The following is a 115,343-nucleotide window of genomic DNA, read 5'->3' as shown; positions in this document are numbered from 1 at the left end:
TCCAATTAATAAGACAAAGATCATTAAGGAACGATTATAAGTTTGACCATTAATATCAACAGGTTGTGGCTCTTGATTCACTAATAGAATCCTCCTTTACATTTTTTACAATGTGAAAAATAATAATACTATTTGATATCTTTGTCAAATAATTTGACAAAGATATCAAATTTTTGGTAATTTATGATTAAAACATACACTTTGGAGGAAAATGATGGATCCGCTTTCTGGAAGAATTAGAAAAATAATCGCTAGTAAACAATTAAAAATTAGTATGAGTGAAGTGGCACGTGTAACTGGTGTCTCTACTAGTCAATTAAGATACTGGGAGAAAAAAGGTTACATTAAATCTGAACAAGATGAGCAGAATAAAAATCACTATTTTAGTTTTCCAACAATTTTTCAAGTATTAACGATTAAAGTATTTTTGGAGCAAGGCTTTACTTTAGCAATGGCTGTAAAAAAGGAACGTAAACGGCGCGAACTTCATAAGATTTTTACCCGTTTTATTACGGACGGCATCAAAGAGGTAGAACAAACTGGGGAAGATAGTGGAGAAGTTAGGTTGGGCCCATTAGCTGAGGATCTCACAAAAGAAGTATATGCAGTGATTGATGGTGATAAGACTCGTCTTCGTATTCGGGATCGGAAAGAAAATTAACGGATAATAAACTTTGTGTTAAGGTTAAAATGTAGAGGATAATCAAAGTAAATTAATTTGAGAAAGGAAGAATACTAATTGGCTACAACAGGTTTAAGTTATAGTGAGTTAAGCGACGATGCTAAAGAAGTTGCCCTTAATTCCTTTATTAATTTTTATGTTGATCAATATCGTAGGGGTAGTTTAGAGATCCTTAGCTCACAAGTATCTAATGAACTAATGGCTACAATTAATCAAATCTTGCGCGATAATGCTTTTATGGGTCATCAAGAATTAGTTAATGTAAGCACGCGGCTAAGTAAGCCAGCTTATCAAAAAATTTTAACCGCATTGACTAATGTTAAATTTCATGAAGATGGGGAACCGGTTGTTGATTGGATGAAGGCTTGGGAACAAAAAGAGGAACAGTTACCAGAAGAAGATTAGGCAAATAACTAGTGGAAAAGCCCTTATTAATAAGGAAGGTGGAGTAAAGATATATACTTTCTCCCACCTTCTTTTTTAATCAAAGAATTAGGCAATTACTACCTTCAATTTTGTAGATGTGGTAAAATAATAGTTAGTTTTACGTACGGATTAAATAATTAAGATTAAGTGCCAATAATAAAATGAATATTAATAACCGACCTTGCCAAAACAAAGCGGTTCTTTTGGCTTACTTAAATTCCGTTAATTAACATGATAAAAATCTATAGAAGGAAAGGTATTATGACAAAATTAAAGATTAAAAACAATGAAGTTGCCTTTTACGCCATGGGTGGTCTTGGTGAAATTGGTAAAAATATGTATTGTGTACAATTCCAAGATGAAATTATTGTTATTGATTGTGGGGTTTTATTCCCCGAAGATGAATTACTAGGAGTAGATTACGTAATTCAAAATTATGATTACCTAATTGAAAATAAAGATAAGATTAAGGGAATCTTTATCACACACGGTCACGAAGACCACATTGGAGGCTTACCATTCTTCTTGCAAAAGGTCAACGCACCTATTTATGCAGGACCCTTTGCCATGTCATTGATTAAGGGTAAGTTAGAAGAAAAACACTTGCTAAGAAATGCCGAATTGCATGAAATTAATGAATTCGATGAAGTTCACTTTAAAAAGCTATGGGTTAGTTTCTTCAGAACAACCCACTCAATCCCTGATACACTGGGTGTGGCTGTTCATACTCCTCAAGGAACAATTGTCCAGACTGGTGACTTTAAGTTTGATTTAACACCAGTTGGTAATTTACCAGGTCCTAATCTTCAACAGATGGCTAAGTTAGGGGATGATGGAGTTCTCCTCCTAACATCAGATAGTACAAACGCTGAACGACCAGAATTTACAAAGTCTGAACGCTGGGTTGATATCCATATTCGCCGGATCTTTGAACGAATTAAGGGGCGCATTATCTTTGCTTCATTTGCATCTAACGTTTATCGATTACGTGAAGCATCTGATGCCGCGATTGCGCAAGGCCGAAAGATTGCGGTTTTTGGTCGCAGTATGGAAAATGCAATCACTGCTGGTCAAGAATTAGGTTACCTTAACATTCCTAAAGATTCACTTATTGACCAAAATGAAATTAACAATTACCCACCAGAGAAAGTATTGATCATGTGTACTGGATCGCAGGGGGAACCAATGGCAGCCCTTAGTCGAATTGCTAATGGTACTCACCGCCAAATTACTATTCAGCCAGAAGATACAGTTGTTTTCTCTAGTAACCCAATTCCAGGAAATACTACTAGTGTTAACGCCCTCATCAATAAGCTTGAAGAAAGCGAGGCTAATGTAATTCACGGGTATGTTAATAATATCCACACATCAGGACACGGTGGGCAAGTCGATGAAGAATTTATGCTACGGTTAATGAAACCTAAGTTCTTTGCTCCGGTTCACGGTGAATACCGAATGCAAAAAATTCACACTAAATTGGCTGAAATGACTGGTGTACCAAAGGAAAATAGCTTTGTCCTTGCAAATGGGGATGTTTTAGCTCTTACAAAGGATTCTTGCCGAGTAGCGGACCATATTGATAGCGTTAGCGATGTTTATATTGATGGTCGTGATGCGGGAGATACAGTTGGGAACCCAGAAATTCGCGAACGGCGCTTACTTTCGGAAGAAGGAGTCGTAACAGCGATTGCGGTTGTTGACTTAAAGGATTACCAAATTGTTGCGGGACCTGATATTGTTTCTCGTGGCTTTGTTTATATGCATGAGTCACAAGAACTAATTAAGGCCGCCAATCATGAAGTATTCTGGGCAATACTCAATACATTTAAGAATCACAAACACGTTGATCAACGAGTATTAAACCGGACAATTATCAGCCGTTTACAAAAATTACTCTATGATCGCACTGGTCGTCGTCCAGTGATTATTCCGATGGTGACAATTTTGAATGGTAATAATCGTTCCGAAAACCAACACTATCGTCGACCAAACAATAAAAATAATCAAACACATAAAAACGAACGACAAAATAATCATTCCCACCGAAACTCTCAACAACATTCTAAAAAGAAGAATGGTAAAGAGAAGCAACCAGTTGCAACAGGAAACACAGAATAAACCATAAAAGAACTTGCAGTTTTTTTGCCTGCAGGTTCTTTTATGGTTTAAACTAAAAAAAGAAGATTTGTTCTTAAAACTAAGGAGATTGTTTGGTATGATCATATTTAGCAATTATTTTAGATTTCCCAGAGAGGATGAGGAAAAATGACCGGAAACGATTATCTTAGGATCTGGTACCGGGTTCAAATTGGGGCGACCCTGGTCATTTTAGCAATGATGATGATTCGTAATTACGAATTTAATCGTCAGACCGTTGCATTAGCATTATTGATCATGGTTATTATTTTAGGAATTGGTTTAGTCTTTGAACTCTTACCTAATGTATCCTTGTTAGTTAAAAAGCTGAATGCATGGCTACAAGTGATTACTCAGCCGATAATTTTAGTATTTGCTTGGGATGTAATGGTTCGAGAAATTATTGTTTTATTACATTTACCATCCCGGGGCGTTGTGACAATGATGATTTTTTATTACTTTATTATGTTTGCACCATTTGCAAGCGTAATTGGTGAACTCATGCATTGGAGCATTGAACGATTAATCTTTATTGCTTGGTTAGCTCTGGTGGTTTTTACGCCATTGATTGCCTTGCCAACAGACTTGATTGATAATCACTTCTTATTATTAGCATTATCCACTGGTGCAGTTGGCGCAGTTGCCTTTTTTATTCTTACGACAACTGTCATGCGGACGTGGCACTTATCATGGCCAGGCTTAAAGCCACATTGGAGCGGTGATTTTAATTGGGGGATATTTGCTGGATTAGTTGTTGTTGATATTATCTTTATGGCTTTAAATACAGGAGAAATGCCAAATCTCCATCGTGCTAATTGGGATTTTACCTTTTCGGCATTTGAAGCTGCGGTAATGGAAGAGACTTTGTTCCGCTTTGCTATTCTGGGCATCTTATTCTATGCTTGGCGTAATGTAAAACAACGACTTCCATTAGCATTAGCAACTAGCTCAATTTTATTTGGAATTGTTCACCTTACCAACTATGGTCCTCAAGAATGGTCAATGACTGTTTTACAAGCAGTTAGCGCAGCGGGAATTGGATTATTTTTTGCAACTGTTTATGTTTACACTGGTCAATTATGGCTAGCAATGGTAATGCACTTCCTATTAGATTGGACAGCATTTGTTGCTTCTGATTCAACATTGATGACTGGAAAAGTAACAGTTCAAGATTGGATTGGGACGGGAATTGAATTAGTGGTATTTATTGGAATTGCCGTTTGGATGATGTTTGGACAACGACGTCAAGTGATGGAACGGCATGTTAATCGCTTAACCGGAGAGCACCAACGGTTTGACTTTATGATTCAGTATTAAAAATGGCGAGATTAGAAAAATTTTCTAGTCTCGCCATTTTTAATGCTTAGGCAATGTGTTTATGCAAATAACGTGCAAACAATGATAATGAGTAGCAGACAATAAAGTATAGGACTGCTAAAGCAACGAACATTGGAATAATATAATTTGTATTTTGTCCATAGATGATCTGGGCGTGGTACATTAACTCTGGCAAGACAATAATTGTTGCTAGTGAAGTATCCTTAACCAATGAAATAAACTGGCTAACGAGGGCCGGCATCATATTCTTAATTGCTTGTGGTAAGACAATAATTCGTAAAGCTTGCCACTTGGTTAATCCATTAGCTAATGCTCCTTCTGTTTGACCATAATCAATCGAATTTATTCCTGAGCGAACAATTTCGGCAACCATTGCCGATTCGAAAATTGAAAGCGCCATAATTGCAGCCGGAATAATTTCTGGTTTAATTCCGATATTCGGGAGACCAAAGTAGGTGAAGAAAATTATTAGCAGGAGGGGAAGGTTACGGATAATATCGATAATGAACCCAACAATTGCTGATAAGTATTTGATATTAGCGTAACGAATAATTCCGAGAAAAGTTCCCAAAATAAAGCTGATTATAATTGAAATTACGGAAACTTCAATTGTAATCCAAAGTCCTTCTAGGAGGAAACGGATATTAATCCATGAATAAGCGTCAATAAAATTTTGCATTGATCATCCCTCCTAGGCTAATTTCTTTTCAAGGTGTCGCATATAATAACTTAACGGAAGCGTAATGATGAGGTACATGATACCGATAATGAAATAAGTGGGCATAGTTGCTAAGGTATCATTTGCAATTAGATTTCCCTGGTACATAAGATCAAAGCCAGCGACAAAGGCAAGAACTGATGAGTTTTTAACCAAGTTGATAAATTGATTGCCAAGTGGCGGAATAACAACGCGAAATGCTTGTGGTAAAACAATGTAGCGCATCGTTTGCCCATAAGTAAGTCCATTGGCAAGGGCTCCTTCCATTTGACCAGGATCAATTGAATTAATTCCAGCACGCACAGTCTCAGCAATAAATGCGGACGTATAAAGAGTTAAGCCGATTGTTCCCGCAGTAAATCCATTAATTTTCACTACATACATTGGGATGATCAGGAAAAAAGCCATTGTAATTACCAATAATGGGATATTACGAAAGACCTCCACATAGACATGACCGATGATTTTTAAAACCCGATGCTGCGAAATCTCGAGAAGGGCAAAAAAGGTTCCAATAATAAGGCTCCCGATTAGTGCAATAAGGCTACATAGAATAGTATTCCAGAGGCCGGTTAAAAGGGGATGCCACTCATTTATAATTAAATTTAACATTAGCGCTTCATCTCCTGATAATTAAATCCTTTAACATTGCCAAACCATTTAAGAAGAAGACGGTTGTAGGTTCCATCCTTTTCAACTTCTCTTAACGCCCAGTTTAATTTGTTGCGAAAACGCGTTTGATTTTTGTTAACGGCGATTCCATAAGGTTCTTTGGTAAAGTTACCGCCAACAACTTCATAGCCTGGGTTTTCAGCTGCCATCCCATAGAGAATCCCATTATCAGTGGTAAGGGCATCCCCCTGTTTAGATTTAAGGGCCGTCATCGCTTGAGCATAGTCAGATAATTGAAGGACGCGGGCTTTAGGAGCAAACTTCGCAACGTTTTTAACTGAATTTGATCCAGAAACCCCAAGAATTACAGCGCCTCGTCGATTTAAATCGCTGATGTTTTTGATTGGACTTCCCTTCTTAACTAGGAGAGATTGACCAGCATCAAAGTAAGAATGGGTAAAATCAACTTGCTTTTCTCGCTCAGGAGTGATCGTCATGGTTGCCATAATCGCATCAATATTACCATTTTTTAATAGGGGCACCCGGGTTCCGCTAGTTACAGGAACAAAAATTGGTTTTCCTTGTGGACCTAGAATTTTTTTGGTAAGAGCTGTTGCGAGGTCAATTTCAAATCCTTCTAGTTTTCCTGTCCGGATATTTTCCAGCCCAAATAGGCGGGTATCTGCTTTAACTCCCCAAGTAATTCGTTGACTACGCATATCTTCAGTCAGGACATCTTTTTTTGCAATTGAGGTACCACAAGCAGAAAGGGTAAGGAGAGTAACAAAGAGGAGGGCGCTAAGAGTAACTAATCGCCAATACTTTTTCATTGTAATTCCTCCTTAGTGGCCACTGATCTTACTCATAAATTCGCGAGCACGCTCTGTAGAAGGCTGATCACCAAAGAATTTTTCGGTTGAATCGTCTTCTAAGATCCGACCATCTGCCATAAAAATAACCCGGTCAGCAACTGCCCGCGCAAAGCCCATTTCGTGGGTTACTACTAACATTGTCATGTTGGAGTTTTTAGCGATATCTTTCATAACGTCTAAAACATCATCAATCATTTCCGGATCGAGAGCACTTGTTGGTTCATCAAATAGGAGGCATTTAGGCTTCATAGCCAGACTGCGGGCAATCGCAATTCGTTGTTTTTGGCCTCCAGATAGCTGAGCAGGCATACTTTCAGCTTTATTTGCAAGCCCAACTTTATCAAGCAGTTTCATTGCTAACTCACGGTTCTCGTCTTCTGGGCGCTTTAATACGATTCGTGGTGCGAGCATGATGTTCTCGATAATACTTTTATTGTTATATAGGTTAAAGTGTTGAAAGACCATCCCGACATCTTTTCGAATTAAATTAACATTGGTTTTCTTATCTGCAAGGTCAAACCCGTTGACGATTAATTGACCATCTCTAATAGGATCTAATCCATTGATTGTTCGAATCAGACTACTTTTCCCCGAACCAGATGGCCCGATTAAAACAACCGTTTCGCCAGCATCAATTGTTAAATTAATATCTTTTAATGCATGGAAATTACCATAGTATTTTTGCACATTATGAAATTCAATCATTGACATGTGTAGCTAACCCCCATTTCATTTGTATTTATAATAAGCAGTAAACATCCTTAATTATATATTTTGTTCTATACCCCGTCAAAAGCTGCATTGTGTAATTATTAATTTGCTAAAATAATTATAAAATTCTTTAATAAACCACTTTTATTTTAGGAAGACCGAAATAATTATTTACAAAATTGAGATAAGTAGTAACATAAGGAGTGAAGAATATGACTTAACGAAGAGGAGCGAGTAATGCTTCATCGTTAAAGTGTAGAACATAGGGAGGAGAATACTAATGTTCGAAATAAAGCCAAAGAAGTTCAAGAAGATCCTCGTTGGTGTTGACGATGCACCAGATGCCCGTGCCGCTTTCTCATACGCGGTTGATAAGGCGAAACGTGATGGTTCAGAATTAGGAATTGTATCGATTCTTGAAACTGACCGGGTAAATGTATATCAAATCTTAGATAAGGATTACGTTCATAGCAGTGAAGATGAATTACGTCAACGAGTAAATGAATATGTCCAAGCAGCAATTGATTATGGTGTTGATCCAGAAAAGATTACGGCGATTGTTGATCGTGGTGAGCGGCCAGCTGAGCGGATTTGTAATCATGTCATCCCTGCTTTTCAGCCAGATTTATTAGTCGTTGGTTCAATTGGTAAGAAGGGTAATCGTAAGGCGGTTGGTTCTCAGGCATCATACATGGCTCGCCATGCTGGAACGTCAGTATTTGTTATTCGGACAAATACTGTTCAGGCTTATGAATAAATAATTTAATTTTTTTAGATTATTGCGATAGTTCTGATTAGGACTATCGCTTTTTATATGAATAGATATATTTTAATGATTCTAATCTAGGATATCATTTGAAATTTATTTGGTTGTTTTTAGCCATCCCTATGTTATAATGATTCTAAATTAAAAGAGGAGAGGGATAAATGTGTCCAAGAAAAAGATGTCATTAGCACAAAAGGTAAATGTTCTGCGTGCGAGTGTAATGGGGGCTAATGATGGGATTATTTCAATTGCCGGAATTGTTATCGGGGTGGCAGCAGCGACGAGTAATGCTCGTTCCATCTTAATTGCAGGTTTGTCCGGAACGCTTGCCGGGATGATTTCGATGTGTATGGGGGAGTATGTCTCGGTTTCAACCCAAAAAGACTCACAAAAAATGGCTTTGATTAGTGAAAAGCAGCGACTTCAAAATCAATACCAGCATGAATTTGACTATGTTCAAAAGAAATATGAAGCTCAAGATATTGATCCGCAACTAGCTAAACAAGCGACGAAAGAATTAATGGAAAAAGATGCTTTAGGAACAGCTGTTCAAGAGCGCTATGGCTTTAATCCCAATGAGTTTACAAGTCCATATGCGGCGGCGATCGCTTCTTTTATATCTTTTCCAACCGGTTCAATTTTACCGATGGTGGCGGTTACCGTTTCCCCTGCAAATGTTCGAATTTTAGCAACCGCAATTGCAGTTCTGATTGCTTTATTAATTACTGGTTATTTTGCGGCGGTTTTAGGAAAATCTAACCGGATTAAATCGATGATCAGGAATGCAGCTGCTGGATTATTAACAATGGGAGTTACGTACCTGATTGGACAATTATTTGCGCGGTAGGGAGATGAGATTAAATGAGTATTAAGGTGAAAAAGCAACAGAAGCAAACAATGGAAGAAAAACTGAATACGTTACGAGCTGGGGTACTAGGTTCAAATGATGGAATTCTGACTGTTGTCGGTGTCCTGGTATCAGTAGCAGCAGCGACAAGTGACCGCTTTACTATCTTCATTGCTGGCTTATCTGATTTGCTTGCCTGTGCATTTTCAATGGCTTCTGGCGAATATGCCTCTGTATCTACTCAAAAGGATACGGAAAAAGCGGCCGTTGCTAAAGAAGAGCAGCTCTTAAAAAACGATTATGAAAGGGAGCTTGCGGCAGTAAGAGACTATTATGTAAATAAAGGAGTTACCCCTGAAACATCAATCAAAATTGCTAAGGACCTCCTTAATAAAAAGCCCCTTGAGACGGTTGTTCGGATTAAGTATGATATTGAGCTTGGTCACTATCTTAATCCTTGGGATGCTGCCTTTTCTTCTCTTTTTTCAGCAGCTGCTGGAGGATTGATTCCGTTGATGGCAATGACTTTTGCTCCCGAAGCATATAAGTGGTATGCCGTGATTTTGGCGGTTGCCTTTACTAGTGCCCTAACTGGTTATATCAGTTCTAAGCTTGGTAACGGGCTTGTAAAAGTGGCAGTTATTCGAAATATTATTATTGGTTTGATTACAATTACGATTCACTACGGAGTCGGAAAATTATTTTAATTTATATAAAAATTAGGAAGCAAGAAGGTGAGTTTTCGCTCAACTTTTTGCTTCCTTTAATTTTAGTCCTGTTTGAAGTCGTTATTAATAACATTTTTTTCATCAACGGGAGTATTGAATAGTTCTTCATCTTTCCCTCGGTGATATTCTGCTTGAATAGTAACATGACAGATCCCATATTTTTCATGCAAGATTTTTTCTACTTGACTATAGATTCGCTCAACTTGGCTTAGTGGCAAGTCATCACAATTAAGATGGACAGAGAAAATGATTCGGTGTTCATCCATCATCCATGCATGAACGTGATGAACTGCTGTAACCCCGTCGACTTGCTTTAAATCATTTTCGATGGAATTATAATCAAGATCTGGGGAGGACTGCATGAGAATTTTGATGGTTTGATTAATAATTGGCCAAGCTTCATAAGCAATATAAAGAGCAACCCCGATTGTCAAGGCGGGATCAAGCCATGGAACATTAACAAAGGTAAGAATGATTCCTCCAATGATAATAGCGACAGAAGAGAGCGCGTCACTTAGAATATGGAGATAAGTTGCTTTGACATTTAAGCTGTCTTCGCTGCCAGCATGTAAAAGGGCTGCGGAAATAAAGTTTGCAAGCAGACCAATCACGGCCACGGTTAACATAATGCCCCCGTTAATATGCTGGGGATGCTCTAACCGTTTAATAGCTTCAATAATTAAAAAGACAGAGATAACAATTAAAAAGATACTATTAGTTAATGCTGAGAGGATTTCAGCTCGCCGGTAGCCATAGGTTCGCTGCCGATTCTCTGGCTGTCCGCCAATATGCTGGGCAAAATAGCCTAGTACAATGGAAAGCGAATCCCCTAAATTATGAAAAGCATCTGATAGTAAGGCTAAACTTCCAGAGAGGATACCTCCGAGGATTTCAACAATTGTAATTATTATATTTAGGAGGGTAACTGCTAAAAAGCGTTTCCCTGTTACTTTTTCGTCCATGATTTACCTACTCCTCCGTAAAGATCGATTGCGGGTTTATAAAAAGCTTATAACAAAAAAGTTAGGCTTTCCAAACTACACTTTTAATAATATGCTATAATCAATTTGGGTTCAATGTTAATATATAAAAACACATAATGACCGATCGTAGGCCAAATTTTAATACCCAGAGGTGAAAAAATTTGACTCCAATGAAGGAAGACTATCTAAAAATTATTTTTGAATTAGGTGGTAGTCATAAAAAAGTTTCTAATAAAGAGATTTCCCTTGGACTAGGAATTGCCGCTGGATCAGTAACCGAGATGATTTCTAAGTTGGCTGACGAAGGGCTAGTTGTTCATGAACCATATGCCGGTATTTCTTTAACTGAAAAAGGACAAAAGTATGCTGCAGAATTAGTTCGAAAGCATCGTTTATGGGAAACGTTTTTAGTGGATAAGCTTCACTACAATTTTGCCGACGTCCATTCAGAAGCGGAAATTCTTGAACATCAGACAAGTGATCGACTAGCAACGGCCTTAGATGCTTTTCTTCAACACCCTGATCATTGTCCGCATGGTGGAGTAATTCCATCAGCTAATGGCAAGTTCCCAGATGTAACACATCGTTTATTAGCAGATGCTGATGATGGGGAAAAAGTTGAACTAGAGCGATTCTTAGATAATCATGAACTTCTCACTTACTTAGAAGAGTTAGGATTACGACCTCAGGAACAAGTTACTGTAATTCGCCATGAGCCTTTTGAAGGACCAATTGTGATTCAAAAAGAGGATAGCGACCAAGAAATTAATGTTTCATATAAGGCCTCACATAATATTTTTATTGAACCGGATACAGCTCAAGAAAATAAAGATTAATTATGTAAATGATTGCTTATGTGATACAATGGTTTTTGTAGTTTTTTTAAGTGCGGTTGGTTCGATTGTTTCATTGCAAATGGATCTCTTCACCTGAGACGAATTACAAATTATATTAGTGCTTAATGCACAGGAGGATTTCCAACATGGAACAAGGAACTGTTAAATGGTTTAATGACGATAAGGGATATGGCTTCATTACTCGTGAAAGCGGCGATGACGTGTTTGTTCATTTTTCTGCTATTCAAGGGGATGGCTTTAAGTCATTGAGCGAAGGACAACATGTTACGTTTGAAGTTGAAGAAGGCGAACGTGGCCTTCAAGCTGCAAATGTAGTTAAAGACTAAATACAAAAAACGACTGGATTTTTCCGGCCGTTTTTTTGTATTGAGCTCCTTATCTAAACAGAGGATAATAATAATATCTTTGAACAGAGAAGGCGAAAAGATGTTAACGAAACGACGACAAGCACTAGCACTAAAGACTTGTTTGCTAGCTGGGAGACTTTTAATTGAAAATGGATCAAATATGGAACGAGTTAACGACACCTTATCCCGAATGGCAAAAAGTGCAGGACTTCATGGCTTTCAGGCTTTTACAACCGTAACTGGAATTGTAGTTGGGACGATTAATGAACCCGATGCCCAAGTAATTACTATTCGTCATCGCAAAAACAATTTAAGTAAAATTGCGGATGTCAATGAAGTTTCTCGTGAACTAGCACGGCGCAAAATTGATGTTCCACAAGCATTTGCTAAATTAAAAAAGATTGATCGCCAAAAGATGTCAAGATGGCAAAACTGGTATGAATCATTTGCTGCTGCGATTTTAAGTGGTGCATTAATGATTGTCTTTACAGGTAATGTTTCTGATTCTTGGGCTGGCTTTCTTGCAGGTGGCGTAGGTTACGGAGCATTTTCATACCTTTTACGAAAGTTTAAGATTCAGTATTTAGGAGAGTTTTGTTCTTCCTTAATTATAGGTGTTTTGGCGGTGATCTTTGTTAAAATGCATCTTGCTAATAATATTAATGATATTATTATTGGTGCGGTTATGCCTCTGGTTCCTGGAGTGCCCTTAACTAATGCGGCACGGGATTTAGTTTCCGGAAACTTAATTAGTGGACCTACAAGAGGAATTGAGGCGATTTTAACTGCTGTTTCGATTGGTAGTGCAATTGTAATTGTTCTGCACTTTAATTAGGAGGGTAGGAGATGAATTGGGGTAACCTATTATTACAATTTTTCTTATGCTATGTTTCGACAGTTTGTTTTGGTATCCTCTTAAATATTCCTAAACGTGCCTATCATACTGCGGGGATGATTGGTGGAGGCGTATGGGTAGTGTACTGGATAATGTATTATTGCAGTGGCATTGGCCTTGCGTTTAGTAATTTAGTTGCTGCAATCTTAATTTCGGTATTAAGCCAGGCAGCAGCTCGGCGAAAACGAATGCCAATTATTGTTTTTAATGTGCCCGCGCTAGTTCCATTCGTGCCTGGAGGACAGGCTTATAAAATGGTTCGTAATTTTGCTATTGGTAATTACCATCTTGTTAATGTTTATTTCTACCAGGTAGTTGTCATTGTTGGTGCAATTACGCTTGGCTTTGGTTTGGGAGAGCTTTTAAATCGTGTTTTGAACTATCTTCATAAATATTTAATTAAAAAGTCACGATGGAATTTTTGACACTGTGGTATACTCATTTTTGATTAATTAATTTAAGTTAGGAGAATCCTTGATTATGTTTATTGAACGTGATGATCATCGGTGGTGGCGCTTTGCCTTAAGCGGTGGTTTCTTTATCGCATTGATGCTATTAATTATGTTTAATTCATCAGTGCTAACAATGATTGATGCTGTTCTGCAGTCGTTATTTACTAGTCAGCGCCTGGAAGGAATTGGCTGGTTCCATGCTTTGATGAGCTTACTTTCATTTTTAGCTAAACCGGTCTTAGATTTAGTATGGGTATTTATTATTGCAGGTGTTTTATGGTTGAAGGGCTATCGCATCCCGGCTTTATGGTCATTAGGAACGATTTTTGGTGGTGATGTGATTGGGACAATTATTAAACACATCGTTAAGCGGGTCCGTCCTGCACAACACTTGGCAGCAGATGATGGCTATAGTTTCCCTAGTGGTCACACTTTAGGATTCTTCTTGGTAGTAGCAATTTTATTCTTAATTGTAATTCCACTTATTCAAAAAGCATCTGTCCGCACAATTTTGCAAATCTTATTAATATTTGCAGTCTTCTTTCTGGCGGTATCGCGGGTATATCTTTATGCTCACTGGCCATTTGATACTATTGGTGCAATGTTATTAGCTTATGCATGGTTACAAGTAGCTGAATGGCTCTATGTCGCTTGGGCACCACGATTGCAACGAATTCCGTTCTTCCGTAGTATTGAAATTTAATAATCGAAATTGATGGAGGGCAATCTTTTTGGGTTGCTTCTCTTTTTTATTTCCCGGGAAATAGGAGAAAAAATGAGTGAAATTATAATTGAACCAGCAAAAACTAATAACAATTTAGGAGCAATAGTTAAATTATTGGATAATGAAAACTTAACACAAGCAGTGGGACTGCTTTTACCACTTCAAAGAGAAAAACGTGTGCAAGCTATTAAGATGTTTGTTCGCCAGAATCATGTAATGGTAGTGAAACTAAATGAAGATGTAGTGGGGATGATTGTATTAAGTGCTTGGTATGGGGATGAAGGAAAAAGAATTGCTCATCATTATGAATTAGGTTATCTTTTGCAGCAAAACCAATGGAATAAAGGCATAATGACAACTGCACTTCAAAAATTTATTTCTATTTTGCCATCTAAAATTACGATTCATGCGGAGTGCAAACAAAGTAATTATCGTTCTCAGCGAGTACTTGTTAAATGCGGTTTTACTTATGACAAGGATGACTTATGGCAACGTATTATTAAATAATCGGACTTGCATTTTTATTTGAGTGGGGTATAATTTCATTCGATGAAGAGGTTGCATATTTTATCAGTAACTAGTATTAGGTGAATAAGCACCGGAGTATTAGTGAAAGGGAAATATGCCGAAACACTACTTAGCTTATTTCTGGTAGATGTTGGGCTATAGTCACAATAGGCTATAGACTGTCGCAATAATTGCGGGGCGCTTCCTAAATTGATTCAACGATTAATTATAGGTATTAAGTTGGGTCTTCTGGTGGGGTTACCGATCAGAAGACCCTTTTAATTTATCCTCTTCGAAAATGTTGACGTTAAGGCACACAAATTTGGAGGAAATATATTTATGGCAGATGAATCTAAGTCGACGGGTCATATGGAACGGACATTACAGACACGTCACTTGTCCATGATTGCTCTTGGTGGGACAATCGGTACTGGACTTTTTATTGCCAGTGGATCCGCTATTTCAACTGCAGGACCTGGTGGAGCATTAGTTGCATATGGAATTATGGGAATTATGGTTTATTTCCTAATGACGAGTCTAGGTGAAATGGCAACATATATGCCATTGACGGGGTCGTTTTCAGCTTATTCGACGAAATTTGTTGATCCAGCACTAGGTTTTGCTCTTGGTTGGAACTATTGGTTTAACTGGGCAATTACAATCCCCGTTGATGTTACAACTGCGGGTATTGTAATGAATTATTGGCTTCCCAATGTTCCAGGCTGGATTTTTAGTGTAACAGTGATGGCGTTAATTTTCTTAATCAATTATTTATCGGTACGATCCTATGGTGAAACTGAATTTTGGCTTGCTTTAATCAAAGTGGTCACAGTTATCGTATTTTTAATTGTTGGTGTTGCAATTATTTTTGGAATTATGGGCGGCAAGCCTGTTGGATTAAGCAACTTCCACTACAAGCAAGCACCGTTTGTTGGGGGAGTGCCAGCAATTATTAGTGTTTTCTTAGTTGCTGGTTTCTCATTCCAAGGAACAGAATTAGTTGGAATTACTGCTGGTGAAGCTGCTACACCAGAAAAGTCTGTCTCCAAGGCAATCCATTCAACTTTCTGGCGAATTTTACTTTTTTATATTTTTGCTATTTTTGTTATTGCTTGTATCCTGCCTTACACAGATAAGAACTTATTGAATCAAGATGTTTCAAACATTACAATGAGTCCATTTACAATTGTGTTTAAGCGAGCGGGATTAGCCTTTGCAGCTAGTGCAATGAATGCGGTTATCTTAACTGCCGTCATTTCTGCTGCTAACTCTGGTTTATATGCCTCAACCCGGATGCTTTATTCACAAGCACGTGAAGGATATGCATGGCGGATTTTTGGTTATGTAAACCGGCGTGGTATTCCAATTTATGCTTTACTAGGAACAATGGTTGTCTCATTAGCAGCCTATGCAACCCAATTTATTGGTCCAAAAGCTTATAACTATTTAATTGGTGCATCAGGATTGTGTGGATTTATTGCATGGTTAGGAATTGCAGTTTCCCATTATCGTTTTAGAAAAGCTTTCCTTAAGCAGGGACATACGCTTTCCGAATTGAAGTATCACGCAACAGGATTCCCATTCGGTCCAGTATTCGCACTTGCTTTATGTATTATCGTTATTTGTGGTCAAAACATCGATGCTTTTGTAAAAATGGATTGGCAAAACATCTTGATTACTTACATGGGAATTCCATTATTCTTAATTCTTTTCTTCTACTACAAGATTCGTTATAAGACGCACTTGATTCCGCTTGATAAGGTTGATTTATCACGGCGAACAAAGGGTGAATCGTACGAACCAGAAGATGATTAATAAAATAAAAAGGAACGAGAAAATACTCGCTCCTTTTTATTTTAAATGTTAGAATTGTTTTCGTTACTTTTTGAATTTGAAACAGGGGGAAATAACTAATGATTGCTTTAGCCGGGACAATCGGTGCAGGAAAGACTAGTTTGACAAAGCTGTTGGCAGACCATCTTAATAGTCAGGCTTTCTATGAATCTGTTGACGATAATAAAATTTTGCCGCTTTTTTATAAAGATCCTAAAAAATATGGTTTCTTATTACAGATTTACTTTTTAAACAAGCGGCTTGATGAGATTAAAGATTCATACTCGAATGATTTAAATGTTTTGGACCGGTCAATTTTTGAAGATGCCTTATTATTCAAGTTAAACGCGGATATGGGCCGAGCTACGGAAACAGAGTCAAATATTTATTCTTCATTATTAGGTAATATGATGGAAGAATTACCAGAGCAACCACACCAAAAAGCCCCCAACCTTTTAATTACAATTAGGGTTTCATTTGAGACAATGCTTGAACGGATTAAGAAGCGGGGACGTTCATTTGAACAAATCGCTAATGATCCTTCCTTATATTCATATTATAAGAATTTAAACGAACGTTATGTTCAATGGTATGAGGATTATAATGAAAGCCCTAAGATGGTTATTGATGGCGATAAATATGATTTTGTTGAAGATCCGGCTGCAGCTAAGAAGGTCTTAGCCATGATTGATGAAAAATTAATTGAATTAAATCTTAAATAGGATTTGACAAAAAAGTATATAGATGATATATTAAATAGGCTGATTTATATAGCAAGCCTATTTATGGAGGATTAGCTCAGTTGGGAGAGCATCTGCCTTACAAGCAGGGGGTCACAGGTTCGAGCCCTGTATCCTCCATTAATTTGCGGATGTGGCGGAATTGGCAGACGCGCAAGATTTAGGATCTTGTATCATTTTGATGTAAGGGTTCAAGTCCCTTCATCCGCATTTAATATTTTTTGAAATTCTTGTTGACATTGATGAGATTTTCGTGTAATATTAATAATCGTTGATAGGAAATAACTTATCAGAGACATGCGGAAGTAGTTCAGTGGTAGAACATCACCTTGCCATGGTGGGGGTCGCGGGTTCGAATCCCGTCTTCCGCTTATATGCACCCATAGCGCAATTGGATAGAGTGTCTGACTACGAATCAGAAGGTTGAAGGTTCGACTCCTTCTGGGTGCACTAATTATAGTAAGCGTGACAGTTTAACTGTTACGCTTATTTTTTCGGAATTTAGCTCAGCTTGGTAGAGCGCTGCGTTCGGGACGCAGAGGTCGCAAGTTCAAATCTTGTAATTCCGATAAGTTAAAAAGACTGTTATCACTCCTATACATAGAAGTGATAGCAGTCTTTTACTATTAACTTCCGAAAATATTAAAAATAAAATGCCAATCAGCATTCTATAATTGAGATGCTGATTGGCATTCTGTCATTTGATTATGCATTGAAACTATCTTTTATAAACTTCGAAATTTGATCTACTGGAATTTTCTCCATCTTATCATAAAGATCAATATGCTCACAGTCTTCTACGATCAATCGTTGCTTTGGTTGGTTAGCAAGGTAATAAGCTCGTTCGGAATAAGATCGGGAGTGAGCTTTGTCTCCATAAATAAATAGGATTGGTCGTGGTGAAATTTCTTTAATATAGTCTAAGGCAGAAAATTCAAGCATGGCTAAATTAGAAGTAGTTGTTGCGGTTCCACGTGCATTTGGATGGAAACCGCGCTTAAGAGCATAAAAACGAAGCCACTCGTTTGTTAATTCATCATGATTTGGCAAATCGTCAATACTATCATATGGTTCTTCTGGGAAGGATGGATGATAGTCAGGTTGTCCATCTTCAAAATCATCCCACCGTTGTTTTGATAATTGATCTTTAAGTTGGAATAATTGTTCAGGAGCAAGATTAGCCATTTCACGAATATCTGTCATATCATACATTGAAATTGTCACAACAGATTTAATTCGTGTATCAACAGCTGCAGCACTAAGAGCAAACCCAGCTCCCCCACTGATACCGATAACACTAATTTGATCACGATTGACATGTTTTGCTTTTGTGCCTAAATAGTCAACTGCGGCACTGAAGGATTCTGCATACAAATCTGGAGAAGCAACATGACGAGGTTCGCCGGCTGACTCGCCCATGTACACTTGATCAAATGCGAGGGTAACAAAACCTAATTGAGCAAACGTATTTGCATAAATTGCGGCTGCCTGTTCTTTTGTGCTTCCATACGGTGCCCCGATTATGATGGCAGGTAACAATTTGTCTTCTTCTAGATCCTTAGGGGTATAGACATCAGCAGCAATTGCCATTCCATAACGATTATTGTAACGAACATGTTGCCGTTCTACATTTTCGCTTAGTTTGGTGATATATCCATAAGACATTATTATACTCACTCCTTTATCTAATTGATTAAATTATAACATTCATTATTAATAGGGAACGTCTAAAGTTATAACGATAAAGTTTTAGAGATAATTAGTAAGTGATTTACTATACAATATGAATTAAATTGATTTACTGAGTTTTGTCATTGTTATATCAATATTTTAAATAGAAAAGAAAATTATTCATTTTGACAAATGTGCAAAATTTCACTTTAAATTTGTCTAGGAGTTATGGTACTATAAGCATTGTAAAAAGTAATTTGTTTATTAATAAAGGAGATCTTACCTTATGAAAGCTGCTGTTATTAATGATCCAGTAGACGGTTTTGTTACTGTTAAAGATGTTCAACTGCGGGATTTGAAGCCCGGTGAAGCTTTAGTTGACATGGAATATTGTGGCCTTTGTCACACTGATTTACACGTTGCTGCTGGAGACTTTGGTAAGAAGCCAGGTCGTATTATCGGTCATGAAGGGGTTGGCCGTGTATCTAAAGTTGCCCCTGGAGTTACTTCCTTAAAAGTTGGCGATCGTGTATCAATTGCATGGTTCTTCAAGGGGTGTGGACACTGTGAATATTGTTTAACAGGTCGTGAAACTCTTTGTCGTAACGTTCTTAATGCAGGTTACACTGCTGACGGTGCAATGGCTGAGCAATGTATCGTGCCAGCTGATTACGCTGTTAAGGTTCCAGAAGGTCTTGATCCTGTTGAAGCTACTTCATTAACTTGTGCTGGTGTTACGATGTACAAAGCATTAAAGGTTGCTGACATCAAACCAGGTCAATGGGTATCAATCGTTGGTGCCGGTGGTTTAGGTAACTTGGGAATTCAATTTGCTCACAACGTATTTGGTGCTCATGTTATCGCCGTTGATGGTAATCCTGATAAGCTTGAAGCTGCTAAGAAGAATGGTGCTGAAATTTTAATTAACCGTCATGACGGTGATGTTGATAAGCAAATTCAAGAAAAGGTTGGCGGTGTTAATGCTGCTGTAGTAACAGCTGTTTCTGCATCAGCATTTGACCAAGCGGTTGATTCACTTCGCCCAGATGGTAAACTTGTTGCTGTTGCTCTTCCACAAGGTGACATGAAGCTTAACATTGCTAAGACGGTTCTTGATGGTATCATTGTTGCTGGTTCACTAGTTGGTACCCGTCAAGACTTAGCTGAATGTTTCCAATTTGGTGCCGAAGGTAAGGTTCACCCAATTGTTAAGACTCGTAAGTTAAGCGAAATTAATGATATGATCCAAGAACTTAAGGATAACAAGGTTGTTGGTCGGAATGTTGTTGATTTTGTTCACAACGATAACGATTAATTAAAAAAGTAGTTCATATTTAATTCTCTAAAAGACTAGTGTTGCACTTGAATGCTTCACTAGTCTTTATTATTTTCTTAAATGTGTAACTGAATGGTCATACAGGTAGGCGCCGACTCTAAAAGTGTGTTAAAATAATGGTCAAGATTAGTCAAAAGAGCCGAGGTGATATAATGGAAAATAAAAGTATTTCAGATATTATCGAAGCATACTTAAAAGAAATACTTGGTGACTCAGCTCAGGTCGAAATTCGTCGTTCTGAGATTGCCAACCAGTTTGATGTGGTACCGTCACAAATTAATTATGTTATTAAGACTAGGTTTACCATTCAAAATGGTTATTTAGTAAAGAGTAAGCGTGGAGGCGGCGGATACATTCGAATCGAGCGAGTTAATTTACTTGATGATGTAAACGTGCTAAACTCACTTATTCAAGCAATTGGCGACTCGGTTCGTGAACGTGATGCTTTTGATATTGTTCGAACGTTATATGAAGAAGACGTGATTACGAGGCGTGAAGGAGACCTTATGCTTGTTGCATTATCTAAACAAGCGCTAGCAGTTAATGATAGTAAGATTGAAGATCAACTTCGCGCTCGTATATTAGTATCATTCTTGAATCGACTTCGCTATGAAAGTTAAAAGGGGGATTGTACATGGATAATATGTTCACGCCAAGTGCAAAGCATGTTCTAGCAATTGCACAAGAACAAGCGAAATACTTTAAACACCAAGCAGTAGGGACTGAACACCTTTTGCTTGCCCTCTCAATGGATAAAGATGGGATTGCTAACAAAATATTTGAACAATTTTCTATTACAAGCGATGATATTCGTGAAGAAATTGAACGCTTGATTGGCTATGGAACGCTGGAAAATCTGGGAGCTTCAGATTATCTTCCATATTCACCAAAAGCAAAGCAGGTATTATCATTAGCTGGGCGAGAAGCTCAACAAATGCATGCATTAAAAATTGGCACTGAACACTTGTTATTAGCATTAATTGCGGATGAAAGTGTCCTATCTTCACGAATCTTGTATAGTTTAGATGTTGTTCCGCGGCAGATGAGAAAAGTAATCTTACGTCGGTTGGGGATTGCTGATAGTCAGCAACGCAATTCTAATCGTCAATCATCTCGTCGACGGCCCCAGCAAACTGGTACACCAACATTAGATAAACTAGCTCGTGATATGACAGCACTTGCTCGGAACGGCCAGCTTGATCCTGTAATTGGTCGAAATAAGGAAGTTAAACGTGTGGAACAAATTCTCAGTCGCCGTACCAAGAATAACCCTGTTTTGATTGGAGAACCGGGGGTAGGGAAAACGGCGATTGCTGAAGGACTTGCTCAGCGGATGGTTGATGGTAAGGTTCCAGCTGAATTGGCTAATAAACGTTTGATGATGCTTGATATGGGATCATTAGTTGCAGGTACCAAGTATCGAGGAGAATTTGAAGATCGTCTTAAAAAAGTAATTGATGAAATTCAAAATGACGGGCATGTGATTCTTTTTATTGATGAACTCCATACCTTAATTGGTGCTGGTGGCGCTGAAGGTGCAATTGATGCATCCAATATTTTGAAACCTGCCTTGGCACGAGGCGAGTTGCAAACAATTGGTGCTACTACGCTTGATGAATATCAGAAATATATAGAATCGGATGCGGCACTTGAACGACGCTTTGCCACTGTTCAAGTTGATGAGCCGACTACTGACCAAACTCTACAAATCCTGCGAGGACTGCGACCAAAGTATGAGGAGCACCATCATGCTAAGATTACCGATGAAGCGCTAGAAGAAGCAGTTAAATTGTCAGATCGTTATATTTCGGATCGGTTCTTGCCGGATAAAGCAATTGACCTTATTGATGAATCGGCAGCTATGGTTCGAATTGATGCTGAAGATAAGAAAAATCATCAGCCTTCATTAGAAAGTCAGTTAGAAGATTTGAGAACCCAAAAAGAAGAAGCAATTGATAATCAAGACTTTGATCGTGCAGCTACTCTTCGTCAACAAGAATTAGCACTAAAAGATAAGATTGACCGCAAAAAGCAACGCACTCAACAAAAGGAATCTCATAACTATAAATTGAAAGTAACTGGTGAAAACATTGCGCAAGTTGTTGCTGAATGGACAGGGGTTCCTTTAACTCAATTGAAGAAGAGTGAGAGTGAACGACTGGTTAACTTGGAAAAGGTTCTTCATCAACGAGTAATTGGTCAGGATGAAGCAGTTACCGTAGTCGCTAAAGCAATTCGTCGTGCACGAAGCGGTCTTAAGGATCCTAGTCGGCCAATTGGTTCTTTTATGTTTTTAGGACCAACTGGGGTAGGAAAAACAGAGCTTGCCAAGGCATTAGCTGCTGCAATGTTTGGCTCGGAAGATAATATGATTCGGATCGATATGTCAGAATACATGGAAAAATATAGTACTAGTCGCTTGATTGGTGCTGCTCCAGGATATGTCGGTTATGACGAGGGTGGCCAATTAACTGAAAAAGTACGGCAACATCCATATTCAGTTGTCTTATTAGATGAAGCTGAAAAGGCACATCCCGATGTATTTAATTTATTACTTCAAGTTTTAGATGATGGTTACTTAACTGATGCAAAAGGTCGACGCGTTGATTTTAGAAATACCATTATTATTATGACTTCTAACCTTGGAGCAACTCAGCTTCAGGATGAAAAAGAAGTTGGTTTTGGGGCCAAAGATATGTCACAAGACTATAATGCGATGGCAGCGGCGATTAAGCAACAAATGAGGTTATACTTCCGCCCAGAATTTCTTAATCGGATTGATGAAACGATTATCTTCCATGCATTACAAAAGAACGAACTTCATCAAATCGTTAAACTCATGGTTAATGATTTAAATAAACGGGTAAGTGAGCAAGGCATTAACTTGAAAGTTACGCCTGCTGCAATTGATGTAATCGCAAAACTTGGTTACAATCCTGCTTATGGAGCTCGTCCGCTTCGTCGTGCTTTACAAGATCATATTGAAGATGATTTGAGTACTGGACTACTTAGTGGTGAAATCAATGTTGGGGATGACGTAACAGTAGGTGCGCGTCAAGGTAAAATTACTTTTAAAGTGAAAAAGCCGGATGAAGATAAAGCTGTTGAATTAAAATTGAATAGGTAAAAAGAACGGTAAATTATTCTGAAAGTGCAGAGTAATTTACCGTTTTGTATTCTAGCTTCATTAAATCTAAAATACACAAAATGAACATTTAAGTTTTATGTAGTTTAAAAAACGTTATAATTGTAACTTTTGTTCTCTAATGATAATAGAAGAGAAGGCTACCGAATTGCATTCATTTATCGCATTTGATGATTATTTTTCTAAAACGGTTGTCAAAAGATAAGTTATAGTCTTATAATGTGTTTATCAGATAATTAATGATTAAAAATAGGGGATGAACAATAAATGAAGCGAGCGGAACAATTAGAAAAGACAAGACAAGCAATCTTAAAAACCGCTACAAAGTTATTTTTACAAAAGGGATTTGGTGAAACTTCAACACGGGATATTGCCAAACAGATTGGAATTACACAACCGGCTTTATACCACCACTTCAGCGATAAAGAGGTTTTATATCTGGATGTAATGACTAATTTATGTGGAAAAGTTCGCCAAGATATTAATAAAGTAATGCGTAAACATGATTTGTCACCGAATGAACAATTATGGCAAATCACCAAGGCATTAAAAAAACATCATCCATTAAGTATTTACGACCAATACAATCAGGCAATGCGCTTATTATCGAAAAGTGCACAGCAAAAACTTAATATGATTTTTACAATGGATTATCTAGAACCGATTGCAGCATTTTTCCGTCAACCAGATGTAGGGTTACGGCCTGATATTCTTCCTAAAGAAGCTGCTGAATTATTTATTGCAGGATTAACTCCAATTTTTGGTACTTCTCAATTAATTGGTGGTCATTCAATTACCCCAGAACAACGTGACCAATTAATCCTAGATTGCATTATTAACGGTTTATCAAATTGGGGCGGAAAAAATTAAAAAATATAAAAATAATTGTTGACAAAATCTAATAGAACTTGTATACTTTAATAGTATATAATTGTGAGTTCATTTGAACCTGGTGATCTATTGTCCATCAGATTCTGCATAAAAGCCAAAGACAGTCGTTAAACTGTTTTTGGATTTTTTTTGCCCAAAAGTTGTATTTTGGGCAAATTGTAATCAAATTGTAATATTTAAATGAGCTCGCGGAATAAATTAGAGAGGTGAACAGTTTGGCTGGACATTTAGTTAAATACGGTAAACACCGTACCCGTCGTAGCTACTCGCGAATTAAAGAAGTTCTCGAATTGCCAAACCTTATTGAAATCCAAACCGATTCTTACAATTGGTTCATGGAAAAAGGTTTGCGGGAAATGTTTGATGATATTATGCCAATTGATGATTTTCAAGGAAAGCTTTCTTTGGAATTCGTTGACTATCAACTTTTAGAACCTAAGTATACTGTTGACGAAGCTCGTGAACACGATGCTAATTACTCAGCACCACTTCATGTTACGTTACGGTTAACTAACCATGAAACTGGTGAGATTAAGTCTCAAGATGTATTCTTTGGTGACTTCCCATTAATGACTGACCAAGGTACATTCATTATTAATGGTGCCGAACGGGTTATTGTTTCACAATTAGTTCGTTCACCAGGGGTCTACTATAGTGAAGAAAATGATAAAAATGGTCGGCCAAACTACGGTGCTACCTTTATTCCAAACCGTGGTGCATGGTTAGAATACGAAACTGATGCTAAGAATGTTTCATATGTTCGAATCGACCGGACTCGTAAGTTGCCGATGACTGAATTAATTCGTGCATTGGGCTTTGGTTCTGACGATGAAATTATTGACATGTTCGGTGGCGATAGTGAGACATTATCATTAACCTTGGATAAAGATGTTCACAAAAATGCTGAAGATTCTCGAGTTGAAGAGGCTTTAAAGGATATTTATGAACGGCTTCGTCCTGGTGAACCAAAGACTGCTGATTCAGCACGGAGCTTATTAACAGCTCGTTTCTTTGATCCAAAGCGTTATGATATGGCACCAGTTGGTCGTTACAAGACGAATAAGAAGTTAATGCTTAAGTACCGTTTACTTGGACAAACTTTAGCTGAAACTTTAGCCGATCCTGATACTGGTGAAGTATTAGCACAAAAGGGTGATACGGTAACTAAGGAATTGCTTAATAAGCTTGAACCTTACTTAGACCGTGATGACTTTAAGACTATTACTTACACCCCATCAGATGAAGCAGTTGTAACTGAACCAGTTAAGTTACAAAAGATTTTAGTATATTCTAAGACTGATCCTGATCGAGTTGTACCTATTATTGGTAACGGTCATATCCCATTAGAATACAAGCACATTGAACCAGCTGATATTCTTGCTTCCTTAAACTACTTCTTTAACTTACAAGAAGGTATTGGTAGTACAGACGATATCGACCACTTAGGTAACCGTCGTATTCGATCAGTTGGCGAATTACTTCAAAACCAATTCCGGATTGGTCTTGCACGGATGGAACGGGTTGTTCGTGAACGGATGTCAATTCAAGATCCTGACACTGTTACTCCACAGCAATTAATTAATATTCGGCCAGTGGTTGCTTCTATTAAAGAGTTCTTTGGTTCATCCCAACTTTCCCAGTTCATGGACCAAACTAACCCATTAGGTGAATTAACTCATAAGCGTCGTCTTTCAGCTCTTGGTCCTGGTGGTTTAACTCGTGACCGGGCTGGATATGAAGTGCGGGACGTTCACTATACTCACTATGGCCGGATGTGCCCTATTGAAACACCAGAAGGTCCTAACATTGGTCTTATTAACAGTCTTTCATCTTACGCACGAGTAAACAAATATGGATTCATCGAAACTCCATACCGTCGTGTTTCCTGGAAGGATCACAAGGTAACTGATAAGATTGATTACTTAACCGCTGATGAAGAAGATAATTTCATCATTGCGCAGGCTAACACACCATTAAATGATGATGGTTCATTTGTTGACGATCAAGTAATGGCTCGTGATAAGGATGACTACATCGAAACCAGTGTTGAAAACATTGATTACATGGATGTTTCTCCTAAGCAAGTTGTTTCTGTTGCCTCTGCATGTATCCCATTCCTTGAAAACGATGACTCTAATCGTGCCTTGATGGGTGCTAACATGCAACGGCAAGCTGTTCCTTTGATCAATCCTCATGCCCCATTGGTAAGTACTGGGATTGACTACAAGGCTGCCCATGACTCTGGGGTTGCAATGATTGCTAAGAAGCCAGGAACGGTTGAATATGTTGATGCTCGTGAAGTACGGGTTCGTGAAGAAGATGGAACACTTGATACCTACAAGTTAATGAAGTTCCGTCGTTCAAACGGTGGTAAGAACTACAACCAACGTCCGATTGTTAAAGTTGGTGAACACGTTGACGCTGATGATGTATTAGCCGATGGTCCATCAATGGAACAAGGTGAATTAGCTCTTGGACAAAATCCGTTAATCGCCTTCATGACTTGGCAAGGATACAACTTCGAAGATGCCATCGCTATTAATGAACGATTAGTTAAAGACGATGTTTATACTTCTATCCACATTGAATCATACGAATCTGAAGCACGTGAAACCAAGCTTGGACCTGAGGAAATGACGCGGGAAATTCCAAACGTCGGTGATGATGCGTTGAAAGATCTTGATGAAAACGGGATCGTTCGTGTCGGTGCTGAAGTTCATGATGGAGATATTTTAGTAGGTAAGGTTACTCCAAAAGGAATGACTGAATTATCTGCCGAAGAACGCCTTCTGCACGCTATCTTTGGTGAAAAGTCACGTGAAGTTCGTGATACTTCATTACGTGTTCCTCATGGTGGTGGCGGAATCATTCAAGATGTTAAAGTCTTCACTCGTGAAAATGGGGATGAATTATCACCAGGTGTAAATACAATGGTTCGTGTTTACATTGCACAAAAGCGGAAGATCCAAGTTGGGGATAAGATGTCTGGACGTCATGGTAACAAGGGTACGGTTTCTATCGTTGTGCCAGAAGAAGATATGCCATACATGCCAGATGGAACCCCTATTGATATTATGCTTAGTCCAATGGGTGTGCCAAGTCGTATGAACATTGGTCAGCTTCTTGAATTGCACCTAGGAATGGCTGCTCGTCGTCTTGGAATTCATATGGCTACTCCAGTATTCGATGGCGCATCTGATAAAGATGTTTGGGATGCTGTTCGTGAATCTGGATTCCCAGAAGACGGTAAGACAATTCTTTATGACGGTCGTACCGGTGAACCATTTGAAAATCGGATTGCTGTTGGTTCAATGCACTATCTTAAGTTAGCTCACATGGTTGATGATAAGATTCACGCTCGGTCAACTGGTCCTTACTCACTTGTTACTCAACAGCCATTAGGTGGTAAGGCACAATTTGGTGGACAGCGTTTCGGTGAAATGGAAGTTTGGGCTCTTGAAGCTTATGGTGCTGCCTACACTCTTCAAGAAATCCTTACTTACAAGTCAGACGATACTGTTGGTCGTGTTCGGACTTATGATGCAATCATCAATGGTCAACCAATTCCTAAGCCAGGTGTTCCAGAATCATTCCGTGTTCTTGTTAAGGAATTACAAGCATTAGGTCTTGATATGAAGGTTCTTGATGGTAACAACAAGGAAATTCAGTTAAAGAACATGGACGAAGATGACGATGAAGTTGTAAATGTTGATGCATTAGCTAAATATGCAGAAGAACATAAAACAGACGATAAGAAGAACGAAGAAGAAAATAAGTCTGAAGCAACTTCAACAACTACCGATGACAAAACTAATCAAAATTAATATTTAGGTTGCTACGGTTTACTGAAAGAAGGAGGAACATCCTTTGATTGATGTCAATAAATTTGAAAGTATGCAGATCGGTCTGGCATCTCCAGATAAGATCCGTAGTTGGTCATATGGGGAAGTTAAAAAGCCCGAGACTATTAACTACCGGACATTAAAGCCAGAAAAGCAGGGTCTGTTTGACGAACGAATCTTTGGCCCAACCAAGGATTACGAATGTGCGTGTGGAAAGTACAAGCGTATCCGTTACAAAGGTCGTGTTTGTGACCGTTGTGGTGTTGAGGTTACTAGTGCAAAAGTTCGTCGTGAACGGATGGGGCACATTGAATTAGCTGCTCCTGTATCTCACATTTGGTACTTTAAAGGAATTCCAAGTCGAATGGGACTTGTATTAGATATGAGTCCCCGTTCGCTTGAAGAAGTTATTTACTTTGCTTCATATGTTGTTCTTGATCCAGGTGATACTCCACTTGAAAAGAAACAACTTTTAACTGAAGCTGAATATCGTGATAAAAAAGCAGAATATGGTGACCGTTTCAAAGCTGAAATGGGAGCTGCTGCTATTCAAAAACTTTTAGCTGATGTTGACTTAGAAAAGGAAGCTGCTGAATTAAAAGAAGAATTGAAAGAAGCTACTGGTCAAAAACGGACTCGTGCTATTCGTCGTCTTGATATTCTTGAAGCTTTCATTAAGTCAGGAAACAAGCCTGAATGGATGGTTATGGATGTAATTCCAGTTATGCCACCTGACTTGCGGCCAATGGTACAACTTGAAGGGGGACGTTTTGCTACCTCCGATTTGAACGATTTATATCGGCGGGTTATTAACCGTAATAACCGGTTAAAGCGACTTCTTAAATTACAAGCACCTGGAATTATTGTTCAAAATGAAAAACGGATGCTTCAAGAAGCTGTTGATGCCTTAATCGATAATGGTCGCCGCGGACGTCCAGTAGCTGGACCAGGTAACCGTCCATTGAAGTCACTTTCTCACTTACTTAAGGGTAAGCAAGGACGTTTCCGTCAAAACTTACTTGGTAAACGTGTTGACTACTCTGGTCGTTCCGTTATTGATGTTGGTCCATCATTGAAGTTGAACCAAATGGGATTACCAGTTCCAATGGCACTTGAATTATTTAAGCCATTTATTATGCATGAACTGGTAAAGCGTGGTCTTTCCGCTAACGTTAAAGCTGCTAAGCGTAAGATTGATCGCAGTGATGATGATGTCTTTGATGTATTGGAAGACGTTATTAAGGAACACCCAGTTCTATTGAACCGGGCACCTACTCTTCACCGGTTAGGTATCCAAGCGTTTGAACCAATCTTGGTTTCCGGTAAGTCAATGCGTCTTCACCCATTAGTATGTTCAGCATATAACGCTGACTTTGATGGGGACCAGATGGCTATTCACGTTCCATTATCTGATGAAGCTCAAGCGGAAGCACGTTTGTTAATGCTTGCTGCTCACCATATTCTTAGTCCTCGTGACGGAGAACCTATTGTTTCACCATCACAGGATATGGTTATTGGTAACTACTACATGACTACTGAAGATAAGGGTCGTGAAGGTGAAGGAATGATCTTCAAGGATACTGATGAAGCTGAACTTGCTTACCGCAATGACTATGTTTCATTACAAACTCGTGTTGGAGTTCAAGTATCTGCGTTTCCTGAAAAGCCATTTACTGATGAACAACGAGGCAAGATCATGGTGACAACTGTTGGTAAGCTTCTTTTCAACCGAATTATGCCAAAAGATTTTGCTTACATTAACGAACCAACAGATGCAAATATTCAAAATGGTGTTGATGATCGTTTCTTCCTTGAACCTGGTCAAGATATCCATGAATATCTTGAAAATGCACCATTAGTTCCACCATTTAAGAAGGGCTTCTTATCTGACTTGATCGCTGAAGTATATAAGCGTTATAAAGTTACGAAGACTTCTCAATTCTTAGACCGTATTAAGGACTTAGGTTACTACGAATCAACTATTTCTGGTTTAACTACTGCTATGTCTGATATTCATGATTTACCAGAAAAACCAGAAATTCTTGATAAGGCACAAAAGCAAGTTGCTTTAATTACTAAGCAATTCCGTCGTGGGTTAATTACAGACGATGAACGTTATGAACGAGTAATCGGTGCATGGAACGATGCGAAGGATGAAGTTCAAAACAAGTTGATTGAACATATGGATATCCATAATCCAATTAACATGATGTCCGACTCTGGTGCGCGGGGGAACATTTCAAACTTTACTCAGTTAGCCGGAATGCGTGGATTGATGGCATCACCAAACGGTAAGATTATGGAATTACCTGTTAAGTCAAACTTCTATGAAGGACTTTCAGTGTTGGAAATGTTTATTTCATCACACGGTGCTCGTAAAGGTATGACTGATACAGCCTTGAAGACTGCCAACTCAGGTTACTTAACTCGTCGTCTGGTTGATGTTGCGCAAGATGTAGTTGTTCGTGAAAAAGACTGTGGCACTGATCGTGGACTTGAAGTTACTGCTATTACAAACGGTAACGAAATGATTGAACCACTTTATGATCGAATCATGGGCCGTTACACTATGAAGTCTGTCTTTGATCCTAAGACTGGGGAAAAGATTGTTGGTAAGAATGTCCTTATCAACGAAGAAATGGCTCAAAAGATTGTTGATGCAGGCGTAAAGAAAGTAACTATTCGTTCAGCATTTACTTGCAACACTGAACATGGTGTATGTGAACGTTGTTATGGACGAAATGCAGCTACTGGTGACCGTGTAGAAGCTGGTGAAGCTGTCGGAACGGTTGCCGCTCAATCAATTGGTGAACCAGGTACTCAGTTAACCCTTCGTAACTTCCACACTGGTGGGGTTGCTGGTAACGATGATATTACGCAAGGTCTTCCACGTATCCAAGAAATTGTTGAAGCACGTAATCCTAAAGGTCGGGCCACAATTACAGAGGTTACTGGTGAAGTTGTGTCTATCGAAGAAAATCCAGCTGAACGGACGAAGGATATTACGATTAAGGGTGAAACTGATACCCGAACTTACACCCTTCCAATTACAGCACGGATGAAAGTTGCTGAAGGTGATTTCATTCACCGTGGAGCACCACTAAATGAAGGTTCGATTGATCCTAAGGAATTAATCCAGGTTCGTGATGTTCTTTCTACTGAAACTTACCTCTTATCGCAAGTTCAAGGTGTTTATCGGATGCAGGGTATTGACTTGTTAGATAAACACGTTGAAATTATGATTCGTCAAATGATGCGGAAAGTTCGTGTCATGGATCCAGGTGATACTGACCTTCTACCGGGTCAATTAATGGATATCAGTCAATTCCGTGATGCTAACAAGGATACTTTAGTTGCTGGTAATATTCCTGCAACCGCTCGTCCTGTTATTCTTGGTATTACTAAGGCTGCCTTAGAGACAAACAGTTTCTTGTCAGCTGCTTCTTTCCAAGAAACTACACGTGTATTAACGGATGCTGCTATTCGTGGTAAGAACGATCCGTTGGTTGGATTGAAAGAAAATGTTATTATTGGTAAGATTATTCCTGCAGGTACTGGTATGAGTGCTTACCGGAATATCAAGCCAAAAGAAGTTAGTGTAGCTGCTTACTCAATTAAAGATATTGAGGCTAAGTTAAAAGAAGAAGATAAGCAAAACTAATTTATAAAAAAGGCAATGGTTAACCTGTGAAGGGGCCATTGCCTTTTTAGTTTAAAATGAGGTGATTATTTGGCAAAAAAATATCAGATAGAAATTCCTGACTCAGCATTTAAAAAGACAGATTTCTCTACCAATGAAGAACTCTCTCTTAGTGTTAACCATAAGCAAATTAACATCCGTCCAATAAATGTGAGTGATCAACTACCTAAAATTAACATTTTCTGGTATGTGATTCCTTCAATTATTTTAGCTGCAATATTTTTAGCTTTTTTTAGCGCTAAAAAAATTAACACAGTCCCGATAACAGGTGATGATTATTCCATTGCCAATGGTGCTTTAATCTTAGGAGTATGTAGTGGAATTCTATCGTTTTTGATAACTTTTATTATTACTAAAATTCTCGGAAAAGGGCCTAGCAAAGATTTTCATTGGCGGAGTTTGCCAACAATTACGATTGCATGCGGCCTAATCATTGCATTTTCGCTATCGGCAATTTTTTGGCTGTTCGGTCAGATGTTTAAGGATGCGCGGTTTGATATTTATACAGCAACTGCTTTTATATTTGTGATTATTGCGGCAATAAACTATATTATGATTAATTTAGCGTTAACATTATCATCGGGAGTTATCACCAATTTATTAACAATAATGATTATTGGTGGAATGCTTTTTTCAATGTTGACGAATTCTAAACGAGACTGGTGGCGTTATAATTTCAGTTTTTTAGGAACAGCGAAAAATTCCACAAGTCTGCAATTTAATATAACTTTGATTTTTACCGGATTGTTAATGATTGCTTTAGTTGATTACTTATTTGTAAATATTCAACGTCGGTATCACGGTTATAAAATTCAAGTATTGCGGTGGCTGTTAATTATGTTAGCTATCTGTATTGCTTCTATTGGCCTTTTTCCCAATAATCCAGAATTTCATGTTTTACATGACCGAATTTCAATGTGGCTTGTGTATATTATGCTAATTCTGATTGTAGTTATTAGGTGGGTTCTACCTGAAGTTACTAAACAATTTTTGGTGATTTCTTATACGATTGGAGCCGTAATGAGTATTGAATATATTGTTTTTAAGTTAACAAACTATCTTTCCTTAACAGCATTCGAATTGTTTGAATTTGGCTTAGCCTTTTCTTGGTTGCTTTTATTACTACAAAATATTGAAAATCTCGCTCAATTTGGGCAAAACTTATTTGTAGTAAAACTCAAACCGGTAAAAGATGATACTAATTAAACATTGTAAAAGACTAGGGTATCCTGGTCTTTTATTTTTTAACAGCCTTGTATAAAAAGACACAGAATAGTAACAAGGGATAGGGCGGGGATAAATGGTAGTTTCTTTTTTCTTGTAAATACAAAGATAAATAGCATGATTAGAGAACTCCATTGGATAATTAAGAGTGTTTGATACCATCCCCATATCAGACATGTTACAAACAAAAACTCAATATCACCAATTCCTAGTGTCTTAGTAAAAGTAGCAAACAATAGTAAACTGACTACTAGAATGCAGGCAAAAACCAAATTGTAAAAATAATTTTGTGGAATAGATAGTAAGGCAATCGGAACCAATCCCAATAGTGAATAAGAATAGATTACATGACTAAAAAAATCAGTAGAAGTTAAAAAGATTAAGCTAGTGAGAAAGAGAAGAATAATTAAGTCATGAATAGGTTCATAAATGAGGAAAGTAGTGAAAGCAATACCAGATAAAAACTCAATTACTGGCAAATATAAACTGATTTTTTGTTTACAATAAAAACATTGACCGCGAAGGATGATAAAACTAAAAATAGGGATAAGATGCCACCATCGCAAAATAGAATGGCAATTATCACAATATGATCGCTGAGGAATGGTTAAAGAGTGGTTATTACCAAGACGATAGCAACAAGAAGTAATAAATGAAGCGACAGAAGCCCCAAATAAAAATGATAAAAATAACATAAAAAACCTCCCAATAAATAAATACGTGATTTTTAATGAAATTCACTTTTAAATTAACGATTTAAAAGAAATCGATGAGGATACGTTGACATTCATTTGTGAGCATGATAATCTATTTAAGGTGCTTTTTTAGCAACGGAGTGTCTGTCGTTGGGCAGATGCGTCAACGAAGGCACAAAAATTGTATAAATACATACAGGTCTTTTTTTATTCATAAAAAAGAACCGCCTGGATGTGTGGACTTAAATTAAGGAAGGGGAAAAAATAATGCCAACCATTAACCAATTGGTACGTAAAGGCCGTAAGAGCCACAAGGGCAAGTCAAAGTCACCAGCTCTTGGTTATGTTTACAACACTTTCAAGAAAGAAGAAATTAAGACTCCATCACCACAAAAGCGTGGAGTTGCTACTCGTGTGGGTACTATGACTCCTAAGAAGCCTAACTCAGCTTTACGGAAGTACGCCCGTGTACGTCTTTCAAACTTAATCGAAGTTACTGCTTACATTCCTGGTATTGGACACAACCTCCAAGAACACTCAGTTGTTTTAATTCGTGGTGGTCGTGTTAAGGATTTACCTGGGGTTCGTTACCACATCATCCGTGGTACTCTAGATACTGCTGGTGTTGAAGGCCGTATGCAATCACGTTCTAAGTACGGTGCTAAGAAGCCTAAAGATAAGAAGTAATTTTAAGGAGGAGTTAAGTAATGCCACGTAAAGGACATGTACAAAAGCGTGAAATTTTACCAGATCCAATGTACAACTCAAAGTTGGTTACTAGCTTAATTGATCACTTAATGATTGATGGTAAGCGTGGAACTGCTACTAAGATTTTATACGCTGCTTTTGATGAAATTAAGAACGAAACTGGTAATGATCCAGTTGAAGTATTCCAACAAGCAATGGAAAATGTTATGCCTGTCTTGGAAGTTAAGGCTCGTCGTGTTGGTGGTTCTAACTACCAAGTTCCGATTGAAGTTCGTCCAGACCGTCGTACTACATTAGGTCTTCGTTGGATTGTTCAATACGCACGTTTGCGCGGTGAACATACAATGGTTGAACGTCTTGCACGTGAAATCATCGATGCTTCAAACAATACTGGTGCTTCAGTTAAAAAGCGTGAAGATACGCACCGTATGGCAGAAGCCAACCGTGCATTCGCACACTACCGCTGGTAATAATCACTGTCATTTGATTCTGGTTATTTAACTAGTTTCAGTGAAGGGGTGACGTTAAAACATCGATTACGTCACCCCTTTTTGAAAATAATGGTAAAATAAGTATAACCATATTTCGGAAGGAGATACTCTTTTAAGATGGCTAATAAACGTGAATACCCACTTGCTAAAACTCGTAACATCGGTATCATGGCACACATCGATGCTGGTAAGACGACTGCAACTGAGCGGATTCTTTACTATACTGGTAAAATCCACAAGATTGGTGAAACCCATGATGGTGCTTCACAAATGGACTGGATGGATGAAGAAAAGGAACGTGGTATCACTATTACTTCTGCAGCTACAACTGCTGTTTGGAATGACCACCGTATCAACATTATTGATACTCCAGGACACGTGGACTTCACTGTCGAAGTTGAACGTTCACTCCGGGTTCTTGATGGTGCCGTAACTGTTCTTGATGCGCAAGCTGGTGTTGAACCACAAACTGAAACCGTTTGGCGTCAAGCTGATGACTTTGATGTTCCTCGGATTGTTTTTGCTAACAAGATGGACAAGGTTGGGGCTAACTTTGATTATTCTGTTCAAACTATTAAAGACCGTTTGAACGTTACTCCTCTCCCTATTCAAATGCCAATTGGTGCTGAAGATGACTTTATCGGTTTAGTTGACCTTGTTAAGATGGTTGCCTATGTTTATGACGAAGATAAGCTCGGTACTAACTGGGATACTGTTGAAATTCCTGATGATATGAAGGAAGAAGCTCAAAAGCGTCATGACGAAATGGTTGAAACATTAGCTGATATTGATGATAACTTAATGGAAAAGTACCTTGAAGGTGAAGAAATTTCTGTTGACGAAATCAAAGCAGCTATTCGTAAGGGTACTTTGGAAGAAAAGATCTTCCCTGTATTAGCTGGTTCAGCTTACAAAGATAAAGGTATCCAAATGATGCTTGATGCTGTTATCGATTACTTACCATCACCACTTGATGTTAAGCCTTTTGTTGCACATGATGCTGAGGGTAATGAAGTTGAATTAACTGCTGGAGACAACAAACCTTTCGCTGCTTTAGCATTTAAGATTGCTACTGACCCATTTGTTGGTCGTTTAACATTCTTACGTGTCTACACTGGTTCACTTCAATCAGGTTCATATGTTCTTAATGCCACTAAGGATAAGCGTGAACGTGTTGGTCGTTTACTTCAAATGCACTCTAACCAACAACAAGAAATTCCAGAAGTGTTCTCTGGTGATATCGCTGCCGCTATCGGTTTGAAGAATACTACTACTGGTGATTCTTTAACTGATCCTGACAATCCACTTCAACTTGAATCCATGGACTTCCCAGAACCAGTTATTCAAGTTTCTGTTGAACCTAAGTCTAAGGCTGACCAAGACAAGATGGACAAAGGACTTCAAAAGCTTGCTGAAGAAGATCCAACTTTCAAAGCTGAAACTAACCCAGAAACTGGTGAAACATTAATCGCTGGTATGGGTGAATTACACTTAGACATCATTGTTGAACGTCTTCGTCGGGAATTCCATGCTGAAGTTACTGTTGGTAAGCCACAAGTTTCCTACCGTGAAGCATTTACTAAGCAAGCAAGTGCTCAAGGTAAGTTCGTTCGTCAATCTGGTGGTAAAGGTCAATATGGTGATGTATGGATCGAATTTACACCACTTAAAGAAGGGGAAGGATTCGAATTTGAAGATGCCATCGTTGGTGGTGTTGTTCCTCGTGAATTTATTCCTGCTGTTGAACAAGGATTAAAGGAAGCTATGCAAAATGGTGTTCTTGCAGGTTACCCACTTGTTGACATGCATGCTAAGCTTTATGATGGTAGTTACCACGAAGTCGACTCTAGTGAAGCTGCCTTTAAGGTTGCAGCATCATTAGCACTTAAGAATGCTGCTAAGAAAGCTGATCCTGTTATCCTTGAACCAATTATGAAGGTTGACATTGTTGTACCACAAGACAACATGGGTGATGTTATGGGTCAAGTAACAGCTCGTCGTGGTACCATTGATGGTATGGAAGAACGTGGTAATGCTCAATTAATCCACTCATTTGTTCCACTTTCTGAAATGTTTGGATACGCTACTGCATTGCGTTCAGCTACTCAAGGTCGTGGTACCTTCACTATGACTTTCGATCACTACTCAGCTGTTCCTAAGTCTGTTCAAGAAGATATTATTAAGAAAAACGGTGGCAATAACTAATTATTGACATTGTGATCTCAAGTCCATTAAAAGGCTACAGTTTGATTACTGTAGCTTTTTTTAGTAATAAAAAATTCGGTTCTACAATATCTGGTGTTGATATAGAAATATCACTTTCTATACCAATATCAGATTTTTGCTTTTTAAACTAAAAAAGAGGCATGCCCTCTGATACAATGAAATCGCCAAATCACATAGTAAAGAAGGTAACCTCCATGGATAATGATACAAGAATTCTCCTCAATTTAACAGACCCTCATTTAAATTTTCCTCATCATTGGCTTAAATATAAATCAATTAAAAAAGTTCGGGTGGCACAAATATCCTGTACCCTTTCTTATACACCACGGGCTTGTCCAAATTGTGGAGTCATTAATCGTGGTCAAATCTTAAAATATGGTTTTTATCAAGCTAAACACAAATATGGACAATTTAGGGCTCAACCATTGATATTGCTTGTTAATACCCAACGTTTTCAATGTCCTGACTGCCATACAACATTTAATGCGACTAGTTATCTTTTTGAAAAGCAACGGACAATTAGTCGTGATTTAAGGTGTGAAGTTATTCTTCGATTAACGCGAATTCAAACAATTAAAGATATTGCCCATGACTTGTTTATCAGTGAAGCTTCGGTCCAGCGGGTCCTTTTGGACCTCGCCGATCAATATAAACCGAATTTAAATTATCTACCAGAAACATTATGTATTGATGAATTTAAATCAATGCGGAGCGCTAAAGGCAAGATGAGTTTTATTGCTGTTGATGGTGATCGAAGTTGTTTATTTGAACTCCTTGAAGATCGGCGATTACGTAGTTTATTTAAACACTATCAACAGTTTACGCGTCGCGCTCGTTGCCGAGTGAAATATCTAGTGATGGATATGAACGCTGCTTATGATCAACTAGTTAAAACAGTTTTTCCTTGTGCTCAAATTATTTATGATCGCTTTCATATTGCCAAACACCTTAATGACACGATGAATCATGTGCGAATTCATGTCTTTAACCGTTTGCGAAAAGGCGATTCAGTGGAGCAGAAACAAGCTCGGCGGCTTAAACGTTATTGGCGGCTATTTCATCAAGATCGGGAAAATTTAAGTACAAAATTTTATTACGAAGGACGATATTTTAATCGCGTTGTTAATTCAATTATGATCTTAGACTTAATGTTAGCGTATGACCGAGAGTTAAGAGCCACCTATAATTTTATTCAATCCTTGAAGCGTGCTTACAATCAACGTGATTTTACAACTTTCTTTCAATTGCTTAAACTTCGGCCAGACAGTGTCAGCCATTATACAATCCACCGTTGTCAGGTTTTAGCGCGCTATAAAGAGGGAATTAAGCGAGGCTTTGAGACGAAGTTCTCAAATGGTCGAACCAAAAGGATTAATAATCGAATTAAAACTATCAAACGAGTTGCCTGTGGTTATCGTTACTTTACGGCATTTAAAACTCGAATTTATTTAATTATTGGCCACCAAATTCAAACTAACTAAAAAGAACCGCCACGAATGACGATTCTAACTAGACCAATTTAATTGGCGAAGATTCATATTTGCGTATCAACACTACTTGACGTAGAGCCAAAAATTCAAAAGGCATTTTAATGAGTTTTATCAAAAGGAATAAATTACTTTTTAGTACATTAGAAAAATTAATGGTATTTTCGTATCGATAATTTCTAACTAACTTAGAAAAAATTTTACAAAAATATTTCAATTGAAAATATTCTAAAATTTCCCTTGATCTAATTACGTTTCTTTAGTATTATGGATAGGTGCTTGAGCTTTGGAGGTAGATTTGCCTTACCCCCTATTAAGTGAAAGCTGCGAAGCGTTGATGCGGAAGGTTGCGACACACCCGGCCGCTTTGCCACAGGATGTGGCGGTAATTTCCGCGGAGCTAGTCAAATTTCAAATCTGACGAAGGAGGGAACATAATGGCAAAACAAAAGATTCGTATTCGGTTAAAGGCTTATGAACACCGTATTTTAGATCAATCTGCTGATAAGATTGTTGAAACCGCTAAGCGGACAGGTGCTCAAATTTCAGGTCCTATTCCGTTACCAACTGAACGGACTATCTACACTGTTATCCGTTCACCACACAAATTTAAGAAGTCACGGGAGCAATTCGAAATGCGCACTCACAAGCGTTTAATCGATATTGTTGACCCAACACCTAAGACCGTTGATTCATTAATGAAGCTCGATCTTCCTAGTGGTGTTGATATTGAAATCAAGCTTTAATTGTTAGAATAAGAATAATACATAAAACATAAAATTGGAGGTGTACTCATGACCAAAGGAATCTTAGGTAAAAAGGTTGGAATGACTCAAGTATTCACTGACAATGGTGAATTAGTTCCAGTTACTGTTATCGATGTTACACCAAACGTTGTAATGCAAATTAAGACCGTTGAAAACGATGGTTACAGTGCTGTACAACTTGGTTTTGATGACAAGCGGGAAGTTTTGAGTAACAAACCTGAACAAGGTCATGCAGCAAAAGCAAACACGACCCCTAAGCGCTTCATCGGTGAAATCCGCGACGCTGAATTAGGGGACATTAAAGTCGGAGACGAAGTTAAGGCTGACGTTTTCGCAGAAGGTGAAACTGTCGACGTTACGGGTACTACCAAGGGTCATGGTTACCAAGGTAACATCCATAAGGATAACCAATCTCGTGGACCTATGGCACACGGTTCTCGTTACCACCGTCGTCCTGGTTCATTGGGTGCCATTATCAACCGGGTTTTCAAAGGTATGAAGCTTCCTGGTCGTATGGGTGGCAAGACTGTTACCATGCAACACTTACAAGTTGTTAAGGTTGACCTTGACAACAACGTATTACTCATCAAGGGTAATGTTCCTGGTGCAAACAAGTCTTACGTAACTATTAAGAACTCAGTTAAGGCTAATACTAAGAAGAGCCTTAGCAAACAACACAATAAATAAGAAGAAAGGAGGAAGTAAATAATGACTAGCGTTAATTTGTATAAACAAGATGGTAGCCAAAACGGTACGGTTGAATTAAACGATGCAGTATTTGGTGTTGAACCAAATGAAAATGTTGTATTTGATGCAATTTTGCGTCAACGTGCTTCATTACGTCAAGGTACACATGCTGTAAAGAATCGTTCTGCAGTTAGCGGTGGTGGTAAGAAGCCATGGCGTCAAAAAGGTACTGGTCGTGCCCGTCAAGGTTCTATCCGGTCTCCACAATTCCGTGGTGGTGGTATTGTTTTTGGACCTACTCCACGTTCATATAAGTACAGCCTTCCTCGTAAGGTTCGTCAACTTGCAATCAAGTCTGCCCTTTCCCAAAAGGTTCTTGATAACAGCTTTGTAGTAGTTGATGCATTAAACTTTGATGCACCAAAGACAAAAGAATTCGCTGATGTTATGGGTAACTTAAACGTTGCTGAAAAGACATTAGTTGTTGTTACTGATGACGACAAGAATGCTGCTTTATCAGCACGTAACTTAGCTAATGCTACAGTTGTTACTCCAGCAGGTGTTAACATCTTGAACGTTGTTGATAACCAAAAGATTGTTATCACTAAGTCAGCTCTTTCTCAAGTAGAGGAGGTGCTCGCATAATGGAAGCACGCGACATTATTTTACGTCCAGTAGTTACTGAAGCTTCAATGGCTGGTATGGACAACAAGCGTTACACTTTTGATGTTGATTTACGAGCAACTAAGACACAAGTTAAAAATGCTGTTGAAGAAATTTTTGGCGTTAAAGTTGTAAAAGTTAACATTATGAATGTAAAAGGTAAGTTAAAGCGCCAAGGTCGTTACGAAGGATACACTAAGCGTCGTCGTAAGGCTATTGTTACTTTATCTGCCGATTCAAATGAAATTAAGTTGTTTAACGACAACAACGAAAACTAATCATTAAAAAAGGAGGAAAAAACAGTGGGAATTCGTAAATACAAAGCAACCACCAACGGTCGCCGTAACATGAACGGTTACGACTTCGCTGAAATCACGAAGACAACACCTGAAAAGTCATTATTGGCTCCGTTAAAGCACACTGCTGGTCGTAACAGCTATGGTCACATTACTGTTCGTCACCGTGGTGGTGGTACAAAGCGTCAATACCGTATTATTGACTTTAAGCGAATTAAAGATGATGTTCCAGCAACTGTTAAGGCAATTGAATACGATCCAAATCGTACTGCAAATATTGCTTTACTTGTTTACGCTGATGGTACTAAATCATACATCATCGCACCTAAGGGCTTGAAGGTTGGTATGACCGTTCAATCTGGTCCTGATGCTGATATCAAGGTTGGTAATGCTCTTCCTTTAAAGAACATTCCAGTTGGTACTGTTATTCACAATATTGAATTAAAACCAGGTAAGGGTGGTCAACTTGCTCGTTCAGCTGGTGCCTCAGCTCAATTACTTGGTAAGGAAGAAAAATACGTATTAGTACGTCTTTCTTCTGGTGAAGTTCGTATGGTCCTGGCTACTTGCCGTGCTACTATCGGTACTGTTGGTAATGATGAACACGCCTTGATTATTAAAGGTAAGGCTGGTCGTACTCGTTATGCTGGTCAACGTCCACACGTTCGTGGTTCTGTTATGAACCCTAACGATCACCCACATGGTGGTGGTGAAGGTAAGCAACCAGTTGGTTTACCATCTCCTCTTTCTCCATGGGGTAAGAAGACCGTTGGTAAGAAGACCCGTTCACACAAAGCTCGTTCAAACAAGTTCATTGTTCGTGGTCGGAAGCGCGGTCCACATACTCGTTAATATTTATATACGTTCTAATACCCGAGAGGAGGTACACTAAATGGGTCGTAGTTTGAAAAAAGGACCTTTCGCTGATGCTTCATTACTGAAGAAGGTTAAGGAGCAAGAAGGTTCTGAAAAGAAGACTGTCATCAAGACATGGTCACGTCGTTCTACCATTTTCCCAAGTTTTATTGGTTACACATTTGCAGTATATGATGGTCGGAAGCACGTGCCAGTTTACGTACAAGAAGACATGGTTGGTCACAAGTTAGGTGAATTTGTTCCTACTCGGACTTTCCATGGTCATGCTTCTGATGACAAGAAGACAGGTAAGTAAGGAGGGTGAAATAACATATGGCTGAAAACATTACGTCAGCTAAGGCTACTGCCAAGATGGTACGGGTTTCTGCTCGTAAGGTTCGTCTTGTATTAGATGCCATTCGTGGCAAGAGTGTTGCCGAAGCATTTGCTATTTTGAAGTTCACCCCTCGTGGTGCCGCTTCAGATGTTGAAAAAGTATTAAAATCTGCTGTTGCAAACGCTGAAAACAATTTCGACTTAGATCGTGCTTCATTGGTTGTAAGTGAAGCCTTTGCTAACGAAGGACCAACTCTTAAACGGTTCCGTCCTCGTGCTAAGGGTTCTGCTTCTCCAATTAACAAGCGGACTAGTCATATTACAGTGGTTGTTACAGAACGATAGGAGGAATGAATAGTGGGTCAAAAGATCAATCCTAATGGTTTTCGTGTTGGGGTCATTCGTGATTGGACTGCAAAGTGGTACGCTGACAAGGACTTTGCTGATTACCTTAACGAAGACCTTCGAATCCGTAAGTATATTGAAAAGCGACTTGCTGATGCCTCTGTATCAACCGTTGAAATTGAACGTGCAGCTAACCGCGTAAACGTATCAATTCATACTGCCAAGCCAGGAATGGTTATTGGTAAAGGTGGTTCAGAAGTTGAAGCACTTCGTAAAGAACTTAACAAGTTAACTGGTAAACGTGTTCACATTAACATTGTGGAAATTAAGAAGCCAGATTTAGATGCTCACCTTGTTGGTGAGAGTATTGCACGGCAATTAGAAGCTCGTATTGCTTTCCGTCGTGCTATGCGTGGAGCTATGCAACGTGCTATGCGTGCCGGGGCTAAAGGTATTAAAACTCAAGTTGCTGGTCGTTTGAATGGTGCAGATATGTCACGGATCGAATCATACTCAGATGGTACGGTTCCATTGCATACACTCCGTGCTGATATCGATTATTCTTGGGACGAAGCTAACACTACATACGGTGTTCTTGGTGTAAAGACTTGGATTTACCGTGGTGAAGTACTTCCTACTAAGAAGAACTCAAACAATGATGAACAAGGAGGGAAGTAACACATGTTAGTACCAAAACGTGTAAAGCACCGTAAGGTTCAACGTGGTCATATGCGCGGTGAAGCTAAGGGTGGTAAAACTGTTACTTTTGGTGAATTTGGTTTACAAGCTCTTGATTCACATTGGATTAGCAATCGTCAAATTGAAGCTGCTCGTATCGCTATGACGCGTTACATGAAGCGTGGTGGGAAAGTTTGGATTAAAATCTTCCCACAACTCTCATACACTAGTAAAGGTGTTGGGGTCCGGATGGGTAACGGTAAAGGTGCTCCTGAAGGATGGGTTGCTCCAGTAAAACGTGGCAAGGTAATGTTTGAAGTAGGGGGCGTTTCTGAAGAAGTCGCTCGTGAAGCTTTACGTCTTGCCGGTCACAAGTTGCCAGTTCGCACTAAGATCGTACAACGTGAGGAAGTAGGTGGACAATCTAATGAAAAGTAAAGATTATGTACAAGAACTGAATGGATTAACCACTGATAAGCTACTTGACCGTGAAAAGGAACTGAAGGAACAATTGTTTAACTTACGTTTCCAATTAGCAACCGGCCAGTTGGAAAATACTGCAAGTCTTAAGCAAGTACGCAAAGATATTGCACGGGTTAAGACAGTTCTTCGTCAACAAGAATTAAACAAATAAGAATACGAAAAGGAGGATTAGCGCATGAGTGAAGAACGTAATGCACGTAAGGTTTACCAAGGCCACGTTGTTTCTGATAAAATGGATAAGACTATCACTGTTGTAATTGATACTTACAAGAGTGCACCTATCTATGGTAAGCGTGTTAAGTACTCAAAGAAGTACTATGCTCACGATGAAAACAACGAAGCTAAGACCGGCGACACTGTACAAATTATGGAAACTCGGCCATTATCAGCCAAGAAGCGTTTCCGTCTTGTAAAGATTGTCGAAAAAGCTGCTACCCTTTAATTTAGCAGATAACTCTAAAAATTATTCGTATTCTAATTCTTATTTGTAAATGGAAGGAGGACATTAACCGTGATTCAACAAGAAAGTCGGTTGAAGGTCGCTGATAACTCCGGTGCTCGTGAAATCTTAGTTATTAAGATTTTAGGTGGTTCCCGAGTTAAAACAGGTAATATTGGTGACATCATTGTTGCTACTGTAAAGCAGGCAACACCAGGTGGCGTTGTCAAAAAGGGTGACGTTGTTAAGGCCGTTGTTGTACGGACTAAACATGGTATTCACCGTAAGGATGGTTCATACATTAAGTTTGATGAAAATGCCGCTGTTTTAATTAACAACGACAAGAGCCCTAAGGGTACCCGTATTTTTGGCCCAATCGCTCGTGAGCTTCGTGGAGACGACTTCATGAAGATCGTTTCATTAGCTCCAGAAGTTCTCTAAAGATTTTACCGAAAATAAGGAGGTGCACAATCAACATGTTCATTAAAACAGGTGATAAGGTTCGCGTAATCGCTGGTAAGGATAAGGGCAAAGAAGGTACTATTAAAAAGGTACTTGCTTCTCAAAACCGCGTTATCGTTGAAGGTGTAAATATTGTTAAGAAACACCAAAAACCAAGCAACTCAAATCCTAATGGTGGCGTTATTGATACAGAAGCTGCAATTAATGCTTCAAACGTAATGCTGATTGATCCTTCAACAAATGAACCAACTCGTGTAGGTTACAAGTTCGTTGATGGTAAGAAGGTTCGTGTTGCGAAGAAGTCAGGTAAGACACTTGACTAATTTTTAAGGAAGGGAGGAATAACTTCTAATGGAAAACCGTTTGAAAGCTAAATACGAAAATGAAATTCGTCCAGCACTAATTGAAAAGTTTAACTACTCTTCAGTTATGCAAGCACCAAAGATTGACAAAATCGTTTTAAACATGGGTGTTGGTGATGCAACTACTAACTCCAAGAATCTTGACGAAGCTGTTGAAGAACTCGGATTGATTTCTGGACAAAAACCTTTAATTACTAAGGCAAAGAAATCAATTGCTGGTTTCCGTCTTCGTGAAGGTATGTCAATTGGTGCTAAGGTAACCTTACGTGGTGAACGTATGTATGATTTCTTAGACAAATTAGTTAATGTGGCATTGCCACGGGTTCGTGATTTCCATGGTGTAAGTAACAAGGCATTTGATGGTCGTGGTAACTACACTCTTGGTATCCATGAACAATTAATTTTCCCAGAAATTGATTATGATAAAGTTAACCGAGTTCGTGGTTTAGACGTTGTTATTGTAACAACTGCACAAACTGACGAAGAATCCCGCGAATTACTTGCTCAACTCGGTATGCCGTTTGCTAAATAAAGGAGGTTCCACAAATTGGCTAAAAAATCAATGATTGCTAAGTGCAACCGTCCAGCTAAGTTCTCAAGTCGTGAATACACGCGTTGTGCACGTTGTGGACGTCCGCACTCTGTTTACCGTAAATTCCACCTATGCCGGATTTGCTTACGAGAACTTGCCCACAAAGGACAAATTCCTGGTTTGAAGAAGGCTAGCTGGTAAACAAAAAAACCGACAAAAGGAGGAAAACATCGATGTCTATGAGTGATCCAATTGCAGATTTCTTAACTCGTATTCGTAATGCTAACATGGCTCAACACGAATCAGTAGAAGCACCTGCATCAAAGATGAAGAAGGACATCGCTGAAATCTTAAAAAACGAAGGTTTCATTCGCGATGTTGAATACGTTGATGATAACAAGCAAGGCATCATCCGTGTGTTCTTAAAGTACGGTAATGACGGTCAACGTGTTATTTCTGGCTTAAAGCGTATTTCTAAGCCTGGTTTACGTACATACGTTAAGTCAGATGCTGTGCCTAAGGTTCTTAACGGATTAGGTATTGCTATCATTTCAACATCTGAAGGTGTTGTTACTGATAAAGTTGCTCGTGCCAAGAAAATTGGTGGCGAAGTTATCGCTTACGTTTGGTAAAAAACGAATATTAGATAGGAGGTGCAAAGATGAGTCGTATTGGTTACAAAGAAATTGATTTGCCAAGTGGTGTTGAAATTTCTCAAGATGGTAATGTAGTTACTGTTAAAGGCCCTAAGGGTACTTTATCTCGTGAAATTTCACCATTAATCAAAATGACTATTGATGGTAACGTTGTAAAGTTTGATCGTGATGCTGATACTAATAAGTTGAAGATGTTGCACGGAACTACTCGTGCTAATGTTAACAACATGGTTGAAGGTGTTGTTAATGGTTACAAGAAGGTTCTTAAGCTTGTTGGTGTTGGTTACCGTGCTCAACTCAAAGGTAACAAGTTGATTTTAACTGTTGGTTACTCAAACCCAGTTGAAATGGATAAGCCAGAAGATGTTGAAATTAATGTACCTGACAATACTACTATCGAATTAAGCTCAATTAACAAGGAACACCTTGGAAATTTTGCTGCTGAAGTTCGTGCTGTACGTTCACCTGAACCATACAAAGGTAAGGGTATTCGTTACGAAAACGAACATATTATCCGTAAGGAAGGTAAGACTGGTAAGTAATCTGAAAAGATTATTTAACATTCTTTTATTTAATAGAATTAATATAATAAGAGGTGACTGTTGTGATTTCTAAACCAGACAAGAACAAGATCCGTCAACGTCGTCATTTGCGCGTTCGCGGTAAAATTTCTGGTACTGCGGAGCGCCCACGCTTAAGTGTTTACCGTTCAAACAAAAACATTTACGCTCAATTAATTGATGACGTAAAGGGTGTGACGCTCGCAAGTGCCTCCACAAATGATAGTGAAGTAAGTGGAAAGACTAAGACTGAACAAGCTAGTGGTGTAGGAGCATTAATTGCTAAACGCGCTAATGAAAAGAACATTACTGAAGTTGTGTTTGATCGTGGTGGATACCTTTACCATGGACGTGTTCAAGCTTTGGCTGAAGCTGCTCGTGAAAACGGACTTAAATTCTAAAAAAAGGAGGAATAACCTGCAATGGCATCATCAGAATTCATTGATCCAGCAAAGTTGGATTTAGACGATCAAGTTGTAGCCATCAACCGAATTACTAAGGTTGTAAAGGGTGGACGTCGTATGCGTTTCGCTGCTTTAGTAATTGTTGGTGACCGTAAAGGTCATGTTGGTTTTGGTACTGGTAAGGCTCAAGAAGTTCCAGAAGCTATTCGTAAAGCTCAAGCAGCTGCTGAAAAGAACTTGATTACTGTTCCTATCGTTGGAACTACTATTCCACACGAAGTTATTGGTGTATACGGCGGTGGAAAGATCATGTTAAAGCCAGCTGTTGAAGGTTCTGGAGTTGCTGCCGGGGGTGCGGTTCGTAATGTTATGGACCTTGCCGGTGTTGCGGACGTTACTTCTAAACGTCTTGGCTCTAACACACCTGTTAACGTTGTTCGTGCAACGTTTGAAGGCTTGAAGCAATTAAAGAACGCTGAAGAAGTTGCAAAGTTACGTGGTGTTTCAGTAGACCACTTAGCAGAATAAGGAGGGCACTAAATTATGGCTCAAGTAAAAGTTACCTTAATTCACAGTGTTGCCCACCGACAACCTACTCAACGTCGTACTGTTAAGGCATTGGGATTAGGTAAGATTAATAGCTCAGTTATCTTACCAGATAATGCGGCAACACGCGGTCAAATTTTTAAGATCGCTCACTTGGTTTCTGTTGAAGAAGTTAAGTAATTAAAATTAAATAATAAGGAGGTGCCTACTAATGAAGTTAAACGAATTGAAGCCAGCTGCTGGTTCTCGTTCTAAGCGTCTTCGTAAAGGTCGTGGACTTTCATCAGGACACGGTTTTACATCTGGACGTGGTACTAAAGGGCAAAAGGCTCATGGAAAGACCCGTTTAGGATTTGAAGGGGGTCAAATGCCACTTTACCGGCAAATTCCAAAGCGTGGATTTACCAACATTAACCGGAAAGAATACGCAATTGTTAACTTGGCATCATTAAATAAGTTTGATGATGGTACTGAAGTTACTCCACAATTATTGATGGAAAGTGGCTTAGTTAAGAACTTGAAGAGCGGCATCAAGATTCTTGGTAGCGGTAAGCTTGAAAAGAAATTAACTGTTAAGGCTAATAAGTTTTCTGCTTCTGCAGTTTCTGCAATTGAAGCTGCCGGTGGTAAAACTGAGGTGATGTAGTTTGTTCACAGCCGTCAAAAATGCATTCAAGGTAAAAGATATCCGTAAAAAGATTTTCTTTACATTGTTTGTATTGATTGTCTATCGGATTGGGGCAGCGATTACCGTTCCTGGAGTTAACGCTGCTGCTTTGCAGGAAATCTCCTCAACCGGTTTAGCATCAATCCTCAATACCTTTAGTGGTGGTGGATTGGAGAATTACTCTTTATTTGCAATGGGAGTGTCTCCATATATTACTGCGCAAATTGTTGTTCAACTATTACAAATGGATATTGTTCCGCGTTTTGTTGAATGGAGTAAACAAGGAGAAGTAGGACGGCGAAAACTTAATCAAGCAACCCGATGGTTAACGATTGTACTTGGATTTATTCAATCAATCGGTATTACCGCCGGGTTTAATGCATTGAGTACTATTCGTTTGGTTAATCACCCTGGTGTTCAAACGTATTTAACAATCGGTTTAATTTTAACTGCAGGTACAATGTTTGCTACTTGGATGGGAGACATGATTACTGAACGTGGTTTAGGTAATGGTGTTTCCATGTTAATTTTTGCTGGTATTGTTGCGCAAATGCCAGGTGGAATTCGTCAGTTATGGGATGACCAAATTGCTGGTGAATCTGGTTCTGCTTTGTGGATGGGAATTGGATTTGTTACTCTTGTTATTGTTGCAATTTTAATTATTGTAGCGTTTGTTACATGGGTCCAACAGGCGGAAAGACGTCTACCAATTCAATACACAAGACGGACCACTACTTCACCATCCAGTAGTTATCTTCCCTTGAAGATTAACGTATCAGGTGTTATTCCTGTTATTTTTGCTGGTTCTTTTATCTCAACCCCACAAACTATTCTTATGGCTTTCCAGCAAAACCATGGTGGGGATAGTTGGTATCAAATCATGACGACCATTTTTAACATGCAATCTGGTCCTGGGATCGCACTGTATGTATTTTTGATTGTTGTATTTACCTTTTTCTATGCCTTTGTTCAGGTTAACCCAGAAAAACTTGCTGAAAATTTACAAAAGCAAGGAAGTTATATTTCTGGAGTACGTCCTGGAAAGGGCACCCAAGACTATATTTCTTCATTGTTAATGCGATTGAGTACAGTAGGTTCATTATTCTTAGGATTAATCTCCTTAATTCCGTTAATTGCAAGTAACGTATGGAACCTAAGTCAGTCAATTGGTTTAGGTGGTACAAGCTTACTGATTATCGTACAAATTGCTTTAGATGTTGTTCGACAGTTAAACGGACTAACAATGAAGCGCGAATATATTGGATTTATTCGAGAACCTAAAGGAGGAAATGAATAATGAGTATGAATCTTGTATTAATGGGTCTTCCAGGTGCCGGTAAAGGTACTCAAGCTCAAAAGATCGTTGAAGATTTTCCGATTCCTCATATCTCAACTGGAGATATTTTTCGGGCAGCCATGAAGAATGAAACTCCCATGGGAATTGAAGCTAAGAAATATATTGATAAAGGTGAACTTGTTCCGGACGAAGTTACTAACGGTATCGTTAAGGAACGGTTAGCTCAAGATGATACTAAAGATGGCTTTATGCTGGATGGATTTCCTCGTAATCTTAACCAAGCAGCAGCTTTGGATGAGATGTTAGCAGAGAGTAATCGGCATCTTGATGCTGTGATCAATATTCACGTTGAACCGGATGTATTGGTAGAACGTTTAAGTGGACGTTTTATTTGTCGTAACTGTGGAGCAACGTATCATAAACTTTATAATGCTCCTAAAGTTGAAGGCACATGTGACGTTTGTGGTCATCATGAATTTTATCAGCGTGATGATGATAAGCCTGAAACGGTTAAGAATCGTCTAGATGTTAATATTAAGTTGAACACACCACTGGTAGACTATTACCAAAAGAAAGGTGTTTTGCACGAAATTAATGGTGAACAAGATATCGATAAAGTTTACGAAGATATCAAGAAAGTATTAACAAACCTAAACTAGATAATAGTTATCTCTTGCGAAGTTTATAAACATATGCTAAACTATGCAAGGTTTATCTATCTGAGTAGTGGGAAGTTTTATACTTTCCACCATTTTTACGTAATATCTAGAATAGGTAAGGAGGTACTATTTCGTGGCAAAAGCCGATGTAATTGAAGTAGAAGGTAAAGTAACTGAAACTTTGCCTAATGCAATGTTTAAAGTTGAATTGGAAAATGGAGCAGAAATTTTAGCACATGTTTCTGGCAAAATTCGGATGCACTACATTAAAATTTTACCAGGAGACCGTGTTAAAGTAGAAATGTCTCCATATGATCTTACAAAGGGTCGGATTACTTTCCGGTTCAAGTAGTTATTGATCATTTACTCTCAACTAGGAGGATTTTAGAATGAAAGTAAGACCATCTGTTAAAAAGATGTGTGAGCACTGCAAGATCGTTAAGCGTAATGGTCGTGTTATGGTTATTTGCTCTGCTAACCCAAAGCATAAGCAACGTCAAGGTAAGTAATTTATTTTATAGAGAAATGGAGGTGTAGCTCATGGCTCGTATTGCAGGTGTCGATTTACCTCGTGACAAGCGAATCGTAATCGGCTTAACATATATTTTTGGTATTGGTGATTCTACTGCTAAGAAGATTCTTGAAAATGCTGGTGTATCAGAAGATATCCGTGTTCGTGATTTGACTCCAGATCAAGAAGAAAAGATTCGTGCACAAGTAGATCAAATTCAAGTTGAAGGTGATTTACGGCGTGAAGTTTCAATGAACATCAAGCGTCTTCAAGAAATTGGATCATACCGTGGTATGCGTCACCGTCGTGGCCTACCGGTTCGTGGTCAACATACTAAGAACAATGCTCGTACTCGTAAGGGTAAGGCTGTAGCTATCGCTAATAAGAAGAAGTAATTTAACTTTATAAAAAAGGAGGTTAGTACTAGATATGGCAACCAAAAAAGGTACGCGTAAGCGTCGTGCAAAAAAGAATGTTGAAACTGGTGTTGCGCACATTCACTCAACATTTAACAACACTTTGATCATGATTACTGACGTTCAAGGTAACGCTGTAGCATGGTCCTCAGCTGGTGTTTTAGGCTTTAAGGGAAGTCGGAAGTCCACTCCATTTGCTGCTCAAATGGCTTCAGAAGCTGCTGCTAAGCAAGCTATGGAACATGGTATGAAGACTGTTGAAGTTGAAGTTAAGGGTCCAGGTTCAGGTCGTGAAGCTGCTATCCGTGCACTTCAAGCAACTGGATTGGAAGTTACTGCTATTCGTGATGTAACGCCTGTTCCTCACAATGGTTCTCGTCCTCCAAAGCGTCGTCGTGTTTAATTGACATTGCTGGAGACAATTATTTCCATCAATTGCCTTTTTGTCTCAAATACGAACCACGTTTTGAAAGGGGTACAAGGATAGAATGATCGAATTTGAAAAGCCAAATATTCACAAAGTTGAAGAAACAGATAACTACGGTAAGTTTGTCGTAGAACCACTTGAGCGCGGTTATGGAACCACTCTCGGTAACTCGTTAAGGCGTGTATTAATTGCATCTTTGCCAGGTGCAGCGATTACGAGTATGCAAATTGATGGTGTTTTACATGAATTTAGCACTGTTGAAGGTGTAACTGAGGATGTTACGCAGATTATCCTAAATCTTAAGAAAGTTTCTTTAAAGCTTGATTCTGAGGATCAAAAGAATCTTGAATTAGATGTTAAAGGACCTGCTGAAGTAACTGCAAGTGATATCCAGGGTGATAATGAAGTTACAATCTTAAATCCTGATCTGCATATTGCAACTGTTGCTGATGGCGCAGAATTACACATCAAGTTAACTGCTGATAAGGGTCGCGGTTACCTTTCTGCTAACGATAATAAGGCCCGGATGGATGATTTAGCAATTGGTGTTTTACCGATTGATTCCATCTATACCCCAATTGAACGTGTAAATTACACTGTTGAAAATGCACGGGTTGGTCAGCGTAACGATTATGATAAGTTGACGCTGGATGTTTGGACTGATGGTTCATTAACACCAACTGAAGCAGTTAGTCTAGGTGCGAAGATTTTGACTGAACACTTAGCTATGTTCGTTGATTTAACAGAAACGGCTCAAAATGCTCAAGTGATGGTTGAAAAAGAAGAAACACACAAAGAGAAGATGCTTGAAATGACTATTGAAGAGCTTGATCTCTCTGTACGTTCTTACAATTGTTTGAAGCGAGCTGGTATTAATACTGTTAAGGAATTAACTGATAGAACAGTGTCTGATATGATGAAGGTTCGAAACTTAGGACAAAAGTCGTTAGAAGAAATTAAACTTAAATTAAATGATCTTGGTGTTTCATTTCGCCAAGACGACTAATTAGTATACCAATTGCAAAGGAGGGAACCACTTTATGAGTTACCGTAAATTAGGACGTACAAGTTCACAACGTAAGGCTTTATTACGTGATTTAACTACAGATTTAATCGTTAATGGTCGTATTACTACTACTGAAGCACGTGCTAAGGAAGTTCGTAAGACCGCTGATAAGATGATTACACTTGCTAAGCATGGTGATTTAGCTTCTCGTCGTAAGGCTGCCGCTTTTATACGTAATGTTGTTGCTGATGTTAAGGAAGATGGCGATGATATTCGTGTACAATCTGCTCTTCAAAACCTTTTTGAAGAACTTGCTCCAAAGTATGCAGATCGTAACGGTGGTTACACACGCATCTTGAAGACTATGCCTCGTCGTGGTGACGGTGCACCAATGGTTATTCTTGAATTAGTGGACTAATTGATCTGTTCACATAAACTAAATACGTAATAAAGAATCACTATCATTGATAGTATAGAGCGTTACGATGGTGGGGAAACCCTAGTCTAGCTTGAATGCGGGAAACCCTCGTGCACTTCAATGGTAAGTGATTTTTTATTTTAAATTTAATTTTGATAGATAATTCTGTGGACTTTGCTAAAATATACTTATTAACTAATATTGAAAAGAGGAAATACTGTGACTGGAATAAAGATTCGAAAACTTGTATTTACATATCCAGACAGTAAATACCCCGTTTTAAAAAATATCAATCTGGATTTTGAACCAGTTTCTTGGACAGCGATTATTGGTCATAATGGTAGTGGAAAAAGTACATTAGCCCGATTAATTGATGGATTACTCAGTCCTACTGCGGGATCGATTGAAGTTGACGGAATGCAAGTTAACGAAAGCTCTATAGGTAAGATTCACCAGCAAATAGGATTCGTTTTTCAAAACCCTGAAAATCAATTTGTAGGAGCAACCGTTGCTGATGATGTTGCATTCGGACTTGAAAACCGACAAGTAGATCGAAATAAAATGGAGGAAAAGATTGATAAAGCTTTAAAGATGGTAGGAATGAGTGATTATAAAAATACAGCCCCTATTAATCTTTCTGGAGGACAAAAGCAACGGGTAGCACTTGCAGGAATCCTTGCATTAATGCCTAAGATAATAATCCTTGATGAGGCTACTAGTATGCTTGATCCTTTAGCACGACAAGAAATTTTGACTTTATTACAAAAATTAAAAAAAGAATATAATCTTTCAATTATTTCAATTACACATGATCCTCAAGAAATTGAATTAGCAGATAAAATAGTTGTATTAAATGATGCGCAAGTTGTAAAACAAGGTGCTCCATCGGAAATTCTTAAAGATAAAGAATTATTACTTGAAATTGGAGTAGGAATTCCCGCAAGCCAGCAACTGCAGAAATTATTGGTTGAACGAGGAATTGATGTTCCAAATAGATATTTAAATTTAGAGGAGCTAAAAAATTGGCTAAAGCAGCAATTACAGTAAAAAAACTTCACTATACATATCCTAATTCTACTAATGAAGCCTTACATAATGTTTCATTAACAATTAAGAAGCAAGAATTTGTTGCTATTATTGGACAAACCGGAAGTGGAAAGTCGACATTGGTTTCATTAATTGATGGATTAATAAAGCCCAGTAGTGGGGAACTTAATGTAGCAGGTCTAGAAATTAATGCCACGACCAGAGCTGAAAATTTAAATAGGATTCATCATCAAGTCGGCTTTGTATTCCAATTTCCTGAACAGCAATTATTTGCAGAAACGGTTGCCGAAGATATTGCTTTTGGGCCTCATAATTTAGGATGGTCTACAAAGAGAATTGAAAAAGCAGTTGACGAAGCATTAAAAATGGTGAATTTACCTTTAGAATTAAGGTCACACTCCCCTTTTGCACTTTCTGGAGGACAAATGAGGCGAGTAGCGATTGCTGGCGTTTTAGCAATGGATCCCCAAATTTTAATTCTTGATGAACCAACAGCGGGACTGGATACTCAAGCAACTAATGATTTACTTAAACTTATTAAAGATCTTAACGAGAAGGGAACAACGATTATAATGGTTACTCACCAAATGGAGCAGGTAGCCTATTATGCTAACCATGTAATTGCAATGAGCAATGGGCAGGTTGTTATGGATACTACTCCTCAGCAATTATTTAGGGATCCTCAACGATTAAAAAAACTATCATTGACTCTGCCTGTTTCCGTCGAGGTTGCGCAATGCCTTAGTAAAGATGGGATAACTTTAAAAAATACTGAACCGCTTACGCTTGATGTGTTAGCAGACGAAATAGCAGAAGCGATGGGGAGAAAAAGAAAATGAATAGTAAAATCGTATTTGGTAGTTATGTACCAGTAAAATCGATCCTCCATCGTCTTGATCCACGAATAAAATTAATCATGTGTATTATTTATGTTATTTTAATTTTCTTCGTGAATAATTTTTTAGCTGCTATGTGGCTTTTATTAGCGCTCCTTATGGCAATTAAGTTAAGTAATGTTGGTTTAAGGCAATATTGGCAGGGAATTAAGCCGTTGTTTTTAATTATTTTGATAACAGTAGCGTTTCAAATTTTATTTAGTAGTGGCGGAAAGATGTATTGGCATTGGGGAATTATGGCAATAACTCGTGACGGTCTTATTAATTCATTAATTATTTTTTATCGTTTTATTGTGATTATCACCGCTTCAACTGTCTTAACTGCCACTACCCAAACCTTTCAAATAGCAGATGCCTTGGCATGGTTGATGAAACCATTACAAGTAATTAAAGTTCCTGTCAATCAGATTACGTTAATGATTTCCATTGCATTGCGCTTTGTTCCAACTATTATGGATGAAACTAATAAAATTATGAAAGCTCAGCGGGCTCGCGGGATTAATTTTAACACTGGAACTCTTTTGACACGGATTAAACATTTAGTTCCGATTCTTATCCCATTATTTGTCAACTCGTTTAAGCGAGCAGAAGAATTAGCAACAGCCATGGAAGCAAGAGGGTATGATCCTAATGCACCACGGACTCATTATCGGCAGTTAGTTTGGCACAAAAATGATGCTTGGGCTGGCTTGGGACTATTAATTGTAACAGGTGGTCTAGTTTGTATTCGAATATTTTTCTAAATCAATAAGGGAGTAAACAATGTATCGTTATAAAATAACCTTTGCTTATGATGGAACTAATTTTTCTGGGTTCCAGATTCAACCAAATAAGCGAACTGTAGAACAAACATTAAAGAATGCAGTAAATAAAATTGCTAAGCATCCAACTCCAGCTATTCCTGTTATTGGTTCAGGAAGGACAGACGCTGGAGTTCATGCGCTTAATCAAGTTGCGCACTTTGATATTCCCTATCATTTAAGTAATGAATCTATGCGAAAGGCTCTCAACAGTATTTTGCCACTGGATATTTTAATTAAGAAGGCCGAATTAGTGGATAATGATTTCCATGCGCGATACAGTGCTCATCGTAAAACTTATCGTTATCGAGTTGATCAGGGAGAATTTGTGAACCCATTCAAACGCAACTATACTTCTCATTTTAAATATCCCCTTAACTTAGAAAAGATGAGAAAAGCAGCTAATGATTTGGTTGGAACTCATGACTTTACAAGTTTTGTTGCATCGGGGAGTCAAGCAAAAAGCAATGTTCGGACGATTGAGAATATCACAATTAGACGAGACAAACTAAGAAATGAGGTTGTCTTTGATTTTACTGGTAATGGTTTTCTCTATAATCAAGTCCGCATAATGGTCGCTTTTCTCTTAGAAATCGGGAGCAATCAGCGGCCAGTAGATGACGTGTCGCGAGTCCTTGAAGCAAAGGATCGGACATTAGCACGGATGACGGCTCCAGCGAGTGGTTTATATTTAGTTAATGTAGATTATGGAACAAATGATGAAAAGGATTGACGAAAGTACTAGAAGAAGGTATACTAGCCATTGGTATTTCTTTTCCATCTAATAACTCGGTACACTATTATATGTAAAAGAAAAACAAAATTGGAGGACTTAATCGTGAGAACGACATACATCGCAAAACCTGGTGAAGTTGAACGCAAATGGTACGTTGTCGATGCTAAGAATGTCCCAATGGGTCGTTTAGCATCTGCAGTAGCATCAATTTTGCGCGGTAAGAACAAACCAACATTTACTCCACACGTTGATACTGGTGATTACGTTATCGTTATCAACGCTGCGCAAGTTAAGTTAACTGGTAAGAAAGCATCTCAAAAGATGTACTACCGTCACTCAAACTACCCTGGTGGTTTGAAGCAACGGACTGCTGGTGACTTCCTTGCAAAGGAACCAGAGAAGTTATTGGAAACTGCTATCAAGGGTATGCTTCCACACAACTCTCTTGGTCACAAGCAAGGTTTGAAGTTACATGTTTATGCTGGTGAAGACCACAAACATGCTGCACAAAACCCAGAAGTTTTAGACATTACTAACTTAATCTAAGGAGGGAATGGAATTGGCTCAACAAGTACAATACAGTGGTACTGGTCGGCGTAAGGATGCAACCGCACGTGTTCGCTTAGTACCAGGTTCAGGTAAGATTACGATGAACGGCAAGGCAATTGAAGACTACATTCCATTTGCCAACTTACGTGCTATCGTTAACCAACCATTTGCTGTTACTAAAACAGAAGGTCAATACGACGTTTTAGCTAACGTTAATGGTGGTGGATTCTCTGGTCAAGCAGGTGCAGTACGTCACGGTATCGCCCGTGCACTTCTCGCTGTTGATCCAGACTTCCGTGACGCTTTAAAGAAGGCTGGTCTCTTAACTCGTGACCCTCGTATGAAGGAACGTCGTAAGCCAGGTCTTAAGAAAGCTCGTAAGGCTGCTCAATTCAGTAAGCGTTAATATTTCGATTATCGCTTCCAAAGACATCAGTATTTTGCTGATGTCTTTTTATATTTAAAGAGAATTTAATATACGATATAATAAATGATAATTAATATAAAGGAGGGATTACTAATGACTAAGAAGGTAGCATTAGTAACTGGAGCAAGCCAAGGAATTGGTAAAGCAATTGTAGAAAGATTGGTTAAGGATGGTTTTGCGGTTGCTCTTGTAGCATTAAATGAGGCAAAGCTCCAACAAGTTGCTGATGAAATTAATAATAATGGTGGAGAAGCATTACCACTTGTAGCCGATGTAGCAAATAGAGAAGAAGTGTTTGCAGCTGTTAAGAAAACTGTTGAACATTTTGGAGATCTTAATGTAATCGTTAATAATGCTGGATTAGGTCCTACGACTCCAATCGATTCAATTACACCAGAACAATTTGAAAAAGTATATGGCGTAAATGTTGCCGGAGTTTTATGGGGAATTCAAGCTGCCCACAAGGCATTTAAGGAGCTTGGTCATGGTGGTAAGATTATCAATGCTACATCTCAAGCTGGTGTTGTTGGTAATCCTAACCTTGCCCTTTATTCCGGAACAAAATTTGCTATTCGAGGCATTACGCAGGTAGTAGCTCAAGATTTGGCAACTGAAGATATTACGGTAAATGCTTTTGCACCAGGAATTGTTAAGACGCCGATGATGTATGATATTGCACATCAAGTTGGTCAAAATGCTGGTAAGAGTGATGAATGGGGAATGGAAACTTTTGCCAAGAACATTGCAATGAAGCGTCTTTCTGAACCAGAGGACGTTGCTAATGTAGTAAGTTTCTTAGCTGGTCCTGATTCAAATTACGTTACTGGACAAACAATTATTGTTGATGGTGGAATGCAATTCCATTAATATTTAAGGCTAGTAGCATCAAGCGCAACTGGAAAAGAATTTTTCAGTTGTGCTTTTTTAACTTCTTCTAAAAATATTACGATAAATTAACCCAAACGAGATGGATTTTGCTACAATTAATAACTAGTAGAAAAGAGGAGGCTAAGCTTGTGGCAAAACGGAAGCGGAGAAACAAAAACCGCCATACGGGTAGAAATTGGATTATTAGCATTCTTGCTGTTATTGTTATTTTTTTGGGTGTTTACGTTGGGCACCATTTTTACCGAATCTGGAATCAGCAACGAATTGAACAAGAGGCACGTGAAAAGGATCGCCGAGCGAAGCAATTATTTATTCAGCAAGTTGCTCCTGAAGCCCAGGCAATGCAAAATACCTATCATGTTTATGCATCAATTACGATTGCCCAAGCGATTCTTGAATCTCAATGGGGAACAAGTCAGTTAGCGTCACAATACCATAATTTATTTGGAATTAAGGGAACGGGAACAAATTCACGAGTAATGACAACTAAAGAATATATTAATGGTAAGTGGATCGTTACTAAGGGACGATTCCGCGTTTATGATAGTTGGAGTGATTCGATTAAAGACCATACGCGATTGATGTTAAATGGGACAGACACCAATCAACAAAATTATGACCGAGTTGTCCATGCGACTAATTATCAAGAAGCAGCTCGGGGATTACAAGAAGCAGGTTATGCGACTGATCCTGATTATGCACAAAAATTAATTTCGGTGATTAAGGCGTATAAGTTATATACTTATGATAAGTAATATAGAGGGGGACAAAAATGAAAGAATTAGAAGAAAAGATTAAGGAATACGGGACTGTTTTACCAGGTAATGTTTTAAAAGTAGATGCCTTTTTAAACCATCAAGTTGATCCTCAATTAATGTTGCATATCGGGCAAGAATTTGCCAAGCTTTTCGCTAATGAAGGTATTACTAAAATTTGGACAGTCGAATCATCCGGAATTGCTCCAGCTGTAATGACCGGGTTGGAAATGAATCTCCCAGTTATTTTTGCTCGTAAGCATAAGAGTCTTACGCTTAACCAAAATATGTATACTGCTGACGTATATTCATATACTAAGAAAACAACCAATCGGATTTCAATTTCTAAAAAGTATGTAGATGCTAATGATAAGATTTTAATGATTGATGATTTCTTGGCTAATGGTCAAGCAGTAGAGGGATTATTAGAAATTGCTGATCAAGCAGGGGTTCAAGTAGCTGGTGCAGGAATCGTGATTGAAAAAAGTTTTCAACCTGGAGCTGGTGAACTAAAAGAACGTGGAATTCGTGTCGAATCATTGGCACGAATTCAATCATTGAGTGATAATAAAGTTGAATTCGTAAAAGACTAATAAGGGAAGTGATAAAATGGGCAGAGATGCTATTTACCCAGGTAGTACTTTAGGAATTATTGGAATTAATCGCAATGGAGCAGCACTTATTGCGACAGCGAAGAAGGCAGGCTTTAATGTTGGTGTGTATGTGGATCGTTCTCAGCCGTCAGTAACTAAAATGGCTGACTTTACAATTGTAGGAGCAATGAACGATCGCACAAAACTAACTCAGTTTGGAGAAGCATGTGATGCAATTCTTTATCAAACCCCTAATGTTGATTCTCGTGTCCTGCACTTTTTGAGTCAATATGCGGTAATTCCCCAGGGGATTAATGCTCTTGAAATTGTTCAAGATCGGTTAATGGAACGTGCTTTCTTAGATCAAGTAAATATTAATATTGCTCCATATGTGACGGTGGTTAGTTTAGATGATGTTTACCAATCAATTGATTCCATTGGCTATCCTGCGCTGTTAAAACCCATTCAACGAGGAATTGGGGAAAATTCAATGCTGATTGAGCGTCAATCTGATATTACTCGAGCCGCTGATTTTATTGATACTGGTACATATTTACTAGAATCGTGGATTGAACATACAAATGAATATACTATGACGGCGGCAACTGATGGAAAAGATACAGAGATTTTTCCTCTTGCTCAGCTTCATTACAATGACAAGCGCCAGTTGATTTCTGTTGCGACACCAGCAAATATTCACGATGATATGTTAAAAGAGATGCAGCGGATTGTAAAAAGTGTTGCGGCATCTCTTGAATATCGGGGTGTATTTTCGGTTAACTTTTATGTTACTTCTACTGGTACCCTTTATGTAAAGAATATTGAACCAGGGTTAACGTCAATTGCTAATATTTATGATGTCACAGCAAATGTTGATCAGTATGAAGAACAATTAAGAAGTGCTGTTGGAATGCCCCTACACGTTATTACACCATTACAAATTGGTTTGCTGATGGTCGTTCGCAATTATCAATCACGGGCAATTCAACGGCAATGGTTGCTGAAGAATAACTGGCAATTTAGATTCTTTAATGATGTTGGGGATGACGATCAAGCAATTCTCGGCTTTGTCTGGGTAACTGGCGGCGATAACTTAGCAGCTTTAAAGAATCAAGTTGACGATACCGAAGTTTGGAACGACCAAGCTTGATCACGAAATTATAAATTAAGCGTACAAGATTACGAGGGACTGGGGATGAAATCGCAGTCTCTTTATTTTTCCTAACATATGTTCGATTTTAGCACCAAATGAGATCCTAATTTGGTATAATATTAGCCGATGAAAATTTAGAGAGGATGGAACAGCGTGAATAACGGGCAAGCATTATTAGAAGGAATGAATGATAAGCAATCCGAAGCAGTATTAACTACAGAGGGACCATTATTAGTAATGGCCGGTGCTGGATCAGGAAAGACACGGGTTCTTACACACCGGGTTGCTTACTTAATTGAAGAAAATGGTGTATTACCATGGAATATTTTAGCGATTACTTTTACTAACAAGGCTGCGCGCGAAATGAAAGAGCGGGTCGGTAAATTGCTTGGTGAAAATGCTAATGAGATTTGGGTATCGACTTTTCACGCCTTATGTGTTCGAATCCTCCGTCGTGATATTGAAAAAATTGGCTATAATCGCGCCTTTACGATTGCTGATACAAGCGAGCAACGGACGTTAATGAAGCGGATTTGCGCAGAATTAAATATTGATACTAAAAAATTTGATCCCCGCAGTATCTTAAGCGCGATTTCTAATGCTAAAAATGCTTTGTTGACACCAGATGACTATAGCAAAGAAGCTAATAGTATGTTTGAAAACATGGTTGCGCGTGCCTATAAGCTTTACCAACAGGAGTTAGAAGCTAATCAAGCATTAGATTTTGATGACTTGATCATGAAGACCATTGAGTTATTAGAAAGTGACCAAGAGACGCTTGAATTTTATCAAGATAAGTTCCACTACATCCATGTTGACGAGTACCAGGATACAAATGATGCTCAATACCGGTTAGTTAATTTATTAGCACAAAAGTACCAAAATCTGTGTGTGGTAGGGGATGCAGATCAGAGTATTTATGGTTGGCGTGGAGCTAATATGAACAATATTTTGAATTTTGAACATGATTATCCCCAAGCTAAGACGGTAATGCTTGAGCAAAACTATCGGTCAACGCAAACAATTTTAAATGCAGCGAATGAAGTTATTGCTAATAACCTTTATCGAAAAAAGAAGAATCTGTGGACAGAAAATGGTCAAGGAGACAAAATTTCATATTACCGCGCGCAAAACGAACACGATGAAGCGCAGTTTATTGTTTCGAAGATTAAAGAAGAACAAGAAAAGCATGGGTATCACTTTAATGACTTTGCGATCCTTTATCGGACTAATGCGCAATCACGGATGGTTGAAGAAACTTTCTTGAAGAGTAGTATTCCCTATACGATGGTTGGTGGCCATAAATTCTATGACCGGCGTGAAATTCGTGATATTTTAGCATATTTGACTTTAATCGTTAATCCTGCCGATTCAATGAGCTTTGAACGAGTTGTCAATACGCCCAAACGAGGAATTGGTTTAACTAGTGTGGGACATCTTCGTAATTTTGCTAATGAAAATGGCTGGACACTACTAAAAGCAGCTCAAAATGTTGATACTGCTAGTGAGATTACTGCACGAACACGAAATAAAATTGATGAATTTGGTCAATTAATGGCTAACTTGACTAACCAGGCAGAATATCTCACGTTAACTGATTTAACTGAACAGATTTTAGAGTTAAGTGGTTACAATAAGATGCTAAGTGATGATCGAAGTCTTGAAGCACAAGCTCGTCGTGAAAACCTTGATGAATTTAAGTCGGTTACACAAGAATATGATGAGCAGCATAAAGACGATGATGACCCTAACTTGCAAAAAATTATTAACTTTTTAGCTGATTTGGCCCTTGTCTCAGATCAAGATGATGTTGATGAACAAGCACCGGCTGTAACTTTAATGACATTACATGCAGCTAAGGGACTTGAATTTCCAGTTGTTTTCCTTGTGGGAATGGAAGAAGGGATTTTCCCATTATCGCGGGCTTTAATGGAAGATGATGAATTGGAAGAAGAACGTCGCTTAGCCTATGTTGGAATTACACGGGCAAAGAAGAAGCTTTATCTTACTAATGCCTTTTCACGTTTACTTTATGGTCGTATTCAGCGTAACCAACCATCACGATTTGTAGAAGAAATTGATTCTGAGTTATTACAGTTTGAAAATAGCCTATCAGGTAATAGCATTAAAGATAGTAAACTACCATTTGATCGTGCTGCCGCGACCGCTACTACCTACCGTGATCAGCAAAAACGGACATATCGCAGTGCTGGCAAGCGGGTTAAACCAATTACTAACACCGGAACTGGAGCCGATAAAGTTGGCTGGAAAACTGGCGATAAAGTTGAGCACAAAAAGTGGGGTCGAGGAACAGTGGTCAAAGTTAACGGTAGTGGCAATGATATGGAATTAGATATTGCCTTTCCAAGTCAGGGGGTAAAGCGGTTATTAGCAAGTTTTGCCCCAATTACGAAAGTACAAAAATAATGAAATGAGGCGGATGAGATGAGTGAAAAACAGACGCCAGTAAAAGAATTAACCCTTCAAGAAGCTCAAGATGAGATTAAGCCATTACGAGCAAAATTGACCAAGTGGGGAAAAGAATATTATGAACAAGATAATCCAACCGTAGAGGATCATGTATATGACCGTGCTTATCAGCGATTAGTACAGCTGGAAGAACAATTTCCCCAATTAGTCTCTGCTGATTCGCCAACCCAACGAGTAGGAGGAGCAACAGAAAGCCAATTAACAAAAGTTCGGCATGAAATTCCGATGTTATCGATGGGGGATGTCTTTTCGATTGAAGAATTGATGGACTTTAACCAACGACAACAGGAAAATCGGGATGTCGAAGTTGAGCCCGAATATAATCTCGAACTAAAAATCGATGGCCTTTCTCTTTCACTTGTTTACGAGAATGGAAAGTTAGTTCAAGGTTCTACGCGTGGCAATGGAACGATTGGTGAAGATGTTACTGCTAATGTCCGAACTATCAAGTCAGTTCCCGCAGAATTGCCAGAACCATTATCGATCGAGGTTCGGGGCGAATGTTATATGCCAAAAGCGGCTTTTGCAAAGTTAAATGCTAAACGCGAAGCAGAAGGATTGCCGGTTTTTGCCAATCCCCGGAATGCAGCAGCTGGGAGTTTGCGGCAACTAGATCCGAAAGTAACGGCGCAACGTGAACTAGATACATTTATATATTATGTTCCTGAATATCAAAAGTTGGGTGTTAAGACCCAAGCAGAAGCACTTGATCGTATGCGAGAATTAGGCTTTAATGTTAATCCTAATAATCGGGTTGTTCATAACAGTGAAGAAATTGAGAAATATATTCAAGAATATACAGCTCAACGAGACAAGCTCACTTACGGGATCGATGGAATTGTTGAAAAAGTAAATGATCTTGATACGGAAGTTGCTCTTGGAAATACAGTTAAGGTGCCACGCTGGGAAATTGCCTATAAATTCCCTCCCGAAGAGCAAGCCACGATTGTCCGTGATATTGTCTGGACTGTCGGACGGACCGGCAATGTAACGCCAACAGCAGTTATGGATCCAGTTCAATTGGCGGGCACAACGGTTAGCCGAGCTTCTTTGCATAATCCTGATTACTTGAGTGAAAAAGATATTCGGATTGGTGATACTGTTTATCTGCATAAAGCAGGTGATATTATTCCTGAAATTTCAAAGGTAGATCTAACTAAGCGTCCAGATGCTTCTGTCGAATATGAGATTCCAACGAAGTGTCCAGTCTGTGGCTCAGAATTAGTTCATCTTGATGGGGAAGTAGCATTACGCTGTATTAATCCAATGTGTCCAGCGCAAATTAAAGAAGGTTTAGCACATTTCGCTTCCCGGAATGCAATGAATATTGATGGGCTTGGGCCTAGAATTATTGAACAGTTATGGGATAAAGAATTAATTCATGATGTTGCCGGTCTATATCGACTTAATCGTGACCAATTATTAACTTTAGATAAATTTGGCGAGAAATCGACCTCTAACCTATTGACATCGATCGATAATAGTCGTAATAATTCTGTCGAGCGCTTATTATTTGGTCTTGGAATTCGTCATGTAGGTGCGAAGGCTGCTCGAATTATTATGGAACATTTTGGTGACCTTGATAGCTTAATGGAGGCTAATGCCGATGAAATTTCTGCGATTAATGGAATTGGTCCAACAATTGGCGAAAGTATCGTAACTTATTTTGCTAATCAACAGGTTGTTAAATTAATTGACGAACTGCGAGAAGTTGGGGTAAACTTTGCTTATCTTGGCTCACGGTCAAATGCTAATCCTGATAGCGAATGGAATGGTCGGCGAGTAGTACTGACTGGTAAGCTAACTGAAATGACTCGTGGGGAAGCAAAATCATGGCTTGAAAACCACGGAGCTAAGGTAACCGGAAGCGTCTCAAAGAAAACAGATATTGTCATTGCTGGGGCTGACGCTGGTAGTAAGCTAACAAAAGCTCAAGACTTGGGTATTGATGTATGGAATGAACAGCAATTCAGCCAAGCAATGAAGGAGGAACAGTAAATCGTGAAGCGAAAGGCAAAAAAAATAGCCGTTAGTGCTGCCGTTTTGATGTGTACTGTCTTGCTTGCATCATGTGGTTTTGGCGGAAAGTCGTCATCGAAAAACTATTCAACGACTGGTTCAAGTAATGGTACTTATCAAGGTGTGATTAAAAATGGTCGTTACCGAACAAGTAAAGCTCGGGGGATAAATGTCTCACAAAATGATAATCAATATAACCTTAAAAGCTTTGAAAGTGGTTTGACTCAGGTTTCAAAACGGGTCTTTTCAACAAAAAGCTATATTTTCCAAGAAGGTCAATACCTTAGTAGTGGGACGATTGAAAACTGGCTCGGTCGAAAAACAAAAAGTAATCCTGAAGGGCTAAACCCGGCTCAAGGAAAGAAGAGCAATCCTAACCCAGTCTATATTCAACAAATTGAAGAGCAAGATTATATGCAAGAAAGTGGTAATTCCATGAAATTGCGGGGGATTACGATTGGGATTGGAATAAATTCCGAATATAACTACCAAACTAAGACAGGAGGCCCAACTTTAACTAAGAAAATTAGTGATAGTGAGGTTCGTCGTCAAGGTGAAATTGCGGCACAAAAGGTACTTCAACGAGTGCGGAAAAAGCCTGGCGTTGGAAATGTTCCAATCGTGATTGCACTATACAAACAAGCACCAGATGATAGTTTAGTTGGTGGTACATTCTTTGCTTATAGCAAGAATAGTGGTAATACGATTAGTAGTTGGCGGAAGTTAAATTACAAGAATGTAGTCCTTCCAAAGGCTAGTGCATCAACAACTAATAGTTCTGATCAAACTGATGATGATAGTTTCTCAAACTTTAAGAGTCAGATTCAAAGTTTCTTCCCTAACTTGAGCGGAGTTACAGCACAAGCACAATATGAAAATGGAACTTTGTCAGGGATGCACATTACCGTTACTACTCAGTTCTATAGTCAAAGTGAAATTACTAGTTTTACCCAATATATTACCCGGGCAGCGAAAAAGTACCTGCCTAATGGGATTCCGATTGATATTAAAATTCAATCTGATTCAGAAATTCAAGCGGTTGTTTATCGGAATGCTGGTTCTGATAACTTCCAGTCGCATATTTTTGATTCTTATTAAAGGTGAAAAAGGAGGATATCGATTCGTTACTAGAAAATGCGAACCGATAACTCCTTTTTTATTTCTACATGGATGAAATAGGAGCCTATTCTGTGCTAAAATTGTTAAATGTATATGTAGATTTTAAATTACTGGAAAAGAGGTAGAGAGAATGGCCAGTAAAATCACTGAGCAACAAGTAGAACACGTTGCTGAACTTGCTAAGCTTGAGTTCCCTAAGGATGAACTTGGTAAGTTTACCACTCAACTAGGAAACATTATTGATATGTTTGAAGACCTCGAAGCGGTTGATACTGATGGCGTTGAACCAATGACATCAGCAACCGATCGGGTAAATGTAATGCGTGAAGATAAGGCAATTAAGAGTTCTAAAGAAGAACAAGAAGCCTTGCTTAACAATGCTCCTGAAACTGATGGTGGCTACATCAAGGTTCCAGCAATTCTTGACGAAAGTGAGGACGGCGAATAATGGATTTTTACCAAACAAGCTTGAGTCAATTGCACGATGACTTGGTAAATAAGAAAATCAGTGCAACTGAATTAACAAAGGAAACTTTTGACCACATTAAGGGTAACGAAGATCAAGTTAAAGCCTTCATCAGCTTAAATGAAGACCAAGCACTGAAGCGGGCAGCTGAGATTGATGCAAAGGGCATTAGTGCTGATCAATTAACTGCAGGGGTTCCGCTTGCAGTTAAGGATAATATCTTAACTAAAGGCCTCACAACGACGGCTGCTTCTAAGATGCTTGAAAACTTTAACCCTGTATATGACGCGACAGTAGTTGAAAAGTTAAATGCCGCTGATTACATCAACGTTGGTAAGACTAACCTTGATGAATTTGCCATGGGATCATCTACTGAAAATTCAGCATTCTTTACAACTCATAACCCATGGGATCTTACACGGGTTCCTGGTGGTTCTTCCGGTGGTTCTGCTGCTGCTGTTGCGGCCGGGGATGTTCTAGGTGCGCTTGGTACTGATACTGGTGGTTCTATTCGGATGCCTGCTTCCTTTAACGGTGTCGTTGGGATGAAGCCTACATACGGTCGTGTATCACGGTGGGGAATCATTGCTTTTGGTTCAAGTTTTGATCAAGTTGGTTGGTTGACCCAAAATGTTAAGGATAATGCCTTGTTGACCGCCCTCATCAGTGGAAATGATGAACGGGATATGACATCCTCCCTTAAAGAAGTTCCAGACTGGGCAGCCCAATTAAACGAAAATACGAATGTTAAGGGCTTGCGGATTGCTGTGCCAAAGGAATACTTTGATGGCTTAGACGAAGATGTTCAAGAAGTAATCAAGGCTGCTTTGGACCACTTAGAATCCCTCGGTGCAATTGTTGATGAAGTAAGTTTGCCACACACCAAGTATGGGGTTCCTGCTTACTACATTTTAGCCTCATCTGAAGCATCTTCTAATCTCCAACGTTACGACGGTATTCGTTATGGATTCCGAGCTGCTGATGTTAAGAACTTGGAAGACGTTTATGTTCGTTCTCGTTCGGAAGGTTTCGGTGAAGAAGTTAAGCGGCGGATTATGTTAGGGACATTCTCTCTCTCTGCTGGTTTCTACGATGCTTACTTTAATAAGGCCGCTAAAGTTCGCCGTCTTATTGCCCAAGATTTTGAAGACGTATTTAAGGATCATGATGTAATCGTTGGTGCTACTGGTGCTTCAACGGCATTTAAGATTGGTGCGGAGATTGACGATCCACAAACTATGTACATGAACGACGTATTGACTGTTCCCGTTAATATGGCCGGCCTTCCTGCAATGTCCATTCCTGCTGGTTTCTCTGCTAAAAATGGCATGCCAGTTGGTCTGCAAATCATTGGAAAAGCATTTGACGAACAAACAGTTTATAACACTGGATATGTCTTTGAACAGACAACTGATTTCCACAAGAAGACACCAAAGTTAGGAGGTCAAAACTAAGATGAACTTTCAAACAACAATCGGTCTAGAAGTCCACGTTGAATTAAAGACTAATTCAAAGATTTACAGTCCATCCCCCGTTGAATACGGTGACCAGCCTAACGCAAACACCAATGTCATTGACTGGGGTTACCCTGGTGTATTGCCAAGCTTAAACAAGGGTGTCGTTCGTGACGGAATCATGGCTGGACTTGCTCTTCATGCTCAAATTGCCCATCACATGCACTTTGATCGGAAGAACTACTTCTATCCTGATAACCCGAAAGCCTACCAGATTACTCAATCAGATACTCCAATTGCTCATGACGGTTGGATTGAAATTGAAGTAAACGGTAAGAAGAAAAAGATCGGTATCAAAGAAATGCACATTGAAGAAGATGCTGGTAAGAACACTCACACCAGTAAGTATTCATATGTTGACTTGAACCGTCAAGGAACTCCTTTGATCGAAATTGTTTCTAAGCCAGATATTGCCTCACCTGAAGAAGCAGTGGCTTACTTGGAAGCATTGCGTCAACGGATCCAATTTACGGGGATCTCTGACGTGAAGATGGAAGAAGGGTCCATGCGGGTTGATACCAACATCTCAATTCGTCCAATCGGTTCTGACAAGTTTGGAACCAAGACAGAAATGAAGAACATCAACTCCTTTAACTATGTTCGGAAGGCCCTCGCATTTGAAGAAAAACGGCATCAAAAAGTATTGATGGCTGGTGGACACATTGGTCAGGAAACCCGTCGTTATGATGAAGCGACTGGTGAGACTATTCTGATGCGGACAAAGGAAGGTTCTGATGATTACCGTTACTTCCCAGAACCAGACTTGCCACCAGTAAATGTTAGTGATGAATGGATTAATGAAATTGAAAGCGAAATGCCAGAAATGCCTGGTGAGCGTCGTGAGCACTATGTTAAGGACCTTGGCTTAACTGATTACGATGCCATGGTTCTTACCCAGACTAAGGAAATGTCTGATTTCTTTGAAGAAGCCGTTAAGGACGGTGGCGATCCTAAGCGGGTAGCCAACTACTTAATGAACGATGTGAACTCATACTTAAACGATCAGCAAGTTGATTTACAAGATACTAAGCTTACTCCAGCTAACCTTGCCGGCATGGTGAAGTTACTTGAAGATGGTACTATTTCTTCTAAGATGGCTAAGAAAGTCTTCAAGGGAATCTTAGATGGTGAAGAACCCAATGCTTATGCAAAGGAACACGGTCTTGTTCAGTTATCGGATCCTGCGCAACTGCAGCCAATCGTTGATGAAGTTCTTGACAATAACGAACAATCAATTGAAGACTTTAAGAATGGTAAAGACCGGGCTGTCGGTTACTTAATGGGTCAAATCATGAAGCAAACGCGTGGTAAAGCTAATCCACAAGTTGTTACTCAATTATTGATGAAGTCTTTGAAGGCTAAATAGAGTAGGGAGGGATGACCGTGCGAAAACGTGCTCGGATAATTTATAATCCTACCTCAGGTCGTGAAACATTGCGAAATGATTTAGTTGATATTCTCGCAATTTATGAGAAAGCTGGATATGAAACTAGTGCTTTTGCGACTACTCCTGCGCCTAACTCGGCTAAGAACGAAGCCACTCGTGCTGCTGAAGACGGTTTTGATTTGATTGTCGCCGCTGGTGGAGACGGCACCCTGAATGAAGTGGTTAATGGAATTGCTGGGTTAGAACATCGGCCAACATTAGCGATTATTCCAGCAGGGACGACTAATGACTATGCACGGGCATTACGGATTCCTCGTGATGATCCGATCGCTGCGGCTAAGTTAATCCTAAAGAAGAATAAGAAATTTAAAATTGATATTGGTCGGGCTGGTGAAAATTACTTCATGAACATTGCTGCCGGTGGAACGATGACTGAATTAACCTATGAGGTCCCTTCGCAAATGAAGTCCCTCTTTGGTTACGCAGCATACTTCGCCAAGGGAGCAGAATTGATGCCGCGGATTAAGCCAGTCGACATGCTAATCAAGTATGATAATCAGGAATACCGGGGCAGTGCTTCTATGTTTATGATTGCCTTGACTAATTCGGTCGGCGGTTTTGAACAGATTGTGCCGGATGCTTCACTTGATGATGGAAAGTTTACGATGATTATCGTCAAGAAAAGCAGCGTGATCGATATGCTCAGCTTAATGGCAAAGGCGCTTCAAGGAAAGCACCTTGATGATCCGCGTATTATTTATGCTAAGGCAACCGATATTGAAGTTATTCCATTAAACAAGGAAGATCGCTTGATGGTTAACCTGGACGGGGAATACGGTGGCGACGCGCCAATGAAATTTCATAACCTTAAGCAGCACCTAGAAGTAATTGCTAACTTGGATGAGATTCCAGAAGATGCGATTACAACTTCAGCTGATTTTAAGCGGGTCGAAGAAGACTTTATGAATGGCATTGACGATTATAAAGATCGCGAAAAGAAATAGAATAAATAAACGGTCAGCTTCACAAAGAGGAAGTTGGCCGTTTGTTTTGTTATAATAGGAGAAGTTTGTAACGTTGAAATTAATGGAGGAATAACTTTGAAACTAAACATTCCAGTACATAAAAATGAAGAATATCCAGCGAAGGTAGTGGATTTATCTTATGAAGGCAATGGGGTCGTTAAGATTGATGATTTTCCCGTCTTTGTTCCTAATGCCCTTCCTGGTGAAGAGATTACGGTAAAGATCACCAAGGTAACCAGCCACTTTGCTTGGGGACGGGTAATGGACTGGCAGACGAAGAGTCCAGACCGCGTTGATGTTAAGGATAAAAAGTACATTCAAACCGGTATCGCCCCCCTTGGTCATTTGAAATATGAGGCCCAGTTGAAATTCAAGCAACACCAAATCCAAGAATTATTGGCCAAAGCACACTTAGATGAGATTGAAGTTTTACCAACGATGGGGATGGAAAAGCCTTATCATTACCGTAATAAGGCCCAAGTACCAGTAAAAATGGTCCGCGGTCAATTAGAAACCGGTTTTTATAAGCGGGGGAGCCACAATTTAGTACCGATTGAAGATTTCTATATCCAGGATCCAGAAATCGATAAGGCAATTGTAGTTGTCCGTGACTTATTACGGCAATACCACATTACACCATATGATGAACAAACTGGTAAGGGCGTGATTCGCACAGTAATGGTTCGACGGGGATATTACAGCCATGAAATGATGGTAGTCTTAGTCACGAATACGAAGCGGTTACCAATGGAAAAGCAAATCGTCGACGGGATCGTTGCCGGAGTTCCAGAAGTAAAAAGTATTGTGCAAAACATCAATGATAAGCGAACGAACCGCTTGCTTGGTGATAAGAATAAAACATTATGGGGTACCAATGAAATTCATGATCAGCTCCTCGGAATTGATTTTGCAATCTCACCACTGTCCTTCTACCAGGTTAATCCGCAACAGACTGAACGCCTTTACCAAACGGCCATTGATAATGCTGGCTTGGACGGCAATCAAACGGTCATCGATGCCTATTGTGGAATTGGCACGATTTCCCTTGCAGTAGCTAAACATGCTAAGCAAGTTTATGGAGTGGAAATTGTCCCAGCCGCGATTGAAGACGCCAAACATAATGCTAAACGGAATGGTATTAAGAACGCCAAATTTGTTGTTGGTAAGGCCGAAGAACAATTTGCTAAGTGGCAAGCAGCAGGCCTCAAACCAGATGTTGTTATTGTTGATCCACCACGGAAGGGCTTGGCTGAATCATTGATTGAAGCTACTGGTAAGATGGGACCAAAGAAAGTGATTTATGTTTCCTGTAATCCAGCCACTTTAGTCCGTGATATTCAACGTTTCGCTGAACAGGGTTACCATGTGACGAAGCCAATTCAGCCAGTAGACCAGTTCCCACAGACGACGCATGTTGAGAGTGTGACGGTGCTGGAACGAGCATAGCAAAGTTCGATTACTTATGAATGACCCATACGATAACGCTCGAAGAATGAGGAAGATAGTGACGAATGATTGGCTAGTGGCGAACCGTCGAGAGTATCACAATGTTGTCGAGGAGCTAGGCAACGAAGAGAATACTAGTGATACTCTATGCGATAGCGTTTCAATTAGATTTTTATTTTTTCTGATATAAGTGTTTAATAAAAAACAATGAACCGCTTGTTGACTATGACTTCATTGCTGCCTAGTTCAAAATGCTATATCGAGAGAAAACCAAAATTGGAACGGTTCTGCATTATGAGATTTGAATTGTGTGTTACAGGAATTATCAAGTGTCCAGTGAAAATATGAAATATTTTTTGAGAACCATGAATGAATTAATTACACTCTTGAGCGTCGGGTTTATACCTTCTTACTACTACAAATTACTAATAACTATATCTTTGGTGTTTTTGAATAACTGAAGGTTTCTCTAATTGGAAATACTTTAAGTAATTGATACCGTAAGATACGCAGAAGGAAATATAATGTGATGTGAATTTGGAGATGAGAAGATAAATGAATATGTTTATTAAATTTCAAAATTTTGTATAAAGTATAATTTTAAAAATTTGGATCATAAATACAAGTGATCTTTGGGATGATGATCTAATGAAATATATTACTTTCAAAGTTGGATGTTGTATAAGGATGGTATTTTGTGAAAATTAATGAATTATCTATTTCTAATTTTCGAGGAATTTCTAAAACAAGAAAATTAATCTTTACTAAAAATTCTAAACCTAGATCAATTTTGATATATGGAGATAATGGTACCGGGAAGTCAAGCTTTTTAGATGCAATAGAATTTATTGCTCAAGGAACTATACAAAATAGAAGAACAACGAGTTCCGGAGACTGGATATACAGTTCAAATTCAAAAGTTAATTATCAATCTGCAACTAAAGTATGGTGTAAATTTGATAATGGATTATGTGTTGAAAAGGACTATGTATTTGATGATAATAAATTAAACATAGTCACTTTCAAAAATGAAGAAGAATTCAATAAAAATATTTCTATCCCAAGCTTTTGTCATGCCCCATTAGTATTAAGAAGAAGAGATATTATAAAGTTTTGGGATTTAGATTCCATTGAAAGAATGAAAATTTTTATACCATTTGCAAGTCCTAAAAACGATGTTGGCTTTATCCCAATTACGGAGCAAGAAAAAATAGATAGAATTAATAAGAAGCGTTTGAAATTTAAAGAAAAGCGAAATGATCTTTTGCAAAAAATATGCAAAGAATATAATTGGGATTATGAAGAAGAACAATTAAAAGACAAAAATAGATTATTTTTGAAAATTAAGAAGAGGGAACATGTAAGAAAACTTAATAATTTAAGAAAGACTAAGTCTAGAAAATATCGAGAATTAAGAAGATTATATCGATATTATGATGTTATATCGGGCTGTAACAAATCTATTAAACATATAAGAAAAAAATATAAGGCTCTTCAAGAAAAGAAAAACGGGAAATTCCATGACTTAAAGAAAATTATGGAAAAAATTTCTCCAGAAATTACAAAATGGTTTAAAAATATTTCACCATCAAGTGATTGTGTTGATAGAATTATCGTTTCTGTTGCAAAACAAACAGATATTTCTATAAATTTTGATGTTATTCTTACGAATGGTTTAGAAGCGAATCCAGAGAAATATTTTTCAGAAGCTAATCGTGATTTATTAGCGTTATTATTATATTTTGAATTTATATATGCAAAGAGTTTTGAAGGACAGAATAAAGTGTTAATATTGGATGATGTATTTCAAAGTATAGATTCCACCATTAGGCTTAATCTTGTTCGGTATCTTTTAAAACGATTTAATGAATGGCAATTTATATTAACAACCCATGATAAATTATGGAAAGAGCAGTTGATAAATCTGTTTAGAAATCACAATAGCACATTGGTTCAATATGAAATTAATCGCTGGAGCCTTTTAGATGGACCACAGTTGGCTATAGGTATTAATAATTATGATGAAAAATTAAAAGAAGTGATTTGTAATGGAGATGCTGTTGATATTAGTGCACGCGCAGGCTATCTATTAGAATATTTATGTGAAAATCTGAGTGTAATTATACATTCGGGTGTTCAAAGAAAAAAAGACGATAGATATACTATCGGGGATTTATGGCCTGGAATATTAAAAATAATGAAAAGAACCCCAGCTAAAGAAACATTTGAAACATTAAATGATTTTATTATGAATCGTAATTTAATAGGCGCACATTATAATGAATGGGCTGTAAGTGCGTCAAAAACTGAATCAATAGAATTTGGAGAGCTAGTACTTAGATCTTATTATAGTGTATTTTACAAAGATAAAGGCAACTGGATTAATGATAAAGATGAGATAACCGGAGAAGAGCTATAGCAAGCTATGCTTTCAATAAGTGTAGTTAGTTCTTAAACATAAATTTATGTAGCATCATCTAGCGATATGTTTAAAGGTGATGCTTTTCTTTACATTTTTTGATAACGGTGTTATTTTAATTTTACAAATAACACCGTTATCAGGAGTGACGTAAATGAATGATAAAATTGAAGAAAAAATAATAAAAGTAACAATTAACTTTATTCGTACAAATGGTTATCAAACCGTTTCACTGCGTAAAATTTCTCAAGCAGCCGGAGTTACAACAGGGGCGTTTTATAAGCGCTTCAAGAATAAGGATGTTTTATTTTATCGAACAGCGATGATTTTATCGCAGCAATTTGTTACCAACTTATCAATTAACAGTGAATTATCAGCTTTTGACCAGATCCTCCAAATTGCGCAACAGTTTTGTGAGGAGTTTCAAAAACAACCACAAGTAATGGATTTTCTTTTCTTCAATCCAACAATTATTCAGGTTTACCAAGCGGACAAGAATGACTTTAGTTTTTTACAGGTGATTCAACGGTTGGCTCAACAAGTGAATCCAGGAATTCTGAATGATCGGCAATTTTTTGAACAGCTATGGTCTTTCATTCAGGGATATTCGCTGTTAATCAAAAATGGTGTCACCACTTATGATCCTCAAGTCGTTAAAGTAACCCTCAGTCAAATGGTAGGAGGAAAATAATGGATACATTAATCATTTATTGTCATCCTTATCCGCAAAGTTTTAACCACGCAGTATTAGAAAGAGTGCAAAGTAATTTGAATAGCCAAGGCATTAATTATCAATTAATTGACCTTTATGCGGAACATTTTGATCCTACTTATTCTGCGGAAGAACTTTCATTGTATCATCAAGGAGGGACAGTTGATCCCTTGGTGCGCAAATATTTAGAACTCTTAAAATCATGTCGGACAGTGATTTTTATAACTCCTTGCTGGTGGAATAGTATTCCCGGAAAGTTAAAGGGGTTTATTGATAAGGTGATGAAAGAGGGCCCCGATCTCTCCCATACGGTAACCAGGACCGGAATTAAAGGGCTATTGACGAACGTCCAGCATTGCTATGTATTAACTACTTCAACTTCGCCAACTTGGTACTTGCGGTTTTTCTGTGGGAATGCTATTCAGCGAGTATTTGTTAATACAACCTTGAAACAACTTGGCTTTGAGCATCGGAAGTGGCTTAACTTTGGCGGGATTTCCTGGTCATCCCCGCAACGCCGCCAACGTTATTTGCAAAAAATCGCCCAATATCGGTTTAAGTAAAATGATTAATACTATCAAAAATTGCTAAAACTGTGGATTAATGTTCAGGGATCATAACTTGCTTGGACATTCTTACAACTGTAAACTATAGGTGATATTCCCTTCGCTTTCTTTTATAGAGCGCGAATAAAATTCATTTCTCACACATTCAAAAATAAAGGAGCAATCATCATGGCACAGTTATTTTATAGTCCTGACCTGGCTGATCGACTACCTCATAATAATACTGGTAAGATTAGCCAAAAACCTTTACGACGGTGGCAGCTTAGTCCGGTAAAGATTGATAATAAAACATACTACTTATATGTAGAAGAGGAAACTGGTTTGCCAGTCTTTACTGACAAATTAGGCGAGGGTAAGTTTAGTCAAGTTGCCATTAACTTTCTAAATGAAATGCCTTTTTTGGTTGATCCGCAACGTACTTGGTTAATGCAGAATATTTTTTCATTTAATTTATACCGGCCAATCCCATCTGCTGAAAACGAAAAACTTAAAAATTATTTGCAGATAATTGCTAGCCACCAAGCGGAATTTAAAGAAAGCCTTAACGATAATGATTTTTCATCAACTGAGGATTTCAATGATCTTGTCTACTTGTTATTAGCTTTATCTGGAAACGATCAGGAAGTTCTAATGCAATTTTGCCAATTGGTTAATGAAGAACATCCGGTAAAGGTGAAATCTCCACGACCGGGATCCAAATATTGTACGATCAAGCCACAATTTAAAGATCCCCGTATTTGGGCGGATGACGAAGGGAAAGCCTCAGCAGATAATCCAGCAACAGTTCAAGCGATTAGCCAAAACAACCAGCAAATGATTGACCAGTTTATCGCCAGTGCTGATGGTCAGTTAATGGGAGATGATAAGACTGCTCGTCGTATCTTAGACCAATTTTTGAACCACTTCATGTTAAAAAATAAAATTTGCACGGTCACTACTAACCTAACTGCGCCAAGCATCTTTTTCGCTGGAACGTTAGATCAAATTGATGAGGATCTTCTTTCTGCTACGTTATCCAATTTTTATGTTTTTCTAAGTCACACAGGGATCGTGAGCCAATCAGCTGCTAGGGATGTTGCAGACTATCTAGATACAAGCTACGATATTATCTATGGAGAACCGGAATTAGCTACACCAGAAGATGACTATCAAGATTCCCTTATTCAGCAGTTGCTTGACGAACTAGCTCCAGCACAAGCAGATATATCGGCGAATGTTAGCAACCGTCAATTGATTAATCCGCAAAACTATGACCAAGCGTATGTAATTACTGCTAAATTAGCTGATTTTAAACCGCTAGCAAGTCGTACGTTCGTGATTAAGGGTAGTAGTACAATTGAGGAACTCGTTGAAACAGTGATTTTGATGTTTCATGGTAACTTGGGACACTTGTATGATGCAATTAATGATCAGACTCAGGAATTTTATACTCAGTCAGAGGATTTTGTGCCAGGCGGAATAACAAAAGTTAAGCTTGATCTAGCAACGGTCTCATTATTAAATGAAAAAGATAAATTAACTATTCATTATGACTATGGGGACGGCTGGGAGTTTAAACTTCATGTCCAAAAAATTCAACCAGTTACTAATGAGGAGCTACCACATGTTCAAAAAGCCCGTGGTTACGGTATTATTGAAGATATTGGTGGTGTCGGTGGTTTAGAGCAGTATTATGATGATTACCAAAAAGGGCAAGTTGATCCGGACTTTTTAGACTGGTTAGGTGGAGAAGCAATTGACCTTAATGCTGTGGACATCAACGAATTAAACCAGCTACTTAAATGATTCGTCTCACTATTTTTGTAAGGTAGCGGATATACGGAAATCTTTGTCAGCCCTCAATGAGATAATAATGGCGATCATTGCATTGAAAACTCAACCTTAAATAGTTAAATTAACCACTTCACCATCTTTGAACGTGAATTTTATGTAACGTTGAAAGATGGTGATTCTTTCTATTTTGAACTAACTAGTCGAGTATTCTATGTTCTATTTCGATAGTCAAGTAGGCGTTTGTAGGGTAATCGTGTATTTAACGTTTTATATAAAAGAAACGTGTTAAGGGAGGCAGCAAAATGACAGATCGACAAGCAAATGTGAAACTAAGAAGTTATCAAACATCTGATTGTATGGACATTCTTGCTTTGTTTTATCAAACAGTTCACCGAATCAATAAGGCAGATTATAAGGAACAGCAGTTAAATGTCTGGGCAACTGGCAATGAAGATCCGATTAAATGGGATCGTTCACTGAGTTCTCATTATGCAATTGTGGCTATTGTTAATGATCAAATTGTGGGATTTGGTGATATTGATCAAACAGGATATTTGGATAGGCTATTTGTGCATTCCGATTTTCAACGCCAAGGAATTGCCACCGCTATTTGTAATGCTTTGGAGGAAAAAAGTAGTGCAGGTTTGATTACCACGTATGCATCATTAACGGCTGTTCCATTTTTTACTCACCGAGGATATGCAATCAAACAAAAGAATTTAGTTGTCAGAAGTGGGGTCAAACTTACTAATTTTTTGATGTGTAAAATACTATAATCAATAGTGTAATTGCTTGCCATATTCTTAATCAAGCTAGTCTAAACAAAAACAGCACTCATTTAAATTATCTGAGAGCTATAATTACGAAATTATATCTACATTTTAACTTTAATTACTTCCTCATCTCTGAACGTGAATTGTAGGTAGCGATTAAAGCTAATAATTTCTCAGAGTATTTACAAAACCACCATATGTGTTAGGCAATTTCACTACTTATTGCTCAATTTGAGTCAGGAGAGCAGTTTTGCCAGATCCGCGTAAACCCGTAATGAAAATTACTCGATTAGGATCATCATATGCAATTGCTTGGGCAACTGAAATAGGACTTTCAAAATCACTTTGATAGTTGGGAAGGATAATTTGAGGGGGGTACCGAAGCTTGGGTCAAATGGATTCTTTAGCTGATTGATCCCTTATTTTTACATTTTGATTTTATTATACATTTTGAAGTAATTTTTTGCTCCTAAATTGATCTTTCTGGATATAATTAAAGTAAAAGCGAGGTAAGGAGAAATGAATAATATCTCTAAAAGCGATTGGCAATTATTTAACAAGTTGCTCCCAAAATGGCAAGAAAGATATATAAATCGCCTTAATCAGGAATACAAGAAAATATTAGATAGTGATGATTCGCCATCAAATAAATTTTGGAAGCTGGAAAAACGAATAAAAGCGGATCGAAAATCGCCGGGGGTTATGGTTGAAGTATCGAAGAGATCCGTGTTTCAAACTTTACTGCAGTTAATATTAGAGAAAGTAATTACAGATGAAGATTTAAATGGCTTCAGCGAAGAATTAAGAGATGGGATTGATGACGTTGTTAAGCGACTAGGTTAATCTAAAATTTCGAGAATCTTGATGGGTAATAACAGTAAATAGCTAAAATGGAGCTTACTTACCTAGAAATAGGTAAAGAACAGAGACTGATCTCCCCGCAATGGAATAAATTTTGATAAAAAGCCAAGTAATTACTAAATTCTTTAGAGAAGGTGGTTGTTGCTTGGCTTTTAATATTATGAATATCCTATAACTAATCTTCTTAAAATTAATTAACCGCATTAATTTTTTGTAAATGCAGTATCTTGTTCACATATGAATTCTATATAATAAAAGCAGAAAATAATTGATACAAAATAGAAAGTCCAGATATAAGGGAGGTTAGTTATGAACAGGAAACAACATTAGAAACCATTTTACTGCCGCCCATGGCTATAAATAGTAGTTGCCCTATTACTAGTTGGTGGTGGATGGTTTATTAGTAACCATAATCAGGCACAGAAAACTCACGAGGATTCAGTCGCTAAAGCAACCAAAGAATTAGATAAGAAGAAAAAGTCGACAAAAGAATCTAAGGACAAAGGGAAAGATAGTTCTACAATGTATTGTTACTTGCCAGGGCAATATCCAGATCCTGGAATTGTTCCTGAAAATCTGGTTTATTTCGATTCATTAGTTGATGCCCAAGCAGCTGGATATCGGACACATCAATAAAACAAGAGTGCTATACAAAAAGTTAATTTGTACACACTCTTTTTATTATCCGAGAAACTTATCATATTCATCATCAGTTAAATTATATTTTTCAATGACCTTTTGTTTAACGATCGCTGGTTTAATATTGAGTTCATAAAGAGAGTCAATTAGCTTTTTTATGTCTTCCCTTTTTGCTTTTGCCATCCCTTCTTCTCGTGCTTCCCTTTTAGCGTCCATTAAATTTAATTCGTACTTCATAAAGCCATTTCTCCTTTCTGGATCTTGTTTGACTTTATCAATTTCATCTTGAATTTGAGCAATAAATCTACCCTTATTGTCGCCTTGATTACTCATTAAAGCAAGGAAACTCTTAATTGGTTCATCACTTTTATCAAATTTTTTAGCAAGGGCATTAAAAATAACGACAGTCCGATTATCACCAAATTTCAGGTTATGGTCTCTAGTGCAAGTAAGATTAAATTCATATCGTGCCCATCCCTGCTTAAAATAATCAAAATTGCAGAACATAATAACATAAGTAGGGTAGTCTTTGAGTACTGAATAATCGTCTCCGGGTCTTAATAGCCCATGATCAACCTGTTCTTGATAGTAACGCAACCGTGCTGGTAAGTTATTTTGGTTATTAACTTGCATCTCAATGACAATGATATTATTTTTATCATCACGGACATAGACATCAAAGCGAACGCGATGGGCACCAACGATACTAATATCTTTTTGGGTGTCTAACTGGATAATCTCTTTTGCTTTAAGGTTTGGCAGAGCCCTATTAATTAACTCTAAGCATATTTCTTTATTTTGCATTACTAGTCCAAACATTGGATCACTAGTAATTGTCATCTTTTGCCACTTGTCATAGATTAAGGCAATTTGTTCTTCGCGTGATAGATTATTCATGAATTTACTCCTTAAGAATTTTTGCTTCTAAAAGAATATATACGTAAATAATCTATTTTTGCACCAAAAAATTTAGCCTTCCTTACTTTGAATCTCCGCTTAGAACAAAGAAGAATTAGTATTAATAGATTTTTGGTTAATATTTTTTACTACAAAGCAAACTTTTTGTACCTTATCCATCATTTAAGTTACACTTGATTCAATAATGGAAGAATCTGGAGGGATAAGCATGAAAAAGTACGATGATATTTTAATTGGGTCTGGGCCTGCAGCTTATAAGATGTCTAATCTCCTAGCTAAAACTGATCGCAAAGTTTTAGTAATTGAGGGTTTCGAATACGGAGGAACCTGTCCTAATTACGGATGTGAGCCGAAGATTTTTCTAGAAGGAGCTGTTCGGACCGTCCTTCAATCTCAACAACTTCTTGGACGAGGAATTAGTCAGCCAGCAAAATTAAACTGGGAAGAGTTGATGCGGACAAAGCTTAATCGTTTTGATCCATGGCCAGCTGAAACTCGTGCAACTATTGAAAAGACCCACGATGTTGAAGATGGGTATGCAAGTTTCGTTAATAACCATACTATTACTGTAAACGGTCACCAATACCAGGCTGATAATATTATCATTGTGACAGGTCAAACGCCAAATATTCTGGCTATTCCCGGTAAAGAATATCTTCATACCAGTTATGATCTGCTTTCATTAAAAGAACTTCCCCAGCGAATTACGATAATCGGTGCTGGCTTTGTGGGCCTAGAGTTAGCAACCCTTGTAGCAGCTACCGGCGCTGAAGTAACAATCGTTGTTCATTCCGATCGTGTTCTCCGTGAATTTACCAAGGCAGAAGATAAAATGTTAGTTAGTGCGATGAAACAACGAGGAATAAAATTCAGTTTTAATACTGATACCCAAAAAGTAAGTCAAGGGAAAGATGGGTTGCTTGTTACGACTGATCAGGACGAAATACAGACTGACTATGTTCTTGATGCAACTGGTCGTCATCCAAATATCGAAAAATTAGCGCTTGAAAATACTGATATTGAATATAATCGTCATGGTATTAATGTCGACGGTCACTTAATGACAACGGTTGACGGTGTGTACGCAATTGGGGATGTTGTTAATCGGAAACAACCTAAATTAACACCGGTTGCTGAATTTGAAGGTCAATATCTTTTTGACTACTTAACTGGTAAAACAGATCAAGATATTGTTTATCCAACAATTGGACAAGCGGCTTTTACATTCCCAGAAGTAGCTCGCGCCGGTGTTAATCCCGATGATGTTGCTGACGACTCACAGTATCAAGTGAAGACAGTTGCGCTGAAATACAGTAGTCTTTACGCTGGTCAAAATGATCAAGCTAGTACCCTTACTTTAGTCTTTAAAGATCAACAACTAGTAGGAGCAAGTGAAGTTGGCGATTATGCGGCTGATGATATTAATAACTTTTTGCCAATTATTGGTCTAAAGATTAGCGGGGATGAGTATCGCCAAAAAGTGATGGCAATTTATCCAACGTTAGGCGATAAGGTTGCAGGGCTATTACCATAAATACTAAAAAATCTCTTCTATGTAAGTTTGAAGAGATTTTTTTAGTATTTGTCATATAGTACAATACAAATACAAACTTAAAAGTTAGGGTATTATAAATGACAATATTTGTAATTCTATTAATCTATAAATTCATTAAAGGAACATTTGAATATGAAAAGGTAACGCGGTTTGAGTTGGTAATTCTTCCTATTTATTCTGCGATTATGATGGTCTTGAGCTTAGAAAACGTTAGATCTTTAACAGCATTTGGCCTTACAATTATTCTTTTAATCCTCGGAGGTTCAATTGGTTTTCTTCAAGCTAGTCAGACGCAAATCAAGGATACCAACAAACTAGATTCCCATCAGCGACCGATTTTGAAGGTTAAGAGAAATTGGCCGTATCTTGTGGGCTGGCTTGTTTCATTTGCAATTGGAATCAGCGTTGAAGTATTTTATGGGGCCCATATTAATGCGGAAGAAATTTCCAGCGAATTATTTGAAGAAGTTCTTAAAGATCTATCTGTAATTGCCTTTTTCGGAGGGCATAATTCTTGGTTTGTGTGGGTCTTGAATGTCGCAACTAGTTTTACTTATGGTGCTTGTTTAATGATTCGTTATCCTAAGATTCGTGAAGCAGTGCGACGACGAAAAAGTAAAGATAGGTACTAATTTGATCCTTTAATCATAATTTCGTGCTAGACTTTAGTAAGAAACTTATTGTAATTTAGGAGGGATCATCTAATGGAATTACAAGATGCAATTAATCAACGTCATTCAATTCGTCAATTTACAGATAAACCAGTCGAAAAAAAGACGATCACCAAAATTGTTGAATTAGCTCAACGTGCTCCATCATGGGTAAATTCGCAACCGTGGCAAGTATATTGTGCAATGGGCGAGACGTTACAAAAAATAAAAGATGCTTATCATGAACAAGATATTGCCGGTAAACAAGGAAATTCCGATTTGCCAGTGATGAGTCGTGAAGATTGGGATCCGCAAACTCAAGCTAACATGAAACAGTGGCGTTCTGGGATTGTTCATCACTTTGCTAATTTTGATGTAGCACATGAAAACATGACGAATGCTAGTAATACTTTATATAATTCACCAGTCATTCTGTACATTACCATTCCGAAAGCCTCACCAGATTGGTCAATTTTTGATGCTGGTTTATTTGCAGAAAATATCATGTTAGCCGCAACTGCTTATGGCTTGGGAACGATTCCAACTTATAATAGTGTCCGCTTCCCAACAATTCTTCACCAAACTTTAGGTGTACCAGAAGATGAGCGATTCATTGTTGGAATTTCACTTGGTTATCAAGCTGACACGACAATTAATAGCTATCATTCAGAGCGTCGTCCCGTAGATGAAATTTTACATTTTAATTAGGAATAAAATGATTATTACTGTTAATTATTCTTCACCTTTAGGAACTATCAAGCTTCAAGCAGATGAGTTTGGTATTACTAGTGTAAAGTTTGGTGAGCAGGCGGGAAAAGATAGTTCTACTTCTGATAGCCCCGTAATCAAAATTGCTATTAAATGGTTAGACGATTATTTCCTGGGAAATGTTCCTTCAACGTTTCCTAAGTTCCATTTAATTGGTACTGATTTTCAACAGAAAGTATGGCAACAATTAAGAAAGATTCCTTATGGGGAAACGACAACTTATGGACAACTGGCTAAGAGTCTCAATACTAGTCCACGAGCAGTAGGGAATGCTGTTGGAAAAAATCCAATCTTACTCTTTATCCCATGTCATCGTGTTTTAGGACAAAATGGAAAGTTAACGGGTTATAGTGGTGGCTTAGAACGTAAAAAGAGATTATTAATGATGGAAAACTGAATTTGTTAAGGAAGAAGCAAAGAATATACTTGAATCCTTTAATAAGAAGTTGGGAGTCCAACCCATGGCAACAAGGAAATAGCTTTGGGATAAGGAAGGCCCTTACTCCTAATAATAATGCGGTTGCAGCAAAGAAAAAACAATAATACTAGTAAAATGCTAAGCGTGTATTTATCAATGCTAGTATGAATAATGATGGAACGACATTTAAAATGGTTGGTAATTAAAAATGATCCCTTGCTTTCAGTATTGATGATGGCAAGGGATTTTTAACTTTACTTATAAATAATTAGTTTTTTCCTACAAAATTCAAATTTATTCGTTACAATAACTAGTATGGCAAAGAGAGAGAAAAAACAAAATTTAATATATCTATCACTTATTATAATCGCAGCAGCAATAATCGGTGGGAGTTGGGTTTATTCTCATCATACAAAGGAGATCAGTAATTCGTATGCTGTTAGTGAAACGGCCGCGTTAAACAGTGGTGCAAAAGTATATAATTCACTTTCTGCAATTCGACGTGTCAATCTCCCTGATCAAGCATTAGTTAAGGTCAATCGCTACTATTTGACTTCTAATGATAACGATGATACTTACGCACGGATTAACTATAATGGAAAAAATTATTTTGTTCGGGTCGCCGATATTGAGTTGCAAATGAACAACGAAATTAATAATTACCTTGCTCAATCTGGTCTTCCACACGCTAAAGTTACTAAACAAATTTCAAGTATATTTGAACAACGCGGGTATAGTACTTCATCAGGAAATCCTCGTGGGGTCGTAATTCACGATACTGGGAATGAAAATTCAACGATTAGTAGTGAAGTAGCTTATATGAAGCAATATTATAGTTCAACTAGAGTGTTTGTTCATACATTTATTGATAATCAGCAAATTTTGAATATCGCTGATACAAAATATATGGCAGAAGGTGCAGGACCAAATGCTAATCCATACTTTGTCCAGTTTGAAATGCCTCATGAATATACTGCAGCTTCTTTTGCAAACCAACTTGGCAACGCTGCTTACTATACAGCTTATATTTTAAAACAGAATAATTTACCCGTGACTGAAGGAACCAAAGATGGCGGTGGAACTGTTTGGACACATGCAATGATTTCAAGTTATCTTGGTGGAACTGATCACGAAGACCCAATCTCTTATTGGTCGACATCGGCTCGTAAGCTATTTGGAACTACTTATAATATTAATAACTTTGTTGAATTGGTCCAGGCTTATTACAATCAAATGTGAGTAAAAATCTATTTTTTGATTTGTTGATTAATTGAGCGAATTTCTTTTTTTATCGAGTACCAATTAAGAAGCCAAATTATGGCATAAATTACAATAAAGATAAGTGTGAAAATAGCAAAATTAATCCAAGTCAGTGGGAACCAACCGCATAGGATTGCTAATGGCGCAAAGCCTGCATAGTAAGCACAAAAATTAATGATCGTTTTCTTTAGCAGTGACCAATTTTTTAATTCAAAAATTAAACTACCGAACCCAAAAACACAGCCAATTAGCATCCATAAAATAACAGAAACAGTTACACTGTTAAGGGGATGGGCGAATTGGTTAACAAAATTAGGGGATGAGGGGTAGTAAGTGGTACTGCCATTAAGATAGTTGAAAACTAAAGAGATCGCTAGACCAAGTAGAACCCCGATCGCTGAGAAACCGATAGTATATTTGATATATTTTTTCATAGTCCTAACCTCGTTTTCAAATTTTTGATTTTTCGTCGTGAAATCTGAATATGGTTACCATTCGTTAAAATTGCAGCTATTAATCCATTATCTAATAATTCAAGGTGATCAAGGTAATGGTAATTAAAAACAGTGCTGCCAGATGCTTCAATAAAGTCATTTGGAAGATTGCTTCTGAAATGGGATAACCGTTCACGATAAAAGTAAGTATGATCTTTTGTTGAAATTTTAGTACCAGTCTTAGCGACAGTTAATTCAAAGATATCCGAGAATTTAATGGGGATAATTTGGCCTACGTCATAACACCATAATACTGGTTCGGTACTTGTAAAACTTTTTAAGAGGTTACTAATTTGGGGATTCATTTCACGGACAAATAAATCGAGGTGTTCCTCTTCAATATTAGGGTCGATATGACAGTTTACTTTCATAGTTCCCACTTCCTTTCTAATCTAAGTATATTAGATTTGCCATTACATTTATTATATATATAATAAATGGTCAAAAATTTGCAACAGATGGTAAGATTCCTTAAATTATTGGTCGTTAGGTTTTTATGAAAAAATTCTTTCACTTTATTAAAAGTGTAATAGTGGAGAGTTATTAAAATCTATCTTATATTTATATAAGGAGGAATGTTTAATGATTCTCTTAATAATTTTTTGCTTATTGATTTTATATAATTTCATTAAAGGAACATTTCAATTAGAGACTGTGACTAAGACTAGTTTTATTATTATTCCGATTTATGCATTAGTCATGACCATTATTTCGATCTTTACGGAGCAACAGGAATGGCATTTGCTAGTTATGATTGTTCTAATTTTAATTGGGATTATGCTTGGCTGGTTTCAAACATTTAGTGTTCGCATTGTAAAAACAGCGAAAAAAGATAAATACGGTAACCATATATTTAAATATCGGCGTGGTTGGGCCTATTTATATGGATTTGTCCTTGTATTTATGGTTGAAATTGCAACGGATCACCTCTTAGGATTAAAGATGACTTTTAAAGGGCTATTATTTGAATTATTAGATGAGGTTTTACGAGAACGTTTTAAATTTTTGCCAGATAATGGTTGGGTAATTTGGCTATTACTTACGGTCACAACTGCTACCTATACTTTAATCCTTATTCGTCACTATCCATGTATTAAAGAGGCATTAGTTTGGAAAAGGTATACTAAGAAAAAACGGTCAGGAAAAAACTAGCATTTTTCACTGACCATTTTTGTTATTTAATAAAAGTGTGTTTTAGGCTCTTAAGTAAGCCATAAATTGTTAATAATGTGAAGAAAATAGCAGATGAGAATAACGCTCCTCTTGCAGTACGATCAATAAGAGCAATTGCCAGTGGAGAAATCGCACATCCGATATCCATCATGATTAAGACAATGGTTGTCGAAAAATTAACGGCATTTTTATCGCTAACGTTATCAACCCATTTGAAAACAAACGGCATTACCAGGCCAAAACCACTTCCAAGAATCATACACCCGGTTACTAATATCCAGAAATGGTGAGCTGTACTAATCAAGAAGAAGCCGCCAGCATTAAATGCTAAACAAAGGGGAAATACAAATTGATGAAGCCGTTGTTCAAGCCAATCAAAGGCAGCGCTAATTGGAATACCAATGGCGGCAAGAAGGGCCAGTAAGAGGGAAGCAGTACTTTCATTCCCCAAACCGGCATCGACAATCAATGTCGGTAGTTTGTAAGCAAGGGCCATGTAAAAAATATAAATTAGTAATACCATGATACTAATCCAGACAATAACTGGTTGGACTAATTTGGTTAAATCATGAAATGATAGGGAGTTATTTGTTGCTCTTTTAGGAGACTTTGGTAATTGTACCCAGATTTTGAATGCTAGTAAAACTGGAATCGCAATAATATAAACAAGAAAGACAGCATGCCAGGATAAAGTGACTAAATAACAGATTGCCAATGAACCGATAACGTAACCTAAGTTGTTCATAATATTTTGAAAACCAATCATTCGATTCAATTCATGCTGATTGCCAGTATATAATTGTGGAATTAAGCTCACGGCTAACGAATTATAGCTCCCAATTCCAATTCCTAAAAAGATTCGCGAAATTAAAATTAGCAGATAATTATTTAAGATAGCCGGAAGAGTACCAGCAATTCCAACAGTAAGCAAACTAATAAGGATAATCCTTTTTTGGGACCATTTCCTATTGAGAAAAGGACTGATTAATAATCCAAAAATCATGCCAAAATTAGGAATAGTAGTGAGCAATTCAATATTTACATGATTAATTGTAGGAAATGCATGCATCATTAAAGGAAGTGCGGGCGAAATTACCGCCGACATCATTATAAATAATGAAATTGCTAAGAGTGATAGTTTATAGGATAAGTGGTGAATATTTGTATTTGATTTCATGATTTTTAATATTTTTATCTTTCATTACTTGAGCCAAAAATATCTAAGAAACTAATAAAGAGATTAATAAAATCAAGGTAAAGCTGCAATGCACCAAGGACAGCTAGCCCATTGGATGATACTTGACCATTACATTCGGTATAGATATTTTTCATTCGTTGCGCATCCCAAGCTGTTAATGCCGTAAAAATTATTACCGCAACGATTGAAAGCAGATAATTAATTATTGGACTTTGCACAAAAAAGTTAACCAGCATAGCGATAATCAAGCCAATTAAGGCTGCACTAGCATAAGAACCAAGGCGAGTAAAATCACGGTGAGAGAAAGTACCAATAATCGCCATTGTTAAGAATACACCCGCTGAGGAAACAAAAGCCGTTGCAATATCAGTGCCAGCATAAGCGCCTGCAATAAAAGCAAAAGTAATTCCGTAGACGATCGCTGTTAAAATTAATAGGAACAGACAAAGGCCAGGACTACGAGTAGCATTAAAATTGATCCCAAACGTTAGGATAATTGGTAAGAGGATAATTAACCACATTCCCCAGCGGTTATTGACCATAAAAGCAGTAAATTGCTGAACGAAAACAGTCATTACGAGCCAAGCGGTTAAGGCAGAAAGCAATACTGCCAGGGTCATTAAACCATACATTTTTGTTAAAAACTTATTTAAGTCGGTAATATCAACAACGTTTCGACGATTAGGTGAAAAATTATCCATTATTAAACGCTCCCTTCACAAATAAATCCTTACCTTTATTATATTCCATAAATTTAATAATAAAATTGTTTTGGGGGAAAATTATGCTAACTTACTAGTTTTTGTATAATATATAAAATTATAGGAGGAATAAATTATGCAATGGTCTGATAAACAATTTACTGAACTAACAGTTAATGAACTTTTTGCCATTCTTAAGTTACGAGCACAAGTTTTTAATGGAGAACAACAGAGTTCCTATCCTGATCCAGACGATAGCGACCCACTTGCGCACCATGTTTTTGCGACTGCTAATAGTGAAGTAGTTGCTTATGCACGTTATTTTATTCAGAATGATGTTGTAACTTTTGGTCGCGTAGTTGTAGCTCCACAAGCACGTGGTATTGGTTTAGGTGGAAAGATTATTGAACATTTATTAAGCGGAATTGAAGAGAATTTCCCCCAATATAAAATAATTATTCATGCCCAAGCCTACGTTGAGGACTTTTACAAAAAATATAGTTTTGAATCTGTTGGTGATCATTTTATGGAGGCCGAGCGCGAGCATGTTACGATGGTTCATGAACCGTTAAACAATATTTATGACAAATAACATGATAAAACCAAATCAAATTGGTTCCGTTAACTATATAAGAACCTTGAAACAAAGCGGTCTCAACGCTCGTGAACAGCTTGATTTAATGATTAATCACCATTTACAAGCTTATATTGATAACTATGGATTTCTTCAATTTTCACCAACTGGATATCAATTTTCACCTCAGTTAACCCCCACCAGTTTTTTCTATCCTTATTTTCGTGATTTAGTTGTGACGGCTTATTCAGGGAAGAAAGGGCTGAAAGCAGATTTGTTAGGACGCAAAATTCATTTATTTCGCAGTTATCTTGATCGGCAAAACATCGCTTTTATTCGTCGATATCAATGTCCTTCTCTTTCACCAGAAGCGACAGATTTTCAACGATTGCTTTCCTATGCCCACGATAATCACTTTAAATTAGACTTTAAGACTGGTGCTAATTACCATAATCGTTATCATCATAAATTTGCTTACCCCTCTAATATGAAGGTTCAATTAATTCGTAATTCGTATCGTCGGTATGCTAATCCAGCCCGAATGATTGAATTTATTGTTGATATCGAAACAGGAAAGTTTGTTAGTCAATGGAATGTTTACCATGTTGATGAACAAGGAAGAATTGATACGGACCCGACTAATTATTCGACCAATCAATTACGGCAAATTGCTGATACAGAATCTTTTAACTATGGGATTCCCTATGGAGAGTATTATGTAACTGGTAAATATCGACATACTCATCAACGTCTTGATATTACTCAACCAACCGATAGTCAGCTTCGAAAGGTTGCTAAAAAATATTGGCAAGCACCTGTTGATTATGATGATAGCGGTAATTATGCTGACTTAGTAAAAAATATGCAGGATGTTATAGCCTGGCGTGGGGTTCCAGATTCGCAGCGAATAAAAGTTTATGCTGACTATGTCAATTCATTAAAAGAACATCAGTGTAAAAATAAAGGAATTAATCATTTCTTTGGTAAGAATAAAGTGTATCAGCAATTTTTTGTTCCTTGGTGGCGGAGATTGGTATAATTAAGGACAGAAAGCGTTAATCGATTTTGAAGTGATTATCCAGTGAAATAATTAAGTTATTATTGTCTATTATGTTCCAAAAGTGTTATGGTTGAATTTGAATAAAATTAAAATGATTGATTGGAGGGATTCTTGGATGGGAACCGATTATGATCAACTTAAAGCAGCTTTAAAAGAACCGTCATTAAATGCCAAACTTTTTTCTTCACAGTTTGGTTTAGAGGCAAAAAAGCACCGCATTTTGACCAATGGGCGGGCAAGTCGTTATCCATATCCTGAAAATCTGCGTTCACGGCAATATAATATTTATTTGAACTCAGGCTATACGGATGACATGATGGACTTTGAAACGGGTCCGGTTGTTGGAGCTAAGAATGCAGTTCGGCAACTAAAAATGTTAGAGCAGATTGTTATCTCACATTTACGAAATGATGAACGGTTATGGCCGCTAAGTATGGCACCGGGACCGACTTATCAGCATGATCTTGAGTATTTACAAACTGCATTTACAAAGAAATGGGACCAACAGACTCATGATTATCTCGGCAAAAAATACGGCATTGTTCAAGAAATCTTGGGGGATGTTCATGTTAATTTTAGTTTAGATGGTGAATTAATCAATGAGATTTATCACCGCTTTTATGCAGATCGATATCCAAACCACATTGATTTTCAAAATCATCTTTACTTTAAATTGGCACAAAAATTTTACCTTTATCAATGGTTATTTACCTACTTATATGGAGCGAGTCCAGTTTCTGAAGATATGCCACATAGTATTCCTGAGGATTTGAAGTTGCCAGTTCGTAGTTTGCGTTGTAGTGATTATGGGGATGACAATTTTACCAATGAGCAAGTTACCTACACTTCATATGACCAGCATTTTGCAGAACTAAAGCACTTCATAGATAATGGCACTTACTATAGTATGAAGGAATTCTTTGGCCCAGTACGATTACGACGGCATAACCATGATATGCATGACATTGATGGTGCTTTGCAAGAAGGTATTGATTATCTTGAGTTTCGTAATTTTGACCTTGACCCGTTGTCGCGAACAGGAATTAGTGATGATACGATTAACTTCCTTGAATTAATGCTTTTAAATAGTATTCTTTCACCATTACCTGATAACTTAGAAGAACGCTTAGTGGAAGCGAAAAAGCGGAATAATGAAGTGGCCTTACAAAAACCGAAAGAACAATTACCGTGGATGCATGAAGAAGCGCTGCAGTTAATTGCAGAATTGCAAAACTTTATTGTTGAGTTTAATGCTCCGCGAGAATACCAGCTTGCTTTGAAGTTTGTTCAACGACGAGTAGATGACCCTTCACTAACTCTGAGCGGTCAATTAGCAGATCAACTTGAAAATGGTGACTTATTATCGTTTGGATTGAAGATTGCTAATGATCGTTATACAAAAAATATTAATTTTCAACATCCTCTACAAGCAATTAGCGATGTTTATTCAGACGATGTTCAACAATTGGTCAAAGCTGCCATTGAGTTAGGCGTTCAAGTAGATTTACAACCAACGCAAGTAGTATTACATGTAGGAGATCATCAAGAAAGCTATAATGCTCAAGCAACTTTTGATTTCTCAAAGGGTGCCCGTGATGTAATTCTTAGTGATTTTCCAGAAGTTCAGGATTTTCAGGAAAAGTAAAGAGACTGAGGAGATTATTTCCTAGTCTCTATATTTTTAAAGTAGGGCAATAACCTTATCTTCACTTTCGTTATTTCCCGGGAAATAGAAAGAAGCGCTAAAAATGAGAAAGATTGGAATTATTGGGCTCGGCCATGTGGGTGAAACGTTAGCCAACCAGTTGGTAATGAACGGAAAAGTTGACGAATTAGTTTTGATTGACGAGAAAGATCAACTAGCAATTGCAATTCAGGCCGATTTAAATGATGCGCAAACGGTTTTGGCGACCCATACAAAAATAATTATTCAAGATTATGCTGCCTTAGCCGATGCGGATGTTCTTATTACAGCCTTTGGAAAGAGTGCTTTGATGAAGCAACAACCAATGGCTGAGCTTGAGACCAGTTATCGGCAGGCCTTACAAGTTGGTAATAAGATTTTTAAGAGTGATTTTAGTGGGGTCCTCATTAACCTTACTAATCCTAATGAGGCAATTACTGCTGTTCTCCAGCAAAAAGTTGGTTTACCGCAAAAACAAGTAATTGGGATTGGCACAGTTGTTGAAACCGCTCGCCTTTATCGAGCGATTGCAGAAACTGCAAAGGTCGCCGCTGCTAATGTAACTGGCTTTGTCTATGGTCAGCATGATGGTCATCAAGTCTTTGCTTGGTCAACTGTTCGCGTGAATGGACAACCCTTAACTGCGGCAATCAATGGCCACCACCTAGATCAAAGTCAGCTTAAAATTAAGGCGAACCTTAGTAATTGGTACACTCTTGATGGGTTAGGGTATAATGTTAGTGCTGTTACTGCCTGGACTCTACGAATTATTACAGCAATTTTTGCAGATGAACAATTAGCGTTGCCGGTTGCAATTTATCAGCCGCAGTATTCAACTTACATCAGTTTTCCAGCGTTAATTGGTCGGCAAGGAATTGGCAACTTTCTTCTCTTAAAACTTTACCCATTGGAGGAAGAGGAGATTAAGAGTGCAGCAGCAACAATTAAGCATCAATTAGATTCTCTAAAAAATATTAAAGGAGAGTAGTTGTATGATTAAACGAATTGCAGTCTATTGTGGTGCCCGTGATGGTAATAATCCAGCATTTAATCATGAAGCACAACGATTTGGTAAATGGCTAGTTCAACACGATATTGAATTGGTTTATGGTGCGGGTGCGTTTGGCTTGATGGGCGCCCTTGCTCGGACGGTCCTCCAAAATGGAGGCGTTGTTCATGGGGTAATTACTGCGGAATTAGCTGAACGTGGAGCTCTTTATGACGAATTAACGGATGTAAGAATTGTTCCTAATATGGATATTCGCAAGCAAACAATGATGGATCTTGCGGATGGATTATTAGCTTTCCCTGGTGGCTTTGGAACGTTAGAGGAAATTACCGAAGCTGCTTCATGGACAACGGTGGGAGACAATCATAAGCCAGTTGCTTTTTACAACTTTAATGGCTTTTATGATTCGTTAAAAGATCTATTTAAGCAAATGAATAAGGCTGGCTTTGTAGAAGACCCTTATTTGAATAGTATCTGTTTTAGTGACCGGTTTAACCAGATTTTGGCATTTATGCAAAACTATAAAGCGCCGGCACATCGTCAATACGCGCGAAAATAATTTAAAATAAAAAAACGCTGCCTTGCAGCGCCAACATTATTTTAAGGGTTGAATAGTATAAACTTGGTCATCAGCTTCATCGGTTAATGAAACTGGCCGTTGCTCATTAGCCCGGATAGTAATGTGATAGCCAAACCGATCAAGAAAAACTAACTTATCAGGTTTGATTTGTTGAACCGTTGCCGGAATGATTTGGTTATCGATACCGAGCTTTAATTCAGGAGAGATAGTTATTTTATGAGAGCGATCTCGTTCTTTATCATAATATTGCCATGTGCCCGCATAAAAGATAGGTAACGAGATCGTATTATTGCTTTTCTTTGCACGACTGAACCCTAAAGTACTGGTGAGTCCAGCCATTAGCCCCGCGCCGAAAAGTAACATTCCTTTTTTTCTCATATTTTATCAGTCTCCTCAATTAAGTGATAAGTCATTTTATAATATAACTAATTATACACACATTTCTATTATCAGAAGATTTCATTTCTGTTAAAAACGCGCAATAATTGTTAAAATTAGATGTATGCAAAGAAATATTTGAAAAGGAAGAGTTGATTTTATGTTAAAACTTGGTGTTATTGGAACAAATATTATTACTGATCAGATGTTAGATGCAGCCAAGACAACTGGAAAATACGAATTAACAGCTGTATATTCTCGAACATTAGAACACGCTGAGAAGTTTGGTAAACCATATGGAGCAACTGAATTTTACGATAATATTGACAAGTTCTTTGAAGAGGGCGACTTTGATGTTGTTTATATTGCTTCACCAAATAGTTTGCATTATCAACAAGCACGGAAAGCAATTGAAAATGATAAATTTATTATTGTTGAAAAGCCAGCTTTCGTAAATCCAAATGAATATAGTGCGATCGAATCACTATTAGCAGCCCATCCCAAGGCTCGTTTGGTTGAAGCGGCCCGTCATATCCATACCAAGATTTATCAAGCGGCCTTGAAGAAAGTTGATGAGATGAAGGAACATTATGTTCAAGGAGCAACCATCACTGTAATGAAATACTCATCGCGTTTTGATAAAGTTCTTAATGGCAGTGAACCATATCCAAATATTTTTACCCTTAAGTATGCTGGGGGAGCATTAATGGACCTCGGTGTATATGCTGTTTATGGCGCTGTTACTATTTATGGTGAACCAGAATCTGTAGTTTACTTCCCAACTCTTACTAAAACTGGGGTTGATGGTAAAGGAGTTGCGATCCTTAACTATGACAAATTTACTGTTACTTTAAACTTCGGTAAGACTGCTAACTCTCACCTTTATTCTGAAGTTTACGGCTTGAAGGATACCTTAGTCTTTGATAGTATTTTTGATACGCGAAAGGTTACTTATTATGATGCTGACCAAAATGCGCACCCAATTGAAGCGCCCGTTGAAGAAAATTCAATGACTGATGAAATGAATGACTTTGCGGACCTCTTTAACAATCCTGATGATGAAGAAGAAATGAAGAAGTACAAGCATTGGTTAGAATTATCGAAGACGGTCAACTCAGTTATGTACTCCCTTCGTCAATCTGCTCAACTAGTTTTCCCATCTGATAACGATCAAGAATAGGATGATTTAATTTGATCGAACAATTTCAAAAACACTTTGATGAAAAATATAAGCAGCCAACAGCAATTCAAAAAGCAGTTGCGTCGGCATTAAAAACTGACCAATCTGTCCTTGGAATAGCACCGACTGGCTCAGGTAAGACTCTTGCTTTTACATTGCCGCTCTTGCCAAAGATTATGCCTGGAGAGGGAACTCAATTATTAGTTCTCGCGCCTTCACAAGAATTGGCGATTCAAACAACGAAAGTAATCCGTGAATGGGCAACTTTAATTGGCGTTAGTGTCCAATCACTGACAGGAGGGGCAAATTTACGGCGACAAGTTATGAATTTGCATCGTCATCCTGATGTTGTGGTTGGGACACCTGGACGGATACTCCATATGCTTGATAACCACCACTTAAAGCTTGGCCACCTAATGACAATGGTTATCGATGAAGCTGATGATATGCTTCAAGATGATACTTTAGCCGTCGTAGAAGATATTGAACGTGCGACCCCGTTGTCTACTCAATTAGCATTCTTTTCTGCTACTAAATCTCCGGTTCTGGATGAACTAAACGTGATGTTTGGCCGCGATATTGAAACCATTGATGTCCGTGATGAGGATACTTCTCAGGGACCGGTAGAACACGGTTACTTAAGTGCACGAACCAATGCGCAAAAAACAGCAACTTTACGTCGGCTGACGAGTATTAAAGATTTTCGGGCGCTTGTCTTCTTTAATAGCACCCGCACTCTTAACTATGCTGCAAGTCGGTTGCGACATGAACATGTTCCGGTAGATACTTTGGGTGGTAGCCAGAAACAAGTACAACGTGAAAAAGCAATGCGGATGTTTCGGAAGCGGCAAATTAAGTTATTGTTGACAACGGATTTGGCAGCCCGGGGTATTGATATACCTAAATTACCTGCCGTCATTAACTTTGACTTGCCAACATCGCTCAATACCTATATTCACCGGGTTGGCCGTACTGGGCGCCAAGGAGAACCAGGGTTAGCACTTAGTTTCGGTGATGATCATGATATTCGTGACCTTAAGAAGCTGCTTGCTGATAGTGATTATGAACTAACTAAGCTCTACATTGGTGAGAATAAATTAACTAACCAGAAGCCTGAAGAGGGTCAACGAGTGGTTTCAATCAAAAAGCAGACTAGTCGTAACTTACAAAAAGAACAATTAAGTGGTGAAACCCATAAAAAGATGAATCAAACCCTCAGTGGATTCTCTAAGCCAAAGAAACGGCGAAAGAAAAAGAATCGTAAAAATAAGGGAATTCGTTTGAAGCATCGTCGGAAAAATAGCGAAAATTAAAAAAGAATCATTATCATCTTTACGAAATCCTTCGTAAATGCGATAATATTCTTTAGTTTGGTCCTATAGTATAATTGGATAGTACATCCGCCTCCTAAGCGGTCGATTCCGGTTCAAATCCGGATGGGACCATTTGATAATGCACTGTCGACGTGATTGCTTTGTTTAGTGATTACGTCTTTTTTTATTAAAACTGAAGGGAGAGTCATTAATGCAGCCACCATATAAGATTATGTTTTTGTTTGGTACACGAGCTGAGGTTTTGAAGCTGGCGCCGATTATTAGATTAATGCAACAAAATCCAGCAACCTGGCAACCAGTTCTTGTTGCGACGGGGAATTCACAATTATTAAACGACACGTTGACATATTTGAATTTCCAAATTGATTTTAGTGTTGATTTATCAAACGCAACAAGTACAAATGAAGTTGAACTATTAAGTCAACTTTTACATAACTTAAATAATGTGATTAATGCTGGACAACCAGATATGATCCTTGTAGCTGGTGATGCTACTACAACTTTGGCTGCTAGTTTGATTAGCTTTTATCATCATATCTCACTTGGCCATGTCGAAGCTGGTTTGCGTACTTATGAACGGTATTCGCCATTCCCTGATGAAATGCATCGGCGCCTTACAGATAATCTAGCAGACCTTTATTTTGCGCCAACAACAAGTGCCCGCGATAATTTATTGCAAGAGCACCATCCAGCAAAACGAATCTATGTTACTGGAAATACTTCAATTGATAGTGTGAAGCATAATTTACAAGAAGATTTTACGCATCCTTTACTGCAGTCCATCCCAGCAGATAATCGGATTTTATTAATGACAATGCGGCGCAAAGATAACCTTGGTACCCCCATGAAGCGTGTTTTCCATACAATGCGTGATATTGTGGAAACTAATAACAATCTTGATCTGATATTCCCTGTTTATCCTCATCCAGAAGAAGTATCACTGGCTAATGATATTTTAGGAAACCATGACCGAATTCATCTTATTGCACCATTAAATCACCATGATTTCTTAAATATTGCTGCGCGGAGTTCGATTCTGTTGACTGATTCCGGTGGCTTGCAAGAAGAAGCTCCAGCATTACATCGGCCCCTCTTGCTTTTACGGGATGAAACAGAACGTCAAGAAGCGGTCAGCCTGGGGGGTGTAAAAATTGTTGGGACTGATCCGACAACGATTCAACAAGCAGTTTTTGAATTGTTAAATGATGAAAAGAAGTATCGGCAGATGGAACAGGCGGAAGTACCATTTGGGGATGGACACGCGAGCGAAAAGATTCTTAAAATTATTGAGAAATACTTATCACAACAATAAGAAAGCCTGTTTATGTAAAAAGAGTATCACCTTTAGTTTGCTTTAGGTGGTCGTAATGATCCACGTTTAACGATAATTGGTAATTGCTTTAGGGCATCGTAAACATAGTGAAGTTCCGTCTCTGCTTTCTTCTTATCAATTCCTTTAGCAGTCATAACAGCATCAGCAGCTTGCGCATAATTACGCTTATATTCTTGATTGATTTTATTCCAATCAACTCCAGCGAATTGTTGAGCTAATTCCTTATCATAGGGCAACTTTCCCTGAAGCATCAGAACCGCGATTCCAGGATAGCCAAGATAGCCTTGCCAGTAAGAGGCATTGTCATTTGAAGTATAAGTATTGTCGTGAAAGGTGACAGTATAAGTTTTTGCTTCATTAGAAGAAGTTACGAGTGCTTGATTGTTTTCGAGTTTAACGTGGCCGTCAGCAATTGCTGTATAAGCTTCTAAGATTTTTTCAATTGGTGGCAATTTCTTCATCATTTTAGGTCAATCCCTTCTTCATATTTATTATAGTTGGGATTCTCAAAATAAATAAAAAATTCGCACTGTAAGTTTACAGTCCGAATCCTATCATTTATTTATCTGCAATATCGCGATTATCTTTGAAGATTAACCACTTTGAGAAAATGTAATTAGCAATTACCACAATGACATTATCAATAAATTTAACGATAAATTGTTGGAGAGGATCATTGAATCCTAATAAAGAAACCCCAACATACATAATAATTATATCTAATACAAGTGTGAGGCCTCGGTAGAAATAGAACCGAAGAAACTCAACAATAAAGTCACTAACGGTAGTGTAATGTGATCCGAATACCCAGACTTTATTAGTGAAGTAAGCTACTAAAACCGATAAAAACCAGGCAATAACATTAGCTACTTGATAATTCCAATGAATCCCAGAACTCAAAATCTGGAATACTGCTAAGTTAACCACCGTTGTGACAACGCCCCAGAAAAGATAAGCGATGATTGACTTATATTTTACCCACAGATCCTTAATCATTCAAATTAGCCGCCTTTTCTACTAATTGCTTAGCGAAGGCATCGAGCTTTTGAATGTCTTCTTCATCTGGTGCAAGGTTAACTTTAATATTTTCAGCGCCCTTAGTTGCCCCTGTCTTGGCAAGAGCATCTCCAAATTTATCGACAGCAACACAGAAGTCATCCCCATAGAAAGTATCACCAGAGCCGGCAACCCCATAAACTTTGCCTGCTAGTTGTTCTTCTTGCAAGTCTTCATAAAAGTCAATTCCTTCTTCTGGAAGAGCTCCTTCATCATAAGTATAAGGACAGATCACACAAATATCAGCTTCTTCAAAGTCAGCTGGATCAGCCATTGTCATTTCAACTTCATCAACTTCTACTCCTAAATCTTCAAGAGCGTCGGTAATGATATCCGCAACGTCTTCATTATTACCAGTAATGGTTGCGTATACTACAAGTGCTTTTGCCATTTTATAACCTCCATTAAATTTATAACGTTCATATAGTATAGCACGGTTTACGATATCACGGCAGACAAGTGGTATACTATTTATGTTAGATTGTAAATAAGGAGATTGCGAAAATGATTAGTTTAAAATCACCTCGAGAAATCGATGCAATGGAAAAGGCGGGGGCAGCCTTAGCAGCAATGCACCTTGGCCTTCGTAAAATTATTAAGCCGGGCATCTCAAGTTGGAAGATTGAAGAATTCGCTCGGAAGTACTTCAAGGCTGCAGGGGCTAAGGCTGAACAAATTGGCTTTGAAGGATACAAGTACGCTACCTGTGTTAGTGTGAATGATGAAATTTGCCACGGATTCCCTCGTAAGAAATTAATTTTAAAGAAGGGCGACTTAGTAAAGGTTGATACAGTTGTTAGCGTTGATGGAGCCTTTAGTGATTCTTGCTGGAGCTATGCGGTAGGAGAAGTTTCTCCTGAAATCCAAAAGTTAATGGACGTTACTAAGAAGTCACTGTTTATGGGAATTGACCAATGTATTCCTGGTAATCGGATTGGTGATATTGGGGCAGTGATTCAACACTACACAGAAGATGAGAATGGTTATGGAGATGTCCGTGAATTTGTTGGTCACGGTATTCAACCAACAATGCATGAAGATCCAATGGTGCCTCATTACGGCGAACACGGTCAAGGCATCCGTCTTCGTAATGGGATGACCATTACTGTTGAACCAATGATTAACACTGGTACTTGGGAAGCTGATACCAGTGATCCAAGTGGTTGGCTTGCCAAGACTGCTGATGGCGGTTGGAGTTGCCAATATGAGCATACCTTAGTTATTACGAATGATGGGCCGAAGATTTTGACGTCTCAAGATCCGGAAGCGGATGCTGATTACATGTACGATGATAATTATGCTAAGTGCTTGGAACATTACCGTGAGATCGCAGAAAAGGTTGCTAAGCAGTTTGAAAATTAAAAAAGTGAGTGGGAATTAACTTTCTCGACAAGGCGGTGGGCTAAGGATAGAGCGGTGATTAGCACGGCACGGGCTAATTATCGTTCGGACTTAGCCTCGAGCCTTGTAGTTACGACGCGAAGCTAGCCTACGAGGATTTCCACGATATCGTAACAACATTCGTATAAAAAAGAGGCTGTTGAAAAAACAAAAGTTTTCTCAGCCTCTTTTTTTTAATGCTAATCATATTGATGCATATACTTTGAAAGCCGCTTTAAGCCTTCTTTTAAAGTTGCCTCTGGTGCGCAGTAGCCGAGGCGAACGTGACCTGGAGTATCAAAAGCATCGCCGGGCACGAGGAGAACCCCTTCGTCATGAAGCAAGTTTTCACAGAAGGTATGAATATCAACCGGCACGTCAAGCTTTGGAAAGGAAGTAGAGACTGCTTGTGGCATGATGACACTTGCTCTGTCTTCATGATCAATCCAATCCTTATAAATGGCGAGATTGCTAAGAACTAACTTTCGATTCCGAGCGAGAACTTGATAACGGTGACGTAAAACATAGGTAGCTAGTTGATCGTTAAAGACCCCTCCACAGATCATGGTGTAGTCACGGAACTTACGGAAGATATCGGCAACTTCAGCGTTAGTCGCGGTCCAACCGATTCGAACTCCTGGGACTGAATAAGTCTTCGAAAGAGAATTAGTAGAGATTCCCTTATCGTAAAGATCAATAATCTGCGCAAATTTTTCGGGATGATCAAGGGGCAAGTAGACTTCATCAACAAGAACATAAGCATCAACGGACTTGGCAATTTCAACGACTTGTTCGAGAAATTCTTTATTAAGAACCGTTCCCGTTGGATTATTTGCGTTGTTTAGACAAATCATTTTAGTATTAGGTTTGACCATCGCTTTTAGGTCATCGATTCGAGGGTACCAGTCATCTTCTTCATGAATATGCCAGTAATCGACATCTGCACCTAATGATTTAGGAATATCGTAGAGTTGTTGGTAAGAGGGGTATTCTGCAATTACATGGTCGCCAGGATTGATCAAGGCATAGAGGGCTAAGATATTTGCTCCTGTGGCTCCATTTGTTTGCAAGATATTTTCTGGATCAACATGGTGATATAATTTAGCAACTTCTTCTTTAAACTCAGGTGATCCTTCAATCCACCCGTAGTTCATTTGCTGCTTATCGAGCATCTCATAAAACTCTTCGCCATTGTTACCATCTAAATTTAAGAGATCGTGCATGCTTAAAGAGGCGATTGTACTTTGCGAAATATCATATGTCGCGCTCTTTTCCCACTTATTTAGCCATGCTTCGACACCAAAATGTGCTATTTCTACCATGATCTTTTCCTCCTTTAATTAATTGAAATTGTTCCGTTGATTACTAATACTAAGGAAATAACCGCGAAGACAGCGATAATCCCCATTGCCCATTTCTCTTTTACTGTGATTGAGTGATGGAATTCCTTACATGCCTGGACATAGAAGAAGAATCCGGGAATGAAGCCAACAGAAACGACCATTATTTCTTTCCAGCCCGAGAGAACCATCGCCATCAGTTCAAAGAGGGTGGCGATTAGTCCAATGGTAAATTGTCCCCATTCTTGGTGTTGCCAACTGTACATCATTTGGTAAATACCAACAAGGAGGTAACAGATCAAAATGGCAGCCGTACAAAGCGTATATGCGAAGTTGTAAGCATAAGTAGTGAAAAGTAAAGAGAAGAGGAAGATTGATTGAAGAATTCCGGTAATTACCAGGGCCCGTGTCGGTGCTTTTTTATCATTTACTTCACCCCATGATGTTGGAAGGGTTTCATCATCAGCCATTAGCATTAATGATTCAGCCGGTAGCATTGTCCACGAAAGCCACGAAACTAAAACTGAAATAATCAATCCAATGCTGATCAGGGCAGCACCCCATGTTCCAACCAGGTGTTGCATAATCGCTCCAAGCGCCGGTTGACCACCAGCTGCTAACTGTGCTCGAGTCATTACCCCGTATGGCAGAATAGAAACCACAATATAGATAACGAGTAGACTTACCAGGCCGAAGATGGAGGCACGTTCAGCATCAGTCCGTGTTTTGGCGCGACTAGAAAGGACCGAGGCACCTTCAACGCCGACAAATAGCCACATCATTACCATAATTGAGGCCTTTACTTGGTCATAGATTGAACCAGTTTCGATTTTTGAACTGAGATTCTGTGTTACATTGCCCCAGAAATCAGCAGTAAAGATCTTAGCCTTAAAACCAAGAATCACACAGATAACAAAGACAACTAATGGAATAATCTTGCAGATCGTCCCAATTGAATTGATGAATGCCGCTGATTCAATCCCTCGATTTACCAAGAATGTCAAAACCCAGGTTAAAATAATTGCAACAATAATTGAAAATAAGTTTTGACCATTGGCAAATAGGCTTGGGAAAAACGTTCCAAGGGCGCTCATCATAATTGTCGCAAAAGCAATATTACCAAGCCATGCTGAAAGCCAGTATGCCCAACCAGAAATAAATTCGCCCAGCGGACCAAAAGCCGCTGCCGCATAGCTGAAAATCCCCGAATCAAGATCTGGCCGCTTTTGCGAAAGATTAGTTAGGGAGAGAACTAAAGTCAAGACGCCGATTCCCACTATTATCCAGGCAATGATTGCTGGTCCAGGAGCCGCCGCGGTAGCTAAATCACTGGTAATTCCAAATACTCCCGAACCAATTGTTGACCCCACGATTAAAAGGGTTAGTTCTGTCGTATTAATACCTTTTTTCTCACTCATTTACTCCACCTCACGATCTTATATATTAGAGTGAAAATCACATGAATTTTCTTAATTTAATTATAGCAATGCGAGAAAACGCTATCAATATCATTAAGATTGAATGTGAAAGAAATTATTAAGTAATGAAAATAGTATACATCATTTATAATTAAATATACAAATTTATGAATAAATTTTGTCAAATTGGCATAAAAATACAAAAAGTAGTATGAAAAGAATGTGAAATTATGTAAAAAGACTTTTATTTTTTTAAAAGACGGCTATACTAATAATTATTAAATAATTTCTTATTTTTATTTAAGAATTCTAAAGCTTTGGAGGCATTATTTTGGACGAACAGAGTAGTAATAAAAAGATGATTACTACCTTTGGACTAGTGACGATGATCATTACCGCCATTTTTGGTTTTGGGAATGTTTCAAACGCCTACTTACAAATGGGTTACGGTAGTATTATTTGGTACGCATTAGCAGGGATTTGTTTCTTCTTTCCTTGTGGCTTGATGATGGCAGAATACGGTTCCACATTTAAGGATGCTAAAGGGGGAATTTATTCCTGGCTTGCCGGTTCAGTTGGTGAACGAATCGCTTTTGTCGGTACTTTCGTATGGTTAGCATCTTGGATTGTATGGATGGTATCAACGGCATCACGGATTTGGATTACCTTTTCTGCCTTGCTTTTTGGTAAGGATACTACCCAACAATGGCACGCATTCGGTCTGACCTCGACTCAATTGATTGGGGTTCTTGGGATTCTGTTGATTCTCGGGACAACTTGGTGTAGTTCACGAGGAATGACCGCCATTGCTAAAGTTGGTTCACTTGGTGGTATTTTTACAATTGTTGTTAACATTATCTTTGTTATTGTCAGCGTTATTGTTTTAGTCGCTGATAAGGGAATCTTAAAGCAACCAATTCATGGTGCTTCAACTTTCATTACGTCACCTAATCCACAATTCCAGACACCAATTGCTATTATTTCATTTGTTGTTTATGCTATTTTTGCTTATGGTGGTATGGAATCATTAGGATCGGTTACTGATAGTATGAAAAATCCTGAAAAGACATTCCCTCGTGGCTTGATCATTGCAAGTATCTTTACGATTGGGACTTATGTTTTAATGATTTTTATGCTTGGTTGGTCAGTAAATTATCAACAAACTTTGACTAAGAGTAGCGTTAACCTTGGTAATGTTACCTATGTTGTCTTTAATCAATTAGGGGTTACCATGGGGAATGCGCTTGGATGGTCGCACGGGGCGGCCCTTACTTTTGGACTTATCATGACGCGGATTGTTGCCTTTGCACAGACCCTTGGCTTCTTGGGCGCGTTGTTTATTCTGCTTTACTCCCCAATCAAGGCCTTCATTCTTGGTTCTAATCCAGACTTATGGCCAAAGAAGCTTACGAAACTTAACAAGGCGGGGATGCCTGCAAATGCAATGTGGCTTCAAGCAATTATTGTTTCAATTATTGTTTTCTTGGTTGCCTTTGGGGGCAATGCTGCTCAACAGTTCTACTTGATTTTGACTGATATGGCGAACGTTTCAACTTGTTTCCCATATATTTTCTTGATCGGGGCTTTCCCATTCTTTAAGGCGAAGAAGGATCTTGACCGGCCATTCGTTGTCTTTAAGAACCGTTTCTGGACAGATGTATTAGTATGTTTCGTTGAATTGATCTTAATTGTCGGAATCGTCTTTACGTTTGTTCAACCACTATTACAAAAAGATTATCAAACAGCTTTCTGGACACTTGCTGGACCAATCTTCTTTGCTATCGTTGCGTTGGTCTTCTATCAAATCTCCGCAAAGCGTCACCATGTTGAAGGGTAATTAACAAAAATGTGAGTGGAAATTAACTTCCTAGACAAGGCGGTGGGCTAAGGATAGAACGGTGATTAGCACGGACACGGGCTGATTATCGTTCGGACTTAGCCTCGAGCCTTGTAGTTACGACGCAAAGCTAGCCTATAAGGATTTCCACGATATCATAACAATATTCGTATAAAAAACGAGGCTGTTGAAAAAACAAAAGTTTTTTCAATGGCCTCTTTTTTATCCATTCTGTAATATTTGTCAGGTGTTCAGTTTGTTATAATTAAACCTATAAAATATTTTCGGAGGTTATTATGGACAAGGAACCGGGCAAAGGCAAGACTTTTATTGCGTTATTAATTCAACATATTACAATGGCCCAGATTTCAAGTTCTGCTGCTGTCTTAGCTTACTATACCTTGCTATCTATTTTTCCCGCTGTAATGGTAGTCGGAAATTTATTACCGATGATCGGAATTGATGCTAAGACGATTTTAGCCTACCTCTCAACTGCAATTCCTGAATCGGTCTATGATTTTATCCAACCGTTGATCTATGATTTCTTACGGCGGGGGAGTGGTGGAGTTCTGACAACTGGGGCTTTGATTGCTCTTTGGTCGACCAGCCAAGGGATTGCCGCTTTTCAACGAAGCGTTAATCATGCATATGGGATTGCAGAAAATCAGAATCCAGTGATGAACCGAATCGTCTCTTTTGTTTGGATGATTGTCGTCTTAGTAATTATCTTTACTATTATTATTTTATACGGTTTTGGGGAGCAGGTTCTTAAGAGTATTCAGCCAATTTTTAATTTTCGGCGCGATTATATTTCACTTTTCAGTTCTTTACGGTGGCCAGTAACTTTTGCAGTACTATTTATTGCATTAACCCTGCTATACTACTTTGTGCCAAATGCGAAGGTTAGGTTACGGTACGCCTTAGCTGGCTCATTCTTAGCTTCGTTACTGTGGATGGGACTTTCACGGTTATTTTCATTTTATACGATTATCTTTAACCATAGCGTAATTTCTTATAGAACGATTGGAGCCTTTATTGCCATGATGGTTTGGCTGGACTTTTCCGGATATATTATCATGTTGGGAGCTGCCCTTAATGCTGCATTGCAAGAATGTCATGAGGGTGAATTGCACGCCAAGAAACACTTTTGGCAACTGGTAGAAAGAAAGAATAAAAACAAAAATGGAGGCTAGGAAATTTCCCCAGCCTCCAAATATTGAAGATCTTTAGAACTCGATATTTAATTACTTTTGCTCATCGTTAAAGATAACAGTAGAAACAGTATCAACGTATTTTGCAGAAAGAGGCTGTTGGTAAATATCTTCACCTTCTTTAGTAAAGAGATGGGTTTGCGCGATTTCTTGCATTGCTTTCCGAACGGTTTCGGCATCGAGATCACCACTGGCATAGTTCAACTTTAATGAATGTTTTTTACCAAGACTGCCCTTGAAAGTTAAGTTTAATGTACGCATAAGTTATTTTCCTCCTTGAGATTAGTTGTTCATTGCGACTTGACTAGTAACGATAATGTCTGTATCAAGGCATTTTTCAGCAGTAAGCATTTCAATTGCCGCACTAAATTGTGCTACCTGTTCATTGGTGACATCCTCGACAATGTTGTTAAAGAGATGTTTAACGCCCTTGGGATGTTCACTGTTAGTGAGGGTGAGTTGAATTTTAGCGGACTTGAAATTACGAACCATTTGCATGATAAAAACTTCCTTTGTTTAATTTGATTTGTTAAGTAGCGGCCACTGCTTACACCTTTATAAACGATTAAAAATTGAGAATGTTAAGGAGAAATTTAAAAATGGCAAAAATTTCGAAAATTGAGGCGCAAAAACGGAAGGGTCGATATAATATATACCTTGATGGTAAGTATGCTTTTCCGGTTGCAGAAAGTGTTTTGATTCAGTTCCGTTTGATGAAGGGAACCGAGCTAGATGAAAAGCAAATTGCGGCCATTGCGACTGCTGATCAGCAAGCAAAGGCTTATTCACGGATGCTTGACTACCTTTCTTACCAGATGCGAACAGAAAGCGACATCGTTAAGAAACTAAAAGAAATTGATACACCGGAAGAGTTTATTGAGCCAATTTTAAAAAAGCTACGCGGTCAACAGTTAATCGATGACCATGCCTATGCAGCTTCTTACGTCCGCACGATGATTAATACGGACTTGAAAGGCCCCGGAGTGCTTCGTCAACACTTACGACAAAAAGGGATTGGCGAAAATGATATCGATGATGCCTTAACGCAATTTACTCCTGAAGTTCAAGCAGAATTGGTAAAAAAGTTAGCTGGAAAGTTATTTCGCCGTTATCGAAACCAGCCAGAGCGACGACGCGAACAAAAAGTGCGGCAGGGACTTATGACAAAAGGCTTCTCTGATAGCGTGTACGAAATGATTAAGGATGAAGTAGTTCCGCAACCTGATTCAGAACAGGAGAATGACCTTTTGGCGAAAGAAGCAGTAAAGCAATGGCGTCGTGTTCGTCGTTATCAAGGATACGAGCGTGAGCAGCATTTTAAGCAGGTCATGTATCGAAAGGGCTTTGATCTTGATGATGTCCAAAGCTGGTTAGATGAGCAGGATTTCCAATAATAACTTTCCAAGATTGGGAATTACTGGTATTATTTTAATGATTATGTTTAAAAACAATAATTAGGAGTAAAATAGTGAATATTAAAATCTTAGTGGCTGTCCATAAAAATTATCGGATGCCAGATGATCCAATGTATTTACCAGTTTTTGTTGGTAAAGAGATTCACCCGACTGTTAATCATACATTTCAGGGTGATAACACCGGAGATAATATTTCAAAAAAGAATCCGCACTACAATGAGTTAACAGCTCTGTACTGGGGATGGAAAAATCTTGATGTGGATGCATTAGGATTAGTCCACTACCGTCGTTACTTGACGATGGGACACTCAAAGGATCTTTCGACCATCCTCAATCATGAACAGGTTGAAGAGTTATTGAAAGATGCCGATGTAATCTTGCCAAAGAAGCGGCATTACTACATTGAAACAAATGAATCACATTACCTCCATGTTCATGAGCACGAGCCGCTTGAAATTACTCGGCAGGTATTAAAGGAGAAATATCCCCAGTACTTACCTGCTTTTGAAAAGGTAATGAAACAGACATCGGCTCACTATTTCAATATGATGATTATGAAAAAGCAGCCGTTGGATGAATATTGTACCTGGCTGTTTGATGTTTTAGGCGAAGTTGAGAAAAAAGTTGATTATTCTGACTATACACCATATGAGCAACGGGTCTTTGGATTTTTGAGTGAGCTTTTACTAGATACTTGGTTGTTGACTAATCCGCAATACAAGACAGTGGAAGTTAACCGGGTGTTTCTTGAAAAGCAAAACTGGCCATTAAAGATTGCAAAGTTCTTAAAACGTAAAGTCACCGGCCATGGTGAACATTAACGATTGGAGAGACAAGAATGCCAAAATTGTCAATAGTTGTTCCTTGTTATAATGAGGAAGAAACTATTCCACTTTTTTATCCGGCAGTTGAAAAAGTGGTTAAACAGATGCCAGTGGACACTGAGTATTGGTTTATCAATGATGGATCAAGTGATGGGACTTTAGCAGAACTACGTAAGCTGCACGAACAGGATCCAGAACGGGTTCATTATGTTTCTTTTTCACGGAATTTTGGTAAAGAGGCAGGGCTTTACGCGGGATTACAGGCCGCAACAGGTGATTATGTCGTTGTGATGGACGCTGATTTACAGGATCCACCAGAATATTTACCAGAGATGTATAAGGCTATTTCTACTGGTGAATATGATTGTGTGGGGATGCGGCGGACAGATCGAAAGGGTGAGGCGAAGTTTAAGTCTTTCCTTTCTAACCAATTCTATAATGTTATCAATAAGATTTCTGATACCAAAATTGTCTCTGGAGCCCGGGACTACCGGATGATGACGCGTCAGATGGTAGATGCAGTGTTGTCATTAACTGAATATAACCGGTTCTCAAAAGGTATTTTTAACTGGGTTGGGTTTAAGACTAAATACCTTCCCTATAAAAATGTCGAACGGGTTGCTGGGACAACAGATTGGTCAACCTGGAAGTTATTTAAGTATGCGATCGATGGTATTACCGATTTTTCTGAAGCGCCATTGGCAATTGCGACCTGGGCTGGTGGTTTAACGGCATTCATCTCCATTGTCGGGATGATTATTGTTATAATAAGAAAGATTATTGAGCCGGCTAGTAGTACTTTTGGCTGGGCCTCAATGGTTTGTATCATTTTATTCCTCGGCGGTATCCAGTTACTTTGCCTCGGAATAGTAGGTCGTTATATTGGTCGTATTTATATGCAGACAAAGAGACGACCGATATATATTATTAAAGAGAAAAAGTAGGGTTGAGAATCATGAGTGAGAAGGTAAAAATTAAACAACAAACTAAGAGCTACCTTTTCTGGAAGAGGTTCTTTGATATTGTTTTATCGTCAGGAGCATTAGTTTGCTTTAGCCCAGTATTTTTAGCTGTTTTTATAATGAATCGCTTTGGTGATAATAAGGGACCGCTGTTTTATAAACAAGAACGGATCGGCTGGCATGGCAAGCCCTTTAAGATTTATAAGTTCCGTTCAATGGTTGTGAATGCAGATAAAATTTTGGAAAATGATCCTGAACTTTATGCTAAATATGTGGCAAATAACTATAAGTTGGAACCAGAAGAAGATCCCCGGATTACTCGTTTGGGAGAATGGTTGCGTAAGACATCGATTGATGAAATTCCCCAATTTCTTAATATTTTACGTGGCGAGATGAGCATCATTGGACCGCGACCGGTTGTTAAGGCAGAGTTGGCCGAGTATGGTGACCGAGTTGATAAGTTTTTGTCAGTAAAACCGGGAGCAATGGGATTGTGGCAATCGAGTGGGCGGAGTAATATCCCATATCCAGAACGTTGTGGTGTTGAATTAGAATACGTCGATGAGGCTTCGCTAGGATTTGATATGAAAATAATGTTTAAGAATATTATTAGTATATTTAAACGTGATGGTGCGTATTAAGAAAGTAAACGATTTCTTTTTACAACAATGATTAGTCAAGTATGATTAACGATTATTACAATTAAGTTAAAAATATATATCTGAATAGTTACGATTACCTACAAAAGCTGTTATTTAAGGCTTTTGTAGGTTTTTTTGTTGATTTGCAAGGAGAAAGCACAACCAGTATGATATTAATCGTGAGAAAATTAAGTATTTAAGTTACAATTCGGTTTTAATTTTATGGAGGACAAGCTTATTTTTAAACCTAGTCATTTAAAATCAAAAGTTTTATCTACTCTTACTGTGTGTGGAGGAGCTTTATTCCTGTTAAGTGGGAATGCTGCTGCTGATGATCAAACAACTGATGTTCAACAACCAGTTACTCCTCAACAAACAACTAATGAACAACCAAATACATCCACAGTTGATGTACAAACACCAAATACATATAACGGAGTAGCAGTTAGTCCACAAGCTAGTGAAACTACTCAAAATACAGAAAATTATAATGTTGTTCCAACGCAGGACAATAATCAAGAAGTACAACATAAAGAAGCAACTCAACCAAAAAATCCCAACAATTATGGTTATTTAGATTCAGTTAGTTTATCAAACAACGAGTTGCAAGTTAGTGGTTGGCAAGCAACTAATCAAGCTGCAGACAAGCCTTACCATTACGTAATTGCGTATGATAATACGGTTAACGCAGAATTAGGTCGTCAACAAGTTGAAAATGTTAGTCGACCGGATGTTGCCCAAGCCTATCCAGATGCAACCAATGCTGATAATTCCGGCTTTAACTCAACTATTAAGTTAAATACAACTAGTGAAGATTATACTAACCACTCTATTAGTGTAATTAGCCGGTATAGTGATGCGACTAATGGTGAAGGTAATCATGTTGATTATTGGTATCCAGCATTTACTTTTGACCAAGGTAACTATGCTTGGCTAGATGATATGCATACTGAAAATGACCAATTGCATGTTAGTGGTTGGAATGCAACTAACCAAGCAAACAACAAAGATTACCACTATGTAATTCTTTATGACACAACTAAGGGTCACGAACTTAGCCGCCAGTTAGTAGATGAAACGGCTAGCCAACGTCCAGATGTTCAAAAAGCATATTCAAATGTTAATAATGCCGGTAAGTCTGGTTTTAACGTTACATTTGACTTGTCAAAATTATCCTTTGATGCAAGTGACCAATTACAAGTAATTAGTCGTTATAGCAATGCTGAAAATGGTGAAGGTGACCGAGTAGATTACTGGTTTGCACCAACTAGTCGTGAAAACCAAGGATACCTTGATAGTGCTAACTTTAGCAATGGGCAATTAGTAGTTAATGGATGGCATGCAAATGATGCTTCTACCATTGCACCTAATCATTTCTTGATTCTATTTGACCAAACAGCTAAAAAGCAAGCTGGCGTTATTAATGCTACCCAAATTGATCGTACAGATGTTGCAAATGCCTTTAAGAACATTCAAACGGCTAATCAAGCCGGCTTTAGTGGTACTTTCAATGCTGACACTATTATTCCTGGTCATGAATACTCACTTGTTAGCCGTTATTCTACTTCTGCAAACGGTAACGGTGATACCGGTCACTATGTAGATTATTGGTTCAATGATCTTAAGTTTGATCAAGCTCGGTATAGTATTGATTCATTTACTCAAAATGATAATAATGGCTTTCACGTAACAGGATGGATGGCAAGTGATTTTGCTATTAATCGTCCTAATGCTTACGTAATTCTACTTAATAATGGCAAGGAAGTTACACGAAGCAAAGTAACATTAACTGATCGTTCAGATGTAGCAGCTGTTTATCCAAGTATTTACAACAGTCGTAAGAGCGGCTTTAGTACAGACTTGAACGTTGATCCAACTAGTTTGAACGGTGAACTTTCCTTTGTTTTACGTTTTACTAGTTCAGAAGATGGAAACAGTAATTACAGTGATCAATACACTAGCAAATATGCTACTAATACTGGTTATTTCGATACTGTTGATGTAACTGATAACCAAATTAAGGTTGCTGGTTGGCATGCAAGCACCCAAGCTAATGGAAAAGATTACCAATTTATTATTGTTTTAGACCAAAATGGTCATGAACTAGCTCGCCAGGCTGTGAATACAAAGAATATTACTCGAGATGATGTTCAAAAAGTTTATCCATGGCTTGAAAATAGTGATAAGTCAGGGTTTGAAACTGTTGTAAATCTTAATGATCAAATTAATCATAAAGCGGTTCGTTTGATTCACCGATTCTCTAACCAAGCTAATGGTGAGGGTAATTATGTTGATTATTATTCTGATTTAGTATCTGTTCATTCTGAATTCCAAAATGAAAATGGTTCTACTTATTACTACGATTCACGGACAGGTGCTAAACAAACAGGTTGGGCAAATATTAACAATAATAATTACTACTTTGATCCATCTACTGGTGCTATGTTCACAGGTACCCATACGGTGGACGGTAAGTCATATGATTTCGGTAGTAATGGGGTTGCAGTGGAAAATGATAAGTGGGGCTGGCCATTCCCTAGTACTGGTGAAGGACACTTCTCTGGTGCTCAATTATTTGGGGTAAACGCTGGTGGCCAATTCCGTATGAATGGATTCCATGATGGTCTAGATTTTGGCTCAATTGACCATCCAGGTGCAGAAGTGCATGCTATTCATGGTGGAAAAGTTACTCAGATTGGTTATACAGCTGGTTTAGATTGGTACGTATTAGTCGATACCGGTGAATACCTTACTGTTTATCAAGAAGCATTCTCTAACCGGAACAATATTCAAGTTCAAGTGGGACAACAAATCAACGTTGGAGATGTAATTGGCCGTCGTGACACATCTCACCTTCACATTGGTGTTACTCGTCAACACAACTTTAATATTGCTTTGGCTAACTCATTTAACAATAATGGTACTTGGTTAAACCCATTGGATTTAATCCGGAATGGTTCTAAGTAATAAAAAAGCTGCTTATTGTTAATTAACATTAAGTGGCTTTTTTGTAGGGAGTTATGGGAGATAACAATGGAAATAAAGAAACACTATAAATTATATAAAGATGGTAAAAATTGGTGCACAATGGCTTTAGCTGTTGCAGCTGTTTCAGCGGGATTAGTATTGGGAAATACGAATGTAAAAGCTGATACGCCGACTGATAATGTACCGGTAGTTAAAACTACTAATCCTACTATTGGGGATGCCACTGCAGAGCTAGCTAGTCAAGAAAAGGCTGCTCAAGCAAAGGATAACGGGAACTATGGCTACCTTGATGCTGCTCAAGTTGTTAATAATAATGACTTGCACGTTAGTGGCTGGCAAGCAACCAATCAAGCCGCCGGCAAGGACAATCGTTATTTAGTGGCTTATGATAGTACTACTAATACCGAATTAGGTCGTACATCGGTAACCGAAAATGTAGCGCGTCCTGATGTTGCCAAGGCTTATCCGGATGTGGTTAACGCTAAGGATTCCGGTTACCAAGCAACGATGAATAATCTGGACTGGAGTAAGGTTAAGAGTGTTGATGACCAGATTCACATTGTTAGTCGCTATAGTGATGCCGCTAATGGTGAAGGGAATCATGTTGATAATTGGTCGCAACCAATTAATCTTGATAAGGGAAATTATGCTTATCTTGATAATTTTGGTGTTAAAGATAATCAGCTTCAAGTTTCTGGTTGGAATGCGACTAATAAGGCATTAGGGAAAGCTAATCACTATGTGATTTTATATGACCGCACCGCTGGTCATGAAATTACTCGGGTAAAAGTAGAACCTACGGTCCGTCCTGATGTAGCGAAAGCTTACTCCCAAGTGATTAATGCCAAAGATTCTGGTTTTAATACAGCCTTTTCACTGGCTGGCATTGACTTAAACCATGAACTGCAAATTATCAGTCGCTATAGCGATGCTGCTAATGGTGAAGGAAACTATGTTAGTTACTGGTATGCCCCTAAGAAGTTTGCGCCAGCTAACACTAGTAATCAAGGGAGTCTTGATTCATTTAATCTTAGTAACGGTCAATTAATCGTTAGTGGCTGGCACGCAACGGATTATTCTCAAGTTGAAAATAGTCACTACTTGATCCTATTTGATAATACAAATAAGACGCAAGTTAAGTCTATTAAGGTAACTAATGGTGCCCGTCCCGATGTGGCAAAGGCTTATCCTACAGTAGCAACAGCTGGGCAATCTGGCTTTAATGCTAATTTTGGTACAGTAAATCTTACCCCAGGTCATAGCTATAGTCTTGTTAGTCGTTACTCGACGTTAGATGGTGGTAATGGGGATAATGGTCAAAGTAAGACTACTGATTATTGGTTTAATCCTGTAACGTTGGATCAACAAGCTTCTTATGTTGATAGCTTTACCAAGACTGATAATGGCTACAATGTGAAAGGCTGGATGGTCAGCGATCAATCAATTAACAAGCCTAATGCTTACCTTATTTTATTGAATGATGGTCAAGAAATTGCTAGGACGAAGGTCGAACTAACTGACCGTCCTGATGTAGCTAAAGTTTATCCAAGCATTTACAACTCGCAAAAGAGTGGCTTTAACGGTGAATTTAAGGTGGATCCAGCTAAGGCAAACGGCACCCTTAAAGTAATTATGCGGTTTGCTGGTGATGATGCTAACCAAAATTACAGCGATCAGTATAGTCAAGATTATCCAACGAATGCTGGTAATTTTGATAATATTCACGTAACAGCTAGTCAGGTTAGTTTGAGTGGCTGGCATGCAAGTACGCAAGCGGGTAATAAACCATATGAATGGTTGATCGTTCTTGATAATAATGGTCAAGAACTTTACCGCCAAGAGATTACAGATAAGGACCTTGGACGAAATGATGTTCAAAATGTTTATCC

The 115,343-nt window shown here is 38.3% G+C and carries 123 protein-coding genes, 6 tRNA genes and 1 riboswitch (1 of these 130 running past the window's edge); of the genes, 108 read left to right on the top strand and 21 right to left on the bottom strand.

What is annotated here, in order from left to right; translation table 11 throughout:
* Positions 1 to 81, bottom strand: the 5' portion of a protein-coding gene (locus LMB57_RS03210; RefSeq protein WP_324255222.1) for an MDR family MFS transporter. It extends 1,428 nt beyond the left edge of the window; only the first 81 of its 1,509 coding nucleotides appear in the window; the start codon lies at positions 79 to 81; its stop codon lies off the left edge, out of view.
* A 133-nt stretch (positions 82 to 214) separates the two neighbouring features.
* Here LMB57_RS03210 and LMB57_RS03205 point away from each other — a divergent pair, with 133 nt between their 5' ends.
* The 4 genes from LMB57_RS03205 to LMB57_RS03190 all read left to right on the top strand — a co-directional run bounded on the left by LMB57_RS03205 (position 215) and on the right by LMB57_RS03190 (position 4,561).
* Complete coding sequence (locus tag LMB57_RS03205; protein ID WP_229271889.1) at positions 215 to 661, top strand: MerR family transcriptional regulator; 447 nt, start codon at positions 215 to 217, stop codon at positions 659 to 661.
* 78 nt (positions 662 to 739) lie between these two features.
* Positions 740 to 1,087, top strand: a complete 348-nt coding sequence (locus tag LMB57_RS03200) for a DUF3368 domain-containing protein (RefSeq protein ID WP_229271888.1) — start codon at positions 740 to 742, stop codon at positions 1,085 to 1,087.
* Between the two features lie 282 nt (positions 1,088 to 1,369).
* Positions 1,370 to 3,226, top strand: a complete 1,857-nt coding sequence (gene rnjA, locus LMB57_RS03195) for a ribonuclease J1 (RefSeq protein WP_229271887.1) — start codon at positions 1,370 to 1,372, stop codon at positions 3,224 to 3,226.
* Between the two features lie 147 nt (positions 3,227 to 3,373).
* On the top strand, positions 3,374 to 4,561 hold the full coding sequence (locus LMB57_RS03190; RefSeq protein WP_229271886.1) for a CPBP family intramembrane glutamic endopeptidase: 1,188 nt from the start codon (positions 3,374 to 3,376) through the stop codon (positions 4,559 to 4,561).
* Positions 4,562 to 4,607: 46 nt separating this feature from the next.
* Here LMB57_RS03190 and LMB57_RS03185 read toward each other — a convergent pair whose 3' ends face one another.
* From LMB57_RS03185 to LMB57_RS03170, 4 genes are read right to left on the bottom strand one after another with little or no spacing between them, the layout of a single operon-like run.
* Positions 4,608 to 5,261 carry an amino acid ABC transporter permease gene (locus tag LMB57_RS03185; RefSeq protein WP_003674923.1) on the bottom strand — a complete coding sequence of 218 codons (654 nt, stop codon included), beginning with the start codon at positions 5,259 to 5,261 and terminating at the stop codon, positions 4,608 to 4,610.
* 12 nt (positions 5,262 to 5,273) lie between these two features.
* Entirely contained in the window at positions 5,274 to 5,912 is a 639-nt protein-coding gene (locus LMB57_RS03180; RefSeq protein ID WP_229271885.1) for an amino acid ABC transporter permease, read from the bottom strand.
* Positions 5,912 to 6,742: a transporter substrate-binding domain-containing protein gene (locus LMB57_RS03175; RefSeq protein WP_229271884.1), complete on the bottom strand. Its 831-nt coding sequence runs from the start codon at positions 6,740 to 6,742 to the stop codon at positions 5,912 to 5,914. Before LMB57_RS03175 ends, LMB57_RS03180 begins: the two co-directional genes overlap by 1 nt.
* A gap of 12 nt (positions 6,743 to 6,754) precedes the next feature.
* On the bottom strand, positions 6,755 to 7,495 hold the full coding sequence (locus tag LMB57_RS03170; RefSeq protein WP_324255221.1) for an amino acid ABC transporter ATP-binding protein: 741 nt from the start codon (positions 7,493 to 7,495) through the stop codon (positions 6,755 to 6,757).
* A gap of 280 nt (positions 7,496 to 7,775) precedes the next feature.
* On the opposite strand from LMB57_RS03170, the gene LMB57_RS03165 reads away from it, so the two are divergent.
* From LMB57_RS03165 to LMB57_RS03155, 3 genes are all read left to right on the top strand, one after another.
* Positions 7,776 to 8,252, top strand: a complete 477-nt coding sequence (locus LMB57_RS03165) for a universal stress protein (RefSeq protein ID WP_003668816.1) — start codon at positions 7,776 to 7,778, stop codon at positions 8,250 to 8,252.
* A 172-nt stretch (positions 8,253 to 8,424) separates the two neighbouring features.
* Positions 8,425 to 9,108, top strand: coding sequence for a VIT1/CCC1 transporter family protein (locus tag LMB57_RS03160; RefSeq protein ID WP_003664611.1), 684 nt, complete (start codon positions 8,425 to 8,427; stop codon positions 9,106 to 9,108).
* A gap of 14 nt (positions 9,109 to 9,122) precedes the next feature.
* The gene (locus LMB57_RS03155) at positions 9,123 to 9,815 is read left to right on the top strand and encodes a VIT1/CCC1 transporter family protein (RefSeq protein ID WP_229271883.1); all 693 of its coding nucleotides are present in this window, start codon (positions 9,123 to 9,125) and stop codon (positions 9,813 to 9,815) included.
* Between the two features lie 62 nt (positions 9,816 to 9,877).
* Here the strand turns inward: LMB57_RS03155 and LMB57_RS03150 are convergent, their stop codons facing one another.
* A complete protein-coding gene (locus LMB57_RS03150; RefSeq protein ID WP_229271882.1) occupies positions 9,878 to 10,798 on the bottom strand; it encodes a cation diffusion facilitator family transporter in 921 nt (306 codons plus the stop codon).
* 182 nt (positions 10,799 to 10,980) lie between these two features.
* On the opposite strand from LMB57_RS03150, the gene LMB57_RS03145 reads away from it, so the two are divergent.
* From LMB57_RS03145 to LMB57_RS03085, 13 genes are all read left to right on the top strand, one after another.
* Positions 10,981 to 11,655: a metal-dependent transcriptional regulator gene (locus LMB57_RS03145; protein ID WP_135951106.1), complete on the top strand. Its 675-nt coding sequence runs from the start codon at positions 10,981 to 10,983 to the stop codon at positions 11,653 to 11,655.
* Positions 11,656 to 11,801: 146 nt separating this feature from the next.
* Positions 11,802 to 12,002: a cold-shock protein gene (locus LMB57_RS03140; RefSeq protein ID WP_003672521.1), complete on the top strand. Its 201-nt coding sequence runs from the start codon at positions 11,802 to 11,804 to the stop codon at positions 12,000 to 12,002.
* Positions 12,003 to 12,102: 100 nt separating this feature from the next.
* Positions 12,103 to 12,858 (top strand): threonine/serine exporter family protein, encoded by a 756-nt coding sequence (locus tag LMB57_RS03135; protein ID WP_229271881.1) that lies wholly within the window; start codon positions 12,103 to 12,105, stop codon positions 12,856 to 12,858.
* An 11-nt stretch (positions 12,859 to 12,869) separates the two neighbouring features.
* Positions 12,870 to 13,343, top strand: coding sequence for a threonine/serine exporter family protein (locus LMB57_RS03130; protein ID WP_078009679.1), 474 nt, complete (start codon positions 12,870 to 12,872; stop codon positions 13,341 to 13,343).
* A 55-nt stretch (positions 13,344 to 13,398) separates the two neighbouring features.
* The gene (locus tag LMB57_RS03125; RefSeq protein ID WP_229271880.1) at positions 13,399 to 14,073 is read left to right on the top strand and encodes a phosphatase PAP2 family protein; all 675 of its coding nucleotides are present in this window, start codon (positions 13,399 to 13,401) and stop codon (positions 14,071 to 14,073) included.
* A 72-nt stretch (positions 14,074 to 14,145) separates the two neighbouring features.
* Positions 14,146 to 14,601, top strand: a complete 456-nt coding sequence (locus tag LMB57_RS03120) for a GNAT family N-acetyltransferase (RefSeq protein WP_229271879.1) — start codon at positions 14,146 to 14,148, stop codon at positions 14,599 to 14,601.
* A gap of 37 nt (positions 14,602 to 14,638) precedes the next feature.
* A riboswitch (Lysine riboswitch) is annotated at positions 14,639 to 14,813 on the top strand.
* 127 nt (positions 14,814 to 14,940) lie between these two features.
* A complete protein-coding gene (locus tag LMB57_RS03115; RefSeq protein ID WP_035168573.1) occupies positions 14,941 to 16,416 on the top strand; it encodes an amino acid permease in 1,476 nt (491 codons plus the stop codon).
* Between the two features lie 98 nt (positions 16,417 to 16,514).
* Positions 16,515 to 17,156: a deoxynucleoside kinase gene (locus LMB57_RS03110; protein ID WP_003668798.1), complete on the top strand. Its 642-nt coding sequence runs from the start codon at positions 16,515 to 16,517 to the stop codon at positions 17,154 to 17,156.
* A gap of 65 nt (positions 17,157 to 17,221) precedes the next feature.
* Positions 17,222 to 17,294 (top strand) — tRNA-Val (locus tag LMB57_RS03105).
* A 7-nt stretch (positions 17,295 to 17,301) separates the two neighbouring features.
* Positions 17,302 to 17,384, top strand: a tRNA-Leu gene (locus LMB57_RS03100).
* An 89-nt stretch (positions 17,385 to 17,473) separates the two neighbouring features.
* A tRNA-Gly gene (locus LMB57_RS03095) sits at positions 17,474 to 17,545 on the top strand.
* A 5-nt stretch (positions 17,546 to 17,550) separates the two neighbouring features.
* Positions 17,551 to 17,624, top strand: a tRNA-Arg gene (locus LMB57_RS03090).
* 45 nt (positions 17,625 to 17,669) lie between these two features.
* Positions 17,670 to 17,743: transfer RNA gene (locus tag LMB57_RS03085), tRNA-Pro, on the top strand.
* Between the two features lie 136 nt (positions 17,744 to 17,879).
* On the opposite strand, the gene LMB57_RS03080 is transcribed toward LMB57_RS03085, so the two are convergent.
* Positions 17,880 to 18,839 carry an alpha/beta hydrolase gene (locus tag LMB57_RS03080; protein ID WP_229271878.1) on the bottom strand — a complete coding sequence of 320 codons (960 nt, stop codon included), beginning with the start codon at positions 18,837 to 18,839 and terminating at the stop codon, positions 17,880 to 17,882.
* Between the two features lie 292 nt (positions 18,840 to 19,131).
* On the opposite strand from LMB57_RS03080, the gene adhP reads away from it, so the two are divergent.
* From adhP to LMB57_RS03045, 7 genes are all read left to right on the top strand, one after another.
* Entirely contained in the window at positions 19,132 to 20,160 is a 1,029-nt protein-coding gene (adhP, locus tag LMB57_RS03075) for an alcohol dehydrogenase AdhP (RefSeq protein WP_229271877.1), read from the top strand.
* A gap of 173 nt (positions 20,161 to 20,333) precedes the next feature.
* Entirely contained in the window at positions 20,334 to 20,801 is a 468-nt protein-coding gene (locus LMB57_RS03070; RefSeq protein WP_013923834.1) for a CtsR family transcriptional regulator, read from the top strand.
* A 14-nt stretch (positions 20,802 to 20,815) separates the two neighbouring features.
* Positions 20,816 to 23,308, top strand: coding sequence for an ATP-dependent Clp protease ATP-binding subunit (locus tag LMB57_RS03065; protein ID WP_229271876.1), 2,493 nt, complete (start codon positions 20,816 to 20,818; stop codon positions 23,306 to 23,308).
* Between the two features lie 285 nt (positions 23,309 to 23,593).
* Positions 23,594 to 24,196: a TetR/AcrR family transcriptional regulator gene (locus LMB57_RS03060; RefSeq protein WP_003664584.1), complete on the top strand. Its 603-nt coding sequence runs from the start codon at positions 23,594 to 23,596 to the stop codon at positions 24,194 to 24,196.
* A gap of 227 nt (positions 24,197 to 24,423) precedes the next feature.
* Positions 24,424 to 28,041 carry a DNA-directed RNA polymerase subunit beta gene (gene rpoB / locus LMB57_RS03055; RefSeq protein ID WP_003674901.1) on the top strand — a complete coding sequence of 1,206 codons (3,618 nt, stop codon included), beginning with the start codon at positions 24,424 to 24,426 and terminating at the stop codon, positions 28,039 to 28,041.
* Between the two features lie 43 nt (positions 28,042 to 28,084).
* Positions 28,085 to 31,720, top strand: coding sequence for a DNA-directed RNA polymerase subunit beta' (rpoC, locus tag LMB57_RS03050; protein ID WP_078009234.1), 3,636 nt, complete (start codon positions 28,085 to 28,087; stop codon positions 31,718 to 31,720).
* A gap of 69 nt (positions 31,721 to 31,789) precedes the next feature.
* Complete coding sequence (locus LMB57_RS03045; RefSeq protein WP_229271875.1) at positions 31,790 to 32,965, top strand: DUF998 domain-containing protein; 1,176 nt, start codon at positions 31,790 to 31,792, stop codon at positions 32,963 to 32,965.
* Between the two features lie 38 nt (positions 32,966 to 33,003).
* On the opposite strand, the gene LMB57_RS03040 is transcribed toward LMB57_RS03045, so the two are convergent.
* Positions 33,004 to 33,678 carry a prepilin peptidase gene (locus LMB57_RS03040; RefSeq protein WP_229271874.1) on the bottom strand — a complete coding sequence of 225 codons (675 nt, stop codon included), beginning with the start codon at positions 33,676 to 33,678 and terminating at the stop codon, positions 33,004 to 33,006.
* 267 nt (positions 33,679 to 33,945) lie between these two features.
* On the opposite strand from LMB57_RS03040, the gene rpsL reads away from it, so the two are divergent.
* The 57 genes from rpsL (at position 33,946) to LMB57_RS02755 (ending at position 79,458) form a co-directional block, all read left to right on the top strand.
* A complete protein-coding gene (rpsL, locus tag LMB57_RS03035) occupies positions 33,946 to 34,365 on the top strand; it encodes a 30S ribosomal protein S12 (RefSeq protein WP_003664576.1) in 420 nt (139 codons plus the stop codon).
* 20 nt (positions 34,366 to 34,385) lie between these two features.
* A complete protein-coding gene (gene rpsG, locus LMB57_RS03030; RefSeq protein ID WP_003668788.1) occupies positions 34,386 to 34,856 on the top strand; it encodes a 30S ribosomal protein S7 in 471 nt (156 codons plus the stop codon).
* A gap of 138 nt (positions 34,857 to 34,994) precedes the next feature.
* Positions 34,995 to 37,082: an elongation factor G gene (gene fusA / locus LMB57_RS03025; RefSeq protein WP_003674892.1), complete on the top strand. Its 2,088-nt coding sequence runs from the start codon at positions 34,995 to 34,997 to the stop codon at positions 37,080 to 37,082.
* A 215-nt stretch (positions 37,083 to 37,297) separates the two neighbouring features.
* Complete coding sequence (locus LMB57_RS03020) at positions 37,298 to 38,584, top strand: ISL3 family transposase (RefSeq protein ID WP_229271873.1); 1,287 nt, start codon at positions 37,298 to 37,300, stop codon at positions 38,582 to 38,584.
* Positions 38,585 to 39,027: 443 nt separating this feature from the next.
* Positions 39,028 to 39,336, top strand: coding sequence for a 30S ribosomal protein S10 (gene rpsJ, locus LMB57_RS03015; protein WP_003664569.1), 309 nt, complete (start codon positions 39,028 to 39,030; stop codon positions 39,334 to 39,336).
* A gap of 48 nt (positions 39,337 to 39,384) precedes the next feature.
* A complete protein-coding gene (rplC, locus tag LMB57_RS03010) occupies positions 39,385 to 40,044 on the top strand; it encodes a 50S ribosomal protein L3 (RefSeq protein ID WP_003664567.1) in 660 nt (219 codons plus the stop codon).
* Between the two features lie 21 nt (positions 40,045 to 40,065).
* Entirely contained in the window at positions 40,066 to 40,689 is a 624-nt protein-coding gene (gene rplD, locus LMB57_RS03005) for a 50S ribosomal protein L4 (protein WP_003664566.1), read from the top strand.
* Positions 40,689 to 40,985: a 50S ribosomal protein L23 gene (rplW, locus tag LMB57_RS03000; RefSeq protein WP_003664564.1), complete on the top strand. Its 297-nt coding sequence runs from the start codon at positions 40,689 to 40,691 to the stop codon at positions 40,983 to 40,985. The genes rplD and rplW overlap by 1 nt, the downstream gene beginning before the upstream one ends.
* Before the next feature lie 24 nt (positions 40,986 to 41,009).
* Complete coding sequence (rplB, locus tag LMB57_RS02995) at positions 41,010 to 41,855, top strand: 50S ribosomal protein L2 (protein WP_003664563.1); 846 nt, start codon at positions 41,010 to 41,012, stop codon at positions 41,853 to 41,855.
* A 40-nt stretch (positions 41,856 to 41,895) separates the two neighbouring features.
* The gene (gene rpsS / locus LMB57_RS02990; protein ID WP_003664560.1) at positions 41,896 to 42,174 is read left to right on the top strand and encodes a 30S ribosomal protein S19; all 279 of its coding nucleotides are present in this window, start codon (positions 41,896 to 41,898) and stop codon (positions 42,172 to 42,174) included.
* Positions 42,175 to 42,191: 17 nt separating this feature from the next.
* The gene (rplV, locus tag LMB57_RS02985; RefSeq protein ID WP_003664558.1) at positions 42,192 to 42,539 is read left to right on the top strand and encodes a 50S ribosomal protein L22; all 348 of its coding nucleotides are present in this window, start codon (positions 42,192 to 42,194) and stop codon (positions 42,537 to 42,539) included.
* A 12-nt stretch (positions 42,540 to 42,551) separates the two neighbouring features.
* Positions 42,552 to 43,217 carry a 30S ribosomal protein S3 gene (gene rpsC, locus LMB57_RS02980; protein WP_003664556.1) on the top strand — a complete coding sequence of 222 codons (666 nt, stop codon included), beginning with the start codon at positions 42,552 to 42,554 and terminating at the stop codon, positions 43,215 to 43,217.
* Positions 43,218 to 43,220: 3 nt separating this feature from the next.
* Complete coding sequence (gene rplP / locus LMB57_RS02975; protein ID WP_003664555.1) at positions 43,221 to 43,655, top strand: 50S ribosomal protein L16; 435 nt, start codon at positions 43,221 to 43,223, stop codon at positions 43,653 to 43,655.
* Positions 43,645 to 43,851 (top strand): 50S ribosomal protein L29, encoded by a 207-nt coding sequence (rpmC, locus tag LMB57_RS02970; protein ID WP_003664552.1) that lies wholly within the window; start codon positions 43,645 to 43,647, stop codon positions 43,849 to 43,851. The genes rplP and rpmC overlap by 11 nt, the downstream gene beginning before the upstream one ends.
* A 24-nt stretch (positions 43,852 to 43,875) precedes the next feature.
* The gene (gene rpsQ, locus LMB57_RS02965; protein WP_003664551.1) at positions 43,876 to 44,142 is read left to right on the top strand and encodes a 30S ribosomal protein S17; all 267 of its coding nucleotides are present in this window, start codon (positions 43,876 to 43,878) and stop codon (positions 44,140 to 44,142) included.
* A gap of 69 nt (positions 44,143 to 44,211) precedes the next feature.
* Positions 44,212 to 44,580 (top strand): 50S ribosomal protein L14, encoded by a 369-nt coding sequence (gene rplN / locus LMB57_RS02960; RefSeq protein ID WP_003664550.1) that lies wholly within the window; start codon positions 44,212 to 44,214, stop codon positions 44,578 to 44,580.
* 35 nt (positions 44,581 to 44,615) lie between these two features.
* Positions 44,616 to 44,924, top strand: coding sequence for a 50S ribosomal protein L24 (gene rplX, locus LMB57_RS02955; RefSeq protein ID WP_003664549.1), 309 nt, complete (start codon positions 44,616 to 44,618; stop codon positions 44,922 to 44,924).
* Positions 44,925 to 44,952: 28 nt separating this feature from the next.
* The gene (gene rplE, locus LMB57_RS02950; protein WP_003668784.1) at positions 44,953 to 45,495 is read left to right on the top strand and encodes a 50S ribosomal protein L5; all 543 of its coding nucleotides are present in this window, start codon (positions 44,953 to 44,955) and stop codon (positions 45,493 to 45,495) included.
* Positions 45,496 to 45,510: 15 nt separating this feature from the next.
* Positions 45,511 to 45,696: a type Z 30S ribosomal protein S14 gene (locus LMB57_RS02945; protein ID WP_003664547.1), complete on the top strand. Its 186-nt coding sequence runs from the start codon at positions 45,511 to 45,513 to the stop codon at positions 45,694 to 45,696.
* 32 nt (positions 45,697 to 45,728) lie between these two features.
* Entirely contained in the window at positions 45,729 to 46,127 is a 399-nt protein-coding gene (gene rpsH / locus LMB57_RS02940) for a 30S ribosomal protein S8 (RefSeq protein ID WP_003664546.1), read from the top strand.
* A gap of 29 nt (positions 46,128 to 46,156) precedes the next feature.
* Entirely contained in the window at positions 46,157 to 46,693 is a 537-nt protein-coding gene (gene rplF, locus LMB57_RS02935) for a 50S ribosomal protein L6 (RefSeq protein ID WP_078009227.1), read from the top strand.
* 62 nt (positions 46,694 to 46,755) lie between these two features.
* Positions 46,756 to 47,112: a 50S ribosomal protein L18 gene (gene rplR / locus LMB57_RS02930; protein ID WP_003664543.1), complete on the top strand. Its 357-nt coding sequence runs from the start codon at positions 46,756 to 46,758 to the stop codon at positions 47,110 to 47,112.
* A gap of 21 nt (positions 47,113 to 47,133) precedes the next feature.
* Positions 47,134 to 47,643 carry a 30S ribosomal protein S5 gene (gene rpsE, locus LMB57_RS02925; protein ID WP_003664542.1) on the top strand — a complete coding sequence of 170 codons (510 nt, stop codon included), beginning with the start codon at positions 47,134 to 47,136 and terminating at the stop codon, positions 47,641 to 47,643.
* A 15-nt stretch (positions 47,644 to 47,658) separates the two neighbouring features.
* On the top strand, positions 47,659 to 47,841 hold the full coding sequence (rpmD, locus tag LMB57_RS02920) for a 50S ribosomal protein L30 (RefSeq protein WP_003664541.1): 183 nt from the start codon (positions 47,659 to 47,661) through the stop codon (positions 47,839 to 47,841).
* Between the two features lie 31 nt (positions 47,842 to 47,872).
* A complete protein-coding gene (gene rplO, locus LMB57_RS02915; RefSeq protein ID WP_003664540.1) occupies positions 47,873 to 48,307 on the top strand; it encodes a 50S ribosomal protein L15 in 435 nt (144 codons plus the stop codon).
* A gap of 1 nt (position 48,308) precedes the next feature.
* Positions 48,309 to 49,625, top strand: a complete 1,317-nt coding sequence (gene secY, locus LMB57_RS02910; RefSeq protein WP_229271871.1) for a preprotein translocase subunit SecY — start codon at positions 48,309 to 48,311, stop codon at positions 49,623 to 49,625.
* Complete coding sequence (locus LMB57_RS02905) at positions 49,625 to 50,284, top strand: adenylate kinase (RefSeq protein ID WP_003664538.1); 660 nt, start codon at positions 49,625 to 49,627, stop codon at positions 50,282 to 50,284. Before secY ends, LMB57_RS02905 begins: the two co-directional genes overlap by 1 nt.
* Before the next feature lie 133 nt (positions 50,285 to 50,417).
* Positions 50,418 to 50,636, top strand: a complete 219-nt coding sequence (gene infA, locus LMB57_RS02900; protein WP_003664537.1) for a translation initiation factor IF-1 — start codon at positions 50,418 to 50,420, stop codon at positions 50,634 to 50,636.
* A 37-nt stretch (positions 50,637 to 50,673) separates the two neighbouring features.
* The gene (rpmJ, locus tag LMB57_RS02895) at positions 50,674 to 50,793 is read left to right on the top strand and encodes a 50S ribosomal protein L36 (RefSeq protein ID WP_003664535.1); all 120 of its coding nucleotides are present in this window, start codon (positions 50,674 to 50,676) and stop codon (positions 50,791 to 50,793) included.
* Between the two features lie 31 nt (positions 50,794 to 50,824).
* On the top strand, positions 50,825 to 51,190 hold the full coding sequence (rpsM, locus tag LMB57_RS02890) for a 30S ribosomal protein S13 (protein WP_003668778.1): 366 nt from the start codon (positions 50,825 to 50,827) through the stop codon (positions 51,188 to 51,190).
* Between the two features lie 34 nt (positions 51,191 to 51,224).
* Complete coding sequence (rpsK, locus tag LMB57_RS02885) at positions 51,225 to 51,614, top strand: 30S ribosomal protein S11 (protein WP_003664532.1); 390 nt, start codon at positions 51,225 to 51,227, stop codon at positions 51,612 to 51,614.
* Between the two features lie 85 nt (positions 51,615 to 51,699).
* The gene (locus LMB57_RS02880) at positions 51,700 to 52,644 is read left to right on the top strand and encodes a DNA-directed RNA polymerase subunit alpha (RefSeq protein ID WP_003664530.1); all 945 of its coding nucleotides are present in this window, start codon (positions 51,700 to 51,702) and stop codon (positions 52,642 to 52,644) included.
* 34 nt (positions 52,645 to 52,678) lie between these two features.
* Entirely contained in the window at positions 52,679 to 53,062 is a 384-nt protein-coding gene (rplQ, locus tag LMB57_RS02875) for a 50S ribosomal protein L17 (protein WP_229271870.1), read from the top strand.
* 219 nt (positions 53,063 to 53,281) lie between these two features.
* On the top strand, positions 53,282 to 54,109 hold the full coding sequence (locus tag LMB57_RS02870) for an energy-coupling factor transporter ATPase (RefSeq protein ID WP_229271869.1): 828 nt from the start codon (positions 53,282 to 53,284) through the stop codon (positions 54,107 to 54,109).
* Positions 54,085 to 54,948, top strand: a complete 864-nt coding sequence (locus LMB57_RS02865) for an energy-coupling factor transporter ATPase (RefSeq protein ID WP_229271868.1) — start codon at positions 54,085 to 54,087, stop codon at positions 54,946 to 54,948. The genes LMB57_RS02870 and LMB57_RS02865 overlap by 25 nt, the downstream gene beginning before the upstream one ends.
* On the top strand, positions 54,945 to 55,748 hold the full coding sequence (locus LMB57_RS02860) for an energy-coupling factor transporter transmembrane component T family protein (RefSeq protein WP_229271867.1): 804 nt from the start codon (positions 54,945 to 54,947) through the stop codon (positions 55,746 to 55,748). The genes LMB57_RS02865 and LMB57_RS02860 overlap by 4 nt, the downstream gene beginning before the upstream one ends.
* Positions 55,749 to 55,767: 19 nt before the next feature.
* Entirely contained in the window at positions 55,768 to 56,538 is a 771-nt protein-coding gene (truA, locus tag LMB57_RS02855) for a tRNA pseudouridine(38-40) synthase TruA (RefSeq protein ID WP_229271866.1), read from the top strand.
* Positions 56,539 to 56,643: 105 nt separating this feature from the next.
* Entirely contained in the window at positions 56,644 to 57,087 is a 444-nt protein-coding gene (gene rplM / locus LMB57_RS02850) for a 50S ribosomal protein L13 (protein WP_003672672.1), read from the top strand.
* A 7-nt stretch (positions 57,088 to 57,094) separates the two neighbouring features.
* Positions 57,095 to 57,496, top strand: a complete 402-nt coding sequence (rpsI, locus tag LMB57_RS02845) for a 30S ribosomal protein S9 (RefSeq protein WP_003668771.1) — start codon at positions 57,095 to 57,097, stop codon at positions 57,494 to 57,496.
* 114 nt (positions 57,497 to 57,610) lie between these two features.
* Positions 57,611 to 58,384 (top strand): (S)-acetoin forming diacetyl reductase, encoded by a 774-nt coding sequence (locus LMB57_RS02840; RefSeq protein ID WP_229271865.1) that lies wholly within the window; start codon positions 57,611 to 57,613, stop codon positions 58,382 to 58,384.
* Between the two features lie 149 nt (positions 58,385 to 58,533).
* Positions 58,534 to 59,160: a glycoside hydrolase family 73 protein gene (locus LMB57_RS02835; RefSeq protein ID WP_229271864.1), complete on the top strand. Its 627-nt coding sequence runs from the start codon at positions 58,534 to 58,536 to the stop codon at positions 59,158 to 59,160.
* 17 nt (positions 59,161 to 59,177) lie between these two features.
* The gene (locus LMB57_RS02830; RefSeq protein ID WP_003672669.1) at positions 59,178 to 59,753 is read left to right on the top strand and encodes a xanthine phosphoribosyltransferase; all 576 of its coding nucleotides are present in this window, start codon (positions 59,178 to 59,180) and stop codon (positions 59,751 to 59,753) included.
* A gap of 16 nt (positions 59,754 to 59,769) precedes the next feature.
* On the top strand, positions 59,770 to 60,903 hold the full coding sequence (locus tag LMB57_RS02825; RefSeq protein WP_229271863.1) for an ATP-grasp domain-containing protein: 1,134 nt from the start codon (positions 59,770 to 59,772) through the stop codon (positions 60,901 to 60,903).
* A 156-nt stretch (positions 60,904 to 61,059) separates the two neighbouring features.
* Positions 61,060 to 63,333: a DNA helicase PcrA gene (pcrA, locus tag LMB57_RS02820; protein ID WP_229271862.1), complete on the top strand. Its 2,274-nt coding sequence runs from the start codon at positions 61,060 to 61,062 to the stop codon at positions 63,331 to 63,333.
* 18 nt (positions 63,334 to 63,351) lie between these two features.
* Entirely contained in the window at positions 63,352 to 65,394 is a 2,043-nt protein-coding gene (gene ligA, locus LMB57_RS02815; RefSeq protein WP_229271861.1) for an NAD-dependent DNA ligase LigA, read from the top strand.
* A gap of 3 nt (positions 65,395 to 65,397) precedes the next feature.
* Positions 65,398 to 66,513 (top strand): CamS family sex pheromone protein, encoded by a 1,116-nt coding sequence (locus LMB57_RS02810; protein WP_229271860.1) that lies wholly within the window; start codon positions 65,398 to 65,400, stop codon positions 66,511 to 66,513.
* A gap of 151 nt (positions 66,514 to 66,664) precedes the next feature.
* Positions 66,665 to 66,982 (top strand): Asp-tRNA(Asn)/Glu-tRNA(Gln) amidotransferase subunit GatC, encoded by a 318-nt coding sequence (gene gatC, locus LMB57_RS02805; protein ID WP_003664503.1) that lies wholly within the window; start codon positions 66,665 to 66,667, stop codon positions 66,980 to 66,982.
* Complete coding sequence (gene gatA / locus LMB57_RS02800; RefSeq protein ID WP_003668756.1) at positions 66,982 to 68,454, top strand: Asp-tRNA(Asn)/Glu-tRNA(Gln) amidotransferase subunit GatA; 1,473 nt, start codon at positions 66,982 to 66,984, stop codon at positions 68,452 to 68,454. The genes gatC and gatA overlap by 1 nt, the downstream gene beginning before the upstream one ends.
* A 1-nt stretch (position 68,455) precedes the next feature.
* Positions 68,456 to 69,880: an Asp-tRNA(Asn)/Glu-tRNA(Gln) amidotransferase subunit GatB gene (gatB, locus tag LMB57_RS02795; protein ID WP_229271859.1), complete on the top strand. Its 1,425-nt coding sequence runs from the start codon at positions 68,456 to 68,458 to the stop codon at positions 69,878 to 69,880.
* Positions 69,881 to 69,891: 11 nt separating this feature from the next.
* On the top strand, positions 69,892 to 70,905 hold the full coding sequence (locus tag LMB57_RS02790; RefSeq protein ID WP_229271858.1) for a diacylglycerol kinase: 1,014 nt from the start codon (positions 69,892 to 69,894) through the stop codon (positions 70,903 to 70,905).
* Between the two features lie 96 nt (positions 70,906 to 71,001).
* Positions 71,002 to 72,372: a 23S rRNA (uracil(1939)-C(5))-methyltransferase RlmD gene (gene rlmD, locus LMB57_RS02785; protein WP_229271857.1), complete on the top strand. Its 1,371-nt coding sequence runs from the start codon at positions 71,002 to 71,004 to the stop codon at positions 72,370 to 72,372.
* Between the two features lie 697 nt (positions 72,373 to 73,069).
* Positions 73,070 to 74,791, top strand: a complete 1,722-nt coding sequence (locus LMB57_RS02780; RefSeq protein ID WP_229271856.1) for an AAA family ATPase — start codon at positions 73,070 to 73,072, stop codon at positions 74,789 to 74,791.
* A gap of 154 nt (positions 74,792 to 74,945) precedes the next feature.
* Entirely contained in the window at positions 74,946 to 75,482 is a 537-nt protein-coding gene (locus LMB57_RS02775; protein WP_229271855.1) for a TetR/AcrR family transcriptional regulator, read from the top strand.
* Positions 75,482 to 76,066, top strand: a complete 585-nt coding sequence (locus LMB57_RS02770; RefSeq protein WP_229271854.1) for an NAD(P)H-dependent oxidoreductase — start codon at positions 75,482 to 75,484, stop codon at positions 76,064 to 76,066. The genes LMB57_RS02775 and LMB57_RS02770 overlap by 1 nt, the downstream gene beginning before the upstream one ends.
* A 171-nt stretch (positions 76,067 to 76,237) precedes the next feature.
* Complete coding sequence (locus tag LMB57_RS02765) at positions 76,238 to 77,854, top strand: plasmid pRiA4b ORF-3 family protein (protein WP_229271853.1); 1,617 nt, start codon at positions 76,238 to 76,240, stop codon at positions 77,852 to 77,854.
* A gap of 290 nt (positions 77,855 to 78,144) precedes the next feature.
* The gene (locus LMB57_RS02760) at positions 78,145 to 78,618 is read left to right on the top strand and encodes a GNAT family N-acetyltransferase (RefSeq protein ID WP_229271852.1); all 474 of its coding nucleotides are present in this window, start codon (positions 78,145 to 78,147) and stop codon (positions 78,616 to 78,618) included.
* Between the two features lie 516 nt (positions 78,619 to 79,134).
* Positions 79,135 to 79,458 carry a multidrug transporter gene (locus LMB57_RS02755; protein ID WP_229271851.1) on the top strand — a complete coding sequence of 108 codons (324 nt, stop codon included), beginning with the start codon at positions 79,135 to 79,137 and terminating at the stop codon, positions 79,456 to 79,458.
* Between the two features lie 699 nt (positions 79,459 to 80,157).
* Here LMB57_RS02755 and LMB57_RS02750 read toward each other — a convergent pair.
* On the bottom strand, positions 80,158 to 81,012 hold the full coding sequence (locus tag LMB57_RS02750; protein ID WP_229271850.1) for an Rpn family recombination-promoting nuclease/putative transposase: 855 nt from the start codon (positions 81,010 to 81,012) through the stop codon (positions 80,158 to 80,160).
* 229 nt (positions 81,013 to 81,241) lie between these two features.
* Here LMB57_RS02750 and LMB57_RS02745 point away from each other — a divergent pair, with 229 nt between their 5' ends.
* The 5 genes from LMB57_RS02745 to LMB57_RS02725 all read left to right on the top strand — a co-directional run bounded on the left by LMB57_RS02745 (position 81,242) and on the right by LMB57_RS02725 (position 85,663).
* Positions 81,242 to 82,567, top strand: a complete 1,326-nt coding sequence (locus LMB57_RS02745) for a dihydrolipoyl dehydrogenase family protein (protein WP_229271849.1) — start codon at positions 81,242 to 81,244, stop codon at positions 82,565 to 82,567.
* A 98-nt stretch (positions 82,568 to 82,665) separates the two neighbouring features.
* On the top strand, positions 82,666 to 83,220 hold the full coding sequence (locus LMB57_RS02740) for a hydrophobic protein (RefSeq protein ID WP_229271848.1): 555 nt from the start codon (positions 82,666 to 82,668) through the stop codon (positions 83,218 to 83,220).
* Between the two features lie 72 nt (positions 83,221 to 83,292).
* Positions 83,293 to 83,946: a nitroreductase gene (locus LMB57_RS02735; RefSeq protein ID WP_229271847.1), complete on the top strand. Its 654-nt coding sequence runs from the start codon at positions 83,293 to 83,295 to the stop codon at positions 83,944 to 83,946.
* 7 nt (positions 83,947 to 83,953) lie between these two features.
* A complete protein-coding gene (locus LMB57_RS02730; RefSeq protein ID WP_229271846.1) occupies positions 83,954 to 84,403 on the top strand; it encodes a methylated-DNA--[protein]-cysteine S-methyltransferase in 450 nt (149 codons plus the stop codon).
* 336 nt (positions 84,404 to 84,739) lie between these two features.
* Complete coding sequence (locus tag LMB57_RS02725; protein WP_229271845.1) at positions 84,740 to 85,663, top strand: peptidoglycan recognition protein family protein; 924 nt, start codon at positions 84,740 to 84,742, stop codon at positions 85,661 to 85,663.
* A gap of 8 nt (positions 85,664 to 85,671) precedes the next feature.
* Here LMB57_RS02725 and LMB57_RS02720 read toward each other — a convergent pair whose 3' ends face one another.
* Together LMB57_RS02720 and LMB57_RS02715 are read right to left on the bottom strand one after the other, a co-directional pair.
* Positions 85,672 to 86,118 (bottom strand): DUF3021 domain-containing protein, encoded by a 447-nt coding sequence (locus LMB57_RS02720; protein ID WP_229271844.1) that lies wholly within the window; start codon positions 86,116 to 86,118, stop codon positions 85,672 to 85,674.
* Positions 86,115 to 86,549: a LytTR family DNA-binding domain-containing protein gene (locus LMB57_RS02715; RefSeq protein ID WP_229271843.1), complete on the bottom strand. Its 435-nt coding sequence runs from the start codon at positions 86,547 to 86,549 to the stop codon at positions 86,115 to 86,117. The genes LMB57_RS02720 and LMB57_RS02715 overlap by 4 nt, the downstream gene beginning before the upstream one ends.
* A 211-nt stretch (positions 86,550 to 86,760) precedes the next feature.
* On the opposite strand from LMB57_RS02715, the gene LMB57_RS02710 reads away from it, so the two are divergent.
* Positions 86,761 to 87,330 carry a hydrophobic protein gene (locus LMB57_RS02710; RefSeq protein ID WP_229271842.1) on the top strand — a complete coding sequence of 190 codons (570 nt, stop codon included), beginning with the start codon at positions 86,761 to 86,763 and terminating at the stop codon, positions 87,328 to 87,330.
* Between the two features lie 22 nt (positions 87,331 to 87,352).
* Here LMB57_RS02710 and LMB57_RS02705 read toward each other — a convergent pair whose 3' ends face one another.
* Positions 87,353 to 88,528 carry an MFS transporter gene (locus LMB57_RS02705; protein ID WP_229271841.1) on the bottom strand — a complete coding sequence of 392 codons (1,176 nt, stop codon included), beginning with the start codon at positions 88,526 to 88,528 and terminating at the stop codon, positions 87,353 to 87,355.
* Positions 88,529 to 88,542: 14 nt separating this feature from the next.
* Positions 88,543 to 89,250, bottom strand: coding sequence for a Bax inhibitor-1/YccA family protein (locus tag LMB57_RS02700; RefSeq protein WP_229271840.1), 708 nt, complete (start codon positions 89,248 to 89,250; stop codon positions 88,543 to 88,545).
* 136 nt (positions 89,251 to 89,386) lie between these two features.
* On the opposite strand from LMB57_RS02700, the gene LMB57_RS02695 reads away from it, so the two are divergent.
* The 5 genes from LMB57_RS02695 to LMB57_RS02675 all read left to right on the top strand — a co-directional run bounded on the left by LMB57_RS02695 (position 89,387) and on the right by LMB57_RS02675 (position 94,136).
* On the top strand, positions 89,387 to 89,842 hold the full coding sequence (locus LMB57_RS02695; RefSeq protein ID WP_229271839.1) for a GNAT family N-acetyltransferase: 456 nt from the start codon (positions 89,387 to 89,389) through the stop codon (positions 89,840 to 89,842).
* Entirely contained in the window at positions 89,832 to 90,863 is a 1,032-nt protein-coding gene (locus LMB57_RS02690) for a DUF3114 domain-containing protein (RefSeq protein ID WP_229271838.1), read from the top strand. The genes LMB57_RS02695 and LMB57_RS02690 overlap by 11 nt, the downstream gene beginning before the upstream one ends.
* Before the next feature lie 112 nt (positions 90,864 to 90,975).
* Entirely contained in the window at positions 90,976 to 92,529 is a 1,554-nt protein-coding gene (locus LMB57_RS02685; RefSeq protein ID WP_229278047.1) for a glutamate--cysteine ligase, read from the top strand.
* 103 nt (positions 92,530 to 92,632) lie between these two features.
* On the top strand, positions 92,633 to 93,556 hold the full coding sequence (locus LMB57_RS02680; RefSeq protein WP_229271836.1) for a lactate/malate family dehydrogenase: 924 nt from the start codon (positions 92,633 to 92,635) through the stop codon (positions 93,554 to 93,556).
* Positions 93,557 to 93,560: 4 nt separating this feature from the next.
* Positions 93,561 to 94,136, top strand: coding sequence for an LOG family protein (locus tag LMB57_RS02675; RefSeq protein ID WP_229271835.1), 576 nt, complete (start codon positions 93,561 to 93,563; stop codon positions 94,134 to 94,136).
* Positions 94,137 to 94,172: 36 nt separating this feature from the next.
* Here LMB57_RS02675 and LMB57_RS02670 read toward each other — a convergent pair whose 3' ends face one another.
* Positions 94,173 to 94,535 (bottom strand): DUF4828 domain-containing protein, encoded by a 363-nt coding sequence (locus LMB57_RS02670; protein WP_003670659.1) that lies wholly within the window; start codon positions 94,533 to 94,535, stop codon positions 94,173 to 94,175.
* A 160-nt stretch (positions 94,536 to 94,695) separates the two neighbouring features.
* On the opposite strand from LMB57_RS02670, the gene LMB57_RS02665 reads away from it, so the two are divergent.
* The 4 genes from LMB57_RS02665 (at position 94,696) to wecB (ending at position 98,361) form a co-directional block, all read left to right on the top strand.
* Positions 94,696 to 95,715 carry a Gfo/Idh/MocA family protein gene (locus LMB57_RS02665; protein WP_229271834.1) on the top strand — a complete coding sequence of 340 codons (1,020 nt, stop codon included), beginning with the start codon at positions 94,696 to 94,698 and terminating at the stop codon, positions 95,713 to 95,715.
* Positions 95,716 to 95,726: 11 nt separating this feature from the next.
* Positions 95,727 to 97,028, top strand: a complete 1,302-nt coding sequence (locus LMB57_RS02660) for a DEAD/DEAH box helicase (RefSeq protein WP_229271833.1) — start codon at positions 95,727 to 95,729, stop codon at positions 97,026 to 97,028.
* A gap of 59 nt (positions 97,029 to 97,087) precedes the next feature.
* A tRNA-Arg gene (locus LMB57_RS02655) sits at positions 97,088 to 97,160 on the top strand.
* A gap of 79 nt (positions 97,161 to 97,239) precedes the next feature.
* Entirely contained in the window at positions 97,240 to 98,361 is a 1,122-nt protein-coding gene (wecB, locus tag LMB57_RS02650) for a non-hydrolyzing UDP-N-acetylglucosamine 2-epimerase (protein WP_229271832.1), read from the top strand.
* A 32-nt stretch (positions 98,362 to 98,393) separates the two neighbouring features.
* On the opposite strand, the gene LMB57_RS02645 is transcribed toward wecB, so the two are convergent.
* From LMB57_RS02645 to LMB57_RS02635, 3 genes are all read right to left on the bottom strand, one after another.
* Complete coding sequence (locus LMB57_RS02645) at positions 98,394 to 98,846, bottom strand: hypothetical protein (RefSeq protein ID WP_229271831.1); 453 nt, start codon at positions 98,844 to 98,846, stop codon at positions 98,394 to 98,396.
* A 94-nt stretch (positions 98,847 to 98,940) separates the two neighbouring features.
* Positions 98,941 to 99,378 (bottom strand): GtrA family protein, encoded by a 438-nt coding sequence (locus LMB57_RS02640; RefSeq protein WP_003664422.1) that lies wholly within the window; start codon positions 99,376 to 99,378, stop codon positions 98,941 to 98,943.
* Entirely contained in the window at positions 99,371 to 99,829 is a 459-nt protein-coding gene (locus LMB57_RS02635) for a flavodoxin (RefSeq protein WP_229271830.1), read from the bottom strand. Before LMB57_RS02635 ends, LMB57_RS02640 begins: the two co-directional genes overlap by 8 nt.
* Before the next feature lie 113 nt (positions 99,830 to 99,942).
* Here LMB57_RS02635 and map point away from each other — a divergent pair, with 113 nt between their 5' ends.
* On the top strand, positions 99,943 to 100,800 hold the full coding sequence (gene map / locus LMB57_RS02630; protein WP_229271829.1) for a type I methionyl aminopeptidase: 858 nt from the start codon (positions 99,943 to 99,945) through the stop codon (positions 100,798 to 100,800).
* A 218-nt stretch (positions 100,801 to 101,018) separates the two neighbouring features.
* On the opposite strand, the gene LMB57_RS02625 is transcribed toward map, so the two are convergent.
* Positions 101,019 to 102,140 carry an aminotransferase gene (locus LMB57_RS02625; protein ID WP_229271828.1) on the bottom strand — a complete coding sequence of 374 codons (1,122 nt, stop codon included), beginning with the start codon at positions 102,138 to 102,140 and terminating at the stop codon, positions 101,019 to 101,021.
* A 14-nt stretch (positions 102,141 to 102,154) separates the two neighbouring features.
* A complete protein-coding gene (locus tag LMB57_RS02620) occupies positions 102,155 to 103,576 on the bottom strand; it encodes a basic amino acid/polyamine antiporter (protein WP_229271827.1) in 1,422 nt (473 codons plus the stop codon).
* 331 nt (positions 103,577 to 103,907) lie between these two features.
* Here LMB57_RS02620 and yjeM point away from each other — a divergent pair, with 331 nt between their 5' ends.
* A complete protein-coding gene (yjeM, locus tag LMB57_RS02615) occupies positions 103,908 to 105,413 on the top strand; it encodes a glutamate/gamma-aminobutyrate family transporter YjeM (protein WP_229271826.1) in 1,506 nt (501 codons plus the stop codon).
* Positions 105,414 to 105,709: 296 nt separating this feature from the next.
* On the top strand, positions 105,710 to 106,606 hold the full coding sequence (locus tag LMB57_RS02610; protein WP_229271825.1) for a YihY/virulence factor BrkB family protein: 897 nt from the start codon (positions 105,710 to 105,712) through the stop codon (positions 106,604 to 106,606).
* 51 nt (positions 106,607 to 106,657) lie between these two features.
* Here LMB57_RS02610 and LMB57_RS02605 read toward each other — a convergent pair whose 3' ends face one another.
* Positions 106,658 to 106,885 (bottom strand): DUF2922 domain-containing protein, encoded by a 228-nt coding sequence (locus LMB57_RS02605; RefSeq protein ID WP_085650246.1) that lies wholly within the window; start codon positions 106,883 to 106,885, stop codon positions 106,658 to 106,660.
* 21 nt (positions 106,886 to 106,906) lie between these two features.
* Positions 106,907 to 107,122 (bottom strand): DUF1659 domain-containing protein, encoded by a 216-nt coding sequence (locus tag LMB57_RS02600; protein ID WP_229271824.1) that lies wholly within the window; start codon positions 107,120 to 107,122, stop codon positions 106,907 to 106,909.
* A gap of 101 nt (positions 107,123 to 107,223) precedes the next feature.
* Here LMB57_RS02600 and recX point away from each other — a divergent pair, with 101 nt between their 5' ends.
* From recX to LMB57_RS02570, 6 genes are all read left to right on the top strand, one after another.
* Positions 107,224 to 108,018 (top strand): recombination regulator RecX, encoded by a 795-nt coding sequence (gene recX / locus LMB57_RS02595; protein WP_229271823.1) that lies wholly within the window; start codon positions 107,224 to 107,226, stop codon positions 108,016 to 108,018.
* A gap of 74 nt (positions 108,019 to 108,092) precedes the next feature.
* Complete coding sequence (locus LMB57_RS02590) at positions 108,093 to 108,860, top strand: DUF4422 domain-containing protein (RefSeq protein ID WP_228341637.1); 768 nt, start codon at positions 108,093 to 108,095, stop codon at positions 108,858 to 108,860.
* A 17-nt stretch (positions 108,861 to 108,877) separates the two neighbouring features.
* On the top strand, positions 108,878 to 109,807 hold the full coding sequence (locus LMB57_RS02585) for a glycosyltransferase family 2 protein (protein WP_229271822.1): 930 nt from the start codon (positions 108,878 to 108,880) through the stop codon (positions 109,805 to 109,807).
* Positions 109,808 to 109,818: 11 nt separating this feature from the next.
* Positions 109,819 to 110,466: a sugar transferase gene (locus LMB57_RS02580; protein WP_229271821.1), complete on the top strand. Its 648-nt coding sequence runs from the start codon at positions 109,819 to 109,821 to the stop codon at positions 110,464 to 110,466.
* A 222-nt stretch (positions 110,467 to 110,688) separates the two neighbouring features.
* Positions 110,689 to 113,433 (top strand): M23 family metallopeptidase, encoded by a 2,745-nt coding sequence (locus LMB57_RS02575; RefSeq protein WP_229271820.1) that lies wholly within the window; start codon positions 110,689 to 110,691, stop codon positions 113,431 to 113,433.
* 66 nt (positions 113,434 to 113,499) lie between these two features.
* Positions 113,500 to 115,343, top strand: a 1,844-nt coding sequence (locus LMB57_RS02570) for a KxYKxGKxW signal peptide domain-containing protein (protein ID WP_229271819.1), incomplete at its 3' end; no start/stop codon positions are given.

Origin of the sequence: Limosilactobacillus secundus (assembly GCF_020784695.1) — a bacterium.
Lineage (GTDB): Bacteria > Bacillota > Bacilli > Lactobacillales > Lactobacillaceae > Limosilactobacillus > Limosilactobacillus reuteri_F.
Note: the sequence above shows the minus strand (reverse complement) of the source record. Positions and strands in the feature narration are given on the sequence as shown.

What these genes read in the sequence shown, in the direction of transcription:
- LMB57_RS03180 (WP_229271885.1), bottom strand. Translation starts at nt 5,912, where the DNA reads ATGTTAAATTTAATTATAAATGAGTGGCATCCCCTTTTAACCGGCCTC.
- rplD (WP_003664566.1), top strand. Translation starts at nt 40,066, where the DNA reads ATGACTAGCGTTAATTTGTATAAACAAGATGGTAGCCAAAACGGTACG.
- rplV (WP_003664558.1), top strand. Translation starts at nt 42,192, where the DNA reads ATGGCTGAAAACATTACGTCAGCTAAGGCTACTGCCAAGATGGTACGG.
- gatC (WP_003664503.1), top strand. Translation starts at nt 66,665, where the DNA reads ATGGCCAGTAAAATCACTGAGCAACAAGTAGAACACGTTGCTGAACTT.
- LMB57_RS03175 (WP_229271884.1), bottom strand. Translation starts at nt 6,742, where the DNA reads ATGAAAAAGTATTGGCGATTAGTTACTCTTAGCGCCCTCCTCTTTGTT.
- LMB57_RS02685 (WP_229278047.1), top strand. Translation starts at nt 90,976, where the DNA reads ATGATTGATTGGAGGGATTCTTGGATGGGAACCGATTATGATCAACTT.
- LMB57_RS02745 (WP_229271849.1), top strand. Translation starts at nt 81,242, where the DNA reads ATGAAAAAGTACGATGATATTTTAATTGGGTCTGGGCCTGCAGCTTAT.
- LMB57_RS03205 (WP_229271889.1), top strand. Translation starts at nt 215, where the DNA reads ATGGATCCGCTTTCTGGAAGAATTAGAAAAATAATCGCTAGTAAACAA.
- LMB57_RS02770 (WP_229271854.1), top strand. Translation starts at nt 75,482, where the DNA reads ATGGATACATTAATCATTTATTGTCATCCTTATCCGCAAAGTTTTAAC.
- rpsS (WP_003664560.1), top strand. Translation starts at nt 41,896, where the DNA reads ATGGGTCGTAGTTTGAAAAAAGGACCTTTCGCTGATGCTTCATTACTG.
- LMB57_RS02790 (WP_229271858.1), top strand. Translation starts at nt 69,892, where the DNA reads ATGACCGTGCGAAAACGTGCTCGGATAATTTATAATCCTACCTCAGGT.
- rpsE (WP_003664542.1), top strand. Translation starts at nt 47,134, where the DNA reads ATGGCATCATCAGAATTCATTGATCCAGCAAAGTTGGATTTAGACGAT.
- LMB57_RS03150 (WP_229271882.1), bottom strand. Translation starts at nt 10,798, where the DNA reads ATGGACGAAAAAGTAACAGGGAAACGCTTTTTAGCAGTTACCCTCCTA.
- LMB57_RS02775 (WP_229271855.1), top strand. Translation starts at nt 74,946, where the DNA reads ATGAATGATAAAATTGAAGAAAAAATAATAAAAGTAACAATTAACTTT.
- LMB57_RS02620 (WP_229271827.1), bottom strand. Translation starts at nt 103,576, where the DNA reads ATGAGTGAGAAAAAAGGTATTAATACGACAGAACTAACCCTTTTAATC.
- LMB57_RS02625 (WP_229271828.1), bottom strand. Translation starts at nt 102,140, where the DNA reads ATGGTAGAAATAGCACATTTTGGTGTCGAAGCATGGCTAAATAAGTGG.
- LMB57_RS03070 (WP_013923834.1), top strand. Translation starts at nt 20,334, where the DNA reads ATGGAAAATAAAAGTATTTCAGATATTATCGAAGCATACTTAAAAGAA.
- rplP (WP_003664555.1), top strand. Translation starts at nt 43,221, where the DNA reads ATGTTAGTACCAAAACGTGTAAAGCACCGTAAGGTTCAACGTGGTCAT.
- gatB (WP_229271859.1), top strand. Translation starts at nt 68,456, where the DNA reads ATGAACTTTCAAACAACAATCGGTCTAGAAGTCCACGTTGAATTAAAG.
- LMB57_RS02730 (WP_229271846.1), top strand. Translation starts at nt 83,954, where the DNA reads ATGATTATTACTGTTAATTATTCTTCACCTTTAGGAACTATCAAGCTT.
- LMB57_RS02825 (WP_229271863.1), top strand. Translation starts at nt 59,770, where the DNA reads ATGGGCAGAGATGCTATTTACCCAGGTAGTACTTTAGGAATTATTGGA.
- wecB (WP_229271832.1), top strand. Translation starts at nt 97,240, where the DNA reads ATGCAGCCACCATATAAGATTATGTTTTTGTTTGGTACACGAGCTGAG.
- LMB57_RS02645 (WP_229271831.1), bottom strand. Translation starts at nt 98,846, where the DNA reads ATGATGAAGAAATTGCCACCAATTGAAAAAATCTTAGAAGCTTATACA.
- LMB57_RS02725 (WP_229271845.1), top strand. Translation starts at nt 84,740, where the DNA reads ATGGCAAAGAGAGAGAAAAAACAAAATTTAATATATCTATCACTTATT.
- rpmD (WP_003664541.1), top strand. Translation starts at nt 47,659, where the DNA reads ATGGCTCAAGTAAAAGTTACCTTAATTCACAGTGTTGCCCACCGACAA.
- LMB57_RS03125 (WP_229271880.1), top strand. Translation starts at nt 13,399, where the DNA reads ATGTTTATTGAACGTGATGATCATCGGTGGTGGCGCTTTGCCTTAAGC.
- LMB57_RS03155 (WP_229271883.1), top strand. Translation starts at nt 9,123, where the DNA reads ATGAGTATTAAGGTGAAAAAGCAACAGAAGCAAACAATGGAAGAAAAA.
- rplF (WP_078009227.1), top strand. Translation starts at nt 46,157, where the DNA reads ATGAGTCGTATTGGTTACAAAGAAATTGATTTGCCAAGTGGTGTTGAA.
- LMB57_RS03115 (WP_035168573.1), top strand. Translation starts at nt 14,941, where the DNA reads ATGGCAGATGAATCTAAGTCGACGGGTCATATGGAACGGACATTACAG.
- rpsK (WP_003664532.1), top strand. Translation starts at nt 51,225, where the DNA reads ATGGCAACCAAAAAAGGTACGCGTAAGCGTCGTGCAAAAAAGAATGTT.
- LMB57_RS03140 (WP_003672521.1), top strand. Translation starts at nt 11,802, where the DNA reads ATGGAACAAGGAACTGTTAAATGGTTTAATGACGATAAGGGATATGGC.
- LMB57_RS03040 (WP_229271874.1), bottom strand. Translation starts at nt 33,678, where the DNA reads ATGTTATTTTTATCATTTTTATTTGGGGCTTCTGTCGCTTCATTTATT.
- gatA (WP_003668756.1), top strand. Translation starts at nt 66,982, where the DNA reads ATGGATTTTTACCAAACAAGCTTGAGTCAATTGCACGATGACTTGGTA.
- rpsH (WP_003664546.1), top strand. Translation starts at nt 45,729, where the DNA reads ATGTCTATGAGTGATCCAATTGCAGATTTCTTAACTCGTATTCGTAAT.
- LMB57_RS02675 (WP_229271835.1), top strand. Translation starts at nt 93,561, where the DNA reads ATGATTAAACGAATTGCAGTCTATTGTGGTGCCCGTGATGGTAATAAT.
- LMB57_RS02580 (WP_229271821.1), top strand. Translation starts at nt 109,819, where the DNA reads ATGAGTGAGAAGGTAAAAATTAAACAACAAACTAAGAGCTACCTTTTC.
- LMB57_RS02755 (WP_229271851.1), top strand. Translation starts at nt 79,135, where the DNA reads ATGAATAATATCTCTAAAAGCGATTGGCAATTATTTAACAAGTTGCTC.
- LMB57_RS02765 (WP_229271853.1), top strand. Translation starts at nt 76,238, where the DNA reads ATGGCACAGTTATTTTATAGTCCTGACCTGGCTGATCGACTACCTCAT.
- recX (WP_229271823.1), top strand. Translation starts at nt 107,224, where the DNA reads ATGGCAAAAATTTCGAAAATTGAGGCGCAAAAACGGAAGGGTCGATAT.
- LMB57_RS02695 (WP_229271839.1), top strand. Translation starts at nt 89,387, where the DNA reads ATGCAATGGTCTGATAAACAATTTACTGAACTAACAGTTAATGAACTT.
- rplQ (WP_229271870.1), top strand. Translation starts at nt 52,679, where the DNA reads ATGAGTTACCGTAAATTAGGACGTACAAGTTCACAACGTAAGGCTTTA.
- LMB57_RS02715 (WP_229271843.1), bottom strand. Translation starts at nt 86,549, where the DNA reads ATGAAAGTAAACTGTCATATCGACCCTAATATTGAAGAGGAACACCTC.
- LMB57_RS02680 (WP_229271836.1), top strand. Translation starts at nt 92,633, where the DNA reads ATGAGAAAGATTGGAATTATTGGGCTCGGCCATGTGGGTGAAACGTTA.
- LMB57_RS03020 (WP_229271873.1), top strand. Translation starts at nt 37,298, where the DNA reads ATGGATAATGATACAAGAATTCTCCTCAATTTAACAGACCCTCATTTA.
- LMB57_RS02700 (WP_229271840.1), bottom strand. Translation starts at nt 89,250, where the DNA reads ATGGATAATTTTTCACCTAATCGTCGAAACGTTGTTGATATTACCGAC.
- rplO (WP_003664540.1), top strand. Translation starts at nt 47,873, where the DNA reads ATGAAGTTAAACGAATTGAAGCCAGCTGCTGGTTCTCGTTCTAAGCGT.
- LMB57_RS03110 (WP_003668798.1), top strand. Translation starts at nt 16,515, where the DNA reads ATGATTGCTTTAGCCGGGACAATCGGTGCAGGAAAGACTAGTTTGACA.
- LMB57_RS02640 (WP_003664422.1), bottom strand. Translation starts at nt 99,378, where the DNA reads ATGATTAAGGATCTGTGGGTAAAATATAAGTCAATCATCGCTTATCTT.
- rpsL (WP_003664576.1), top strand. Translation starts at nt 33,946, where the DNA reads ATGCCAACCATTAACCAATTGGTACGTAAAGGCCGTAAGAGCCACAAG.
- rplX (WP_003664549.1), top strand. Translation starts at nt 44,616, where the DNA reads ATGTTCATTAAAACAGGTGATAAGGTTCGCGTAATCGCTGGTAAGGAT.
- LMB57_RS02600 (WP_229271824.1), bottom strand. Translation starts at nt 107,122, where the DNA reads ATGCAAATGGTTCGTAATTTCAAGTCCGCTAAAATTCAACTCACCCTC.
- LMB57_RS02905 (WP_003664538.1), top strand. Translation starts at nt 49,625, where the DNA reads ATGAGTATGAATCTTGTATTAATGGGTCTTCCAGGTGCCGGTAAAGGT.
- LMB57_RS02610 (WP_229271825.1), top strand. Translation starts at nt 105,710, where the DNA reads ATGGACAAGGAACCGGGCAAAGGCAAGACTTTTATTGCGTTATTAATT.
- rnjA (WP_229271887.1), top strand. Translation starts at nt 1,370, where the DNA reads ATGACAAAATTAAAGATTAAAAACAATGAAGTTGCCTTTTACGCCATG.
- LMB57_RS03165 (WP_003668816.1), top strand. Translation starts at nt 7,776, where the DNA reads ATGTTCGAAATAAAGCCAAAGAAGTTCAAGAAGATCCTCGTTGGTGTT.
- LMB57_RS02880 (WP_003664530.1), top strand. Translation starts at nt 51,700, where the DNA reads ATGATCGAATTTGAAAAGCCAAATATTCACAAAGTTGAAGAAACAGAT.
- rpsQ (WP_003664551.1), top strand. Translation starts at nt 43,876, where the DNA reads ATGAGTGAAGAACGTAATGCACGTAAGGTTTACCAAGGCCACGTTGTT.
- LMB57_RS02605 (WP_085650246.1), bottom strand. Translation starts at nt 106,885, where the DNA reads ATGCGTACATTAAACTTAACTTTCAAGGGCAGTCTTGGTAAAAAACAT.
- LMB57_RS02720 (WP_229271844.1), bottom strand. Translation starts at nt 86,118, where the DNA reads ATGAAAAAATATATCAAATATACTATCGGTTTCTCAGCGATCGGGGTT.
- LMB57_RS03120 (WP_229271879.1), top strand. Translation starts at nt 14,146, where the DNA reads ATGAGTGAAATTATAATTGAACCAGCAAAAACTAATAACAATTTAGGA.
- LMB57_RS03190 (WP_229271886.1), top strand. Translation starts at nt 3,374, where the DNA reads ATGACCGGAAACGATTATCTTAGGATCTGGTACCGGGTTCAAATTGGG.
- rplC (WP_003664567.1), top strand. Translation starts at nt 39,385, where the DNA reads ATGACCAAAGGAATCTTAGGTAAAAAGGTTGGAATGACTCAAGTATTC.
- LMB57_RS02740 (WP_229271848.1), top strand. Translation starts at nt 82,666, where the DNA reads ATGACAATATTTGTAATTCTATTAATCTATAAATTCATTAAAGGAACA.
- adhP (WP_229271877.1), top strand. Translation starts at nt 19,132, where the DNA reads ATGAAAGCTGCTGTTATTAATGATCCAGTAGACGGTTTTGTTACTGTT.
- truA (WP_229271866.1), top strand. Translation starts at nt 55,768, where the DNA reads ATGTATCGTTATAAAATAACCTTTGCTTATGATGGAACTAATTTTTCT.
- LMB57_RS03065 (WP_229271876.1), top strand. Translation starts at nt 20,816, where the DNA reads ATGGATAATATGTTCACGCCAAGTGCAAAGCATGTTCTAGCAATTGCA.
- LMB57_RS02750 (WP_229271850.1), bottom strand. Translation starts at nt 81,012, where the DNA reads ATGAATAATCTATCACGCGAAGAACAAATTGCCTTAATCTATGACAAG.
- LMB57_RS03170 (WP_324255221.1), bottom strand. Translation starts at nt 7,495, where the DNA reads ATGTCAATGATTGAATTTCATAATGTGCAAAAATACTATGGTAATTTC.
- LMB57_RS02670 (WP_003670659.1), bottom strand. Translation starts at nt 94,535, where the DNA reads ATGAGAAAAAAAGGAATGTTACTTTTCGGCGCGGGGCTAATGGCTGGA.
- LMB57_RS03060 (WP_003664584.1), top strand. Translation starts at nt 23,594, where the DNA reads ATGAAGCGAGCGGAACAATTAGAAAAGACAAGACAAGCAATCTTAAAA.
- rpsJ (WP_003664569.1), top strand. Translation starts at nt 39,028, where the DNA reads ATGGCAAAACAAAAGATTCGTATTCGGTTAAAGGCTTATGAACACCGT.
- LMB57_RS02705 (WP_229271841.1), bottom strand. Translation starts at nt 88,528, where the DNA reads ATGAAATCAAATACAAATATTCACCACTTATCCTATAAACTATCACTC.
- LMB57_RS02710 (WP_229271842.1), top strand. Translation starts at nt 86,761, where the DNA reads ATGATTCTCTTAATAATTTTTTGCTTATTGATTTTATATAATTTCATT.
- rplE (WP_003668784.1), top strand. Translation starts at nt 44,953, where the DNA reads ATGGAAAACCGTTTGAAAGCTAAATACGAAAATGAAATTCGTCCAGCA.
- LMB57_RS03130 (WP_078009679.1), top strand. Translation starts at nt 12,870, where the DNA reads ATGAATTGGGGTAACCTATTATTACAATTTTTCTTATGCTATGTTTCG.
- rpmJ (WP_003664535.1), top strand. Translation starts at nt 50,674, where the DNA reads ATGAAAGTAAGACCATCTGTTAAAAAGATGTGTGAGCACTGCAAGATC.
- LMB57_RS02635 (WP_229271830.1), bottom strand. Translation starts at nt 99,829, where the DNA reads ATGGCAAAAGCACTTGTAGTATACGCAACCATTACTGGTAATAATGAA.
- rpsI (WP_003668771.1), top strand. Translation starts at nt 57,095, where the DNA reads ATGGAATTGGCTCAACAAGTACAATACAGTGGTACTGGTCGGCGTAAG.
- LMB57_RS03185 (WP_003674923.1), bottom strand. Translation starts at nt 5,261, where the DNA reads ATGCAAAATTTTATTGACGCTTATTCATGGATTAATATCCGTTTCCTC.
- LMB57_RS02860 (WP_229271867.1), top strand. Translation starts at nt 54,945, where the DNA reads ATGAATAGTAAAATCGTATTTGGTAGTTATGTACCAGTAAAATCGATC.
- LMB57_RS02575 (WP_229271820.1), top strand. Translation starts at nt 110,689, where the DNA reads ATGGAGGACAAGCTTATTTTTAAACCTAGTCATTTAAAATCAAAAGTT.
- rpmC (WP_003664552.1), top strand. Translation starts at nt 43,645, where the DNA reads ATGAAAAGTAAAGATTATGTACAAGAACTGAATGGATTAACCACTGAT.
- LMB57_RS03135 (WP_229271881.1), top strand. Translation starts at nt 12,103, where the DNA reads ATGTTAACGAAACGACGACAAGCACTAGCACTAAAGACTTGTTTGCTA.
- LMB57_RS03080 (WP_229271878.1), bottom strand. Translation starts at nt 18,839, where the DNA reads ATGTCTTATGGATATATCACCAAACTAAGCGAAAATGTAGAACGGCAA.
- LMB57_RS02585 (WP_229271822.1), top strand. Translation starts at nt 108,878, where the DNA reads ATGCCAAAATTGTCAATAGTTGTTCCTTGTTATAATGAGGAAGAAACT.
- fusA (WP_003674892.1), top strand. Translation starts at nt 34,995, where the DNA reads ATGGCTAATAAACGTGAATACCCACTTGCTAAAACTCGTAACATCGGT.
- rpsM (WP_003668778.1), top strand. Translation starts at nt 50,825, where the DNA reads ATGGCTCGTATTGCAGGTGTCGATTTACCTCGTGACAAGCGAATCGTA.
- LMB57_RS02760 (WP_229271852.1), top strand. Translation starts at nt 78,145, where the DNA reads ATGACAGATCGACAAGCAAATGTGAAACTAAGAAGTTATCAAACATCT.
- LMB57_RS02735 (WP_229271847.1), top strand. Translation starts at nt 83,293, where the DNA reads ATGGAATTACAAGATGCAATTAATCAACGTCATTCAATTCGTCAATTT.
- rpsG (WP_003668788.1), top strand. Translation starts at nt 34,386, where the DNA reads ATGCCACGTAAAGGACATGTACAAAAGCGTGAAATTTTACCAGATCCA.
- LMB57_RS02690 (WP_229271838.1), top strand. Translation starts at nt 89,832, where the DNA reads ATGACAAATAACATGATAAAACCAAATCAAATTGGTTCCGTTAACTAT.
- ligA (WP_229271861.1), top strand. Translation starts at nt 63,352, where the DNA reads ATGAGTGAAAAACAGACGCCAGTAAAAGAATTAACCCTTCAAGAAGCT.
- map (WP_229271829.1), top strand. Translation starts at nt 99,943, where the DNA reads ATGATTAGTTTAAAATCACCTCGAGAAATCGATGCAATGGAAAAGGCG.
- rplW (WP_003664564.1), top strand. Translation starts at nt 40,689, where the DNA reads ATGGAAGCACGCGACATTATTTTACGTCCAGTAGTTACTGAAGCTTCA.
- LMB57_RS02840 (WP_229271865.1), top strand. Translation starts at nt 57,611, where the DNA reads ATGACTAAGAAGGTAGCATTAGTAACTGGAGCAAGCCAAGGAATTGGT.
- LMB57_RS02665 (WP_229271834.1), top strand. Translation starts at nt 94,696, where the DNA reads ATGTTAAAACTTGGTGTTATTGGAACAAATATTATTACTGATCAGATG.
- LMB57_RS02830 (WP_003672669.1), top strand. Translation starts at nt 59,178, where the DNA reads ATGAAAGAATTAGAAGAAAAGATTAAGGAATACGGGACTGTTTTACCA.